The organism is Paenibacillus mangrovi (genome assembly GCF_022898935.1).
Lineage (GTDB): Bacteria > Bacillota > Bacilli > Paenibacillales > Paenibacillaceae > Paenibacillus_AQ > Paenibacillus_AQ mangrovi.
This window is the reverse complement of the sequence record NZ_JALIRP010000008.1, coordinates 57,672-173,014: the sequence shown is the minus strand read 5'-3', so window position 1 is coordinate 173,014 and position 115,343 is coordinate 57,672. Positions and strand designations below refer to the sequence as shown.

General features: G+C 48.6%; 107 protein-coding genes and 1 tRNA gene (2 of these 108 cut by a window edge). 77 read left to right on the top strand and 31 right to left on the bottom strand.

The features are described from left to right. Positions 1-564: the 3' end of a cation:proton antiporter gene (locus tag MUG84_RS19580; RefSeq protein ID WP_244727946.1), read on the top strand. 693 nt of this gene lie to the left of the window's left edge; 564 of the gene's 1,257 nt are visible here — the last part of the coding sequence; its start codon lies off the left edge, out of view; the stop codon is at positions 562-564. Between the two features lie 130 nt (positions 565-694). Here MUG84_RS19580 and MUG84_RS19575 read toward each other — a convergent pair whose 3' ends face one another. After that, entirely contained in the window at positions 695-1,606 is a 912-nt protein-coding gene (locus MUG84_RS19575; RefSeq protein WP_244727944.1) for a LysR family transcriptional regulator, read from the bottom strand. Positions 1,607-1,851: 245 nt separating this feature from the next. Here MUG84_RS19575 and MUG84_RS19570 point away from each other — a divergent pair, with 245 nt between their 5' ends. From MUG84_RS19570 to sdhB, 3 genes are read left to right on the top strand one after another with little or no spacing between them, the layout of a single operon-like run. Continuing rightward, positions 1,852-2,520 (top strand): succinate dehydrogenase cytochrome b558 subunit, encoded by a 669-nt coding sequence (locus MUG84_RS19570; RefSeq protein WP_244727942.1) that lies wholly within the window; start codon positions 1,852-1,854, stop codon positions 2,518-2,520. 15 nt (positions 2,521-2,535) lie between these two features. Further along, positions 2,536-4,281, top strand: coding sequence for a succinate dehydrogenase flavoprotein subunit (sdhA, locus tag MUG84_RS19565; RefSeq protein WP_244727939.1), 1,746 nt, complete (start codon positions 2,536-2,538; stop codon positions 4,279-4,281). A gap of 15 nt (positions 4,282-4,296) precedes the next feature. Continuing rightward, positions 4,297-5,061 carry a succinate dehydrogenase iron-sulfur subunit gene (sdhB, locus tag MUG84_RS19560; RefSeq protein WP_244727937.1) on the top strand — a complete coding sequence of 255 codons (765 nt, stop codon included), beginning with the start codon at positions 4,297-4,299 and terminating at the stop codon, positions 5,059-5,061. A 107-nt stretch (positions 5,062-5,168) separates the two neighbouring features. Here the strand turns inward: sdhB and MUG84_RS19555 are convergent, their stop codons facing one another. Beyond that, a complete protein-coding gene (locus tag MUG84_RS19555; protein WP_244727935.1) occupies positions 5,169-6,548 on the bottom strand; it encodes an aldehyde dehydrogenase in 1,380 nt (459 codons plus the stop codon). 116 nt (positions 6,549-6,664) lie between these two features. Here MUG84_RS19555 and MUG84_RS19550 point away from each other — a divergent pair, with 116 nt between their 5' ends. Genes MUG84_RS19550 through MUG84_RS19540 form a run of 3 tightly spaced genes read left to right on the top strand, consistent with a single transcriptional unit; the run spans position 6,665 to position 9,172 of the window. Next, entirely contained in the window at positions 6,665-7,531 is an 867-nt protein-coding gene (locus MUG84_RS19550; protein ID WP_244727933.1) for a metallophosphoesterase, read from the top strand. Positions 7,532-7,589: 58 nt separating this feature from the next. Next, the gene (locus MUG84_RS19545) at positions 7,590-8,183 is read left to right on the top strand and encodes a GNAT family N-acetyltransferase (RefSeq protein WP_244727931.1); all 594 of its coding nucleotides are present in this window, start codon (positions 7,590-7,592) and stop codon (positions 8,181-8,183) included. A gap of 20 nt (positions 8,184-8,203) precedes the next feature. Next, positions 8,204-9,172, top strand: coding sequence for a DMT family transporter (locus MUG84_RS19540; protein WP_244727929.1), 969 nt, complete (start codon positions 8,204-8,206; stop codon positions 9,170-9,172). A 157-nt stretch (positions 9,173-9,329) separates the two neighbouring features. Here MUG84_RS19540 and MUG84_RS19535 read toward each other — a convergent pair whose 3' ends face one another. Both MUG84_RS19535 and MUG84_RS19530 read right to left on the bottom strand, forming a co-directional pair. Further along, positions 9,330-10,139, bottom strand: a complete 810-nt coding sequence (locus MUG84_RS19535; RefSeq protein WP_244727927.1) for a histidinol-phosphatase — start codon at positions 10,137-10,139, stop codon at positions 9,330-9,332. A 36-nt stretch (positions 10,140-10,175) separates the two neighbouring features. After that, positions 10,176-11,078 (bottom strand): LysR family transcriptional regulator, encoded by a 903-nt coding sequence (locus MUG84_RS19530; protein ID WP_244727925.1) that lies wholly within the window; start codon positions 11,076-11,078, stop codon positions 10,176-10,178. 401 nt (positions 11,079-11,479) lie between these two features. Here MUG84_RS19530 and MUG84_RS19525 point away from each other — a divergent pair, with 401 nt between their 5' ends. From MUG84_RS19525 to MUG84_RS19505, 5 genes are all read left to right on the top strand, one after another. After that, complete coding sequence (locus MUG84_RS19525; protein ID WP_244727923.1) at positions 11,480-11,938, top strand: chemotaxis protein CheX; 459 nt, start codon at positions 11,480-11,482, stop codon at positions 11,936-11,938. A 110-nt stretch (positions 11,939-12,048) separates the two neighbouring features. Then, on the top strand, positions 12,049-12,822 hold the full coding sequence (locus tag MUG84_RS19520) for an SDR family NAD(P)-dependent oxidoreductase (protein ID WP_244727921.1): 774 nt from the start codon (positions 12,049-12,051) through the stop codon (positions 12,820-12,822). Positions 12,823-12,982: 160 nt separating this feature from the next. Beyond that, positions 12,983-14,395 (top strand): DEAD/DEAH box helicase, encoded by a 1,413-nt coding sequence (locus tag MUG84_RS19515; RefSeq protein ID WP_244727918.1) that lies wholly within the window; start codon positions 12,983-12,985, stop codon positions 14,393-14,395. Positions 14,396-14,433: 38 nt separating this feature from the next. After that, entirely contained in the window at positions 14,434-15,180 is a 747-nt protein-coding gene (locus MUG84_RS19510) for an ABC transporter ATP-binding protein (protein WP_244727916.1), read from the top strand. A gap of 2 nt (positions 15,181-15,182) precedes the next feature. Further along, a complete protein-coding gene (locus MUG84_RS19505) occupies positions 15,183-16,403 on the top strand; it encodes an ABC transporter permease (protein WP_244728242.1) in 1,221 nt (406 codons plus the stop codon). Positions 16,404-16,507: 104 nt separating this feature from the next. Here MUG84_RS19505 and MUG84_RS19500 read toward each other — a convergent pair whose 3' ends face one another. The 3 genes from MUG84_RS19500 to MUG84_RS19490 all read right to left on the bottom strand — a co-directional run bounded on the left by MUG84_RS19500 (position 16,508) and on the right by MUG84_RS19490 (position 18,880). Continuing rightward, positions 16,508-16,642 (bottom strand): YjcZ family sporulation protein, encoded by a 135-nt coding sequence (locus tag MUG84_RS19500; protein ID WP_244727914.1) that lies wholly within the window; start codon positions 16,640-16,642, stop codon positions 16,508-16,510. Between the two features lie 127 nt (positions 16,643-16,769). Continuing rightward, positions 16,770-18,071: an aminotransferase class I/II-fold pyridoxal phosphate-dependent enzyme gene (locus MUG84_RS19495; RefSeq protein WP_244727911.1), complete on the bottom strand. Its 1,302-nt coding sequence runs from the start codon at positions 18,069-18,071 to the stop codon at positions 16,770-16,772. Between the two features lie 149 nt (positions 18,072-18,220). Then, complete coding sequence (locus tag MUG84_RS19490; RefSeq protein ID WP_244727909.1) at positions 18,221-18,880, bottom strand: pyridoxamine 5'-phosphate oxidase family protein; 660 nt, start codon at positions 18,878-18,880, stop codon at positions 18,221-18,223. Positions 18,881-19,005: 125 nt separating this feature from the next. Here MUG84_RS19490 and pdxR point away from each other — a divergent pair, with 125 nt between their 5' ends. The 4 genes from pdxR to MUG84_RS19470 all read left to right on the top strand — a co-directional run bounded on the left by pdxR (position 19,006) and on the right by MUG84_RS19470 (position 23,347). Further along, complete coding sequence (gene pdxR / locus MUG84_RS19485) at positions 19,006-20,457, top strand: MocR-like pyridoxine biosynthesis transcription factor PdxR (RefSeq protein WP_244727906.1); 1,452 nt, start codon at positions 19,006-19,008, stop codon at positions 20,455-20,457. Between the two features lie 48 nt (positions 20,458-20,505). After that, positions 20,506-21,291, top strand: a complete 786-nt coding sequence (locus tag MUG84_RS19480; protein WP_244727904.1) for an AraC family transcriptional regulator — start codon at positions 20,506-20,508, stop codon at positions 21,289-21,291. Positions 21,292-21,469: 178 nt separating this feature from the next. After that, positions 21,470-22,480 carry a phosphotransferase enzyme family protein gene (locus MUG84_RS19475; RefSeq protein WP_244727902.1) on the top strand — a complete coding sequence of 337 codons (1,011 nt, stop codon included), beginning with the start codon at positions 21,470-21,472 and terminating at the stop codon, positions 22,478-22,480. Between the two features lie 12 nt (positions 22,481-22,492). Next, positions 22,493-23,347, top strand: a complete 855-nt coding sequence (locus MUG84_RS19470) for an SDR family oxidoreductase (protein ID WP_244727899.1) — start codon at positions 22,493-22,495, stop codon at positions 23,345-23,347. On the opposite strand, the gene asd is transcribed toward MUG84_RS19470, so the two are convergent. From asd to MUG84_RS19450, 4 genes are all read right to left on the bottom strand, one after another. Continuing rightward, the gene (gene asd, locus MUG84_RS19465; protein WP_244727897.1) at positions 23,348-24,154 is read right to left on the bottom strand and encodes an archaetidylserine decarboxylase; all 807 of its coding nucleotides are present in this window, start codon (positions 24,152-24,154) and stop codon (positions 23,348-23,350) included. 221 nt (positions 24,155-24,375) lie between these two features. Beyond that, positions 24,376-24,663, bottom strand: coding sequence for a hypothetical protein (locus MUG84_RS19460; protein WP_244727895.1), 288 nt, complete (start codon positions 24,661-24,663; stop codon positions 24,376-24,378). Between the two features lie 4 nt (positions 24,664-24,667). Further along, a complete protein-coding gene (locus tag MUG84_RS19455; RefSeq protein WP_244727893.1) occupies positions 24,668-24,967 on the bottom strand; it encodes a DUF2089 family protein in 300 nt (99 codons plus the stop codon). 263 nt (positions 24,968-25,230) lie between these two features. Continuing rightward, positions 25,231-26,313 carry a YheC/YheD family endospore coat-associated protein gene (locus MUG84_RS19450; protein ID WP_244727891.1) on the bottom strand — a complete coding sequence of 361 codons (1,083 nt, stop codon included), beginning with the start codon at positions 26,311-26,313 and terminating at the stop codon, positions 25,231-25,233. 317 nt (positions 26,314-26,630) lie between these two features. Between MUG84_RS19450 and MUG84_RS19445 the strand changes: the two genes are divergently transcribed. The 19 genes from MUG84_RS19445 to MUG84_RS19355 all read left to right on the top strand — a co-directional run bounded on the left by MUG84_RS19445 (position 26,631) and on the right by MUG84_RS19355 (position 50,046). Further along, a complete protein-coding gene (locus MUG84_RS19445; RefSeq protein ID WP_244727889.1) occupies positions 26,631-32,144 on the top strand; it encodes a WIAG-tail domain in 5,514 nt (1,837 codons plus the stop codon). Positions 32,145-32,358: 214 nt separating this feature from the next. Next, entirely contained in the window at positions 32,359-33,180 is an 822-nt protein-coding gene (locus tag MUG84_RS19440; RefSeq protein ID WP_244727887.1) for a glycosyltransferase family 2 protein, read from the top strand. 173 nt (positions 33,181-33,353) lie between these two features. Further along, the gene (locus MUG84_RS19435; protein ID WP_244727885.1) at positions 33,354-34,295 is read left to right on the top strand and encodes a glycosyltransferase family 2 protein; all 942 of its coding nucleotides are present in this window, start codon (positions 33,354-33,356) and stop codon (positions 34,293-34,295) included. After that, complete coding sequence (locus tag MUG84_RS19430; RefSeq protein ID WP_244727883.1) at positions 34,292-35,080, top strand: glycosyltransferase family 2 protein; 789 nt, start codon at positions 34,292-34,294, stop codon at positions 35,078-35,080. The genes MUG84_RS19435 and MUG84_RS19430 overlap by 4 nt, the downstream gene beginning before the upstream one ends. Then, the gene (locus MUG84_RS19425; RefSeq protein ID WP_244727880.1) at positions 35,077-35,808 is read left to right on the top strand and encodes a sugar phosphate nucleotidyltransferase; all 732 of its coding nucleotides are present in this window, start codon (positions 35,077-35,079) and stop codon (positions 35,806-35,808) included. Before MUG84_RS19430 ends, MUG84_RS19425 begins: the two co-directional genes overlap by 4 nt. Then, the gene (locus tag MUG84_RS19420; protein WP_244727877.1) at positions 35,805-36,926 is read left to right on the top strand and encodes a GT-D fold domain-containing protein; all 1,122 of its coding nucleotides are present in this window, start codon (positions 35,805-35,807) and stop codon (positions 36,924-36,926) included. The genes MUG84_RS19425 and MUG84_RS19420 overlap by 4 nt, the downstream gene beginning before the upstream one ends. Positions 36,927-36,974: 48 nt before the next feature. After that, a complete protein-coding gene (locus MUG84_RS19415; RefSeq protein WP_244727875.1) occupies positions 36,975-38,357 on the top strand; it encodes a glycosyltransferase family 2 protein in 1,383 nt (460 codons plus the stop codon). A 119-nt stretch (positions 38,358-38,476) separates the two neighbouring features. Further along, complete coding sequence (locus tag MUG84_RS19410; RefSeq protein ID WP_244727873.1) at positions 38,477-38,836, top strand: hypothetical protein; 360 nt, start codon at positions 38,477-38,479, stop codon at positions 38,834-38,836. Between the two features lie 251 nt (positions 38,837-39,087). Next, positions 39,088-40,179: a CgeB family protein gene (locus MUG84_RS19405; protein ID WP_425313239.1), complete on the top strand. Its 1,092-nt coding sequence runs from the start codon at positions 39,088-39,090 to the stop codon at positions 40,177-40,179. 26 nt (positions 40,180-40,205) lie between these two features. Then, on the top strand, positions 40,206-41,345 hold the full coding sequence (locus MUG84_RS19400) for a CgeB family protein (RefSeq protein WP_244727868.1): 1,140 nt from the start codon (positions 40,206-40,208) through the stop codon (positions 41,343-41,345). An 11-nt stretch (positions 41,346-41,356) separates the two neighbouring features. After that, on the top strand, positions 41,357-42,790 hold the full coding sequence (locus tag MUG84_RS19395; protein WP_244727866.1) for a glycosyltransferase family 4 protein: 1,434 nt from the start codon (positions 41,357-41,359) through the stop codon (positions 42,788-42,790). A 9-nt stretch (positions 42,791-42,799) separates the two neighbouring features. Next, positions 42,800-43,891: a non-hydrolyzing UDP-N-acetylglucosamine 2-epimerase gene (wecB, locus tag MUG84_RS19390; protein ID WP_244727864.1), complete on the top strand. Its 1,092-nt coding sequence runs from the start codon at positions 42,800-42,802 to the stop codon at positions 43,889-43,891. Next, positions 43,884-44,867, top strand: coding sequence for a polysaccharide biosynthesis protein (locus MUG84_RS19385; RefSeq protein WP_244727861.1), 984 nt, complete (start codon positions 43,884-43,886; stop codon positions 44,865-44,867). Before wecB ends, MUG84_RS19385 begins: the two co-directional genes overlap by 8 nt. Continuing rightward, positions 44,868-45,716, top strand: a complete 849-nt coding sequence (locus MUG84_RS19380) for a dTDP-4-dehydrorhamnose reductase family protein (RefSeq protein ID WP_244727859.1) — start codon at positions 44,868-44,870, stop codon at positions 45,714-45,716. Then, entirely contained in the window at positions 45,677-46,609 is a 933-nt protein-coding gene (locus MUG84_RS19375) for an NAD-dependent epimerase/dehydratase family protein (RefSeq protein WP_244727857.1), read from the top strand. The genes MUG84_RS19380 and MUG84_RS19375 overlap by 40 nt, the downstream gene beginning before the upstream one ends. Next, positions 46,606-47,325 carry a glycosyltransferase gene (locus tag MUG84_RS19370; protein ID WP_244727855.1) on the top strand — a complete coding sequence of 240 codons (720 nt, stop codon included), beginning with the start codon at positions 46,606-46,608 and terminating at the stop codon, positions 47,323-47,325. Before MUG84_RS19375 ends, MUG84_RS19370 begins: the two co-directional genes overlap by 4 nt. Positions 47,326-47,328: 3 nt before the next feature. Continuing rightward, positions 47,329-48,336: a sugar phosphate nucleotidyltransferase gene (locus MUG84_RS19365; RefSeq protein WP_244727852.1), complete on the top strand. Its 1,008-nt coding sequence runs from the start codon at positions 47,329-47,331 to the stop codon at positions 48,334-48,336. A gap of 47 nt (positions 48,337-48,383) precedes the next feature. Next, entirely contained in the window at positions 48,384-49,040 is a 657-nt protein-coding gene (locus tag MUG84_RS19360; protein WP_244728239.1) for a protein kinase family protein, read from the top strand. 115 nt (positions 49,041-49,155) lie between these two features. Then, on the top strand, positions 49,156-50,046 hold the full coding sequence (locus MUG84_RS19355) for a glycosyltransferase family 2 protein (RefSeq protein WP_244727850.1): 891 nt from the start codon (positions 49,156-49,158) through the stop codon (positions 50,044-50,046). Between the two features lie 50 nt (positions 50,047-50,096). Here the strand turns inward: MUG84_RS19355 and MUG84_RS19350 are convergent, their stop codons facing one another. Next, on the bottom strand, positions 50,097-51,020 hold the full coding sequence (locus MUG84_RS19350; RefSeq protein WP_244727848.1) for an NAD-dependent epimerase/dehydratase family protein: 924 nt from the start codon (positions 51,018-51,020) through the stop codon (positions 50,097-50,099). Positions 51,021-51,203: 183 nt separating this feature from the next. Between MUG84_RS19350 and MUG84_RS19345 the strand changes: the two genes are divergently transcribed. Then, complete coding sequence (locus MUG84_RS19345) at positions 51,204-51,788, top strand: hypothetical protein (RefSeq protein ID WP_244727846.1); 585 nt, start codon at positions 51,204-51,206, stop codon at positions 51,786-51,788. A gap of 110 nt (positions 51,789-51,898) precedes the next feature. Further along, positions 51,899-52,978 (top strand): YhcN/YlaJ family sporulation lipoprotein, encoded by a 1,080-nt coding sequence (locus tag MUG84_RS19340; RefSeq protein ID WP_244727844.1) that lies wholly within the window; start codon positions 51,899-51,901, stop codon positions 52,976-52,978. Positions 52,979-53,105: 127 nt separating this feature from the next. On the opposite strand, the gene nagA is transcribed toward MUG84_RS19340, so the two are convergent. The 7 genes from nagA to MUG84_RS19305 all read right to left on the bottom strand — a co-directional run bounded on the left by nagA (position 53,106) and on the right by MUG84_RS19305 (position 61,092). After that, positions 53,106-54,281 carry an N-acetylglucosamine-6-phosphate deacetylase gene (nagA, locus tag MUG84_RS19335; RefSeq protein WP_244727842.1) on the bottom strand — a complete coding sequence of 392 codons (1,176 nt, stop codon included), beginning with the start codon at positions 54,279-54,281 and terminating at the stop codon, positions 53,106-53,108. Beyond that, positions 54,278-55,006, bottom strand: coding sequence for a glucosamine-6-phosphate deaminase (gene nagB / locus MUG84_RS19330; protein ID WP_244727840.1), 729 nt, complete (start codon positions 55,004-55,006; stop codon positions 54,278-54,280). The genes nagA and nagB overlap by 4 nt, the downstream gene beginning before the upstream one ends. 4 nt (positions 55,007-55,010) lie before the next feature. Further along, the gene (locus tag MUG84_RS19325; RefSeq protein ID WP_244727838.1) at positions 55,011-55,886 is read right to left on the bottom strand and encodes a MurR/RpiR family transcriptional regulator; all 876 of its coding nucleotides are present in this window, start codon (positions 55,884-55,886) and stop codon (positions 55,011-55,013) included. Between the two features lie 272 nt (positions 55,887-56,158). Next, positions 56,159-57,997, bottom strand: a complete 1,839-nt coding sequence (locus MUG84_RS19320) for an FTR1 family iron permease (protein ID WP_244727836.1) — start codon at positions 57,995-57,997, stop codon at positions 56,159-56,161. A 49-nt stretch (positions 57,998-58,046) separates the two neighbouring features. Continuing rightward, the gene (gene efeB / locus MUG84_RS19315) at positions 58,047-59,336 is read right to left on the bottom strand and encodes an iron uptake transporter deferrochelatase/peroxidase subunit (RefSeq protein WP_244727833.1); all 1,290 of its coding nucleotides are present in this window, start codon (positions 59,334-59,336) and stop codon (positions 58,047-58,049) included. A 3-nt stretch (positions 59,337-59,339) separates the two neighbouring features. Further along, a complete protein-coding gene (gene efeO / locus MUG84_RS19310; protein ID WP_244727831.1) occupies positions 59,340-60,203 on the bottom strand; it encodes an iron uptake system protein EfeO in 864 nt (287 codons plus the stop codon). Between the two features lie 202 nt (positions 60,204-60,405). After that, the gene (locus MUG84_RS19305; protein WP_244727829.1) at positions 60,406-61,092 is read right to left on the bottom strand and encodes a substrate-binding domain-containing protein; all 687 of its coding nucleotides are present in this window, start codon (positions 61,090-61,092) and stop codon (positions 60,406-60,408) included. A 26-nt stretch (positions 61,093-61,118) separates the two neighbouring features. Here MUG84_RS19305 and MUG84_RS19300 point away from each other — a divergent pair, with 26 nt between their 5' ends. The 11 genes from MUG84_RS19300 (at position 61,119) to MUG84_RS19250 (ending at position 70,664) form a co-directional block, all read left to right on the top strand. Continuing rightward, on the top strand, positions 61,119-61,928 hold the full coding sequence (locus MUG84_RS19300; RefSeq protein WP_280521411.1) for an extracellular solute-binding protein: 810 nt from the start codon (positions 61,119-61,121) through the stop codon (positions 61,926-61,928). Positions 61,929-61,944: 16 nt separating this feature from the next. Then, a complete protein-coding gene (locus tag MUG84_RS19295; protein WP_244727825.1) occupies positions 61,945-62,880 on the top strand; it encodes a carbohydrate ABC transporter permease in 936 nt (311 codons plus the stop codon). Between the two features lie 18 nt (positions 62,881-62,898). Next, a complete protein-coding gene (locus MUG84_RS19290) occupies positions 62,899-63,723 on the top strand; it encodes a carbohydrate ABC transporter permease (protein ID WP_244727823.1) in 825 nt (274 codons plus the stop codon). Positions 63,724-63,742: 19 nt separating this feature from the next. After that, positions 63,743-65,044: a family 4 glycosyl hydrolase gene (locus tag MUG84_RS19285; RefSeq protein WP_244727821.1), complete on the top strand. Its 1,302-nt coding sequence runs from the start codon at positions 63,743-63,745 to the stop codon at positions 65,042-65,044. A gap of 89 nt (positions 65,045-65,133) precedes the next feature. Beyond that, complete coding sequence (locus MUG84_RS19280; RefSeq protein ID WP_244727819.1) at positions 65,134-66,675, top strand: right-handed parallel beta-helix repeat-containing protein; 1,542 nt, start codon at positions 65,134-65,136, stop codon at positions 66,673-66,675. A gap of 237 nt (positions 66,676-66,912) precedes the next feature. Continuing rightward, entirely contained in the window at positions 66,913-67,137 is a 225-nt protein-coding gene (locus MUG84_RS19275) for a helix-turn-helix domain-containing protein (protein ID WP_036649309.1), read from the top strand. A gap of 453 nt (positions 67,138-67,590) precedes the next feature. After that, the gene (sigY, locus tag MUG84_RS19270; RefSeq protein ID WP_244727817.1) at positions 67,591-68,133 is read left to right on the top strand and encodes an RNA polymerase sigma factor SigY; all 543 of its coding nucleotides are present in this window, start codon (positions 67,591-67,593) and stop codon (positions 68,131-68,133) included. After that, a complete protein-coding gene (locus MUG84_RS19265) occupies positions 68,108-68,524 on the top strand; it encodes a YxlC family protein (RefSeq protein WP_244727815.1) in 417 nt (138 codons plus the stop codon). The genes sigY and MUG84_RS19265 overlap by 26 nt, the downstream gene beginning before the upstream one ends. A 246-nt stretch (positions 68,525-68,770) precedes the next feature. Continuing rightward, a complete protein-coding gene (locus MUG84_RS19260) occupies positions 68,771-68,968 on the top strand; it encodes a PLD nuclease N-terminal domain-containing protein (RefSeq protein WP_244727813.1) in 198 nt (65 codons plus the stop codon). After that, complete coding sequence (locus MUG84_RS19255; RefSeq protein ID WP_244727811.1) at positions 68,965-69,888, top strand: ABC transporter ATP-binding protein; 924 nt, start codon at positions 68,965-68,967, stop codon at positions 69,886-69,888. Before MUG84_RS19260 ends, MUG84_RS19255 begins: the two co-directional genes overlap by 4 nt. Beyond that, positions 69,885-70,664: an ABC transporter permease gene (locus MUG84_RS19250; RefSeq protein WP_244727809.1), complete on the top strand. Its 780-nt coding sequence runs from the start codon at positions 69,885-69,887 to the stop codon at positions 70,662-70,664. Before MUG84_RS19255 ends, MUG84_RS19250 begins: the two co-directional genes overlap by 4 nt. 90 nt (positions 70,665-70,754) lie before the next feature. Here the strand turns inward: MUG84_RS19250 and MUG84_RS19245 are convergent, their stop codons facing one another. Then, the gene (locus tag MUG84_RS19245; RefSeq protein ID WP_244727807.1) at positions 70,755-71,216 is read right to left on the bottom strand and encodes a DinB family protein; all 462 of its coding nucleotides are present in this window, start codon (positions 71,214-71,216) and stop codon (positions 70,755-70,757) included. Positions 71,217-71,344: 128 nt separating this feature from the next. On the opposite strand from MUG84_RS19245, the gene MUG84_RS19240 reads away from it, so the two are divergent. The 4 genes from MUG84_RS19240 (at position 71,345) to MUG84_RS19225 (ending at position 74,058) form a co-directional block, all read left to right on the top strand. Then, positions 71,345-71,716 (top strand): hypothetical protein, encoded by a 372-nt coding sequence (locus MUG84_RS19240; RefSeq protein ID WP_244727805.1) that lies wholly within the window; start codon positions 71,345-71,347, stop codon positions 71,714-71,716. Between the two features lie 73 nt (positions 71,717-71,789). After that, complete coding sequence (gpmA, locus tag MUG84_RS19235) at positions 71,790-72,539, top strand: 2,3-diphosphoglycerate-dependent phosphoglycerate mutase (protein ID WP_244727802.1); 750 nt, start codon at positions 71,790-71,792, stop codon at positions 72,537-72,539. A gap of 115 nt (positions 72,540-72,654) precedes the next feature. After that, entirely contained in the window at positions 72,655-72,999 is a 345-nt protein-coding gene (locus MUG84_RS19230; protein ID WP_244727800.1) for a DUF1904 family protein, read from the top strand. A gap of 129 nt (positions 73,000-73,128) precedes the next feature. Continuing rightward, a complete protein-coding gene (locus MUG84_RS19225) occupies positions 73,129-74,058 on the top strand; it encodes a manganese-dependent inorganic pyrophosphatase (RefSeq protein WP_244727798.1) in 930 nt (309 codons plus the stop codon). 168 nt (positions 74,059-74,226) lie between these two features. Here MUG84_RS19225 and MUG84_RS19220 read toward each other — a convergent pair whose 3' ends face one another. Then, complete coding sequence (locus tag MUG84_RS19220) at positions 74,227-74,421, bottom strand: hypothetical protein (RefSeq protein WP_244727796.1); 195 nt, start codon at positions 74,419-74,421, stop codon at positions 74,227-74,229. A 416-nt stretch (positions 74,422-74,837) separates the two neighbouring features. Here MUG84_RS19220 and MUG84_RS19215 point away from each other — a divergent pair, with 416 nt between their 5' ends. The 3 genes from MUG84_RS19215 (at position 74,838) to MUG84_RS19205 (ending at position 78,586) form a co-directional block, all read left to right on the top strand. Then, positions 74,838-76,904: a GxGYxYP domain-containing protein gene (locus tag MUG84_RS19215; protein ID WP_244727794.1), complete on the top strand. Its 2,067-nt coding sequence runs from the start codon at positions 74,838-74,840 to the stop codon at positions 76,902-76,904. Between the two features lie 162 nt (positions 76,905-77,066). Then, a complete protein-coding gene (locus tag MUG84_RS19210; protein WP_342346132.1) occupies positions 77,067-77,606 on the top strand; it encodes a GNAT family N-acetyltransferase in 540 nt (179 codons plus the stop codon). Then, positions 77,603-78,586: an MBL fold metallo-hydrolase gene (locus tag MUG84_RS19205; RefSeq protein ID WP_244727791.1), complete on the top strand. Its 984-nt coding sequence runs from the start codon at positions 77,603-77,605 to the stop codon at positions 78,584-78,586. Before MUG84_RS19210 ends, MUG84_RS19205 begins: the two co-directional genes overlap by 4 nt. A 107-nt stretch (positions 78,587-78,693) precedes the next feature. Here the strand turns inward: MUG84_RS19205 and MUG84_RS19200 are convergent, their stop codons facing one another. Beyond that, the gene (locus tag MUG84_RS19200) at positions 78,694-79,224 is read right to left on the bottom strand and encodes a phosphatidylglycerophosphatase A family protein (RefSeq protein ID WP_244727789.1); all 531 of its coding nucleotides are present in this window, start codon (positions 79,222-79,224) and stop codon (positions 78,694-78,696) included. 212 nt (positions 79,225-79,436) lie between these two features. Between MUG84_RS19200 and MUG84_RS19195 the strand changes: the two genes are divergently transcribed. The 5 genes from MUG84_RS19195 (at position 79,437) to fucU (ending at position 83,647) form a co-directional block, all read left to right on the top strand. Continuing rightward, the gene (locus MUG84_RS19195) at positions 79,437-80,504 is read left to right on the top strand and encodes a GerMN domain-containing protein (RefSeq protein ID WP_425313238.1); all 1,068 of its coding nucleotides are present in this window, start codon (positions 79,437-79,439) and stop codon (positions 80,502-80,504) included. Positions 80,505-80,633: 129 nt separating this feature from the next. Continuing rightward, positions 80,634-81,392, top strand: a complete 759-nt coding sequence (gene rph / locus MUG84_RS19190) for a ribonuclease PH (RefSeq protein ID WP_244727784.1) — start codon at positions 80,634-80,636, stop codon at positions 81,390-81,392. Positions 81,393-81,394: 2 nt separating this feature from the next. Continuing rightward, on the top strand, positions 81,395-82,027 hold the full coding sequence (locus MUG84_RS19185; protein ID WP_244727781.1) for an XTP/dITP diphosphatase: 633 nt from the start codon (positions 81,395-81,397) through the stop codon (positions 82,025-82,027). 162 nt (positions 82,028-82,189) lie between these two features. Continuing rightward, on the top strand, positions 82,190-83,068 hold the full coding sequence (locus tag MUG84_RS19180) for an endonuclease/exonuclease/phosphatase family protein (protein ID WP_244727779.1): 879 nt from the start codon (positions 82,190-82,192) through the stop codon (positions 83,066-83,068). Positions 83,069-83,221: 153 nt separating this feature from the next. Then, entirely contained in the window at positions 83,222-83,647 is a 426-nt protein-coding gene (gene fucU / locus MUG84_RS19175; RefSeq protein ID WP_244727777.1) for an L-fucose mutarotase, read from the top strand. A 100-nt stretch (positions 83,648-83,747) separates the two neighbouring features. Here the strand turns inward: fucU and asnB are convergent, their stop codons facing one another. After that, positions 83,748-85,592, bottom strand: a complete 1,845-nt coding sequence (gene asnB / locus MUG84_RS19170; protein ID WP_244727775.1) for an asparagine synthase (glutamine-hydrolyzing) — start codon at positions 85,590-85,592, stop codon at positions 83,748-83,750. A 277-nt stretch (positions 85,593-85,869) separates the two neighbouring features. On the opposite strand from asnB, the gene MUG84_RS27370 reads away from it, so the two are divergent. Continuing rightward, entirely contained in the window at positions 85,870-86,001 is a 132-nt protein-coding gene (locus MUG84_RS27370) for a hypothetical protein (protein ID WP_280521410.1), read from the top strand. Positions 86,002-86,114: 113 nt separating this feature from the next. On the opposite strand, the gene MUG84_RS19165 is transcribed toward MUG84_RS27370, so the two are convergent. Further along, positions 86,115-86,408: a magnetosome magnetite crystal formation protein family gene (locus MUG84_RS19165; protein ID WP_244727773.1), complete on the bottom strand. Its 294-nt coding sequence runs from the start codon at positions 86,406-86,408 to the stop codon at positions 86,115-86,117. Between the two features lie 138 nt (positions 86,409-86,546). Between MUG84_RS19165 and MUG84_RS19160 the strand changes: the two genes are divergently transcribed. Further along, positions 86,547-86,620: transfer RNA gene (locus tag MUG84_RS19160), tRNA-Arg, on the top strand. A gap of 653 nt (positions 86,621-87,273) precedes the next feature. Here the strand turns inward: MUG84_RS19160 and MUG84_RS19155 are convergent. Together MUG84_RS19155 and MUG84_RS19150 are read right to left on the bottom strand one after the other, a co-directional pair. Further along, positions 87,274-87,975, bottom strand: a complete 702-nt coding sequence (locus tag MUG84_RS19155) for a L,D-transpeptidase family protein (RefSeq protein ID WP_244727771.1) — start codon at positions 87,973-87,975, stop codon at positions 87,274-87,276. Positions 87,976-88,049: 74 nt separating this feature from the next. After that, complete coding sequence (locus tag MUG84_RS19150; protein ID WP_244727768.1) at positions 88,050-88,961, bottom strand: serine hydrolase domain-containing protein; 912 nt, start codon at positions 88,959-88,961, stop codon at positions 88,050-88,052. 485 nt (positions 88,962-89,446) lie between these two features. Here MUG84_RS19150 and MUG84_RS19145 point away from each other — a divergent pair, with 485 nt between their 5' ends. From MUG84_RS19145 to MUG84_RS19115, 7 genes are all read left to right on the top strand, one after another. Beyond that, the gene (locus tag MUG84_RS19145; protein WP_244727766.1) at positions 89,447-90,205 is read left to right on the top strand and encodes an alpha/beta hydrolase; all 759 of its coding nucleotides are present in this window, start codon (positions 89,447-89,449) and stop codon (positions 90,203-90,205) included. 20 nt (positions 90,206-90,225) lie between these two features. Continuing rightward, on the top strand, positions 90,226-91,185 hold the full coding sequence (locus MUG84_RS19140; protein WP_244727764.1) for an ABC transporter permease: 960 nt from the start codon (positions 90,226-90,228) through the stop codon (positions 91,183-91,185). 16 nt (positions 91,186-91,201) lie between these two features. Further along, on the top strand, positions 91,202-92,104 hold the full coding sequence (locus tag MUG84_RS19135; protein ID WP_244727762.1) for a carbohydrate ABC transporter permease: 903 nt from the start codon (positions 91,202-91,204) through the stop codon (positions 92,102-92,104). A 51-nt stretch (positions 92,105-92,155) separates the two neighbouring features. Then, a complete protein-coding gene (locus tag MUG84_RS19130) occupies positions 92,156-93,754 on the top strand; it encodes a type 2 periplasmic-binding domain-containing protein (protein WP_244727760.1) in 1,599 nt (532 codons plus the stop codon). A 353-nt stretch (positions 93,755-94,107) separates the two neighbouring features. Further along, a complete protein-coding gene (locus tag MUG84_RS19125; protein ID WP_244727758.1) occupies positions 94,108-96,270 on the top strand; it encodes a glycoside hydrolase family 3 N-terminal domain-containing protein in 2,163 nt (720 codons plus the stop codon). A gap of 49 nt (positions 96,271-96,319) precedes the next feature. Beyond that, a complete protein-coding gene (locus MUG84_RS19120) occupies positions 96,320-99,685 on the top strand; it encodes a GH36-type glycosyl hydrolase domain-containing protein (RefSeq protein WP_244727756.1) in 3,366 nt (1,121 codons plus the stop codon). 107 nt (positions 99,686-99,792) lie between these two features. After that, positions 99,793-100,779: a LacI family DNA-binding transcriptional regulator gene (locus MUG84_RS19115; protein ID WP_244727753.1), complete on the top strand. Its 987-nt coding sequence runs from the start codon at positions 99,793-99,795 to the stop codon at positions 100,777-100,779. A gap of 71 nt (positions 100,780-100,850) precedes the next feature. Here MUG84_RS19115 and MUG84_RS19110 read toward each other — a convergent pair whose 3' ends face one another. Then, positions 100,851-101,798 (bottom strand): MraY family glycosyltransferase, encoded by a 948-nt coding sequence (locus tag MUG84_RS19110; RefSeq protein ID WP_244728235.1) that lies wholly within the window; start codon positions 101,796-101,798, stop codon positions 100,851-100,853. Positions 101,799-102,020: 222 nt separating this feature from the next. Here MUG84_RS19110 and MUG84_RS19105 point away from each other — a divergent pair, with 222 nt between their 5' ends. From MUG84_RS19105 to pstA, 4 genes are all read left to right on the top strand, one after another. Continuing rightward, the gene (locus tag MUG84_RS19105) at positions 102,021-103,466 is read left to right on the top strand and encodes an LpqB family beta-propeller domain-containing protein (protein WP_244727751.1); all 1,446 of its coding nucleotides are present in this window, start codon (positions 102,021-102,023) and stop codon (positions 103,464-103,466) included. A 30-nt stretch (positions 103,467-103,496) separates the two neighbouring features. Further along, positions 103,497-104,351 carry a phosphate ABC transporter substrate-binding protein gene (locus MUG84_RS19100; RefSeq protein ID WP_244727749.1) on the top strand — a complete coding sequence of 285 codons (855 nt, stop codon included), beginning with the start codon at positions 103,497-103,499 and terminating at the stop codon, positions 104,349-104,351. A gap of 96 nt (positions 104,352-104,447) precedes the next feature. Then, positions 104,448-105,398, top strand: coding sequence for a phosphate ABC transporter permease subunit PstC (gene pstC / locus MUG84_RS19095; RefSeq protein WP_425313237.1), 951 nt, complete (start codon positions 104,448-104,450; stop codon positions 105,396-105,398). Continuing rightward, on the top strand, positions 105,398-106,276 hold the full coding sequence (gene pstA, locus MUG84_RS19090) for a phosphate ABC transporter permease PstA (protein WP_425313244.1): 879 nt from the start codon (positions 105,398-105,400) through the stop codon (positions 106,274-106,276). Before pstC ends, pstA begins: the two co-directional genes overlap by 1 nt. A 72-nt stretch (positions 106,277-106,348) precedes the next feature. Here the strand turns inward: pstA and MUG84_RS19085 are convergent, their stop codons facing one another. The 3 genes from MUG84_RS19085 to MUG84_RS19075 all read right to left on the bottom strand — a co-directional run bounded on the left by MUG84_RS19085 (position 106,349) and on the right by MUG84_RS19075 (position 109,611). Then, positions 106,349-107,182, bottom strand: a complete 834-nt coding sequence (locus MUG84_RS19085; RefSeq protein WP_244727745.1) for a carbohydrate ABC transporter permease — start codon at positions 107,180-107,182, stop codon at positions 106,349-106,351. Positions 107,183-107,200: 18 nt separating this feature from the next. Then, positions 107,201-108,148 (bottom strand): carbohydrate ABC transporter permease, encoded by a 948-nt coding sequence (locus MUG84_RS19080; protein WP_244727743.1) that lies wholly within the window; start codon positions 108,146-108,148, stop codon positions 107,201-107,203. Positions 108,149-108,348: 200 nt separating this feature from the next. Further along, entirely contained in the window at positions 108,349-109,611 is a 1,263-nt protein-coding gene (locus tag MUG84_RS19075; RefSeq protein ID WP_244727741.1) for an ABC transporter substrate-binding protein, read from the bottom strand. Positions 109,612-110,046: 435 nt separating this feature from the next. Here MUG84_RS19075 and MUG84_RS19070 point away from each other — a divergent pair, with 435 nt between their 5' ends. Further along, positions 110,047-111,255, top strand: coding sequence for an ROK family transcriptional regulator (locus MUG84_RS19070; RefSeq protein WP_244728230.1), 1,209 nt, complete (start codon positions 110,047-110,049; stop codon positions 111,253-111,255). 121 nt (positions 111,256-111,376) lie between these two features. After that, complete coding sequence (locus tag MUG84_RS19065; RefSeq protein ID WP_244727739.1) at positions 111,377-112,066, top strand: phosphatase PAP2 family protein; 690 nt, start codon at positions 111,377-111,379, stop codon at positions 112,064-112,066. Positions 112,067-112,154: 88 nt separating this feature from the next. On the opposite strand, the gene MUG84_RS19060 is transcribed toward MUG84_RS19065, so the two are convergent. Next, the gene (locus MUG84_RS19060; RefSeq protein WP_244727736.1) at positions 112,155-112,943 is read right to left on the bottom strand and encodes a class I SAM-dependent methyltransferase; all 789 of its coding nucleotides are present in this window, start codon (positions 112,941-112,943) and stop codon (positions 112,155-112,157) included. A 285-nt stretch (positions 112,944-113,228) separates the two neighbouring features. On the opposite strand from MUG84_RS19060, the gene MUG84_RS19055 reads away from it, so the two are divergent. Next, positions 113,229-114,983 (top strand): ABC transporter ATP-binding protein, encoded by a 1,755-nt coding sequence (locus tag MUG84_RS19055; protein WP_244727734.1) that lies wholly within the window; start codon positions 113,229-113,231, stop codon positions 114,981-114,983. Then, positions 114,976-115,343 carry the start of an ABC transporter ATP-binding protein gene (locus MUG84_RS19050; protein ID WP_244727732.1) on the top strand. It continues 1,450 nt past the right edge of the window, so 368 of the gene's 1,818 nt are visible here — the first part of the coding sequence; the start codon lies at positions 114,976-114,978; the stop codon falls past the right edge of the window. The genes MUG84_RS19055 and MUG84_RS19050 overlap by 8 nt, the downstream gene beginning before the upstream one ends.

Below are 115,343 nucleotides of genomic sequence, written 5' to 3'. Positions count from 1 at the left end.
ATGATTGTTGTCGCACTTTCTTCCTATTTAATTGGGGATATGCTTCATGTCAGCGGATTTATGGCTACCTTTGTAGCCGGACTGATCTGGGGGAATGCGGACACGATGGGATTGTCCATGGATGACAAGCTGGAAGAAACGGCGAGTTTTGCGGATAATACCAGCATCATGATGCGGATGCTCATCTTTATTATGCTTGGCAGCCAGGTCGATTTCCATGCCCTTGGCCAATACTTCTGGCCAAGTCTTGGAGTGGTGCTCGTGTTGATGTTTATTGCCCGTCCGCTGACGGTTCTGCTGTGCGCGCTTCCGGACCGCAAAGTGAAGTGGTCTTGGCGCGAACTTCTTTTTATGATGTGGGTACGTGAAACGGGCGTAATTCCAGCAGCTTTGTCCGGCATGATTGCCGGGATGGGCGTGGCGCATGCAAGCACGATATCCGCAATTACCTTTATGGCGATTATGATGACGATTTTGCTTCAGGCGAGCACCACCGCTCTAGTAGCGCGCAAGCTGGGTCTGGAAATTAAGTCTGATTCCTCAACGTCACCTGAGGCTGGATGAACAGCGCGCAAGGTGGCTAAGCCGGATAAGCTTTCACCTTATTAATAAAAAGGAATGGCCCATCGATGTAGAGATATTCTACTCCGAGGGGCCTTTCATTTTTTGGATAACTGCTACGAGCTGGATGTTTCTAAGAGTTATATTTGTTTACATATTGTCCGAAAATAAACTTAGTTTCCTCAATCCACCGTTTGGCTCCAGCACTTAAGCCCCCGTTCTCCGAATAGATCAGCGAGGTGGTGCGCCGGGTTTCTTTTAAGGCCGGGATGTGAATCGTGACGAGTTCATTGTCATCGAGCAGTTGGCTTCGCAAATATGATTTGGGCAGCAAGGCAGCCGCCTTGCATGCCGGTAACAGACGCACGATGGCTTCAAACGAATCCATCTCCATCCGGATATCCGGCACGACACCCGCGCGATGAAAAAGCTCATCGGTAAGTTTACGATACCACGTTCCCGTTGAGAATATGATCATGGGGAGACCGTGAAGCATGTCCATGCCCACTTCCTCCTGCTCAAACAGGGGATGATTTTTGGGAAGGACGAGCTCCAAATGATCGTCAAACAGAGCGGTGCAGTGGAGGCCCGGCTCCTTGATCGATGAGGCCACGATACCGGCATCCAGTTTCTTATCGCGTACGGCCGATACAATTTCATGCGTTTTGCCAGTGATGAGCTTGAGTTCGGCTGTCGGATGCTTTTCCATAAAAGCAGTCACGAGCGGCGGCAGTGTGGTCTGCAGCGTTGTCAGACTGGCTCCAAGCGTCACGGAAATTTGGTCATCCCCTTTATATTTGGCGATCATCTGCAAAAACTTCTGCTTTTGTTGACGTTGTTCAAGAGCGAAGTTATAGGCCGTCTGTCCGAATGCGGTAAGCTCAAGTCTTTTGCCGCGCCGGTTGAACAAGCTGACACCCAGCTCATCCTCGAGCTTGGAGATTTTACGGGAAAGGGCAGGCTGTGACAAATTCAACAGCTTGGAGGCTTTATTCAGGCTAGACTGTTCGACAATCGTAGCGAATACGTCCAAGTCCTCGAACATAAAGTTCACCTTCTCTATCTTGTTATAGATTCTATATAACTTAAATCATTGCAGACTCATCATTAGTCGCTGCTTATGCATCTAAATTATAATGATTAATAATTATATTGCAATTCCATTATAAGAAAAAAAAGAGTAACATGAAAAGTGCCACAAGTTGTTCACACCTAACATGTGAATGACTGTGAAATGTCGAAAAATGAATTTTGAAAACGTTGTATATTGAGAAAGGGGCACGTCAATCTATGAATGGTTATTATTCCAGAAAGCTGCATTCGCTTCTTGGAGTCATTCCGCTCAGCTTGTTTTTTATCGAGCATGTGCTGACGAATTTTGGGGCATTTGAGGGAGGTCCCGATCGCTTTAATGCCGGTGTAAAGCTGTTAAACGATCTTCCGCTTGTCTATTTGCTCGAGTGGGTTTTGATCTATATTCCGCTGATTTACCACGGTATTTTCGGTTTGTATATTGCTTACCAGGCCAAACCGAATAACGGGCATTTCCAGTATTCTCGTAACTGGCGTTACCTGTTCCAGCGGATCACGGGTGTGATTACCTTTGTATTCATCATCTGGCACTTATATGAGACCCGTATACAGGTGGCACTGGGTAATGTAACCCATGAAGAGCTGGGCAGCGTAATGCATAACATCATGGTACAGCCGGGGCTATTCACCTTGTACCTGATCGGTGTCGTATCCGCATCGTTCCACTTCGCCAATGGCCTCTGGTCCTTCCTTGTCAGCTGGGGTATTACGGTGGGACCACGTGCGCAGCGTGTATCTTCTTACATCTGCATGACGCTGTTTGTTGTGATGGCTCTAATGCTCGTGCTGTCCATGGTTGCATTCCGCGGAGCGGAATTCCAGGGAGCATCAGTAATGCTTGATACTGTAAAGTCAGTTCTTAGTTAAGGAGAGTGAGCGTGAATGGCAACAAATAACATCATTATCGTGGGCGGCGGTCTGGCTGGCCTGATGGCTACCATCAAATCAGCAGAAGCCGGCGTCCATGTTCACTTATTTTCTTTGGTCCCTGTAAAAAGATCGCACTCCGTATGTGCACAGGGCGGAATTAACGGAGCCGTTAACACAAAAGGTGAAGGCGACTCCCCTTGGATCCACTTTGACGATACCGTGTACGGCGGCGACTTCCTCGCCAATCAGCCTCCGGTTAAAGCGATGTGCGATGCGGCACCTGGCATCATCCACCTGATGGACCGTATGGGCGTTATGTTCAACCGGACTCCGGAAGGTTTGCTTGATTTCCGCCGCTTCGGTGGTACAAAGCATCACCGTACGGCGTATGCAGGTGCAACCACCGGTCAGCAGCTGCTGTATGCGCTGGATGAGCAGGTTCGTCGTCATGAGGCAGCAGGACTTGTAACGAAACATGAGAATTGGGAATTCTTGTCCGCCGTTATCGATGACGATGGTGTATGCCGCGGCATTTGTGCACAGGATTTGCGTACGATGGAAATCCATACGTTTACTGCCGATGCGGTTATCCTTGCAAGTGGCGGCCCTGGCATCATCTTCGGCAGAACGACCAACTCCGTTATTAACACGGGCACAGCTGCAAGCGCCGTGTATCAGCAGGGTGTTCATTATGCCAACGGCGAATTCATTCAAATTCACCCGACGGCTATTCCAGGGGATGACAAGCTGCGCCTGATGTCCGAATCCGCTCGTGGTGAAGGCGGACGGATCTGGACTTATAAAGACGGCAAGCCTTGGTACTTCCTGGAGGAAAAATATCCGGCTTACGGAAACCTTGTTCCACGGGATATCGCTACCCGCGAGATCTTTGACGTGTGCGTAAACCAAGGGCTCGGCGTTAACGGCGAAAACACGGTTTATCTCGATTTGTCCCATAAAGATCCGAAGGAACTCGACGTTAAGCTTGGCGGCATCATCGAAATCTACGAGAAATTCGTAGGCGATGACCCTCGTAAAATTCCGATGAAAATCTTCCCAGCCGTGCACTATTCCATGGGCGGCATGTGGGTCGATTACAACCAAATGACCAATATTCCAGGCTTGTTCGCTGCCGGCGAATGTGATTATCAATACCATGGCGCGAACCGTCTGGGAGCCAACTCGCTTGTATCTGCCATCTATGGCGGTATGGTAGCCGGTCCTAAAGCGGTTGAATATATCAAAGGACTTAAAAAATCCGCTGCAGACGTATCGTCCACCGTGTTCGACAGATACAAAAAGCAGCAGGATGACAAATACGAAAACATCCTTAAGATGGACGGCAACGAAAACGCCTATGGACTGCATAAAGAGCTGGGCGAAATGATGAACGCCAACATGACGGTTGTCCGTTATAACGATAGATTGGAACAGACCATCGGCAAGATCAAAGACATGAAGCAGCGCTATAAGAACATCAACATCAACGATAAGTCGCGCTGGAACAACCCTGGAGCATCTTTTACACGTCAATTGTGGAACATGCTTGAGCTTGCGGAAGCCATGACGCTTGGAGCACTGCTGCGCAATGAAAGCCGCGGTGCCCATTACAAACCGGAATTCCCGGACCGCAATGATGAAGAGTTCCTGAAAACCACCAAAGCGACTTGGACGCCGGATGGTCCAGAAATCTCTTATGAGCCGGTTGACGTTTCGTTGATCCCTCCACGGATCCGCGACTATTCCAAAGAGAAGTAAGAAGGGGGATTTGACATGGCGGAACAAACTGCTTCAACCAAAACAGTGAAGTTTATTATTACCCGTCAGGACAGCCCGGACTCTGCATCTTATGTTGAGGAATTCGAGCTTCCTTATCGCCCGGGTATGAACGTAATCAGCGCCCTGATGGAAATTCAGCGCAACCCGCTGAACAACAAGGGCGAAAAAGTAGCCCCGGTATGTTGGGAATCAAACTGTCTCGAGGAGGTCTGCGGTGCCTGCTCCATGGTCATCAACGGCAAGCCACGCCAGGCTTGTGCCGCACTGGTTGATAAATTGGAACAGCCGATCCGCGTGCAGCCGATGAGAACATTCCCGGTTGTCCGTGACCTTGTCATCGACCGCAGCCGGATGTTTAATGCACTGAAGCGCGTCAAGGCATGGGTTCCGATCGATGGTACGTACGATCTCGGTCCTGGACCGCGCATGGCGGAGAAAAAACGTCAATGGGCTTATGAGCTGTCCAAGTGCATGACTTGTGGCGTATGTCTCGAAGCTTGCCCGAACGTGAATGAAAAGTCCGATTTTATCGGTCCTGCGGCAATTTCTCAGGTCCGTCTGTTCAATGCTCATCCTACGGGTGAAATGAACTCCGAAGAGCGTCTGGATGCCCTGATGGATGACGGCGGCATTGAGGGCTGCGGCAACTCGCAGAACTGCGTGCGTTCCTGTCCGAAAGGAATTCCGCTGACAACTTCCATTGCGGAGATCAACAAGCAAACCACCAAGCATCTGTTCAAAAAATGGCTTAACGTGTAACGCCAAGCCTGAACATAAATGAGCCTCCGGCAACGCAGTATCAAGCTGCAGAGCGGAGGCTTTTTATTTTCGTAAATTCAAATCTGGTTATGAAGCTGCCGTAACTCCTACGGCTTCAGCAGCTTGCGCAGATATTTCAAGCCGTTTTTGGATGAAGGGTATCGGAATTTGAAATCGAAAAGATTAGTCTGCTTCAGGACGCTTTTGTAATGCGAAAAGGTGTCGAAGCTCCCCTGTCCATGGTATGCGCCCATCCCGCTTTCGCCGACACCGCCAAAAGGCAAGTAAGGCGTAGCAATATGCATAAGGGTATCATTGATGCAGCCGCCACCGTATGGAACGCTTTCGACAACCATTTCCTCGATTTCGGGCTCGCGTGTGAACAAATAGAGCGCAAGCGGCTTCGGACGATCGTTGATCATATCCACGGCGTCCTGAATGCGGTCATATTCGATGATCGGCAGTATAGGTCCGAAGATTTCTTCCTGCATGACTGGCATATCCCACGTGACCTGATCCAGTAGCGTAGGCTCGATGGTCAGGTGATCGGGCGCAGTATGTCCGCCGGAGACAATGCTTCCGTTTTGCAGAAACGAAGTCAGTCTTTGAAAATGCTTTTCGGATACAATCCGCCCATACGATGGATTTACTAACGGGTCCTTGCCGTAAAACTCTTGAATGGCTTCCTTGATGTAGGCAACCAGCTCTTTTTTTACGCTGTGATGCACAAGGAGATAGTCGGGAGCGATGCAGGTTTGCCCGGCATTGGTGAACTTGCCGAAGACGATGCGCTGTGCGGTAAGCTTCAGCGGGGCATCGGAGTGAACGATGCAGGGACTCTTGCCGCCGAGCTCTAAGGTGAGCGGTATAAGCTGTTTGGCGGCTGCCTGCATGACGATTTTACCGACGTTAACGCTGCCTGTGAAAAAGATATAGTCCACCGGCGCGGCCAGCAATGCCTGGCTTACTTCGGGACCGCCTTCTACGACAGCCACGTATTCCGCCTCGAAAATGCCGCCAAGAATCTCCGCGAGCAGCGATGACATGGCGGGGGTGAGCTCCGACGGCTTCATGACCGCAGTGTTGCCTGCGGCCAAAGCGCCGATCAGTGGAGATATTGCCAGCTGGTAAGGATAATTCCAAGGGGCTATAATGAGGGTAGTGCCATAAGGTTCGGGAATAATCCGTCCCTTGCTTCCGAAGTGCGTCAGCGCTGTCTTGACCTTTTTAGGAACCATCCAGCTGCGCAAATGCTTGATCGTAAAGGATAATTCTTCATAGACCATTCCAATTTCCGTAGAATATGCCTCAAATTCGCTTTTATTCAGATCCTTCCGTAAAGCCTCGATGATCTGCTTCTCGTAAGCGACCAGCGCCTCTTTGAGCTTTTTCAGCTGGCGCAGGCGGTATTCATAAGGACGGGTAACGCCGCTTCTGTAGAAATCTTTTTGTTTCTGAATAAGGGCTGCCATGGTATCGTTATACATAGAGCTTCATCCTTTTTTAATCATTCTAAGATAATAGAAAATATTAAGTTCTCAGCAGAGTGCAAGTAATTTCGAACAGTTTTTATAATTTCTATTATACAGGGAGTTTCCGGCAAATGAAAAACAGCCCGAAGTCCGGCAAGATGACGCGAAGGGCGTTTTTGAAGCGCTGCGGAGCGGCCGTTATGGGTGCCGGCATGATTACGGGGGGATATGCCTGGTTGTGGGAACCAAGGCAGCTTGACGTGACTCGTTTAACGCTTCGATGTCCAAGGCTTCCGGCCCTATTTGACGGCCTAGTGATAGCGCAGTTCAGCGATCTGCATCTGGGATTTCATTCACGCGAAAGCGATATTGAACAGTTGGCAAAAGCAATTGAAGGTGAATCCCCCAATATGATTCTGTTCACCGGGGATATCGTAGATTCAGGTACGGATTCCCTGCCGGATTATCTTCCGCTGCTAGCCTCCATGCGCACGGATCTCGGGAAGTTTGCGATTCTCGGTAATCATGATTATCTGGTTCATCCGGATCAGGTCACTGACATGCTGACAACCGCAGGCTTTAGGGTGCTGCGAAATGAGCATACGCTGGTGAAGCGTCAGGGAGAGTCCATAGCTGTCGTCGGTCTGGACGACCAGATTATGGGCTGGCCAGATCCGGAAAGAGGCTTGCATGGGGTTCCTGAGGGCTTATTCACTCTGCTCATGATGCATGAGCCGGATTATGCCGATATTGCAGTGAATTACCCGTTTGATTTGCAGTTCTCTGGACACAGCCATGGAGGGCAGGTGCGGCTTCCTTTTCTGGGAGCGCTGCTTACGCCGCCGGGGTCGAAAAAGTATATTATGGGAGCTTATGCGATCGGTGACCGCCGCATGCCATTGTATGTGAGCCGGGGTATTGGAGAAACCCATTTGCCGATACGATTCCTGTGCAAGCCGGAACTTACTATTTTTACGCTGAGAGCAGGCAGTTCCTAGCTTGTCGCATGGACGATCTGGCCTATCGTGTCTTAGGAAGAGAAGGAGTGGGATGGGGATGTTCACAGAACGATTTCAATTTTCGCCGGTGCTGGCAGGTAAACGTTTAAGACTGGAGCAGATTGAGAAAAAGGATGCCCCCAGCCTTCTGGCCATGCTATCCGACCCAATTGTCATGAAATATGTTACACAGGGGTCCTTCTTCAGCTTCTCCAAGTCGCGCCGCGTTGCGGCTGAGCTGCTGAATACAAGACGTCCGGATTCGATACATTACGGCATCTGGCTGCCGGAAACGGAAGGTCCGATTGGGGTCGTGTCCCTACAAAACATAAGGCAAGAACGCCGTGATGCCATGATCGGTTACATGCTGGACCGCAGCTACTGGCATCAGGGGCTGGCCACCGAGGCTCTGGGCCTCCTGCTGCGTTATGCGTTCAGTGAGCTTCATTTGCAGCGTGTAGAAGGCAGGTGTCATGCCGTGAATTCCGCTTCGGAACGCGTTATGCAAAAAAACGGTATGGTGCTGGAACGCACGTTAAACCAGAAGAGAATGTTTTTCGCAGCACCGCTAGAGATGAAAATATACAGTCTTACAGATCAACAATTTCTGGCCCAAAATAGTGCAGGCGCTGAGAATGATGGTAAGCATTGAAGGGAGATTAGGACAACAAGGTGAAGGCAGAAACATGGTTTAGACATCCGGCAGGCATACTGATCAGTTCCGTAGGAGCTACATTGCTCTGGGGAAGCGCGCTGCCGGTCATTAAGATCAGCTATCAGCATTTTCAAATTGATTCAAAAAACGTATTTGGTGAATGGGTATTTGCAGGCTACCGTTTCGTGCTTGCAGGACTTATTCTGATTATTCTGGCCATGCTGATGGGGCAGACCCGCGGCAGTGGCAGAAAGCCACTTTCGGTGCCGCGTCTTGTCCGGCTAGGATTTGTTCAAACCTTTATGCAGTATCTTGTGCTGTATGCGGGACTTAGCTTCAGTTCAGGGATTGAGAGCTCTATACTGGTCGGCTCCACATCGCTGTTTCAAATTCTGTCGGCAAGGATGATGGACAAGACAGAGGGCCTCAGCCCGGCGAAATGGTTTGGTATGCTGCTTGGATTTCTGGGCATCCTGGTCATGGGCTTCGGCCAGCAGGGGGTTCAGTTCCATTTTGGTCTCGGTTCACTGCTTCTGCTGGCATCGGCAGCATTCGGCGGATTCGGCAACGTGCTTTTCCGCAAAGAAAGCGCGAATGAATCGGTTATTGCCTTGACAGGTAAGCAGATGCTGGTCGGAGGTTTGGGTCTTTTGGTCGTAGGAGCGGTCCGGAGCGGCTTTGCGCCGTTTCACTTTGATGCGAAGGGATGGCTGCTGCTTGCTTATTTATCCGTCCTGTCGGCAGCGGGCTTTGCGTTATGGAATACAGTCATGAAATACAACGCCGTTGGCAAGGTGTCATTATATCTGTTCTTGATTCCTGTATTCGGTGTACTGCTGTCGTCGGTGCTGCTGGATGAAAGGGTATCTGCCTGGATTGTGTTCTCGCTTGTACTTGTGGTGGCCGGTATCGTGATCGTTAATCGTTCTAGCCGTTCTGTTAAGGAGAAGGGACTGGCTCAAAAGGAAGTCCAAAGAAGCTTGTAACGAAAGAGGTAAGTTTTGTAACACAATTGAAATATTGCTGTTATGCGCCTCTAACAGAGACCGGGTACACTTATTACATGACCCCCTTTTTGAAAATATAAATGATGCTTTAGGACCCGCACGTGACGGGTCCATTTTTTTTTGTGTATGAAACGTCCTACAGCGGTACGCCGTGCTTTTGTTTGTTTTTATAATATACCCATTCGGTAAAACCGATTGTCTTCAGCCGCTCAGCGACCTGATTGAACTCATCCGCCACGCGTTCCGGTTTATGCGCATCGGAGCCGAATGTAACGTCTACGCCAAAATGAAATGCCCGCTCGAGAATGGCATCCGACGGATACCATCCGCCGCTCAGCTTTGTTTTCCCTGACGTGTTGATTTCGATCGCGATGCCGTTCTCAGCGATAACCTGAAGCGTTTCATCGAGAATACGTTCAGTCATGATACCAGAGAATGAGGGATAGTTTCCCTTCATGGCGTCGATATGCCCCAGGATTTGAAACATGCCGCTCCGGGCCGAATCCTGAATAAGCCGGTAATAATCCTCTTTCACCTCGATATGCTGCTTCTCGTTCAAGCTCTTCCAGCGGTTTTTGTTGAAAATGCTGACTCCGCCGACGCTGTGTACCGAACCGATGATGTAATCAAAAGGATGTTGCGTTAGAACCTTGCGGTAGGCTTCCACATGATCGGGAAAATAATCGGATTCGATGCCGAGCAGAACGTCGATTTTGCCTTCGTATTCTTTTTTTAGCTCGAGGACTTCCTGAACGTAGCGGACGAGCTCGGACTTGCCCATCGCAATACGCGGAAAGGCTTGATCTTCTTTTTCCCCGAAATAAGGAGTATGGTCAGATATGCCGATTACCTGTAGACCTGCTGCGATGCCGGCTTCAATATAATCACGGATGTTACCGTCCGCGTGTCCGCAGCGGAAATGGTGGGTATGCATATCAAATTTCATAATAAAGTCTCCTTCCCTCAGGTATGGATGTGCATTTTATTCAGAGCTGATGAACTGGTTTTCCGGCATACCTTTGAGGTCGCTCAAAAACTGCTGCATGGCTGAATTGAGGTATTTACCGGATTTGTATATCAAGCCAACCGGATGACTGACTTCAAGTTCCCTTAGCTGAATGATTTTGAGCGTGCCGTGGCGGAGTTCGCTTGCAACCGATTGCTTGGACATAATGGCGGCGCCGAGGTCGATTTCGACCATACGCTTGATTTCTTCGCTGCTGGACAGCTCCATGACAACGTTAGGAGCAACGCCATGCTTCTTGAAAATATCATCCGAAAAGCGTCTTCCGACGGTATCCTGCGATAGCAGAATCAGAGGCATATCCTGCAGCACATCCATGGAAACCGTCGTTTTTTTGGCAAGCGGGTGGCGCGGCGAGACGATAAGCTCGAAAGTATCATAATAAAGCACCGATGTCATTAAATTGGGGTTGCGCTCTATTAAATAACCGATTCCAACATCGATTTGTCCATTTTCCACACTCGTGTAAATTTGTGAAGAAGCCATGGATTGGATCGAGGTTTTAATGAGTGGAAACTGATTCTGAAAATAGGAGAGCACTCTGGGTAAAATTTGAATGGCAATGGAGGTCGTTGTGCCAAGGACGATATGTCCCTGAGGAATATGCTCCAAATCGGACAAACGCTGTTTGAGCTCCTCTACAACGGTTAGAATCCGTTCGGCATGTTCGAGAAACACCTCTCCGCGGTCGGTCAGTGTAACCGGTTGGCTCCTGTCGACCAGAACGGTTTTGAACTCGTCCTCCAGGCTCTTGATTTGGGCGGATACGGCAGGCTGGGTCAAATTAAGCAGTTCCCCGGCTTTGCGGAAACTCATTGTCTTTGAGATAGTAATCAGTGTCTCCAGTTGACTGATGTTCATGCAGTTCCTCCTTAGACCTTGTTTGTTCCCGTGCAACAGAGTTTCGAGCATATATATATCCTTTAATTATATGGGATTCGGAAAGTCACGGCAATGGAAGCTGCGTGCTTTAGTGTGATAAAGAAAATGTGCGAAAATAATTTAAAAATAGATTCTACAAAAAATGTCATGGTATTCAAATTTATAACTAAAGTACCGATATATTTATCAGGTTTTTGTATTCTCGTCTTCCTAAATAGGAAAAAAGAATCGTTTATTAGGGTATTTATGCCCTTTGTTCAAAAACCGATTGTGAATTATTGGTGATTTATTTAAGGCTTTAACGTATAATTGTCTCAAAGAGAAATGGGACTTTTGGAGCGTGTATTGCAAATTTACGGTGTAAGGGGTGATTATTAGCAATGAAAGCGGAGGTTATCAATCCTTTTCTGGAATCCGCACGGCTTGTGATTGAGCAGGTCATCCAGGTATCGCCTTCGACAGGAAGCCTGGGAATCAAGAATGTAGAGTTAATTCAGGACCATATATGGATACAAATCGGAATGACCGGACAATTGAGCGGAAATGTAATATTCGGCATTCATGAGCATGTTGCTTTGCGGATGGTATCCGTCATGATGGGAGGTTATGTGCTTACCGAGATGGACGAGATGGGTCAAAGCGCCATTTCGGAGCTTGGCAACATGATCAGTGGCAACGCAAGCACCATATTGTCCAATCGGGGAGTAAACGTCGACATTACGCCGCCTAAAGTTGTGAAAAGCGAACAGGTCACATCTTTCCTTCCACAAAAGGCGCTCAGTATCCCTCTCTTAATGGATGGTATCGGAGAACTGGATATTCAGGTTATGATTTCATAATAGGAAGCATTTTCTCGAAGTTTTCCTTCCAATATATTAAAATAGGGGTATCGATACGTGCAGCCCAGGTGATGGGAATACTAGCGCGTCCCTTGGGAGGAAATGAAATCATGCTCAAGAATAAAGTGGTTGTTATCACGGGAGCATCAAGCGGAATCGGCCTGCTGACCGCCCAGATGCTTAGCGGCGAGGGAGCGGTTCCGATTCTGGCAGCGCGCTCGCAAGGCAAGCTGGCCGATGCCTCGGGCAGAATAGCCGGCAAACATGAAATCAAAGTGGTGGATGTGACCCAGGATGACCAGGTGAAGCAGATGATGGACGAAGTCATTCAGGCCTACGGCCGGATTGATATCTTGCTGAACAATGCAGGTTACGGAAAGTTCGAGAACGCGGTGGATATGCCCGCAGATGAATTTCAGCGTATGATGGAAGTCAATTATATGGGTACCGTACGCTGCACGAAGGCTGTGCTGCCTCATATGCTTAAACGCCAGAGCGGTCAGATTGTGAATATTGCTTCCATGGCAGGTAAGATTGGTACGGCAAAATCGACGGCCTATACGGCAACCAAGCATGCGGTGCTTGGTTTCAGCAACGCCCTGCGCCAGGAGCTGAGGAAGACGGGAATTACCGTGTCTACCGTTAATCCAGGACCGATCGATACGCCTTTTTTTGATATCGCGGATCCATCGGGCGGTTATGTGAGCAATGTGAAGTGGCTGATGATGAAGCCTGAGCATGTAGCACGCAGAATTGTCCAGCTCATGAAGACAGGCAGGGAAGAGCTGAACCTCCCGTTAAAAGCGGCTGCAGCTATGCGTTTATACCAGCTGTTTCCGCGCCTTTCGGACAAAATTACATACCGGATGATGAATAAAAAATAACAGCCCGGCTCCAGATGAGCCGGTTTTTTGTTGCGCAGAAAGCGGCTGATTCGGTTTTTTTGAATTAATTTTTGGTGCGGCGGCTCTTTTATCATATAATGAATAGTAATGACTTAAAGTGATATTCAAAAAGTACCTCTTATATAAAGGATGGAATAGAATGACAACTTCATTTACAGCGCTAGGCATCGAGCAGTCTCTGGTCGACGGCCTGTCGGAATACGGAATTACGGAGCCAAGCCCCGTACAAGCGGAGGCCATTCCGGCTATTTTGAAAGGAGCGGACGTACTGGCCCGCTCGCAGACAGGAACAGGGAAGACGCTTGCCTATCTGCTGCCTATACTGCAAAGCATAAACGCCGAACTGAATTCGCCGCAAAAGCTGGTGATTGCACCGACGCAGGAGCTGGCGATGCAGATCGTCAGAGAAGGCGAAAAATATGGACAAACGAGAGGCATTCAGGTACTTGGCCTGATCGGTGGGGCTGCCCTCAAACGCCAGGTGGAGAAGCTGAAGCTGCATCCGCAGCTTATCGTGGGAACACCGGGCAGAGTTCGGGAGCTCATCGAGGCCCGCAAGCTGAAAATGCATAACGTGGGTACGATTGTCGTGGACGAAGTGGATCAGGTATTCCAGCTTGGCGGAGCAGGCGACGTAGACCGGATTCTCCGCAGCGCCCTGCGTGATCGGCAGCTGGTCTTCTTGTCGGCGACGGTTAGTCAGGAGACGGCTGCGCTGGTCAAACGGGAAATGCGAGGTCCGGTGGAGATCGGCATCGATCCAGACCAGTCGACAGCGAAGGGGCTGGAGCATTTTTATTTTGCCGGCGACGAGCGGGATAAGATGGAAAACCTGCGCAGAGTGATCCGTCATTATAATCCAAAGAAGACCATAGTTTTCGTCAACCAGACGGAAACGATTGCAGAAGTGCAGTCGAAGCTGAATTACATGGGATTGTCGGCTGATGCTCTGTATGCGGATGCGGATAAGCTTATCAGAAGCCGGGTGCTGAGTGCCTTCCGGAGCGGCAAGTTCAAGGTACTGGTTGCCAGCGACGTTGCGGCCCGCGGCCTGGACATTGAAGGTCTCGAGATGGTTGTGAATTATGATCCCGCACTCGATTCCGAGCATTATGTTCACCGGGCTGGCCGTACTGGACGGATGGGACGGAGCGGCCTCGTCATATCACTGGTGACGAACCGGCAGATTTTTATCATGAACAAGTTTGCGAAGGAGCTCGGCATCTCACTGGAAGAGCGCAGACTGTACGGCGGCAAGGTACTGGAGCCAAAAGCGGCATCCAAGATGCAGGGGCAGCCGGCACGGCGGAAGCCTGAAGGTACAGAGCAGGGTGCCAAGGCATCCGTTTCAGTGGAAGGTGGCTCGACGAAAGGCTCGATAAAGAGCCGTCCAAACAAGGAAGAGAGCCTCAGAACAGCCGGACCGGCTAAGACCAAGAACGAGCCATTCCGCGGAGGCAAGCCGTCGGAACGTCAGAGCCGCAGCGAACGGGAGCGGGAACGGAAGAACAAAGGCGCTCCGAAGTGGCTTAAAGATAAGAAACGTCCTTAAGGGTAAGGGCGAATTACGGATTTCATGGAGGTGAGGCAATGAACGGCAATACGGTGCTGGATATACAGGGTTTAAGCGGGGGTTATAGCTTGAACCGCCCTGTGCTGCACGATATTTCCTTTCAGGTGAATCCCGGCGAAATGGTCGGACTGATTGGCCTGAACGGCGCGGGAAAAAGTACAACCATGAAGCATATTCTCGGTCTGATGAATCCCCAGAAAGGGGAAATCCGGGTACAGGGCAAGAAGAGGGAAGAGGATTCCGAAACCTATCACGGTTCACTTGCTTTTGTTCCGGAATCACCGCTTTTATATGAAGAAATGACCGTTCGGGAGCATTTGGAATTTACCGCAAGAGCTTACAATGTCACGCGCGGAGATTATGAAGAGCGTGCCGACAGGCTGGCGCGGATTTTCCGGATGCAGGACAAGATGGACAGCCTTTCAACGCATTTGTCCAAAGGGATGCGCCAGAAGGTGATGATTATGTGCGCGTTTGTGGCCAGGCCCTCGCTCTATATTATTGACGAGCCATTTCTGGGGCTAGATCCGCTTGGCATTCGCTCCCTGCTGGATTTCATGGTGGAATTGAAGGAAGGCGGTTCTTCCATTTTGCTGAGCTCCCACATCCTGTCCACCATTGAGAATTACTGTGACCGATTTATCGTGCTGCACCAGGGGAAAGTGATTGCCCAGGGAACGCTGCAGGATATCGCCGTACAGGCAGGTACTAATGGGGCTGGACTGGAAGATATGTTCTATACCCTTGTGCAAGGCAGGGATTGATGATGGATCTGACGAAGCTTAGGGCTGAACGCCGCAGCCGGTTTTGGGGAAAAGAAGTGCTGCCATATATCGGCTATGTCATTCAGAGTGGAGTGGCTGTTCTGCTGTTGTTTATGCTCATCGCATTTGCGGCTTGGTACACTTCGCTGGTTCAGCATATTCCCACAGGTCTTCCCATCCGCTGGATCATGCTGATCATATTCGTCCCGCTGACGGTGAATAGCAGCTTCAGAACGTATCTGCAGCCGGCGGACATCGTATTCCTGCTTCCACAGGAATCCAACATGAATCGTTATTTTAACGCAAGCTGGATCAGCGGTGTGGTATATAAGCTGCTGGGGCTTGCTCTCGTATTTTTGATTTCATGGCCGCTTTATGTCCGCAGCGATGAGCATCCCAAAAACTTTTGGCTATTCCTGCTCGTATTGATCGCGCTGAAGCTGCTGGCTAGCTACGGCTGCTGGAAAGAGCTCCGAATGGTATCACGGCGTGCATCAATGGCTTACCGTTTTCTTCGTTACGTCATTCTGGCGCTCTTCTTGGCCGCATGGCTGTGGCAGCCGGCAGGAAGAAGCGTGATCTTTATGGTGCTGCTTGCAGCCACTTACTTCGCGGCTTTGCGCATTCCCGCCAAGCATCTTGTGGCATGGGAAAGATTGATTGCGCAGGAGAAGATACAGAGCGGCCGCGTTCTAATGATTCTGGGTTGGTTCGTCAGCGTATCAGGAAGACAGCAGCGCATTTATTCGAGAAAATGGCTCTCCTGGGCCGGCAACCGTACCCCATGGAAACCGCAAACTGCTTATCGGTATCTTCTGATGAAAAGTTTTGTGCGAAGCGACATACTTGGCATCGTACTGCGGGCAGGCATTCTTGGAGCGCTCCTCGTCTGGTGGAACCGGAGTGGTATGCTTGGCATCGGCATTTATTTGTTCTTTGTTTTCGTGGTAGGCGTGCAGCTGACTTCGCTTCTGCGTTATCACAGCGAATCATTTTGGCTGCATGTATATCCGATCCCGCCCGGAAGCCGCCGCATAAATGCGATCGGACTAGCTTTTCAGATCCAGCTGCTGTTTGCGGTGCTGATGTGGCTTCCGCTGCTGGAAGCGGGTGTAGCCCAACTGGGTTCCGTATTCATGACGCTGGCGGGCGGTGTCATTCTCTGCCTGCTGTTCCGCTACTTTGCGGGGCGGAAGAAAACAATCGATGATGACGACGAGTAGATATGATGCATCGTATACGCATGCATATATAAAAAGCAGAAGACCGGGATGGCCCGGCCTTCTGCTTTTTAGATTTCAACTGATACGCGCTACCTGAGGGTTCATCAAATCCAGAAAGAACGAGTGATGATAACCAGGAGGATGAAGAGAACCAGGATTGCACCAGTGTTAGTGAATAATCCATGATGATGGTGGCAACAACCGTATCCACCGTATGCGCCTCTTACTTCTTCGCTCATTGTTCATTCCCCTTTGCAATGGATTGTTTTTGTTACACCGTATCTTATGTCTAGGGGAAAGACTGTGCTTGGGCAATCACCCGTTCCTTCGAAAAAATCAATGATATATGATTACAGGCATTTCTTACTATTTATTCTTCAGATCCTGAATGCCCTGATACACCAGATCAAAGAGTTCTTCCAAATATTCTTCCTCGATGCAGGAGAAGGCAACGCGAAGATCATGCTCTCCAAGCGCGATTGTTCCGACTCCATATTGATATAGGATATGCGTGCGCAGCTCTTCGGCGGATACATCCTTCAGCTTCAGGCACATGAAATAACCGGAGTTAAAAGGATAATATTCCCACACGTCGTTGTATTTCCCGCTGTCGAGCAGAGCCTTAACCTTGTTGGCACGGCCCTTCATGATCTGGAATTTCTCTTCCTTCTGTGCTAGGAACTCAGGCGATTTAAGCGCTTCGAGCACGAAAGTTTGGGAAGGATGGGCGCCGCTCGAAATGGTAGCGCGGATAATGCCAAGTGTTTTTTGCTCGAGTGCATGCAGCACTTCCTTGCTTTCAGAAGCATAGGTGATGAAGCCGACGCGGAAGCCCCATACGAATTCTTCTTTGGTAGCGCCGTCGACTTTGACAGCGAGCACCCGCGGATGGAGGTCCGCCAGCTTGCCGAACAGGGATTCCTTCAAGGAGTCTTCAAAGAACAGTCCGAAATAGGCGTCATCCGTTACCACAACGACGTTGATGCCGGCTTCCGCAGCTTCTTTGATGGCAGCGACAATCTCATTGCCTTCCGTTAGGCCCGGCGTGTAGCCAGTAGGGTTATTCGGGAAGTTGAGGATGACGATTGCTTTGCCTTTGTCCTTTTGGGCGAGCAGTGCTTCGCGAAGACCCTGGCTGTTAAACGTCATTTCATCAGTGAAAAGCGGGTAGTTTACGATTTCCGCATGACGGCGGATGCCGAAAGTCAGCTCGTAGTTCTCCCAGTTTTTATCGGGGTAAATGACAGCGTCCCCTTCATTGACGAACAGGTCTGCAACCACACTCAGGCCATGTGTCAGCGCGTTGGTGACGATCGGGCTGCTCAGGGATTTTTCGCGCAGGGAAGGGTTCTCCTCTCTCATCTTGGCAAGCCAAGCGGTCCGGAGCTCAGGCTTGCCTGCAGGCGGAGCGTACGGGTACAGATCCTTCGGCTGGAAAGCGGAAAGCTTGCTTTGAATCACGTCTAGATGCATCGGGATGCCGCCTTCAGTTGCAATACCGATTGTGGCATTGTACTTTTTGGCATGTCCGGAGGCTTCTGCAGACTGGCTCAAAATGCCTTCCTTTGGAAAATAGATTTCCTTGCCCAGCGTGGACAGCATGTCATACACATGCGGGTTGCCGGTTTTAACGCCTTCGTTCAGTTGTTCAGCAAGTGGGTTTAACATTTCTTCCATCCTTCCAAGTCGGTTGTAATGTCAGGACTTTTTTGTAAAATCCTCATGTAAGGTTTTCCGTTTTAACTGCCTAACATTATATCACTTGAAGCTGAAACCGTCACGGAAAAGGAGCTTTTTGCCACTGAAAAAAAAGTGGCTCAATCATCGTATTTGGCAGCCTCGGCGTCCTTGTCCGATTTCCTATTTCGGCTGATGGGGATGCTGTTTCGTACATGCTGCGCGGTTTCCGCATCTCTCTTTGCGCCGCGGGCTTCGAGCCCGCACAGGACCTGTTCACGCTTGCCCTCAGTCAGGTTCTGGCCAAATTTGAATTTGGCGCTGATATGGTCCGTTACGATTTTGACCACGGCTACATTGCGGAGCCTCGAGGCGTACACCGGATTAGAAGCATCGACCTTATCATAACCCCCTTCCGGTTGCAGCTTCTTCATAAGAAGGGTAAAGGCAGCAGCTTTCTCCTCCAGATCTTGGACCACTTCGGCACGGCCGCTTGCTGTTACGCTTTTGAAGAAGGAAGTCGCCGGACAGGCGAGGCTTGGATCGGTAAAATAGGATGGGATCACGGCATACTCATCAGCGACGCTGAAGCTGACGTAAGGATAGGCTTTGATATGCTCCATCTTCTCGCCAATCCGGCTGCCGTGGAAATAGAAAATTCCTTTATCATACACATAATTCAAGGGAGTGACACGAGGACGTCCGTCTTCTCCGATGGTACCGAGAAAGCCAAAGCTCATGCCGAATAAAAACTCATGGATTTCCTGTTCTTCGTCAATGCTGAATTCCTTTCTTCTCACTTTAGGTTCCCCCCCACTTCTGTTTATGTGTTGTTGACAGCATAACGGAGACATTGACAAGGAAAAAGATCCAATTTAGATTAAAATTTATAGTCCAATTTATGCAGAGAAAGGGGCAGTAGGACATGGAACTGACGCTCCATATGGAAGCTTATCTCGATAAATACCGCTTCAAGTATTTGGCGATGTATCATGCCTTGAGAGAAGCGATCCAGGACGGGCGTGTTCCTGGGGGCACGAAGCTGCCTTCGACCCGTGAGCTCGCAGAGCAATACGGATTATCCCGGGGAGCGGTGGCTCAGAGCTATGACATGCTGCTGGCGGAAGGTTATGTGCATGCGGAAGCAGGCAGGGGAACCTTTGTCACGCATGCAGGCTATTCGCCTCTGCCAATCGGGCAAATCAAGGATACACCCGTGAAGCTCTCGGACTGGGGCGAGCGGCTGCTCCAGCTGCCGCAGACTTCTGCAGATCCGGTGGAGCGGACGGAAATCAGCTTTATTAATCAGCCGCTAGGCATGGACCGTTTCCCGTATAAGGAGTGGCGGAGCGCTCTGTCCTATGCCGGAGGCCGCAAAGGCACTAGTTTGCAGCAGAAAGCTCCCCCAGAAGGAGATTGGCAGCTGCGCGAGGCGATCGCCTCCCATTTGCGTATTACACGCGGCATTATGGCCAGGCCAGAGCATATCGTTCTGTTTAGCGGCTCGATGCAGGGGATCGTGCTGCTGTTCCAGCTGCTCATGAATGATGGGGAAACGGCTGTGGTGGAGAATCCGGGCTTTCACGGGATCCACAGAGCCATCAAGGCATGTGGGGGGGAAATCATTCCGGCAGCTGTTGACCGTCAAGGAGTCCAGCCGGAGGACTGGGATGCAGGAATTCTCTTCGTAACTCCAAGCCGTCAATATCCGACGGGAGCGGTGCTCAGCCTTGAGCGGCGTCGCCAGCTTCTGGACTGGGCACAGCGGCATAATGCGGTCATTATTGAGGATGATTATGACAGTGAATTCCGATTTGGTGGCAGGCCGATCGAGCCGCTTAAGGCGCTGGATACCGAGGAACGGGTGATCTATATCGGTTCCTTCTCTCAAACCATGTTCACGGGACTCAGGCTGGGTTACGCGGTCCTGCCGGAAGGACTGGTGGCAGCTACCGTGCGGGCCAAATCGCTGTATGATCCGATGTCTCCAGGGGTATTGGAGCAGCGGGCGCTTGCCAGATTTATGGCCAAAGGAGGGTATATGAGGCATTTGCGGCGTTTGACTCGGGTTTACGGGGCAAGGTATCGGCATTTTACGGCCCTGATGAAGGAGATGACTGGTGATCTATTTGAAATGATGCCGGGCGACGCTGGGCTGCATGTCTACGCGGAGTGGCGAAGATCGCCAGGGGAATACGCTGCCTTCTGTGAAGCCGTACATCGGAGGGGGATCAGCTTCCGGGATGCTCGGGTGTACCGGCTGGATGAAGGTCCCCCTGCAGCGTGCTTTGGCTTTGCCCACCTGGAAGAGGATCAAATGATTGAAGGGATCCGCAGAATGGCCGCCGCATGGAGGGATGTGCAAAATTTGTCGTGAAAGAGTATTATAAATGTTGAATTTATAAAAAAAAGGGGGAATGACGACATGCTGCATGCGTCGCCATCTTCTTTTCAAATACTGCCTTCACTTGCGAAGATTGTATGCGAGCCGGGGTGGAAATGGCAAAAGCGCGAGAAGGCGCTAGAAAACTATGATCTATTTTATGTTTGGAGTGGAGAAGGGACGGTCATTCGCAATGAGGAGTCCTTTGAGGTCGGCAAGGGCAGCTGCTTTTTGTTCAGGCCCGGTGACCACACAAGCGCGACCCACAATCCGCAGAAGCCGCTGGTACTTACATACAGCCACTTCAGAATATCCGAACCAGTGAGCGAGGTACCGCTGCCTTACCGTCGTTTGACGGACACTGTTGATTTTGAATACATGCTTGCCAGATACGTCAGGCTGTTTCTTGTTAATACATTTGCTGCTAGGGAAGAAGGCCAGCTGATTCTGAAGCAGCTTATGATTCATTTGCTGCGGCATGATCGCGAACAGCCGGAGGAGAAGAAGGTGAGCAACCAGCTGACCGAGGCTATCAACGAAATTGCGAACTATGTTCAGCAGCATCCCGGCAAGCCTCACCGGGTTGAGGATCTGGCGGCCCGTGCCGGTCTGTCGCCGCGTTATTTTTCCATCAAGTTCAAGGAACTGATCGGAACGCCGGTGCAGTCCTATATTATCCGGGCAAGGATCGAGCGCGCCCAGCACCTGCTGCTGCATGCGGGCATGAACGTGACGGAAGTGGCGGATGCACTAGGGTACCGCGACATCTTTTTCTTCAGCAGGCAGTTTAAGCAGTATACAGGGAAGAAGCCTTCAGAAATCCGCTAAAATTTATAAATACTTTATACAAAGGCAGCACGGGTACAGAAAAGCCGTGTCTGCTTTTTATATTTTTAGATAGTTATATGCGAAAGACGCTATGGCGCAAAATCGATCCTACTTGCACCAAATATGTTATTCTACCATTACAGCCACAATACAGATGTTGAGAAGGAGGCTTTAACGAATGAACGAGGCATTTAACGCAGATACGGAAGACAGCCGAAGACTGCTGCTGGTTCAGGCAGAAGCAGCTTTAATGGCTGCGCTTGAGCACTATGATTTGCATGAAAAGGATCTTTCTTTCCTTCAAGTTTCAGACCACGTGACTTATAAAATTGAAGATGAAGCGGGCAATTCCTATCTGCTACGTATTCATCCGGGATCGGCGCTAGCTAGGGAAATTTCATCGGAAATGGAATGGCTCGATGATTTATCGGGAAGCCATGGACTTACAGTGCCGACAGGAGTCAAAAACCACGAAGGCTCTTATGTGACCGAGGTAGAGACTGACCGGGGACGAAGATGGAAAGTGTCGGTGCTGAGATGGATCGAAGGAGAGCACTGGGAAGGGAATTTCAGCGAGAGCCAGGTCCGGCAAATGGGGATCCTCCTGGCCCAGATTCATCAGGCGGCACGGGCTTTTCAGCCTCCGGCGGATTTTAACAGGCCTACCTGGGCAACTGAGCTGTTCGAACAGGAAGTGGACAGGCTGAGAAAGCATTACCACAGCTTCCTGATAGCGGATGAATTCGGCCTATACGAGCAGGCAGCTAGCAAAGTTACAGCTCATATGTCCGAAATGCGCAGGGATGGGGAATCATTCGGGATGATTCACGCTGATTTCCACAATGGGAATCTGGTATTCAAAGACGGTGAGCCTTATCCTATCGATTTTGGACGCTGTGGTCTCGGTTATTATAAATACGATTTGGCGCAGGCTTTCGTCGGCTTGTATCCAGGGCAGCGGCAAGTCTTTCTAGAGGGCTATGAGAGCCTCCTGCCTCATCCTTCCCATACTGACAACATCCGTGAACTGGAAACCTTTTTTATCAAATCGCTGATTGAAAACCAAAGCTTCCATGCCCCGCATCCATGGGAAGCGGCAGAGCTGCGGGAGAGCAAGCCTTACAGTCTGGCGCTGATCCGTCATTACCTAGACGGGAAGCCTTTTCTATTCAACGCTATTCCTGTGTAAGGAGGGAAGAGGATGAGATCATTGCAGGATGAACCTGTTGCTCTGGTCACCGGCAGCTCCAGCGGATTCGGACTGCTGATATGCATCGAGCTGGCACTTCGGGGTTTCGTCGTGATTGCAGGTATACGGAGAATGGAAACGGCCGGAAAGGTGCTGGAAACAGCGGAGCAGGCAGGCGTACATACCCGAATTCGCACAGTCCAATTGGATGTGACCCAAGACAGCGATGTAAAGCAAGCCGCAGCATACATCAAGGATCAATTCGGTCGTTTGGATGTACTTGTGAACAATGCCGGTACGGCATACGGGGGCTTTATTGAGGAAGTACCTGCCGAGGTATGGCTGGAGCAGATGAATACGAATTTTCACGGGATGGTGCGTATGACGCAGGCTGTGCTCCCCTTGATGCGGGAGCGGCGAAAAGGCCGGATCATCCAGATGAGCAGCATCAGCGGCCGGATCGGGTTCCCGGGCTACGGCCCGTATGCTTCCTCGAAATTCGCCGTGGAAGGCTTTAGTGAATGTCTCGCGCTAGAAACCGAGCCTTTTGGCATTGATGTGGTCATTGTGGAGCCGGGGGCTTATGGAACACCGATTTGGGAAAAGGGATTTACCCAAATGAGCACGACAAGTGGCCTGCCTTATCAGGCGATGCTGGACAAGGTGCTCGCATTCTCGCAAAAAAGCGCACAGCAAGGAGGCGACCCCAGGGAGGTCGCCAGGCTGGTCGCGCATATTGCCTGCTTGAAGCGTCCGGCTTTCCGTTATGCGCTGCCGAGGAGCACACGGCTTACAATCAGAGCCAAGGCAGCGCTGCCGGGGCGTCTATTTCAGAAGATTATGGCTTCCGTACTCGGGCGGTCGTAGTTATCCTTGGGTGCCGGAGAGCGGAGAGTGAAGTGTTCCAAGAAGGTGTCCCATCTTCACCTGATCGCCGGATTTTAAATCAGACCGCGGGGTAAAGGTTCCGTCCTGCATCAGCAGCACAACGGTCGAGCCAAACTCGAAATAAGCCAAATCCTCGCCGTTCTTAAAGCGAGACACGGACTCGTTATTGTAGCGAATGCTGCTCACGTTCATAGCACCGACCTTCACGACAGCCACTTCGCCGTATTCGCCGGCGATATAAGTAATCAGCCGCTCATTGCGGCATAACACCGATTTCATCTGGGTCATCCCGAATTCATTCACCGGATAGGCTCGTCCTTTAATATGCTCGCTTTCCGTACGAACTCCTGTAATCGGGGAATGGATGCGGTGGTAATCTGTCGGACTCAGATATAACACGAAGAAATATCCGTGCTTGTACAGCTCCAAATGGGGGGAGAAGTTCAGCAGCTCCGCCACGGAGTAGTCCTGTCCCTTAACGTTCAGGATCGTCCCCGTGTTGATGTCACCCATCGCTGTAATTTTGGCGTCAACCGGGCTTGTCAGCACGTTTGGGCCTTCCTCGACAGGGCGCATGCCCGGCTTAAGCCGGCGTGAGAAAAACTCGTTCAGCGTCCGGTATTCATGCAGTTCTTTCTCCGCTTCATGGGCGGGGATTTGGTAGTTTTTTATGAAAACAGGGATAATTCCCCGGCTGAGCCTGCTGTGCGAGAAGCGTCCCATCATTGAAGAAAGCCACTTTCTCGAGGAGAGCTCTGTCATGAGTCTCAGAATTTTTTTTGCCATGCTTAATCTCCCTTCGGATGGTGCTATGATGATCTATATGCTTAACGTTCTTAGCCGTCTGTTAGTTGCAGAAAATCATGCGGTCCTTAATCGAATTTTGACAAATGCTGTTTTTGAAACACTCTGAAATATATTGACATAGAATACCGTTTTAAGCAATAACGATAGGTAAGTGACAAGACTGCCGAATATTTTTTAGCCCAACGGACAAGAAGCTGTTGTTAGCGAATATCCAGGGCATTCATTTTATCAAGTTCTTTTTGCTGTCTCTTCCGGTAAGCCGTTCTTCCCTCAACCCATATGATGAGATGGATCAGCAAGTACATGGCATATGGAGCTATATTTTTGTATGTAACAGATAAGTCGAAATTCATAAATACAACGATGGAACTAATCAATACAACGACGGGGATAATTCCTCCCCAACCCCATGAACTCCTGCTTGATGCATATCTCCCTAAAATCAATAATCCGATTAGAACGATCCACAAGATTATTTTGATCCACATGATGCTATTCCCCCTGCTTTTCTTTTTTATAATATTCAATGATTTGTTTGGCTGTATCCAAGTCGATTTTGGAGTCGACAGCCAGTTTGCTGATAAACATCGTAAACGGTTCATTCTCTTGTTGATCGCCAATCATAATTTTTTGGATTAATTTATCGAGCCGCAACCGAACCGTTGGATAGGATACATTGTAGATTTTGGCGATTTCTTTGAGAGAACCCGAATGCAGGATGAAATTTTTAATAAAAGCTAGATCCTCATTTTCCAGTGACAATACCCATTGTGGAATCTTATCCTTTTCCATTTTACTACCTCCTCATGATGTGACTTTAATAATATTTATTATAATTTCAATAAAATTAAAGTCAATACTAAAACAAATATAATTATTGTTCAAGATTATAGAAATTATAAATTCTATAATCGCAAGAAAAACTTCCGCTAAACGCGGTCTGTCTTCTTTGAAAGTACGTCGATAGACGTTTTTCTTATAAAAGTGGGATAATGAAATAAAAAAACCGTCCAGACAAGAATCGTTGGACGGTCCTTTGATGTACAAACTCAGAGTCAGAGATTGAATAAATAACGGGCGTAAGCCATAGGCTGGCGGTAACTTTCCTTCCATAGCTCTTGCAGGCCGGCTTTGTAGAAGCCATAACGCTGGTCGCGTCCGTTGCATTCGATAAAATAAGGCTTCGCTGCTGTTGAAAGACCGATATCCAGACCGAAATCAGCCGCATTGGGAAGATGCTGTTCGAGCATTTCGACTATACGTAGGGCCAGCTTAGATACGTCGGCTATGATCGAATCGGCGGACAGATGTGGAAGGCTTTCGCTCAGGACGGTTTCGACAGACATTGCTCTGCCTCCCTGAGCGACATTCGAAACGAAGGTGCGCGGGGAAGCTGCCTTGGCGTACATGCCCGTAATGCTCCAGCTTCCATTGATTCCCCGTTGAACGGAAACGCGCAGATCATAGGGACGGTCTCTGTGCTCCGCCAAGTGAATTCGCTCTTGGACGAGATAGGGAACCACGGCTAGGCGTTTTCGAAGAACGGCAGGGAGCGTATTTTGTCGTAGGGCGACCGTCTTCCAGCCATAGGACCTCCCGCTCGGCGAATAGGTAAGCTTCCAGCCGGAATCGGAATGATGCATCCGCAGTATGCCGCGACCGATGCTTCCGGCGCAGGGCTTGATAATAATATCATCGAAATGCCTCATCATTTCTTCAATGGAAGCGGGTGTGGCTTTTTTGGTTTCCGGCAGATGGAGTAAAAGCAGTGGATCCTTTTGGAGCAGCTGGTGAATTTCATCTTTTCCGTAACGGTTGAAGCCGTTGAATATAACGTAACCCCGACTTAGAAGAGACTCCACTTTATGTTGCGAACCTGCATCCAGATAGATGGCACGATTATGAATGACATGCGGCAGGGGGATGCGGGCAAGACTGTAAATACCGTTCCTGAGCACATAGGCTGTGCATTGTCCACTGTTCATATCGATGTCCTGAAGCCGAATGTAACATGGAATCAGACCGTAAATGCGGGCGGCTTCCTCGTAATTAGCAAGGGATTCCTGGCCGGTTCTTCCATATGGTATTCCCCGGTGCATGGCCGCATTCAGCAGAATTCCAACATAAGAATACCACACATTGCACCCCTCCTTGCCTGGCTGATCGCCGTCACTCAAGCGCCGCACCGCGCGGGGAACTTAGCAGATGGCTCACATTTGGTTATATAGTCTATGCGGCCGGGTCTGAACAAGTATGGGACGTTGTCCATCCGATTGGAGCCTATTTTTGAACTCGGGCAGGCAGGACGTTTGCGGGCAGCACAGTCATTTCAATAGAAGCATACAGCAGCGCGGGTGGCATGAAATGATGCAAAAACTGGCTCTTCAGTGACAATGGCCTACTCTGACGCATATGATGCCTTAGGACGATAGGGTCAGGAAGGGAGCGAAAGTGTTTGAAAAAGAAGGTTAAGAAACGGCCCGAAAAGGAAAAGGCTGTTAAACGTCTTTATTTTGTGGATGACCCCAATTTGCATGAGCTCGAGATGATTCATAAGCCAACACCAGATAAGTCAACACCAGATAAGTCAACACCAGATAAGTCAACATCAGCTAAGTCAAACCAGAATACGAATCTTCAGATTCGCTCAACTGCCACGGAGATCATATCGGAAGGAGAAATCTCTCAAACTGAAGCAGTGGTTGGGAATGATTATGAAGAGGGGAATGAAGACACCGCTGATGCCATAACTGAAGAAGCCGTCGAGGATTATCGTCTGCCGCTGCAGGTGATAGAGGAAAAGCTCGGGGAAAAAAAGCTGCCGGAAACGACACGGCCCTTTATTTATACTCAAGATTTGAGTGACGGTGCTGTGGTTACATCTAAAATAGCCCCACGCGCTGTGGATTCTTCCAGACTGAAGCCTGGTGCAGTCGATAGCGAAGCCATTGCCGACTATGCCGTTTCTCATATCCATTTGCAAAACGGCGCCGTTACGGCCTCTAAAATTGCCCCGTATTCGATTACGGAGGAGCATTTGGTTGATAACGCAATCAGTGGGAACAAGCTAAGGGATTACTCGATTAGCGGAGAAAAAATTCGTGAAGGCAGCATTTCATCCGCCAAACTTCAAGACCAGGCCATTTCATCGGATAAATTTGCAAATGGTTCTATCCGCTCGCGGCATCTTGCTGAACTTATTATTTCGACCGAGTTAATACAAGAAGAGGCTGTCACCAAGGAGAAAATTGCAGGTTCGAGCGTACAGACACATCATCTGGTGAACGAAGCGGTTGACACCTCTAAGCTGGCGGACGGTGCAGTGACTGCTTCGAAAATTCGTGACGGTGAAATTACCGGAGAGAAGATCAGAGAGCACTCCATTGATGGAAAGCATCTGCGCAGTCAATCCCTAACGGGAGATTTGTTTGAAAATAAGACCATAGGAAGTGAGCAAATCGCAGAGGGAAGCATTGGTTCTCTCCAACTCGAACATGATTCTGTGAGTGGCAGTCACATTCGGCAGGGAGCCATAACTTCAGATAAAATTGCGCCTTTAGCAGTTACAGGGATGCATTTTGCGGAAGGGTCCATCCTGGGGAGAAATATTGGTGCAGGCGAAATCACCGCAATCCACATCGCCGATTTCAGCATCAGTTCTGTCAAACTGGAGGAACAGTCAATCGGTACAGCTCACATTGTGGAGCAGACCGTAACTTCATCCAAAATTGCGGACCAGAGTATTCTTCCAAGCAAAATTGCCAATGAAGCAGTTCAAACGAGGCATCTCGCTCAGGGCTCGGTGCAGGCGGGACAAATCGCACCGGAATCGGTGGCGGGAGAGCATATCCGGTATGGGACAATTCATGGAAATCACCTGACAGAGAACAGTGTAGGGTCCAGGCATTTGCAACAGTCTTCCATTTTGGGCAAACATCTAGCCCCGCGTGCCTTGGAGGAAAAACATATTGCAGGAGGAGCCGTTGGATCCGGCCAGTTGCAGTCTGCCTCTGTTACAGCAGAGAAGCTGGCCAAAAACAGTGTTACAGGTGAAAAGCTGGCGTTGCGATCTGTCGGAGGCGACATTCTCGCCGTGGATGGCATTGGGGGCGAACATATCCGGTCAGATGCTATCGAAAGCCAGCATTTGGCGAATCATAGCGTAGAGTCGGAAGCTATAGTGGATGATGCGGTCTCATCCCGTCATATCCGAAATGGAGCCATTTCGGCTGAACATCTGCAGCGGGGAATTATCAGTACTGAAATTCTCGGCAAGGACTCGGTTACCTCCGAACAGCTTGCTGCAGGAAGTATTCTTTCCAAACATTTGAACGCATCTATTGTATCGTCGACCCATCTGGCCAATCATGCTGTGACCTCAGTAAAGCTGTCACCCGAGTGCGTTGCTACGGACAAAATCCAGGATCTGGCCGTTACAGTCAGCAAACTGGCGGATGGCAGCGTCTCGTCATCCAAAATCGCTAGAGGGGCTATAGGCAAAGAGCATGTCGCCGAAGGAGCTGTGCATCCCCTTGCCATTGAAAATGGAGCGGTCAAATACCAGCATCTGGCTGCAGCATCGGTGGGAACGGAGCAGCTTCAGCCTGAAAGCATTGAGGGACGCCATTTGACAGAAAGCTCTGTATCTGGTAGGGCGATTCAGGATGGAGCCGTAACACGCAATAAGCTTGCTTTCGAGTCGGTTGGTCCCCATCAGCTGACATCGGAGGCGGTGGCGGCTTATCATCTGCAAGCAGGCGCCGTACAGGAGCGGCATTTGGCGAATGATGCTGTAAACATAAGGCATCTGGCGACAGAGTCCGTGGGCAGCAGCCAACTTCAGGCGGGAAGCGTTACGGAGGAGCATTTAGCCTATGGCGCCGTATCGGCTGAAGCTTTGCAGGAAGAAGCCGTGACAGAGGATAAGATTGCACCGGGTTCGATAGGAAATGTTCACATCAAGCCTGATGGCATTGGAGGCGAACATATCCGGTCAGGTGCTGTCAGCAGCCGGCATTTGGCGAAGCAGAGCATAGAGTCGGAAGCTATAATGGATGATGCGGTCTCGTCCCGTCATATCCGAAATGGAGCCATTTCGGCTGAACATTTGCAGCGGGGAATTATTGGCACTGAAATCCTCGGCAATGACTCGGTTACTTCCGATCAACTTGCTGCAGGAAGTATTCAATCCAAGCATTTGAACGCGGCTATTATATCGCCGGCCCATCTGGCCAATCATGCAGTAACCTCAGTAAAGCTGTCACCCGAGTGCGTAGCTACGGATAAAATTCAGGATCTGGCCATTACTGTCAGCAAACTGGCGGAAGGCAGTGTCTCATCATCTAAAATCGCCACGGGGGCCGTAGGAAAAGAGCATATCGCCGAAGGGGCTGTACATCCCCTTGCCATTGAAAATGGAGGCGTCAGATTCCAACATTTGGCGTCAGAGTCCGTAGGAGCAGAGCAGCTTCGCCCAGAAAGCATTGTGGAGCGCCATTTGACAGAAGGCTCCGTATCAGGAGGAGCGATTCAGGATGGAGCCGTAACACGCAATAAGCTTGCTTTCGAGTCGGTTGGTCCCCATCAGCTGACATCGGAGGCGGTGGCGGCTTATCATCTGCAAGCAGGCGCTGTACAGGAGCGACATTTGGCGAACGAAGCTGTAAACATGCGGCATTTGGCAGCAGAGTCCGTAGGCAGCAGCCAACTTCAGGCGGGAAGCGTTACAGAGCAGCATTTGGCCTATGGCGCCGTATCGACTGAAGCTTTGCAGGAAGAAGCTGTGACAGCGGATAAGATTGCACCAAGCTCGATTGGAAATGTTCACTTCCAGCCGGAATCTGTAGGATCATCTCAATTGCAAGATAAGTCCGTACAAAAATGGCATATCGCTTCTGAAGCGATAGACTATATGCATCTGGCAGCTGAATCGGTCGGGGAAGAACATCTCCAGCCTGGCATCATTGGAGAGAAGCATTTGGCCAGTGGAGCGGTGACTACGGAAGCAATTAAGGAAGCTTCGATCACAGCGCTTCACATGGCTGCCGAGTCGGTTGGTTCCGAGCAGCTGGCATCGGAGGCGGTAGCGGCTTATCATCTGCAAGCAGGCGCCATACAGGAGCGGCATTTGGCGAATGAAGCTGTAAGCATGAGACATCTGGCAGCAGAATCTGTAGGCAGCAGCCAACTTCGGGCGGGAAGCGTTACTGAGCAGCATTTGGTAAGTGGCGCCATATCGACTGAAGCTTTGCAGGGAGAAGCCGTGACAGCGGAAAAGATTGCACCGGGCTCGATAGGAAATGTTCACTTCCAGCCACAATCTGTAGGATCATCTCAATTGCAAGATAAGTCCGTACAAAAATGGCATATCGCTTCTGAAGCGATAGACTATATGCATCTGGCAGCTGAATCGGTCGGGGAAGAACATCTCCAGCCCGGCATCATTGGAGAGAAGCATTTGGCCAGTGGAGCGGTGACTACGGAAGCAATTAAGGAAGCTTCGATCACAGCGCTTCACATGGCTGCCGAGTCGGTTGGTTCCGAGCAGCTAGCATCCGAGGCGGTGGCGGCTTATCATCTGCAAGCAGGCGCCGTACAGGAGCAGCATTTGGCGAATGATGCTGTAAACATGAGGCATTTGGCAGCAGAGTCCGTAGGCAGCAGCCAACTTCAGGCAGGAAGCGTTACTGAGCAGCATTTGGTAAGTGGCGCCGTATCGGCTGAAGCTTTGCAGGGAGAAGCCGTGACAGCGGAAAAGATTGCACCGGGCTCGATTAGAAATGTCCACTTCCATCCGGATTCTGTAGGATCATCTCAATTGCAAGAGAAGTCCGTACAAAAACGTCATATCGCTTCTGGAACGATAGATTATATGCATCTGGCAGCTGAATCGGTCGGAGAAGAACATCTCCAGACCGGCATCATTGGAGAGAAGCATTTGGCCAGTGGAGCAGTGACTACGGAAGCAATTAGGGAAGCTTCGATCACAGCGCTTCATATGGCTGCCGAGTCGGTTGGAAGCGTCAATATTCAGCAGGATTCGGTGCGGTCCATTCATCTTCATGAAAAAAGCATACAGCAGAGGCATGTCGCCCCTGACGCCATCGTGCAACGCCATCTGGCTGCAGAATCGGTGGGAGTGGAGCAGCTTCAGCCTGGAAGCATTGAGGAACGCCACTTGACAGAAGGCTCCGTATCTGGAGGAGCGATTCAGGATGGAGCCGTAACGCGTGATAAGCTCGCTTTCGAGTCGGTTGGTTCCGAGCAGCTGACATCGGAGGCGGTGGCAGCTTATCATCTGCAAGCAGGCGCCGTACAGGAGCAGCATTTGGCAGATGATGCTGTAAGTATGAGGCATCTGGCGGCAGAGTCTGTAGGCAGCAGCCAACTTCAGGCGGGAAGCGTTATAGAGCAGCACTTGGCTGATGGCGCCGTATCAACCGAAGCTTTGCAGGAAGGAGCCGTAAGCAGTCGTCATCTTCAGGATCAATCTATCCAAGGACGGCATTTATCCCATCAATCGGTTTCAGCAGCCCATCTAGCCTTCGCCCCCGTCCAAAGTGCTTCCCATGAGCCGAGTATTCAGCAGTTCGGTGTCGCCTCTTTCCAAATCGGGGAAGGACAACATCAGGTTGAAGTACCAATCTCGCTACAGCAGCCATACCCAGGAAATCATTATGTGATCGTCGCGATGAGCAATCATCCGGATTTCTATGCTTACATGAAATCACAGCAGGAGGATACGGCGTTTATCGAAGTGGTGCGCCGCCAAGGTGAAGCTGAGACTTTTGGTTTACTTTCCTGGATTGCTGTTGGTTCAGTATTAGAGGCTGTTGATGGTTCGGAATTGGAAACTGCTGATGGTTCGGAATTGGAAACTGCTGTTGGTTCGGTATTGGAGACTGCTGATGGTTCGGAATTGGAGACCGAAGAAGTGTCGGAGGACCACCCGTTTACAGACCAACTGTAAGTTCGGGCTCAAGGTATTTCGAAACAACTACTTTTTAATCGCAAAAGGCATTATTAAAAGGCGCAGGATCTTTCCTGCGTCTTTACCTTTTCCTACAGATGATCTTCCGGATATGCTCCGGATTAGTACAAACGCCGCTTCCATTGCGATAACGGACACATACGATACACAAGGCAGCATCAGCCGTATCGAACAGGGGGGGGAGTATGCCTGCATGCACAAGCCATCCGGACGAAAGCGTAAATCACTTAGGAGACGAAAACGGAACCGCACGATAAGCTTTTGGGGACGCAGAAGCTGTGAGCACCCTGTCGTATCGGTCATTATTCCTGCGATGAATGAACAGAAGACAATTAGAGATGTCATCCGGGAAGCCTGGCAGGTTCATGAATCCACTGAAGTAATCGTTGTGGCCAATGGCTGTAACGACCGCACAGCAGAAATCGCACTAGCGATGGGAGCCCAAGTGCTGCAGTTTGACCAGCCGCTAGGACATGATGTGGGCAGAACCATTGGTGCTAAAGCATCCAAAGGTGAGGTACTGCTTTTTGTTGATGCGGATATGAGGATTAAATCACATTATCTGCGGCCCTTCGTAAACGCGGTATTGAAGGGTACAGATGTTGCACTGAACAGTTATCGTGGGCCGGTTCAACGCCGCCAGGTCCATCCCGTCATATTAGCCAAGCATACACTGAATACAATGCTAAAACGCTCAGATTTGCTGGGTGCCTCGTTGACAGCTGTCCCTCATGCCATGAGCCGACGTGCCGCTGACATCATTGGAATAAGCAACCTCTCCATTCCACCGCTTGCGCAGGCCATAGCGATCCATTCGAACCTTATAGTTTCCGCCGTTCATCATGTCCCCGTGGGCAGGCTGAACCGGAGAAGGGGCAAATCAAGCGGGCAGGATCTTTTACAGCAGGTGGTCATTGATGATCATTTACAGGCATTGAATTGGTACTTATCCCATACAGACCCAAGAGGTGGTCACAATGATCTCGGGCGGAAAAGAGAATGGGCAGGAAGGTGAGACAATTGAGCGGCAGAAAAGGCAGATCGGGACGTTTGGGCAGCCGGAGGAGTATAAGCAGAGTGAGGAGAAGGCCTCATTTGAAATTAAAACCGCGTTCTTCTGTCGCCCCAATCAGGAATAAGGATCAGCGGGTCAGGCGCGCGTTCATGGCTGGATGGAGGGCCGGAAGCATGGAACGGGAAGAAGCGGCAGATCCGGAATTATTCTTTTATAAATCACATCTTCAGCAATCTTTTGTGAAGTGGATGAACACCAATATAAGTGCAAGGCCGAAGTATGCCCTATTAAAACGGTTATCGGAGACGTACGTTCAGGGGTACTCCAAAAGAGGAGGCAGCAAGAAACGGGGAGTGCCGCTACTGCTGAATGGCAGCGCTGCTGCCGTGGTTTGTGCAAGCAGTGAAGAAGACAGTCTTCACGAGATGTTGAGTGAACTGGAGAGGCTGCCTCTGCAGGAGATCATTGTCGTATTAAACGGCTGCAAGGACAACAGCTATAAGATCACGCGCAGTCATCCGTTAGTTACAGTGATTTATTATCCAAAGCTCCTAGGCCATGATGTAGGAAGAAGCATCGGGGCCAGGCTGACCAGAGCAGATGCGGTTTTATTCTGTGATGGGGATATGGTGATTTCAGCGGAACATCTGGCTCCTTTCCTGTACGCCGTGGATGGCGGATGTGATGCTGCACTTAATGATCTGAATGGATTTCTTCCATCGTTTAAACATCAGGATGAGGTGACGCACTTCAAGAGCTTTTTAAATATGGTTCTGGGACGAAGTGACTTGGGAGCCAACTCTCTGACAGCTGTCCCACATGCCCTTTCCGGGCGTTTGATTCGGGAAATGGATGCTCAGCATCTTATCGTACCGCCAAAAGCGCAGGCTCTGGCCGTTCTTAAAGGTTACAGGGTAAAGGCCGTATATGCGGTCAACGTCTTCTCAGAAAACAGGAAACGTGAAGCAAATACAGGTAAGGGGAATGCGGTCGCGGATATGATTATCGGCGATCATGCGGAGGCACTTGAGGAAATAATGGGGCGGCGGGGAATATCAGGTTTCAAGGGCAGCTTATCCCGCAAGGATGTCGCGATGCGGAGGAATGCCATATGAGGCTGCAACCGGGACTGACCAGCATCATTATACCAACCAGCAATGGACTGGACTTGTTAACTTCATGCGTTGAATCTATCCGAAAATATACTGATGTTCCTTACGAAATCATCGTCGTAGATAACGCTTCAACAGATGGAACGGATGCATATTGCATAAGCGAGGACATTGTATTTATTTCTCTGCCGGTGAATGAGGGTTTTCCTAAAGCATGCAATTTAGGGATGAAAATGGCGAGAGGCGACTATCTTCTGCTGCTTAACAATGATGTGACGGTGACACGTAATTGGCTGTCGAATTTACTCTCTGCCCTGAACAGCAGGACAGATATTGGGATGGTCGGGCCGGTGACCAATGCGGCAAGCGGGTTGCAAAAGGTGGAGCTTTCATTCGAGGACTTGACTGATTTTCAGCGGATCGCCGCTGAAAATAACCGTTCGGACACTAGGCGCTGGGTTGAAGTGAAGCGGATTATTGGCATGTGCTTGCTGCTTAAAAGAGAGGTTCTGCATAGGGTTGGCTTTCTGGACGAAGCTTTTTCACCGGGCCATTATGAGGATGACGATTTGTGCCACAGGGCCTGTATTTCGGGTTACACTCTCCTGATCTGCAAGGATGTACTGGTACATCATAGGGGGAGCGCCAGCTTTAAGCGGTCAAATCCGGAAAAGCTGCAGGCATTGATTGATAGAAATTTTCGGTTGTTCATGGATAAATGGAATTTTGATCCCCGTAAATATATTGAAGAGCGTAACAGCAAACCCAAAGGAGGAGAAGTGCAGTGAAAGGCGTCGTTTTGGCAGGCGGGACAGGAACAAGATTGTATCCGCTGACCCGGCTGATTAACAAGCATTTGCTTCCTGTGGGGAAGTATCCCATGATTGTCTATGGCATCGACAGACTGCGGCAGGCGGGGATTACCGATATTTTAATCATCATGGGTAAGCAGTCTGCTGGCTTATATACGGACTTTTTAGGAAGCGGCAAGGAATTCAGTGTCAATCTGACATACCGAATTCAGGAAGCAGCGGGTGGCATTGCGGAGGCACTGGGGCTTGCCCGGGGGTTTGTGAACCAAGGCGAGCGTTTCATTGTGCTGCTCGGTGACAATTTGTTCATGGATGATTTGACTCCATTCGTAAAAAGCTATGAGCGCCAGCCGGAGGGGACGGCTAGGGTACTCCTGAAGCAGGTTAAGGATCCCAAACGCTACGGAGTGCCTGTATTCGATAAAAACCATTTCGAGCTGATCCTCGAAATTGAGGAAAAGCCTGTAAATCCCAAGTCCTCCTATTGTGTTACGGGAATTTATATGTACGATACGGCTGTGTTCGATATCATCTCACAGCTCAGTCCTTCGGAACGTGGGGAGCTTGAAATAACGGATGTCAACAACGTATACGCAGCACAGGGTAAACTGGAATATGATATTCTCCATAAATGGTGGAGTGATGCAGGGACCTTCGAATCACTTCAGGAAGCTGGCCGGCGTATGAAGGGGATGATCCCATGAGACGGCCGCTCTCTAATGCAGCCTTCATTCCACTGCGGAAGCAGGCTGCTGCTGTAAAAAATGTAAGAAAGCCAAAAGCTGCCCGTGCACATTCGTCTACTAAACGTTGGCGGACGAAGCATAAAACAAGGAAACGCAGGACGGACAGAAAAAGGTACACTGCCAGAAGCCGCAGGTCTAAGGCGGCACTCAGGATTCCCGGTAAACGGAAACGGATTCCAGGTAAATCCAAGCTTTGGCAGGAGGACTTCCCTCAGACACTGCCTGCGTCCGTAGAGCCCACTGCAACCTATGCGGAAGGATATGATATGGGTTACAGGACAGGGAGCGCTGTAGGAACGGAAGAAGAACTAGGCTCTTTGCTTCCGCCTTATACGGTTCTGCCTGAAGTGTCTGCAAGAGAGATCATGGAGAACGGTCTACAGAGTTATCTGTCTCGTCTGAAGCCGCTTCTGCGGCCGGAAGAAGTCTACCATCATCTTGATCAGTCTATCTTAAGGAAAGAGCCGCTTTCGGTAGTACGGCTGGGGGACGGGGAGCTTCTTGCATTAGCACATGATACGGTGCTCTCTCTTGACCATGTCAAAGCGGCGGGGCAATTCCTTCCGCATGCAGGCATGAAGCTGCCAGATTACATTGCCCGAGACCAACTAGCAGAAGCGGTACGGAAGGCGGATATTATCGGAATTCCCACATCGCGTCTTCCTACCTACCAGGGACTGCTGTTCCCGGTACTGCGATATTACGGCATCGATTACGGCCCACTTGTATTTACCACGTCTACAATCAATTACGCTCTGCTCGAGCATGGCCTGCTTCAGCCGTTACTTCGTGGCAAACGAGTGCTGTTGATCGGCAATGTGGTAGGACAAATGGCGGGGATGCTTTCATCATCTTCAGTACATGTCGTAGGGGTCATAACCCCTGTGAACGGATTTGCGGATATTCCTCGTGTTCTATCGGAAGCGTCAATGTACTTGTTTGATATTGCGCTAGTTGCTAGCGGCATACCTGCGGTTGTCATCTGCCAGAAAATAGCTGAGGAACTTGGCAAAACAGCACTTGATTTCGGTCATTTGGCGGATAAGCTTATTTCGGGAGAAATGTCATACAACTAAGGGGCGCTCCGTTTTATAGATCTAGCCTATAATTAAGAAGGTGTCTATATGAGGAGATCATTTACACGGAAACTCATGAAGCCAGGCAGTTCAAGCAAAGGGAAAAGCAACTTGCCGGATAAGGGGAGCCGTTTCAGACTGGGCTATGAACAGGGATATGAGCAGGGCATTGCTAAGGGAAAAGAGTCTTTTGGACAGCCCTTTCACGGCACGAGCATCGTTATTCCAAGCTACAATCAGGTGGAGTATTTGGCCCGCTGCATTGAAAGCATAATGACACATACTGCCGAACCTTATGAAATTATTGTCGTGAATAATGCCTCGACAGATGAAACCGATGCCTATTTGGAAAAAAGATCATTGCAGATCCGTTCAAAACGGCTTGATACCAACCATGGATTTTCCGGTGGAGTCAATCAGGGCATCATGATGGCTAAAGGTGATACGATTGTCATCCTGAACAACGATGTGCTCGTGACTCCAGGCTGGCTAACCCATATGCTGCGCTGTCTGCAGAGTGATTCCATGATTGGTGCTGTTGGACCAGTAACCAATTATATCAGTGGTGACCAGCAGATTGCCGTTCCGTATAAGACCGTGGATCAGATGTGGGAATACGCGGCTACCCACTTCAAACCGGATGAGACCAAGTGGCGGCAGACCGATCGGCTTGTTGGATTTTGCATTCTGTTTCGGAGGGAGCTATTAGAGCGGGTCGGTTATTTTGACGAAGGCTTCCGAGTCGGGAATTACGAGGATGATGACTGGATGATCCGAATCCGGCTCAGTGGCTTAAAGCTTTTGATCGCTGGAGATTCTTTCATTCATCACTTTGGGAGCGTCAGCATGAAGAATCTCGGACAGAAGCAATTTAACGCTGTTCACAGACATAATGAGCTGTATTTCCGAGAGAAATGGGGAAATCCCCATGTATGGGTAGAGAAAGTACGTCGCAACGATTCCTTATTCCAAAACACGGTAAGCTCTATTTCTGCCGGATCGCCCGCTGATTTTTTTCCTTCCCATGTGTTGATCCGGGATCAGGGAGGACAGCATTATTTTCTCTGCGATGGCGCCAAATCCCCTTGCGCGGCTCTTGAAGACGAAACGGGAATACGGCCAGTGGTTTTGTCTAGAATGGATATCCGCAGCATCCCGACAACCGAAGCTTCCATGAGTGAAGCGGCGCTGCTGTCGGAGCTAAAACCACCAAGTGGCGAGCTTGCAGACGGGCAGCTCGTCAGCTGCGGTGACGGAACCGTGTATCAATGGATTAAAGGCTCAGTCCGACCGATTGTTTCTGAATTTGCACTGAAACGATGGAATCTGAAAGAAAGAAGCCTTGTCATGCTGCCGCCGGAGAAGCTGGAGAACTTGCCCCATGGTCTGCCTATCATCGCCCCTCCAATACTGAAAAATCCTGTATTGTAATAAATTTACCGATCAAAGATGTTATGCGTAACTGAATGTGGGCGCTCCGCATAAGATATAGCAGGCAGAAGCGCCCGACTGCCGCATACATGATGACCGAAGTACAGGAGGAATAACGGATGAAGTCCAAGAAACGTGTTCCCAGATCCGCGAAATCCAGCATCCGAAGACGTAAGCTTCTTATTGCCCGTAGGACTCGATTGCTCAGAATGAAAAAGCTGCGTTTATATAAAGGAAAGCAGCGTCAACTAGTAAAACGCGGAAAGAGACGGCATCAACGGCTCGGTGTCATTCGCAGGAAGCGAAAGCGCAGATTGGTTAAACCGGTGCTTCCGGTTCCAGCGGCGCAGGCCGCATTGCCTCATGCGCCAGACGTTGCATATAATGAAGGGTATGATGAAGCATATAATGAAGGGTTTAATGCGGGGTTCGCAAAAGGTTATGAGGATGGACATCAGCTAGCTTATCAATCCAAATGAGAATGTTGCAAAAAAGGATACAAATATGCTTCGCTCTGAACAGTCAAGCCTTCACTCCATGGGAAACCAAAGGAGATGAGGGCTTTTTTGGTGTGAAGATCGTGATATACGCCAATTTCCGTTCAGAAAGGCTGTTGTCTATGATGCAAATGTCTCTTCCGCATATATTTATGATTATAGGAATGATGAGTTTTCAGTGGAGCTGAAGCGAGTTCGAGCATCACCAGGAAAATGAATTTGCTTTTTAAATTATGATAAGCAAGGTGAAAGCAGTGGGAGTAATTGCAGAAAATAACCGGGGTTACCGCCATGGTTACGGGGATGGCTACAGACTTGGCATTTGTCAGGCCGTGGAAAACCGTGTGCCTTTACCTCAGCCTGATAAGCGGGATATGAAAATATTGTATGTTCCCCAGGGATTTCATGCGATTGATCAGGGAGTAATAGCGGCACTTCGCAGTCTGATCAGGGAATGTATCGTTGGGGAAGCTCCGAATATGCTGCAACTTGCGGCAACGGAACGGCCTGATCTGGTTCTCGTGATGAACGGGCTGCATGTATTCCCTGAAAACCATCTGGAGGATATTGCGAAGGTCCGTGGGATGGGTATTCAAACAGCAGTGTGGTTTGTTGATGATCCGTATTTTACGGAGGATACTGCCCTTATGTGTACAAAATATGATATTGTTTTTACCCATGAATTAGGGTGTATTCCCTTTTACCAGGGACTTGGCGCTTCGAAGGTGCATTATCTTCCTCTGGCCGTGAATACCGCGATGTTCAAGTCGCAGCGTCCGGAGCCCAGGCATAAGTATGATATTTGCTTTATCGGTAATGCTTTTTGGAACAGGGTGTCTATATTTGATGAAATGGCCCCGTTTCTAGAGGACAAGAAGGTTCTTATTGCCGGAGGATTTTGGGAAAGACTCACCCAGTTTTCAAAGCTGGAACGCTCGCTGCATATAGGTTTTATCGCTCCTGAGGAAACCGTCAACTACTACAACGGATCAAAAATAGTCATTAATATCCACCGTCCGGATGAGTATGGGCAGGACAATCGAAACAGCTATCAGATCAGGGCAAAATCCATCAACCCCCGTACCTATGAAATCAGTGCATGCGGAACTTTTCAAATTACAGACGTGCGCGAGGATATCAACTCGCATTACAGACCGGGATATGACATTGAAACCTTTGGTTCCGTCAGGGAACTACAGGACAAAATCAGCTATTACCTTCAGCATGAGGATGAGCGACTGGCGATGGCATGGCACGGGCTGTGGACGACACGGATGGAGCATTCCTTTATTTCTAGAATGAGGCGGCTGTTGGAGCTTGTTTAAAAAACTGGAAAAGGAGCGGCTTACCCATGTCAATCATAAAGCACAGGAGAAGAGTAATTCGGTATAAACGAGCAAATCCCGCCGAAAAAGCAAGGTTACGCGGCCGTGAAGCAGGATATCGTGGAGGATATGACGAGGGATATTTAAAAGGGCGTGCCGATTATGTGATCGGTCGTCATTCCACCTCATTTCCTTTCCGCAACATCCATGTACTATATGTCTCATCGGGAAAGGGATATCCGTATTCCCCGATCGATGAAGCAATCCAAATGACACTTCGCGGCATGGTCGCTGAGCTGACCGTTATTGACCCAGGACAGTCGGTAAGCGAGATGGCCTTCCAAATCGAGCCGGATTTGGTCCTGGCTCTGGACGGTATGTACGTGAATAATGATCAGCTCGATACCATTCGTAAGCAAGGAATTCAAACCGCCGTTTGGCTGACGGATGATCCGTATTATACGGATATAACCACAGAAAATGTGAAGCATTACGACTATGTGTTTACATTGGAATCCAACTGCATCCCATACTATCACCAGCTTGGTTGCCTAAAGGTGCATCATTTACCTTTTGCCGCATTCTCCGAGCACTATAGACCGTCAAAAACACCTTCTGCCAAGCGGAGGGAAGTAAGCTTCATCGGATCGGCGTACTGGAACCGGATCGAGTATCTGAGCCCGATCATGGATCAACTCATGCAGTACAAAACCGTCATCAACGGAATCTGGTGGGATCGTCTGCCGAGCTATTCCTCATATCAGCACAGTATTGAGCTTAATAAGTGGATGAGTCCACATGAAACAGCCGAAGCCTATAATGCTTCAAAAATAGTGATTAATCTCCATCGTTCCCATGAGGATGATTCAATCAACAACAATATGGTAAAAATACCGGCTGCATCCCCTAATCCCCGTACCTTCGAAATTTCCGCCTGTGCAACTCTCCAGCTTAGTGATTATCGTAGTGATCTTCCTAAATTCTATACTCCAGAAACAGAAATTGAAACGTATAGTTCTCCGAAAGAGCTTCTCGACAAGATCGAATACTATCTGACTCATGAAGAAGAACGTAGGGAAATTGCCTTGAATGCCTTCGACCGGACCATGAGGGACCATACCTACGGAAACCGTCTGAATCAAATGCTGTCTATTATATTCCCTTGAGGTCCATGCTTATGACAACCTATAAGCCCAAACTTATGCTTTTCTCCCATGTCAGCAATACGGACAGCATTACGGGGGCAGAAAAACTTCTGCTGTTTTTCTGTCTGCAAATAGCCCCATATTTCAACTGTATTCTGATCGCCCCGCAGGAAGGAAAACTGACAGCCTATGCAAGAAAACAAGGTATCCTGGTACGGATTCAACCTTATCCTCTGATCCACCGTCTGTATTTTCCCGGAGAGCGGCTGGAACAAGAGGTGGAGGAGCTCCGTAACCATCCGTACTATCCCTCCGTAGTTCGATGCATAAAAGAGACGGCGCCGGACATCGTTCTGACCAATACCCTCGTGAACGTTTTGCCGGCTATAGCCGCGAAATCGTTAGGCATCCCCGTTTTATGGAAAATTAACGAAATCATGCAAGAGAATGTGCATAGAGCGGCAGCGATCGCTATCGTGGAGAAATACAGTGATTGTCTGATCGCGATTTCCGAGACAGCGGCTCGTGTATTTCGGGGCAACGTTTCACGGCCGATCATTCTGCTGCCCCCGTCATCCGATGATAAGCTGCTTCGTCCCTCCCGATCTCATACCCGCACTAAATACCGTAACATTCTTCACATCAACAATTCCCAGCTTTGCGTCGGTTATATCTCTTCTTTTATCCATCCTCCAAAAGGACTGCTCGAATTTATCCGCATGGCCTTGACTTTATCTGAATCCAATACCGACTGCCAGTTTGTCGTTATCGGGAAGCCGGCAGATCAGATGTATTATGAACGCTGCATCGCAGAAGTGAACGCTTCAAACCATGGTACCCGTTTTCGATTCATTCCTTTTGTAGAATCGGTTCATTTGGCATACAGTGCAATGGATATCCTCATTGTACCAAGCATGGTGCAGGAAGGCTTCGGCATGACGGCACTCGAGGGAATGCTTTGCGGCAAACCGGTTGTAGCCTTTGACGCCGGCGGTCTTGGAGAACTAATGAGAAATACGGGGAACGGGCACTTCATTGTACCGACGGGCGACTATACTGCGCTTGCAGCCAAGGTAGCTGAGCTGCTGAATGACCCCTTACACATGCAAAATATCGGGAACAGGAACGCGGCTGCGGCAAGAGCCCAATATGGTTTGAATGTCTACCGTCAGAAAGTTCAGGCATTTGTCCATGAGCTGCAGCAAGGTTGTCCCGATTGGATGAGCGGAAGCATATCCCGGAGCGTTAAAGCATATCGGGACTCGCGTAAGAAACGAAGAAAAAGAAGTACAAAGGGTCGCATAGGCCCCATGGGGCGCAAGGGCTGCAAGGGCCGTATGGGCCGTATGAGCCGTATGAGCCGAAGGAAGGCGGCTGCAATTGCCGTCAGGCGCTACCATAGAAAGCGGAGGACAAGAGCTGGCAGGCGGATGAAACGCCGCATCAAATTATTAAGACGGAGGTAGGAGAGAGCTATGAAAATCATGACGATTTTAGGCACAAGGCCCGAAATTATTCGCCTCAGCCTCATCCTCCCTAAACTAGATCGGTATGCAGAGCGGCATGTGCTGGTGCATACCGGGCAGAATTTTGAAGAAAGGTTGAGCGGAATATTTTTCAGGCAGATGGGTTTGCGCTCACCGGATTACATTTTGCAGAATGCAGCTGCTTCACTGGGAAAACAGCTCTCATCCATGTTCTCACAAATAGAGGTTATTTTAGAGAAAGAGAAGCCAGATAAAATACTGCTGCTTGGTGACACCAACAGTGCACTATGCGCTGTTCTCGCGGAACGTCTCGGGTATCCTGTAGTTCATATGGAAGCAGGAAACCGCTGTTTTGATCTGAATGTACCCGAGGAAAAAAACAGAAGAGTCATTGATGCAGTGTCATCCATTAATATGCCATATACGGAACAGAGCAAGAAGCATCTGCTTGCTGAAGGCTTTCCTAGTTCCCGCATCGTGCTGACTGGCAATCCGATTTATGAGGTGATGAAGAACTATGAGAAATCCATTGCAGAGAGCGATATTTTGAACAGCCTCTCCTTGAAGCCGAAGGAGTATTTTCTGGTCACGGCCCACCGCTCGGAGAATGTGGATCAACCGGAGTGTTTGTACCAGATCATGAAGGGGTTAAACCTTATTGCCTCGGAATACGGACTCCGGATCATTTGCAGCATTCATCCGCGTACAGCCTCACGTATAGTAGGCCTCAAGTTTTTAAATATGCATCCGCTTGTAGAGTTCCATGAGCCGTTCGGATTTTTCGATTTTGTGAAGCTGGAACGCTTCGCATGCTGCGCATTAACAGACAGCGGAACGGTCCAGGAAGAATGCTGCATCATGCAGGTCCCTACAGTAACGATGCGGCACACGACAGAGCGTCCGGAAACCGTGGACTGCGGCAGCAATATTGTGACTGGCCTGGATGCCAAGGCGATATACCGCGCGGCTGATCTAATGATCCGTTTGAACCGGGGCTGGGTATGTCCTGAAGGGTACTTAACGGAGAATGTTTCGGATAAAGTCGTCCAATTATTGCTTGGAGGTGAAATACATGTTTGAAAAAAAACGTATTTTGGTCACCGGAGGTACCGGTTCCTGGGGGTATGAACTGGTCTCCCAGCTTCTGGAGCAAAAACCGGATGAAGTGATCGTATACTCGCGTAATGAATCTTCACAGGTGACCATGAGACGGGTGTTCGATGACAGTCGTCTAAGCTTCCGAATCGGCGATATTCGTGACAAGGAATCGTTGACCGCTGCTTTCAGGGGCATTGACTATGTGTTTCATCTTGCAGCATTGAAGCATGTACCCGTCTGTGAGGAACAGCCCGATGAAGCGTTGAAAACGAATGTTATTGGCACCAAAAATGTCATTCAGGCTTCGATCGAAAATAGGGTCAAAAAAGTATTCTATATATCGACAGATAAAGCAGCGAACCCTTCAAATTTTTACGGCATGACGAAGGCCATTGGTGAAAAGCTCATCGTCAATGCCAATCTGCTGAGCAGCGATACGAAATTTGTGACTGTCCGTGGGGGTAATGTGCTAGGTACGAACGGAAGTGTTGTGCATGTATTCAATGATCAGATTCGGAATAAAGGACAGATATTCATCACGCATATGGAAATGACGCGCTTTTTCATGACGCTGCGCGATGCGATCAAGATGCTGTTCAATGCCGCTCAGGAAAGTGTGGGCGGAGAAATATTCGTCCTGAAGATGCCTTCTTGCCGGATTATTGATCTGGCGGAGGTATTAATTGAAGCTTCCGGCAAGGACAACGTCAGCATCGTGGAGTCTGGAATACGCCCTGGTGAGAAGATCCATGAAATTCTGATGAGCGACTTTGAAAGTCAGAATACGATTGAGTTTGATGAGGATTGTCTAGTTATTCTGCCGACACTCTATATGCCAGAACTCAGAGAGCATTATTATCACTGCAGACCCGTCTTGTTCAGCAGCTTCAGCTCGAACCATCATCTGATGAACAAAGAAGAGATCCGTGACATTCTGAGATATGGGGGATTCCTGTAAATGAAGCTGCTTATTATGGGAGCCGGCGGAATGGCTGGCCATATGCTGGTAAATTACTTTTTGCAGCAGGGCAAGCATCAGATATTCTATACGACCCGGGACCCCCGCAATACCGGGGGATATGTGCTTGATGCTGCCGATTTTTGCGCTGCTGAGAAGATCGTAGACACGGTAAAGCCCGATGTCATAATCAATGCCATCGGCGTGCTGAATCATTTCGCCGAGCAGGATCAGATCAACGCCTATATCATCAATGGCATTCTTCCTCACAGGCTGTATCTTATCGCTGAAAGAATCGGTGCACGTCTAATTCACATCAGTACAGATTGTGTGTTCGAAGGCACACGGGGCGGATATCATGAGGGCGATAAGCCGGATGGAACAAGCGTCTATGCATTGACCAAAGCTTTGGGAGAAGTTCGTGCACAGGGACATCTAACAATACGCACCTCGATTATCGGACCGGAAATTCGCATGCAGGGGATTGGACTTATGCACTGGTTCATGCGTCAGCACGGAATCGTGAAGGGATACCGAAATGTACTTTGGAACGGGGTCACCACATTAGAGCTGGCTAAAGTGATCGACGCTGTGATTTCATCCCCTATATCGGGTTTGGTTCACCTTGCTCATCAGCAGCCGATCAGCAAGTATGATCTGCTGCTGTTGTTTCAGGAAATATGGAATCAGCGTTATGTGACTGTTGTGCCTAGCGATATGCCAATTCTGAATAGAACGCTCGTATCCACTCGCAGCGACTGGTGTCATGATGTCCCTCATTATCGTGACATGTTGAAGGAGATGGAGCAATGGATGCGGGAGAACTCCTCTGCAAGCGAGTCATCCTAATTACAGGAGCAATGGGCTTTACCGGTAATCATGCCTGCCGATATTTTGCTGAACAGGGCATGCAGGTAGCTGCTGTAGTCAGGCAGATCAAGAAATCACAGCAATTGGATGGAGTAAGGTATTATTCATGTGACTTGCTTGACAAGTATCGTCTTGAACAATTAATTCGTGACATTGCACCTGACTACGTTCTTCATCTCGGAGGGAAAAATTCTGTTCCTGAATCCTGGGATGACCCACTGCTTTATATTGAATCCAATATGCTTCCTATTTTGTACCTATTAAACGCTCTTCGATCCCGTCCATCCTGCCGGGTGCTCGTTGCGGGATCGAGGATGGGGTTCAAATTGACAGAACCTTATCGTCCTACTCATCCATATGGGCTAAGCAAGAGTCTGCAAAAAGCAGCAGTTCTTTCCTGGAGAGAGTTGTTCGGCCAGTCAGTGATGCTAGCCGAACCTTCTAATCTGATCGGCCCCGGTCCATCTACCGGTTTTTGTTCGCTTCTTGGATGTCGTATCGTGCAGTGGGAACGGGGAGAGTCAACGGAACATTTTCATGTATCTTCTGGTGAGATACACCGTGATTTCTTGGATGTCCGCGATGCGGTCAAAGCCTACAGGATTCTCTTGAGCCGTGGACAGTCGGGCACTGTTTATGCCATTGGTTCAGGCAAGGAGCGCACCTTGAGAGAAGTGGTGGAAACGTTCAGGAACATGACCAATAGAGACCTCCCCATCATGTGGGGAAAGGAACAAGCCCCTGAATCACCTGCGCCCCCGCTTTCATTCCTTGAAATAAGGAGGCTCGGTTGGAAAGCAACCATCCCTTTTGAGAGATCGATTTCCGATGTGATGCAATATTGTAGAGCGATGAAGGGAGATCCAATATGAAACCGTTGGTTACAGTCGTTATTCCCTTTTATAATGATCCCTACGTGGATCAGGCGATTCAGAGTGTTTTGGACCAGTCATATGCGCCGCTTGAAATCATTGTCGTGGATGACGGTTCATCTCAATACACGGAGCGGTTGATCCCCTATTATCCATATATTCATTACTTGGGAACGTCCAACGGTGGTACAGCCAGTGCCCTTAACCATGGGATTAAGCATGCTTCCGGTAAGTATGTCGCTTGGCTAAGCTCAGATGATCTATTTTACCCCGATAAAATCGAGCGTCAGGTGCAATTCATGGTGCAGAAGAACGCTTTGATTTCTTATACGAATTTTAATTACATTGACGATCAAAACCGTATAACCCAGCATCATGCAAGCTTAGTATTTGCACATTTACTGGAATTTTATTACTGCTTCTTCCGAGGTAACCCCGTTAACGGCTGTACTGTGATGATGAGAAGAGATTTATTCAATCGTATTGGAATGTTTAATACATCCCTTCCTTACACACATGATTTGGACTTCTGGTACCGGGTGATTCTGTCGGGCATTCCCTTTCCATATCTGGATGAATCTCTGGTGGGATACCGCTGGCATAATGCAATGGGTACGGTTAAACATCGAACAGCCATCGATAAGGAATTTGTCCAGACTCAAGCGCGTATGCGCGATTCATTAACCCGATTGATTTTGAATATGGGAGGACACTAAAGTATGAAAGGAATTATTCTCTGTGCTGGACAAGGTACGCGGCTTCGGCCGTATACCCATTCAATTCCCAAAACGTTGATCCCAGTTCTCAATAAACCCATCCTTCTTAGATGCATTGAATCGCTTCTGGAAAGCGGTATTACGGATATAGGCGTCGTTATTAGACCTGATCAGAAAATCATTGTCGATTATATAGAAAGTATCCAAGATACTGTGAAAGTAACGGTATTATACCAAATGGAGGCCCGCGGCATCGCTCATGCTCTTCTTTCGGCGAAGAAATTTCTTGGCGAGGATTCCTTCATCGTACTTCTTGGCGATAATCTTTTTACGATCCGAATTGATAAGCTGCAGCAGATTTTTGCAGCAAATGATGGAGCTGTACTACTTACTCCTGTTAGTAACCCTCAAGACTTTGGCATTGCCGAGGTGTCCAATCAGCATATCGTTAAATTAGAGGAAAAACCTGCTCATCCTAAAAGCAATCTTGCAGTTATCGGCATGTATGCATTCAACAATAAAATTTTTGACGCCATCGAGCAGATCACTCCATCGAGGAGAGGGGAGTATGAAATTACGGATGCCATTCAGCAGATGATTTCGAATGGATGTAGAATCGCCAGCAGAGTAACCAAGCTACCTTTTTATGATATCGGCACACCTGACCGATGGCTGGATGCCAATAAATCCTTGTTATCCAGGCAGGCCAATCAAATTGGTTCAAATAATATATTTGAAAATTGTACTTTAAAAGGATCAGTAGTGATTGGAGATGGATGCACTTTTAAAAATGTGTCCATTGGCCCCAACGTTACGATTGGCAATAACTGTACAATACACAATGGTACATTAAGTGACAGTATCAGTTTAGACAACACGTATTTAAATTTTTCAGGACTCCATGTGAAGAGCAGTATCTTTGGCAGAAATACTCGCTTTATAGCCAGTTCCTCAAATACAGTTAGTACTTTGTTGGGTGATGAGTCCATTGTTCATTTTCATAGTTCCTGATAGGTAATTATGCTAACTGAAAGGCTGGGTGTTAGCCGGTGACAGCGATGTGGAAACAATATACTGTGGATATGGATTTTATTGGGAAAGGATCATACGGTAAAGTCTATAAGGCATACGATCCCAAAGGAAATAAGCTCGCTATAAAGCAAATATCAGATATCAAAGTTGCCAAGCGCGAGGCAAAGATTATGAAAAAATATAAAAAGTATAAGTTCTTGATCCGATATTATGATTTTTTTATCATCGACGACATGGCCTACCTAGTTACTGAATTTGCGGATGGAAAGGTCATCGGAGATAACTTTCACAATAGTTACATTAAGCCGGTCGATGAGAAGAAGAGCGTAGAAATCGCAATTAACATCCTTAAGGGCGCTAAGCGTCTGCATAAAGTAGGGTACATTCATAATGATATTAAGCCTAAGAATGTGATGATTAAGAATTTTTCGCCAAAAACCGTAAAAATTATTGATTTTAATATTGCAAAGAAAATCGTAGGCATCGAAACGATGCATAAAGAACTTCAAGATGTGTGCCGTATGTGCGCTTTTCTCATTCATGGGAACTTGCCTAATATCAGTCAGGCGGAATTTAATAATAAGAAATTAAAATCAGTATTATTGAATCCTTTTGAGGAGAGCAAAAATAACAGGTACAAATCGGCTGACGAACTTATTCATGAATTAAAACAGTTTTGCTGAAATTTTTATAATAATTTGCTTATATCCCTGTTATGTGCCCGGGCTTATGTGTGCTGATGTTCATATGCTAAAAGAAAAACAAAGTGGTGGAAATATTATCTTGGGAGAGAGTTATATGCCTAAAGTAACCGTTTTAATGCCCGTGTACAACACTGTAAAGTATATTGAGGATGCAGTAGAAAGCATATTGGGACAAACGTACAAAGATTTTGAGTTTCTTATCATTGATGACTGTTCAAATGACGGCACTCAGGAGTATCTCGAAGAATTGAAGGATCCGCGGATTAAACTAATTAGGCACTCTCGTAACAAAGGTCTTGTATATTCACTGAATGAGGGGGTAGAACTAGCAAAAGGGAAGTATATTGCCAGAATGGACAGTGACGATATCAGCTCTCCCCATCGTTTAAAGAAGCAACTTGAATATTTGGAGAAACATCCAGACGTAGGTGTTCTTGGCACATATATGACTTTGTTTCACAATGGCCAGAAAATACCTAAACCAAAGACTCATGATGAAATTTGCTGTTGGCAACTTTTTTACTGCTGCATGGGACATCCAACCGTAGTTATGCGCAGTGACATTTTGAAGAATAATAAAATCTTGTATGATCCAAAATACTTGCATGCAGAGGATTATGAAATCTGGAATCGATTGGGAATGATCACGAAAATTGAAAACTTGCCTAAATACCTGTATTCCTACAGAATCCACGACAGTCAAGTATCGACAAGTCAACGGCGGATTCAAGATCAAACCGCAGACAAAGTTCGAATCGCTCAGCTGAATAGAATGGGAATTACCCCTACGCCTGAAGAATATAAAATCCACATGAAATTCCAGAGTTATAATATTAAGGTTCATGACTACGAGGATTATTCGAAAGCGCTTGCGTGGGCCAACAAACTGCTGGAACATAATGAGCGTTGCAGAATTTATCATCAAGAGACGCTGAATCGCATATTGTCGATCTGCTTTACCCGTTCCGAAAACAATGGAAGATAAATATAAAAAAAGTTCCCTTTTCCGTATTGGTCAAGGGAATTTTTGTGATTTTAAAGTGAATCAGCTTGATTTTTCTTATAAGTATGTTTTATTCCCTGTTCGATCGTAAATTGAGGCTGCCACTGAAGATGGAGAGCAGCATTTTTGTTTGAGAGTGAGCTGTGCCGGATTTCCCCTTCTTTTGCAGGGCCGCTTCTCGTTCTTATATTTTGCGGATGACATGTTCGAAGGAGCTCAATCAGACGATTAACCGTTGTTTTGTTCCCTGTACTAATATTCAGTGTACTTAAATTTCCTCTTTCTATAGCGGCAATATTAGCTTGAACGACATCTTCTACATAAATAAAATCCCGTGATTGTTCTCCATCTCCATTAATCGTTAGCGGCTGCGCCTCCATAAGCTGTTTAATAAAAATAGCAACGACTCCTCCCTCAGTGTCTGCTGTTTGCCCGGGACCGTATACATTGCCAAAGCGAAGAATGGTATAAGGGAGTCCAGTAAACCCCTCGTATAAACGGATATACTGCTCAGCGACCAACTTGGAAAGACCATAAAAAGAAATTGGATCGGCAGGATCTTCCTCAGTTATGAGTTCCTTCTGCAGATTACCGTATACACCTGAAGTGGATGCGAAAATGATTTTACGGACAGATGCTTTCCGGCAAGCATCCAATATATTAAGGGTTCCCCGGATATTTATTTCCATATCGAGGATCGGATTACGTATGGACCGTTGAACGTTCGCCTGTGCCGCAAGATGAAACACGATGTCCGGCTTAATGGAACAGATCATGCTGTTAGCTTCGGGACTACAAATATCCAGAATATGCAGTACAGCATCGGGGGGCACGCGGTTAGCGTTACCGGTGGATAGATTATCGATTACATGAACTTCTCTATTCTGCGCAATTAATTGTTGAACCAAATGAGAGCCAATAAAACCCGCGCCTCCAGTTACGACCACCGTTGTCATTCCTTTACCTCCCTCAGTATAATTCATGATCTATCGTATGTAACGGGCGTTTTACTGGCATTAGGCATCCCCCTAATTTTAGGGCTTTTGAAGACATTACAGGAGGAAGGTAACTAGTCTACTTAATATGGGTAAAATGCTTGTATAGGAGTTTGATCAAAAGAATGGAGATGGAGAATGAGTATGAGTATGAGTATGAGTATGGTGAAAAAAAGGATGTTCTCCACCATTATCGTAATAGGCATGATTTTGACCGCCTTGGCATTTGCCGACCCGAATCAATCCAAAGCTCTGGAGCAGAAAGCATTCACAGGGCCAGGCGATATAGAGAAACAGCGAAAGGAGGAAACAGCCGTTTGGGGAAACAGGGAAGTCACGTCAATCGAGTGGGAGGGAAAGAGAACTTCATGGATTCTTAAAAGCTCTGATGAAGATGTGCTGGATAGAAACCAATGGACCTTAAATGGGGCTGCGGTTTCCGCAGAAGATGTGAAAGGAATCATATCTCAGATGAACAATTTGATAAGCGATGCTTCAGGCTCTTCCCGAAAAGCTTCTTCATTAAAAGCCGAAGTCATCGAATCTACGGTTACTCTGATATGTGGTCCAGATCAAAAAGATAAAATATACCAGATTGCCATCGAATCCCCCTCTCCTGAAACGCTCTGGATTATTCCGGCAGGGGAGTCCAAAATATATCCGGTGCCTTTAGAGGAAGTGCAGGAGCTGGAAAGGGATATCGACCAGATCAAGGAATCAACGGATTAGTCCGAAGTGATGTATAGATATGGATGATGCCAAATCCTTTCAGCATAGCACTCTGATCGCACGGTCATCCTAACTGATGTACGATATCACACATAACGGAGGATGAACTCATGATGCGATCCAAAGCGATAACTCTTTCCGTATCCGCAGCACTTCTTGCAAGCATGGCAACCGGATGTGGCACGCCTGCCAATACCAATGTCTCAACGAAAAATGTCAACACTAAGGGATACGGAACGACTGGGCAAATTAACGTTAACTCCCTGAATGGCAAAGTATCGACTTACAATACGGACGGTACAAAACAAAACGTAAACAATCTGACTTCAGCGCAACACCTGGCGGATAAGGTAGCTGCCTTGAAGGAAGTACGTACAGCCAATGTACTTCGCAGCGGTAATAACGCTTATGTGGCTGTAACATTAGAAAGTCCAACCACAGGGCAAACGGGAACCAAGGGCACAGGTACTACAGGGACAACAAGTACTACAAGCACTACAGGTAATTACGGTATCACCAGTACCAACAAAAACTACCGCACCAGCAGCTTTGGAACAACAAACAACAGCAGCTTTAACAATTACAGCACAAGCACAACACCTACGAGCAAGAATAACCCAGCCTTGTATGGAACGATGGGAACCGGCAGCTATGGTGTTATGCGCGGTGTAACTGGAACTGGCACTACTGGTACTCCTACTACTCCCAGCACATACACTGGCATGAGTACAAGCAATGTCAACCACATGCATGGTTATACAACGAGTTCTGGTGAACCCATTACCAAAAGCAACGGTTATAATGCGACAACACCGGGAACAGCGGGTACGAATGAAACTCTGTCCCAGCATAACGCCCAGTATAATGTGAGTGCAGACATTAAGAACAAAATCAGCGATGTCATCAAAAAAGCAGATCCAAGCGTTACCAATGTTTATGTATCCGCTAATCCTGATGTTGTCCAACATGTCAACAATTATGTAGCCGAAGTGAAAAAAGGCAATCCGGTCGGCGGTGCGGTGAATGAACTTTCGAGCATGTTTAATCGCATGGTGCCAGCGCCTGCCGGCACAACCACAAACACCTACACTCCTAGCACTTATAATACAAATAATCGCGTTACCCCAATGGGTACTACTCCAACAGCACCGATTGGTAAGACACCTGCACCTAAACATCCGATGCAATAATACAAAAGCAGCTTAGCGCTTCACACGCGGCGCGGCTGCTTTTTATTTATCTATCTTGGTACATAATAAAAATAGCCCTCTGGCGATCCAGAGAGCTTTATCGTTATGTTTAGTGAATGATGATGATTTAATATACCTGTCGTCCACGTACCCATACGCCCTGAATGTTCAGGCTGTCGTCCAGCATCAGAACATCGGCTTGCTTGCCGGCTTCGAGTGTTCCTGTCCGGTCTTCAATGCGAAGGCGTTTGGCTGGATTGTAGCTGGCAACGCGAGAGGCATGCTCTACGGTCAAACCAATGGTTTCAACCAGGTAACGGAAACCTTTAATCATGGTCAGCGTGCTGCCGGCCAGACTGTGTGATTCACCTTTCAGCATCGCAATGCCGTCTTTGACTTGCACCGGCAGATCGCCAATGGTATAGTCGCCGTCAGGCATGCCGGCTGCAGACATCGCGTCCGTGATCAGGATCAGATTATCATTTGTTTTCACCTTGGCAAGAATAGAAATGCATGCTGGATGCACGTGAATACCATCAGCGATAATTTCGGCATGAATTCGGTCGTCGCTGAGAACAGCACCGGCTGTACCCGGTTTGCGGTGGTGAATCGGCGTCATAGCATTAAACGTATGAACACCTTGACGGAGACCGGCTTCAACGGCAGCTTCCACTTCTTCATAGGTTGCATCTGTATGGCCAAGGGCCGCATTGATGCCGTGCGCGCTCATCCAGGCGATTGTCTTCAGTGCGCCTTCACGTTCCGGGGCCAGTGTAACCTGTTTGATTAGACCCGGATACTGGGATTCCCAAGCTTCCAGCCATTCCACGTTCGGATTGACGATATGCTCCGGATTTTGGGCTCCTGGCCATTTTGGACTGATAAAAGGACCTTCCATATGCACGCCTTCAATAATGGTATAAGGCATGTCTTGCTGTCTATACTCATGGACTTCCTGCAGCACCTTATCGATGGATGCTTTGGGTGCAGTCATCGTCGTGGCCAGCATGGCCGTCGTTCCCTGGGAACAATGGAAGGAGGTGATTTTATCAAGCTCCTCCTTGCCGGAATACATGAAATCTTCGCCATTGCCTCCATGAACATGTATGTCGATGAAGCCTGGCACGATGTAACCGTCCGTTTTCTTGCTGTTTACAGTCCATGCCTGAGAATGTTCCGGTAAATGTTGAACCTCTCCCGCATAGACTATGCCGCCGTTTTGTATAGCAACGACGCCTTCCTCAATTACACTGCCCGGAACAACGACCTTTCCGTATAGCAGTTGACCTGAAGCTTCACTCATGATAATAACCTCCCTGCTCCTTGATCTAATAATACTACAACGTTAGGGTGACATTGCAATAGAGATGCCGGGCATTGGGACGTGATCGGTCCTTTCAAAGCCCGTTTAACGATTTCGGCCTTGTCTTCACCGCGCACCAGCAATAGGATTTGTCTTGCTTTCAAGATGCTTCCTACACCCATCGTAACCGCTTGCGTAGGAACGTCGTCAAGCGAAGGGAAGAAGCGAGCATTCGCCGTACGTGTTTTTTCCTGAAGCCCAACAACATGCGTTCCGCCAACCAGGCTTTCATCCGGTTCGTTGAAGCCGATGTGTCCGTTGTGTCCCAGTCCAAGAATCTGCAGATCCACCGGACCGTTTGCCTCCAGCATAGCGTCATACTTTCTACATTCGGCTTCAAGATCGGCGGCATTGCCGTTAGGCACATGCGTATTTTCCATTTTAATATCAATATGGTTAAAGAGCTTATCGTTCATAAAGTAGCGATAGCTCTCCGGATGACCTTCTGGCAGACCCACATATTCATCCAGATTATAGCTGGATGCTTTGGCGAAGCTGACAAGCCCCTGCTGGTTCATTTCAATCAGGCGCTTGTAGATGCCGATAGGCGAGCTGCCTGTGGCAAGGCCGAGAACCGACCTCGGTTTAGTGTGAAGCAGACTCACAATGAGGCTCGCTCCGGTAGAGACAAAATCGGCCTCCTGCTTGAATGTGTAGATGTTCATACGATTAGTGACCTCCTCTTGGTTTTCGGTAGTTCCGGACATTCTGATAGGATTGCTCCAGCTTAGGAACATACTGTCCGAACTGCTCGCTGCTCATTCCCATGAAAAGAATATCAATAATATGAAGCTGGGCGATCCGTGAAGCCATGTCCCCTCTGCGCATGCCTTCTTCGAGCGAAGATACGAACAGGGGAATATCGGCCATAGATGCCAGCGTGTTGCTGCCGTAAGAAGTGAGGGTGATCGTCGCCGCACCGCTGTCTTTGGCGCAGGCCAGAGCGTTGATCGTTTCCTCGGTTTCCCCGGAATAGGAAATCGCGACGGCCACATCACGATCCGTCAAGGTCGAAGCTGAAGTGATCTGCATATGCGGATCCGCGAAGGCGGTGCAGTTTTTACCAATCCGGATCAGCTTCTGGTAGAAATCGAGCGCGACAATAGAAGAGGTTGCCACGCCGTATAAATCGATACGCTGCGCCTTGCACAGCAAGGTAATGGCTTCTGACAAACGGTTCATGTCCAGCAGTGAAGTGGTGTCATGAATGGAGGTAAGATGATTGGCTTCCGTGGCCTCCACGATTTTGGATAGCGGATTGTTGGCGACGATGTCTTGATAGGAAGAAGTCTGGCTTCGTTCCTGCATTTCCGTATGGGCAATTTCAGCGGACAGCTTGACCTTCAAATCCGGATACCCTTTTAAATGGAAGACCTTGCAAAAGCGGGTGACCGTGGCAGGACTGGTTCCGCAGTGCTCGGCCAGCTCCTTGATTCCCATATGCACCACTTCCGCCGGGGAAGAGAGAATGAAATCGGCAATCCGACGTTCCTGCTGGGACAGTTTTTCCTTTTCCTGTGCCAGGGCATACAAGATAGGTGCCACGAAAGGACCTCCTTACTCGGTGTAAGATGTGAAAATTATTTTAGTAATTCTTTCTGATAACAAGAAAATTATTTTTATGACTAACCTCATCATAGGACAAAAGTCGCTTGGTGACAAGGGGTATTCCGGAATTATTTAAACCGATCATTCCCCAGGAAATGACAAAGCCCGCGTTCACCGGAACACGGGCTTTTTATAAAAACTATATCTAAACGCGGTCTGTCTTCTGTGAAAGTACGTCGATAGACGTTGATAACAGGCTGTACAGCCGCCTAAGCACTCACGTCTGACTTACCCGACTTTCCAATCTCCTGCCGCAAGACTTGCCAGATGATATAGGCCAGAATAATCATTTGCGGTACGAAAGTCTCCCAAGTCGGATACATGCCGAGCCACGAAATGGAAGGCAGGGAAGACTGGGTGTGGGCTGATAAATAACCGCCAACCTGAAGCGAGTGGATGCTGTCTCCAAGGAAACGGAAGACCATGTAGTAGATCAGCAGCGTAGCTCCCAGGAAAAAGGCACGAAGCGGAAGCCGAGCGCTAAGCACGATAATGGCATAACCCAGGATCACCAGGATCGCAAGTGCGATCACTGCACCAAGAATCAATTGAACTAGCGGGATAGAAGGAGCCATACCGATATAAAAGATGGTTGTCTCAGCACCTTCCCGCAGGATGGCCAGCAGGGCCACGGAGAAAAGGGACCATAGGCTGCCTTTGGCCAGCGCATTGCTGACTTGCTGCCCGACATACTGGTTCCAGGCTTTCGTGTTCGATTTGTTATGCAGCCACTGCCCGACAGTAATCATCATAACCACAGCCACCAGACCCGTAATGCCTTCGATCATCTCACGGGCGCTGCCTGAGGCTGCCTTGGATATCGTGTAGGTTAATACGACAGCCAGCAGCAGCGAAAGGACAAAACCGGTGCCTACACCTGACCAAATGTATTTTCGGCCTTGCGTGTTGCCACTGCGTTTTAGATAAGACAGCAGTGCCGAAATGATCAAGATGGCCTCGAGACCTTCACGAAGAATTACGAGTGCGGCATCCCATGCTGTATAGCTGTGACCGCCGGCAATCGGCGTCAAGGAATTCTGCATTTCTTCGATCAGAGCCAGCGCTTCCTTGTTGCGTGGAGGCGTGGAGAGAAGATAACCGGATACTTCGGACATCTGGTTCTCCACTTTGGTATACAGAGCGGGAGAAGAGACGCGGACCTCGCCTTCGACGGCAGGCCATGCCGCGATAAACTGGTTCATACTGTCCGCGGCTTGATCGCTTTGTCCGCTCTCCGTTTGCTGACGTGCGGTTTCGAGAATACCCAAAAGGTCAGATAAACTGTAGCTGCTGCTGTCAGCTTCCGCGGATTGCTGGACTTTTCCATTCTGATAATCCGTCAGAATTGTAAGGAGCTTATTCATTTCCTGCGAAGCTTGTTCCTCACGGACTGGGTCAGCCTGCAGGGCAATGCGAACGCGGCTGATTTGAGTTTCCAGCTGTCCGTAGACGGCAAAATTGTCACTGCGGATGGGCGTCTCGCTTTTCGGCCAGGCGTTCACGATTTTCTGAAAGCTGGATTTGGCCTTGGCCCAATCCTTACTTTCAATAGCGGCCAAACTTTCGTTGGCAAAAGGAATGAGCTTGCTTGCGGCTTCCTGTCCGCTGATCGCCCCAGCTCCGCTGCCATTCTGCTCTGCAATAGCGTCCACATAAGCGTTAACCGCCTTCGCGAGTGTAGAAAGAGATTCCTTGGCTCCGGCATCTTCAGCTTTCAGCTTGGTTTCGGCATCCGCTAGGGCGGCGTCGACCTTCGCTTCAGCATCCGCTGTATTCTTTCCGCCTGTTTGCTTAACGGTAAGCCACAGATCTTTAAACTGCTGCAGGTCGCCGGCAGCTTCCTTCCACTGCTGCTGTCCGGCTTCTACAAGCGCGCTTCCCACAGCGGGCAGGAGGTGATTAACCGGTGAATCGGAGGCTGTTTCGGCAGATGCTGGTGATATAGACAGTTGGAAAACAACCAATATTGCAAGAAGCAGAAGGGCCAATGCGCCAGGTCTTTTCCTGCCGGATTTATGGAATGATGTGAAATGAGTACTTGGCAGCATAAGCTGTAATCTCCTTTAAATGCGAATTAATGAGGTTAAATCGGAGGAATTAAAACAAGGTATCTCCGATGTACCCGCCTTTGGAAGCCCCCGGGAAGCAGGCAAATACTGCGCTGCCGACGTGCAAAATATATTCATTTAAGCGGTCGCTTTTCGCCAGCTTCTGCTGCATGGGAACGAATTGCTTAAACAAGTCGCGTTGGTAGCTAATAAACAGGAGGCCGGCATCGAGCTGGCCGGTCTTGAGATCGATGCCTCCGGAATAGGAATATGAACGGCGAAGTATCTGGATGGATCCGTCGCCTCGGGCCAAGGCTACATGGGAATCGGCTGGAATATGCGGATTCCCTTTCTCATCCTTTGCGCTAAGATCCACGGGATCAAACTCATTTTTGGCACCGAGCGGAGCACCGCTGGCACGGTAGCGGCCGAAGGTATTTTCCTGGTCCTTCAGGCTGGACCGGTCCCAAACCTCAATGCGCATACGGATGCGGCGGACCGCCATATAGCTTCCGCCGCTCATCCAGGCAGCACCGTCGTTTCCCCGCGCCCACACGACCTTGTTCATGTCCTGAGCGCTGTTCACATCGGGATTGACAGTTCCATCCTTGAAGCCAAGCAGATTGCGCGGAGTGCTTCCCGTAGGGTCTGCCTGCGTCGAACGCTGGAAGCCTTCCTGCACCCAGCGCAGAACGGCCTTACCGCGCGCGATCCGGGCCAGGTTGCGGACAGCGTGGAAAGCTACCTGCATGTCGTCCGCGCATACCTGAACGCCGATGTCACCGCCGCACCACTGCGGCTCCAGCTGCTCGCCGTTAAAGGACGGCAGATCCTTAAAAGCAGGAGGACGTTTGGATGCAAGGCCAAAACGATCGTCGAACAGGGATGGGCCGGCGCCAAAGGTAATGGTAAGCCTGGAAGGAGTCAGGCCAACCGATTCACCGGTGTCGACAGGAGGCAGATTATGGTTGCTGCTTTCCTCGCCGACCTGCTTGCCTTCCGCCATCGCCGCCGCAGCTGCCGTCCAGCTCTGGAACAGCTTCTGCAACGAATTGCTGCCGCTTGCGGTTACGTCAAAAGCCGCAAAGCAAATGAAATTTTGCGCCGGGGTAATGATACCCGCCTGATGCTGCCCGTAAAAGGGCACCTGATCTTCCGATGCTGACGGAACCTTGGCAGCTTCGGTTTTTCGGTGGCTCTCAGCTGCGAACATACCGCCTACGGCACTACCTCCGAGAAGTAAGCCAAGACCTCCGGTACCTGCAAGACGAAGGACGTCACGGCGGGTCATCGGTTTTTTCAATATGGAATCGTTAGAATTTTGATTATGTTCTGACATGTCTTACACTCCTAGAATCTTGCCCATGTTGGACAGGGGCTCGGCTAGAGCATCGAGATTTTGGCTGAGTTTGCGGACCTCGTCATCTTTCAGCTCGGTGTAATCCACGTAGCCATCTCCTTTTTTGTAAGTATCAAGTTCTTTTTGCAGTATGTCGAAGCGTTCGCCAATTTCTTTTTCCAGATCGGCATCCTTTTTAGCTAGCTCAGGCTTCAGGATTTCGAAAATCTTATATGCGCCTTCCACATTCGCGGCAAAGTCATACAGATCCGTATGGGAATACAGCTCTTCCTCGCCGGTGACCTTGGAGGAGGATACTTCGTTTAGGAGCTCAACCGCTCCAGTAACCATCAGGCTGGCGTCAATATCGATTGTTTCGATTTTGGCCCGGAGAAGCTGAGCGTCTTTCAACAGCTGATCTGCGTAACCTTCTTGCCCGGCTGTCGTGTTATCCTCCCAGAGTGCTTTTTCAATGCGGTGGAAGCCGCGCCAGTCTGCTGCGTCAACGTCATTCACCCGCGCATCGATATTCGGGTCCAAATCCCCAAGTGCCTCAGCAACCGGCTCAATCCGTTCGTAGTAAGAACGAGCTGGAGCGTACAGCTTTTTCGCTTCCTCCAGCTTTCCGGATTTAACGGCATTCGTGAATTTTTCCGTTTCCTTCACGAACAGATCACACTGCTCGACAGCAAAGGTACGATACTGCTCAACGGCTACGGTAAAATCAGCTGGAGGCGTGGTGCTCGTTTCCGTTGTAGTAGGTGCTGCAGGCGTCTGGCCAGCTTCGGCGTTTTCCTTTTGCCCGCATCCGCTGAAAAGCAGGGAAGCGACCAATACACTTGTGGGTAGAATGACTTTATATTTCAAGAAAAGCAGCTCCTTTTTATATGTATAATATGTATTTCAGTGTTTTATTGATAATGATTATCAATATCATGATTTCAATCATAATTTAGTTGCTTGGTGACTGTCAATCCTTATTTTCTACGAGGAAAGAATAAAGCCTCTCTTTCGGGCTGCAAAGGAATGATTCCTTTCAGCATCCGATAGAGAGGCTTCTTATTGTCAATTATATTTTCCGATTACTGGATTGCCTGAAAATAGGCTGAAATGGCAGCAAGATCTTAATGGGCAGCGGATAAGGGGAATGAATACTCTGCAGAATCGTTCTTGCAGCAACCATGCCAATCTCAAAAGTTGGGACATGAATCGTCGAAAGCGGAGGAACGGTATATCGGGACGGTTCATTGTCATCAAAACCTATAATGGCGAAATCCTGCGGCAACTGGTAGCCTTTCTCCGAAATGGCGCGCATGGCCGCCATCGCCATAATATCACTAGCGGCAAAAACGGCTGTCGGAAGTTGGTCGCAATGCGTGTCAAGGTACTTTAACATGAGGTGATAGGCATGATCCGGTTCCCATTCGGCATTCAGGACAAGATGCGGATGGACCGTCAGCCCGGCCTGCTCCAGCGCCAGCTTGTAGCCACGGAATCTTTTCTCCCGCTCAAATTCACCGGATAAGCCGGTTCCTCCAATAAACATAATGACGCGGTGCCCCTGATCAATCAGATGCTGGACAGCTGCGCGGCCAGCTTCGACGCGGTCATATGAAATCGTCGGGATGCCAGGGTCGGACACGTCAATGCCGACGATGTGTTTAACGTGTTTTTTGATTAAACTGTAAAGTTTTTTCTCAATGCCTTCAATAATAATCAGACCATCGGTCTGATGCTTATTCGTAATTTGTTGCAAAACTTCGGGCCTATTCACACCCGCAAATGCTAAAGGATCACGGCATTGATAGTCCTCCTTCCACCTGGGATGAGCTTGTGGCGGATGCGAAGAAACTGACGGTGCGTAGCGATCATGGCATCAAGATCAAAGGCTTTGACTTCGTATCCGGCGACAACATCACCTTTACGTTCCTGTCCTTGATTTTGCAGCAGAACGGCAAATATTGGGGAGAGAACGACCACGTTAATTTTCAGACACCTGAAGCCAAGAAGGCTATGACTGCCTTGACCTCCCTCATTACCGACGATAAAGTAGCAGACCTCACGACGTTCGGCGGCGAACTAGATACTTCCGATTACTTCTTCCAAGGCAACTCGGCGATGACCTATCGTGGTCCCTGGACCATAGCCGCAGGGCTGAATACATACAAGGTCAAAGACTTTGAGTATGTGCCCGTACCTTCCTTTACAACGAATCCGCCTTCCTTTGCAGCCGAGTCAGGCTGGGGTCTCGTAGCCGCAGAGAAGAGCAAACAGCAGAAAGCAGCCGTCGATTTTATCACATACATCTCCTCCAATGAAAATCTACTCGCATGGAACGTAAGCACATTCACTGTTCCAGCTAAAAAGCCAGTGGCTGAAAATCCGGAATTCCTCAAAGCGAACCCTTATATGAAAACCTCACTTGATATTTTGCAGCTGGGACAATGGATCGGCCCGATTGCCGACCGAGATTTCTTCTTCAAAACGATTAATGATCACTTCCAATTGATGGCCTGCGGGCAGGAAACGGTCGAAGCGGGACTTCAAAATATAGAAAAGACTATCAACGAAAGTCAGGATCAACATAAATGATCGGAGTTGTATGAGCATGAATCATGGCACTGCAACGGGCAGAAATAAAGGAATTCAGCCAGGGATCGAACAAATGGGCCGCAAGGGCGGAAAGAGATTTATTTACCTGTCGTTAGCACCCATTCTGCTGTTGTTTGGCGTATTTGCCTTTTTTCCCATCGGATGGAGTCTCGGGTTATCGGTATTTAAATACAATCCGCTTAGTGCAAGCGCTCTCTTTGTCGGAGCTGACAACTATATCCGCATGCTGGGCGATTCGGTGTTTGTGAAGTCGCTTTGGGTAACGTTTAAATTTGTGGTTATTGCCGTTGTGGTTAACATGATCATCACGCTGATGATCGCTGTGGCGATCCAGCGGATCAGAACGGGCTGGCTGCGGAGTTTGATGCGCACCGTATTTTTTCTGCCGACGATCGCTCCGCTTGCAGGAACAGCCATTGTATGGAGCACAATGTTCAATTTCAATCACGGGCTGTTTAATATCCTTCTCGCCAAGCTGCACATGGCTCCCATACAGTGGTTAAGCGATCCTCATTATGCACTGCATTCGGTCATTATGATGACGCTGTGGGCGGATATCGGGTACAATATCGTCCTCTTTATTGCGGGTCTGGATTCGATCCCGGATATGTATTATGAGGCTGCCATTCTGGATGGGGCAAACCTCTGGAATTTATTCAGGAATATTACGCTACCGCTGCTTCGAAGATCGATGCTGTTTATTTCCGTCACCACGGTCATCTCCTATTTCCAAGCCTTCGCCCAGTTCCAGATCATGACCAAGGGAGAACCGTTTAATGAAACAAGGGTGCTGGCTTTACACATTTACGAACAGGCCTTTTCAAACTCCAACATGGGGTATGCATCGGCCATGGCTACCGTGTTTCTGATGATCATTTTATTGGTTACCTTACTGCAGCTCAAATGGGGGCGTACGGAGTGGGAATATTGACGAGGGAGCTTTGCGCATATGCACCGCAGAAATAAATGGCTGGATGGTTTGATTATGATCGTGTTGATCTTGGCCGCTTGTGTGATGCTGCTGCCTTATGTATGGATGGTTTTGTCTTCGCTTAAAAGCAATATGGAAATCGTATCCGGTTCGCATACATTTTTACCGCGTAAGGCTAGTTTCGAGGGCTACCGTACCGTGCTGGTAGATGCGCCGTTTGTGAGATGGCTGATGAACAGTGCCGTGACATCCGTTGTGATTACAGCAGCGACCCTTTTTACAAGCGCCCTTGCCGGTTATATTTTTGCCAAACATCAATTTAAAGGACAGAAGCTGCTGTTCATTCTTATTCTCGCGACGATGATGATTCCGTTTCAGGTGATTATGATTCCGACCTACCTGGTTACGGCGAAATTAGGTTTGGTGAACCATTTGATGGCTATTATTTTGCCGAATCTGGTGAGCTCTTACGGCGTTTTTCTAGCCAAGCAATTTATTGAAGATATCCCGCAGGATCTGCTAGATGCAGCAAGAATGGATGGCGCCAGTGAGCTTAGGCTGATGGTTCGGATTATCGCGCCGTTGATTCTGCCTATGCTGTCTGCCCTCGGCATTTTTACCTTTATGAATTCCTGGAACAATTATTTATGGCCGCTCATTATTTTGAATGACGAGAGTAAAATGACCGTTCCGTTGGCTCTGGTTTATTTTAACGGGACGCATATGGTCAATTATAACGTCGTGATGTCGGCTGCTGTACTGATTACGCTTCCGGTTATTGTCGTGTTTCTGATTTTCCAAAAACAATTTATCAAAGGCCTGACGATGACAGGCATGAAGTAAATAGAAGGGGAGAAGACCGATGACAAAAATTTCGATTATCGGCGCCGGCAGCGCTTTTACACAGGAGATTACCACAGATATTATGCTGATTGAAGGGGTTGAGGGCGGCACGATTGCGCTGGTGGATATTGACCCGGAACGATTGGAGATTGCCCGTAAGCTGGTCGAACAAATTATAGAACTCTCAGGAAAGAAGTGGGACGTGATCGCATCCCAAGGCCGCAGAGAAGTGATCGGGGGTTCACAGTTCGTTATTAATCAAATTGAAGTGGGTGGACTGCAAACCGTCCGATATGAGTATGAAATTCCTTTGAAATACGGTGTGAATCAATGTATAGGCGATACCCTTGGTCCAGGAGGGCTTTTTAAAACGCTGCGCACGCTTCCTTCCTGGATGGAAATCATTCGGGATATTGAGGATCTCTGTCCGGATACGATCATCCTTAATTACACGAATCCGATGTCGGCGGTTACACTTCTGACCTCTAGATTCACGGAAATTCCGGTCGTCGGCTTATGCCACTCCATACAGAACACGTCTAAGCGATTAGCCAAATTTGCGGGGGTCCCTTATTCGGAGATGAAGTGGAGGGCTGCGGGGATTAACCATATGTCCTGGTTTGTAGAGCTGAGTCATGCCGGCAAGGATCTATACCCTGTACTTATGGAGAAAATGAAGGATCCCGAAGTACTGAAGAAAGACCCCGTCAGGTTTGATGCCATGAAATATCTGGGGGCCTTCGTTTCGGAATCCAGCGGTCATTTCTCGGAATACATCCCTTACTACCGTAAACGCCAATCGCTGATCGATCAGCACTGCAGTTCAGGTTATAACGGAGCAACAGGTTATTATGCGGACAATTGGCCGATTTGGCGCAGGGAAAACGATGAGAGGATCATTCAGCAGCTCGAAGGAACGCTTCCGCTTGAACTGAAGCCAAGCAATGAGTATGCGGCCATTATCATCGAAGCGATGTTGAAGAATGAACCAAAGGTGATCTACGGGAATGTGCCGAATGATGGCCTGATCCACAATCTATCGGCAGGTGGCATCGTAGAATTCGCCTGCATGGTCGACCGAAGTGGCATCAATCCATGCCGATTCGGCAGTCTGCCTGAACATCTGGCCGCTCTATGCCGTTCCAATATGGCCTTTTTTGATCTGGCTGTGGGTGCGGTGCTCGCAAGTGACAAAGAAATGGCCCGGCATGCGCTGATGGTTGATCCGCTGTCCGCTGCCGTATGCTCACTCGCCGAAATCGGCGATATGTTCGAAGAACTGTACGAAGCGGAGCGGGATTTCATCCCGGTTCTGCGGTAAGGAAAGAAAGGATCTGTCTGACTGGTTTTAGGCTGCGGACTTACTGAAGTCCGGCTTAAAATATATAAATCCGGGGAGGCTGATAATTCATGAGATTCGGTAAAACACTGATGGTGGGAGCAAGCATTGCTTTATTGGGATTTTCGATCGGAAGCTTTAAAGCGCCTGTGGCTGCGGCTGCCGGTACCGAGTATTATGTGGCGGCAAACGGGAGCGATTCGAATGCCGGCACAGTCAGCGCACCATGGAAAACTTTGCAGCATGCAGCAGATACCGCAGGTCCGGGGAGTACAGTTTACGTCCGCGGCGGAGTATATAACGAAAAACTCAAGATCACAAAATCAGGTTCTGCCGATCAAGGGCCGATCACCTTCACCAGCTATGATTCGGAGCAGGCCGTCATCGATGGAACAGGGCTTTCCGTGAGCGGTACCGAAGGCATGATCGACATCGCCGATGCCAATTATATTACCATTCAAGGGTTTGAAATCCGCAACTATACCACGACCATAAGCAATGTTATGCCTGTCGGGATTTATGTTCACGGCGCCGGAGGCTTCATATCGCTGTCGAGCAACAAAATCCATGATATTAAAAACACGTCAACCCCTACGGGAAGCAATCTTCTCGGACGGGATGCCCACGGCATTGCCGTGTATGGAACTAAAGCGCCGGAGTCCATCCATGACGTTACGATTGAAGGCAATGAGCTCTATAATTTGGTGCTGGGTTCCAGTGAATCCCTCGTGTTAAACGGCAATGTTGATACCTTTTCCGTGACGGGCAACAAGATCCATGATAATGACAACATCGGCATCGACATGATCGGGTTCGAGGGCAAATCTCCAAATGCGGCCTATGATCAGGCACGAAACGGATTCGTGAGTGGCAACGAGGTGTACAATATTACTTCCAATTACAATCCTTCCTACGGAAAAAAGCTTCCGAACAACAGCAATGGGGCAGACGGTATTTATGTCGATGGGGGTAAAGACAGCATCATCGAGCGGAACTACAGCTACAATAATGACATCGGGATCGAAATCGTCTCCGAGCATGCCGGGAAAGCCACGAGCAACATTACGATTCGCAGTAATCTGATCTATAATAACCGCTTAACGGGGATTGCCATGGGAGGTTATGACACAAAGCGCGGTTCAACGGTGAACTGCCGTATCATCAACAACACGTTGTACAAAAATGACACCTTGGGTGACGGCAACGGACAGCTGTACGTTCAATACGACACCCAAAACAATATTATTGAAAATAATATTTTCGTAGCCAGTTCCGCGAATGTGCTGATCTATAACGGATATACGAAAAATTCAGGGAACGTGGTCGACTATAACTTGTATTTTGCTCCAGGCGGAAGCTCTAAGGCTACTTGGACCTGGAAGAATAACCTGTATACAGGTTTTGCTGCATACAGAAATGGAACAGGTAATGATGCTCATTCCCTGTTCGCGGATCCTTTGTTCCTGAACGCTTCCTCCAATGATTTCCACCTGCAATCAGCCTCGCCAGCCGTTGATTCGGGACTAATGGATACGAACATCATTGGAACTCTGGATATCGAAGGAAAAGCTCGGGTTCTGGGAGCTGGCGTAAACATGGGCGCCTACGAATAAACAGCTATGATGGCTGAACCATAACTAATATGCACCCCTTAAAATAATCGGGACCTTCCGGGGAATCCGATGTAACTTAAGGGGTGCATTTTTATTCATGCGATGCCTGCCCATCAAGGCGCAAGCCTATTTTTCACCTGTAACGACACCATTAATCGGGACCTTACATAATATGAGTTGACTGTATCCCTTTACCTTGTTATACCATACAAACCCGAGCAAGGAGGGGTGACACCATTGAAGGGAAACGATCATAAAAGCAAATTTTTATTGACTCACCGTGAACGTGAAGTGTTCGAGCTGCTTGTTCAGGATAAAACGACCCGCGATATTGCCGGACAGTTGTTTATCAGTGAGAAGACGGTGCGGAACCATATCTCCAACGTCATGCAGAAACTCAATGTCAAAGGCCGTTCTCAGGCCGTCGTCGAGCTGATCAAGCTCGGGGAATTAAAGATTTGATCGATGCCTTCAAAAGCGCCCTTGGCCTTCTGTACTATGTCTTCTTTATTTATAAGGAGGGCATGGAGAGAAGGTTCTTTGCTTTAAGGAAAAATGAGAGTGATAAGTGATCTCATCTAGTTACAAATAAAACAAGCGGCTGCCGGATCATAAGGTAGTCGCTTGTTTTATTGTTAGGTCAGCTCTCTTCTTAGGTAAACATATTTCTCGTGAAATAGTTACCGTTTAAAAATAAAAGAGTGCCGCCCGATGCTCGGTAAAACCGGGTCTGCTAATATGTATTCTGAATCATGTACAGGTTGGAATGAGCCTCCTGAATTATTTTTTTTATTATCCGGTGAACGAATCATAGAACCTAAACGTATTATGGGTGATTTCACAGGTCGCGTACGGGCCTAAAGCAAACATCTTTGTCTTAAAAAGTAAGCTTTGAAAGGAGCCGGTGGTCAGCAGATGGACGAACAAGAGCAAATTAAACGCGCCCAGCGCGGGGATGAACGGGCGATGGCGCAGCTGCTGCAATCCCACTACTCCTTTTTAATGAAATATCTTATCAAAATGACGATGAATCCACTGCTGGCGGAGGATGTTGCGCAGGAGACCATGCTCAGGTGCATCGAGAAAATCCATCTGTATAACGGAAAATCCAAATTTTCTTCTTGGCTGATCACTCTGGCGACACGGATATATATCGACCAGATGCGTCGCAGTCGGGTGGAGAAGCACTGGAAAGACCAAGCGCAGGCTCTCCGCCAGACGCAGTGGCAGCTCAGGCACGAGGAGGAAGCATGGACCGATGCGTTACAAGCGCTGTCTCTGCTGAATTATGAGTGGCGGCTTCCGATTCTGCTCAAGCATTATTACGGGTATACCTATGATGAAATTGCCGAAATGATGGATATCCCGCCGGGTACGGTGAAATCCAGAATATATCACGGATTGCAGCAATTAAGAAAGGAGCTGGCGACAGATGAAAAGAAACAGACAAGAGCATGAGAGCATGGAGCCGCAGAAACCGGACTTGAAGTCTCCACAGGTACTGAACATGGACGAACACGGGTCTCCGGAGGATGAGGCGCTGATCGCCCAGCTGCTGCACGGGTTCGACCAGATGGAACGGACGATCCGGCATCCGGAACCGCCGGCACTGCATGAGTTGGAGCAGCTTGTAGCTGTGCAGCGGCGGAAGCTGCGTAAACGTGCTCTTCTAGAGTGGATTTTGTTCCTTCTCACTGCGCTTGTGGTGATTGGAGGTAACATGCTTCTGGCGTTCAGCAGCATCGCCGTGTTTGCTACCATTCAGGCGCTTGTGTTTGTCGTCATCATTGCCTCTGCTGCACGTTTCTTCTACAAATCCCGGAAGAAGGTGAAGTCGGGTCGTGCATAGTTACCATTCTGATTCGCTACCGCTATGGGGCATTGTTCTAGTGGTATGCATTTTGCTAGCACAAAGCTCATGGCTGTTTACGAATGCTCGCCGCCATACGAAATATTACTGGTTTTGGGGAGTCATCGGCTTGATTCAATGCCCCAGTCCGCTTATTGCGTACTGGTTCATTCATATTTACTGGCCGCGTAGAAAAGAGCGGCAAAAACATAAATCTCAATAATTAGCGCGAAGGGGGAATAACGCGTGAATACCGATATTCCATGGGATTTGATTGCACCACTGATTGTCATTTGGCTGATTCTGGCTGTGGTGGGCCTCATTTCTTTATCTAGAACCGAATCAACAAGGGGCCCTAAGTGGTTATGGGTAGTTATTATTGTGTGTGGGAATATTTTGGGCTCTGTCCTTTATTTTGTCGTTGGAAGGAAGGATGTTTCATGACACAGCCGCTGCTTCAGGTTAAAGGATTAACCAAGCGCTTTAAGGACCGTACGGTTGTTCGGGATGTGGCCTTCTCGATTGCCGAGGGAAGCTGCGCTGCTCTTCTAGGCCCCAACGGGGCGGGGAAAACGACAACGATCAGCATGCTCGCGGGTCTGCTCCAGCCAACCTCGGGTTCCATCCAATTGCTGGACCAAAGTAAACCAGTGACCGACCGCAGGATGTTTATCGGATATTTGCCGCAGATGCCGGTGTTCTATCCATGGATGACAGGTAGAGAGTTTCTGCGCTATGCAGCCGAGCTTGCCGGATTGGCAGGCCGCGATGCTGTGCTCAAAACAGACGAATGGCTGGAGAACGTGGGACTGCAACATGCAGCATCAAGAAGAATCGGGGGATACTCGGGTGGCATGAAGCAGAGGCTCGGTCTGGCACAGGCTTTGATTCACCGTCCCAAGCTGCTCATATTGGATGAGCCGGTCTCCGCGCTGGATCCTGCCGGACGCAAGGATGTACTGAATCTGCTACAGCGGATCCGGCTCGAAACGACAGTTCTATTCTCGACGCATGTCCTTCACGATGCCGAAGAAATTTGTGACGAAATTCTCATGATCCGAGAGGGAGAAATCGCGCTGCAAGGGAAGCTGGACCAGATCCGAAGAGAGTACAGCGAACCCGTTATCCGGATCGAAGTTGGAGGAGACCCGGTATCTCTGAAATGGATGGCCTCGATCAGTAGCAAAGCTTTTGTCCGTCAAGCTGAGATCACCGGAAACCGGGCCAGGCTGACAGTAACTGATGTGGAGAAAGCTTCGTTCGAGCTGATGGCTGATGCGGTTTCGCATCAGGTCGCCTTCCGTAAATTCGAATCGGGACAAAGCACACTTGAGGATTTGTTCCTAAAGGTGGTGCAGGCATGAAGCAGTTCGGATTGTTTTTCCGGAAAGAAATGCTGGAAATGGGACGCAGCTATAGATGGCTGTGGGTGCCGTTGGTCTTTTTGATGTTGGGGGTCATGCAGCCGATAGTAACCCGCTTTATGCCTGAAATCCTGAAGGCGGCAGGCAATATGCCCAAAGGCATGACGATCATGATGGAGATGCCGTCAGGAGCGGAGGTTCTCGCCCAAACGCTCGGTCAATATAACGCGATAGGCATCCTCATTCTGGTGCTCTCCTTGATGACGATGATTTCGGGTGAACGCCAAAGCGGCGTCTCGCAGATGATTTTTTCCAAGCCCGTCTCGTTCGTGTCATATGCCGCTGCCAAATGGATGAGCATGATTTCCCTGATCACCGCGTCCTTCGGACTCGGATATGCCGGAGCCTGGTATTATACCGTGCAAATGATCGGACCGGTCGACACAGCTGCGGCGGTAAAAGCGGCGCTGTTTTATCTGCTGTGGATGTGGTTTGCCGGATCGCTTACTCTTCTATTCAGCTCACTTATGAACCCTGCGGCTGGGATTGCTTTTGTCAGCCTGGGCGCGGCCCTGCTATTGTCCTTAGCATACGGCATGCTTCCGCGGTATATGGCCTGGAGTCCTGGGGCGCTTCCGCAAATATCGGCAAAGGTCCTTCTGCAAGGAAGCGGAGGCACAGGTACCATGGGCGCCCTCTTGATCACGATCCTCTTCATGATTATCTTTTTCGTAGGGGCGGTTTACATGACCCAACGCAAAAGAGCCCGATTTTGACAAAAATGATTTGTCTCTATATAACAACATATGTAATAATATGGATATTAAAATACCCTGACTTCTTTCAAGCCAGGGTTTCTTTGCTTTCTAGACGAGTACCTTGATCATGGCGTTGATTATGCCAGAATGGGAGCTTTCGTGGCTGATGTTCATCACCAGAATTTCGCCTACCGTTTCCGCTTTGGCAAAGTTTTCTTTTACCGTCAGAGGCTCCTGAAGCTTGCCGCCAAAAGTATCTTCTATCAGCTTGCACTGCCGGGTCAGTTCTTCAATCAACGTGTCCCAAGCCGGAGCTTCCTCCGTCCAGTCCGCAGGTTTGGTGCTGGGACCGAAGAATGCTTTATAGTGATCCGGAATGACGGATTCTTTGCCTGCAAACTGAAACACAATGTGATTCGTTACCGTCAGCAAATGCCCGAGCTGCCAGTGGATGCTGTTGTTGAAGCCCTCAGGCACAACATTGCGTATTTCCTCGGGAAGCGTTTGGACCTTTTGGATGATGCCATTGCGACTCCGCAGCATGAGTCCGAATAAATAAGAGTCTCTCATGAATGATTTTATCCTCCTTACGATATGTAATATCCCTTCAATTTTATAGTAGGGTGGCGGTAGAAGCAATGTACATATACATCACGTCAAGTCACATTGTATTCTAAACCGAAAGGAAAGATGTTAACTTGGAAAACAAGAATAGTGCACTCATTCTTGGCTTAAGCGCACTGATGCTGTTTGTCGCCGTTTATCTCGTGTTTATGGTGAAACCACAGACGGAGACCGCAACGGCAACCCACATTATAGGAGGGAGTTTGGATATTTACCCCAAGGATATGAATAACACCAGCTTCCCTAAAGAACTGAATGTCAAATCCAACGCATTGAATGAGCAGATTGTGCCCCTTGGCGACAACCGCTTTGCCGTCATCGACGGCAACACGGAATCCGATACGCATGGTACGATCTTGATCTACGAATATGATGCACAGTCCGGCAAGCTGAAATTTCTGACTTCAGATAATTATGTCATGCGCATGAATCAAAGAACGGAATAAGGGTTAATAAATAGAATAGACACACCATACAATGTCCAAATCGCGAGAGGCAGAAGTGAGGAGGTATCATCATATGTTCAAAGTCGTTCTGGTGAGACATGGGGAAAGCATTTGGAATCAGGAAAACCGCTTTACGGGCTGGACGGATGTCGATCTAACGGAAAAAGGTGTCCATGAAGCGATCAAAGCCGGAGAACTGCTCAAAAAGGTACCTTACGAGATCGATATTGCGTATACGTCTGTCCTGAAAAGGGCGATCAAGACGCTGAATTACATACTCGACGTCAATGATTCTTTATGGATTCCGATCCATAAAAACTGGAAGCTGAACGAGCGCCATTACGGCGCACTTCAGGGACTGAATAAGCAGGAAACGGCCGACAAATACGGGGCTGAGCAGGTAAAGCTGTGGCGCAGAAGCTTCGACGTGCCGCCGCTGCAAATTACCGCCGAAGATGATCGTTATCCCCTTAAGGATAAGCGCTACGGTCATTTGACCGAACAGGAAATCCCACTAGGGGAAAGCCTCAAGGATACCATCGCTAGAGTCGTTCCATACTGGGAGGCAGAAATTGTGCCCCAGATCAAGGCAGGTAAAAAGGTGCTGGTCGTGGCGCATGGGAACAGTCTCCGGGCGCTGATGAAGGTGCTTGAGGATATCAGCGCCGAGGATATCGTCGACTTGAATATTCCGACCGCAGTGCCGATTCTATACGAGCTGGATGATAACCTGAAGCCGCTGAACCGCCATTTTCTCGGCGAACAGGATCATGTTCAGGAAAGAATCGAAACAGTCGCTAACCCGTCTACAATTATGGAATAGCCAAGCTGCATGGAGGGGTCCTTCGTAACGTGAGGTGACTCCTCCGGTGTTTTTGTGGTAGGGTATATAATACCAGTACACATGAACACGAACCTCCAGAAAGAAGGGAAAAGCTTTGCCTTTTGTCAGATTTACGGGATTTGATAAAAACGTGGTGGAGTCTGTCGCACCCGCGATCGTTGAAGATATGGCAGCCATCGCTAACATTCCGCAGGAAATCGTAAAAATTGAGCTTTTACATGTGGAAAAAATCACAAACAGCCCGCAGTCGGTCGAAATTTTCATGTTTCCAAGGGAGCAGGAGAAGCATGACGCCATCGCCAAAATGATAGACGGACACCTGAGAAATCTGGGATTTACACGCACTCATATCTTTTATGTTCTGCTTCAGCCTTCACTTTACTACAAAGAGGGATTGCCCCTGAACGAGATCCCTAGAAAAACAGTTCATGAAGCCTGATTTGGCATCTATAAATAAAACTCTGTAAAGGAATTGGAATATTGCCTGATTATCGCTATAATCGAATGTAGACCAAGACATTTCTGGAATGTCTATACTTTATAAATGGATAAGGAGCAATGAAAACTCATGGCTAAAACTTTGATTTTCGGACATAAAAACCCGGATACGGACACAATCACATCTGCTATTGTATACTCCTATTTGAAAAACCAGCTCGGATTCGATACGGAAGCCGTTCGTCTGGGCAATGTCAACGGAGAAACTCAATTTGCTCTCGATACTTTTAAGGTTGAAGCTCCACGCCACGTGGAGAAAGTGGCAGGCGAAGTTTCCGAGGTTATTCTCGTAGACCACAACGAACGCCAGCAAAGCGCAGACGACATTGATCAAGTACGCGTAACGGAGGTTATCGACCATCACCGAATCGCGAATTTCGAGACAAGCCATCCTTTGTACTACCGCGCTGAGCCTGTAGGCTGCACGGCTACGATCCTGAACAAGCTGTTCAAGGAAAAAAATGTAGCTACTCCGAAGGAAATTGCTGGCCTGATGGTATCAGCGATTGTTTCGGATACGCTTCTACTGAAATCCCCAACCTGTACAGAGGAAGACGTGGCTGCTGCGCGTGAACTGGCTGAGATCGCCGGCGTAAACCTGGAAACATACGGTCTTGAAATGCTGAAAGCCGGAGCGGACATGAGCAGCAAAACGATCGCTGAGCTCATCTCTCTGGATGCCAAGGAATTCCAAATGGGCACTCACAAGGTTGAAATTGCCCAAGTGAACGTCGTCGATACCAATGATGTGCTGAACCGTCAAGCAGAGCTAGAAGACGCCCTGAACAACATCATCAGCCAAAAAGGTTTGGATCTGTTCGTGTTCGTTGTAACCGACATCCTGAACAACGATTCCGTAGCCTTGGCTTTGGGCAAGAAAGCTTCTGCAGTTGAAACCGCGTATAATGTGAAGCTGCAAAACAATACGGCGGTGCTGAAAGGCGTTGTATCCCGCAAATCGCAAATCGTGCCGATTCTGACCGAGACTTTAAGCAAATAATAAACATGCCACCAATACAAAAAACAGGTGTTGGACTCCGCAAAAGGGTCTAACGCCTGTTTTGTTTTTTAAAGGCATAGGCATTATCCAAAAGTGAAAAACCTGTTCATGACTGAACAGGTTGGGTTTGTATAAGTGTGTAGTTCTGGGAGAAGGGATTGGAGACCATTATTGCTCGGGATCTTCGTCTTCCTCTGAATCTTCTTCCTCATCTTCCTCCGAATCTTCTTCTTCTTCATCGGATTCGAATTCAGCTTCAGCTTCTTCGTCTTCTTCCTCGTCTTCGCTTTCTTCAATGTCGTCGATTTGAGATTCCTGTACCTCTTCGTCGGACAGCAGCAGTTCGTTTTCGAAATTTTCCATGTTTAATCCCTCCATTTTATACACCTATTCATAAGTGCAATTTCACTATATCACTTGTATATGAAAACGTTTGTCATTTTATGAGTGCGCTGTCACTTTATTTTCTTTGATATTTCGGCAAAAAACGGGTGGTCTGGAGGAGATGTCGACTTGACGTTTCTGGGGCAGACCTGAACTCATGATTTCATGCACCACCTTTGAACTAATGGCTGTCTCCCCAGCACTATTTTTCTAAGAAGTTTTGTCGAATGTCTTTAAATAACATATTACATATATTAAATATATATAATAAAGCGATAATGGAGGTGATTTCGACTATAAGTCAATTTTACAATTTAACGGCTGATTACAGACAGAAGTATGTTTTTTCTTTAATATGCCTTACCAAATCAAGATAAAGTTGAGGTGTGTTGTTCATGATTCGGAAATTCACTACGGTCTGTCTTACTCTGGTCTGCCTGTTGTCCATGTCTTTGGGAGCATCTGCGGAGCCGGCAGCCAGTTCGTCTTCCTCTTCTAGTAACATTAGCTGGCCTGAATCGCAAGCGCTCCCATCGTTCGCAAAAGCTAAAAAGCTGGATGTGGCAGATATCTATGACGAACCCGGAGATATCAAAATATTAATGGCCACGCTGCAGGGAATTGTGAATCGTAAAGAGCCGCGGATCTACCTCCTTGAAAGTCAGGAGGAGGGGAAGCAGACGTGGTTGAAAGATCTGAATGTCCCGTATACGATTCATGATTCCTCCTGGGAGATTGTATCCAAGTTCAAAAATGAGGTGAAGGGCATCATTGTCTATGACCCCAAAGTACCTGATAGCATTAACGTCGCAACGACGCTCGCCGGTTTAAAAAACGCTGTAGTTGCGAGTCCTGAGCTCAGCTCCAAACTGACTGCTTCTCCGTATAATTTGAAAGTGCTGGATGATCTTCAGGGGGAATTTAAGGACCGGATAGATGCTTACAACTGGCAGTACGACAATCTTTGGAAGCAGACGACGCACCGGATGTTAATTGGACTTAGCCCGGATACATCAATAAAACTGCCTCCTGGTCTTCCGGAATCCTTTAAGGTGATCGCAGAGGAAACGACCCAAGAGCGTGACGGGAAGAACCGGAAAACCTACGATTTGGACTTATCCCCGTTTTTGGGCAACGAAGCGGTATATCTCCGTTTTGGAGATGCGTTCCCACAGGACGGATGGGGGGCTGCGGTACATGAGGTCACCATTAAGGCAGATGATCAGGTGATTGCGCACTTCATACCTGGGACGGAGGATGAAAAGCCGTTTTTATATGATGCTCAAAACTCGCAGTTGTCCAGCGGCAACGGAGGACACCGGTTTGCGGATAACGGACGATACTTTGTATATAAATTTAAAGTACCGCAAGAAACGAAGAATTTGACGGCATCCGTAGATATGTGGAATCAGTATAAAGTGTATGCAGGGAATGAAGAGCCGCCTTCTTCGGAACAGAAGGAGCCTTATGGCTATCTCCGTGACTACGCGGTAGCGAACAAGGCCATGGTCTTCTGGCTGGATTCCAATGTGCCGGAGCAAAAAGCACTGTTCGAAAAGATCATGTCCGACGTTAAGCCCGGAACACCATACCTGGGCTGGTTCAGCAACGATACCGATGGCGAATTCAGCGGGGTTGAAATTACTTCGAACCATAGCGTATATGTGCTTGCTGCAGACTGGTTCAGCAACATGACCGTATTTTCCGGCAAAAATGCCCAACCATATCCTACGGCTCAGAAGCCACAGGCACCAAAACTAGAGAATAAAATCTATGTAACCTATACATTCAGTGAAGGGGATAATTTGCAATATAACCAGCATCGCATGCGAAATCTTTGGGACGATCCAAACCGAGGAAAGGTGCCGATCAACTGGACGTCCAGCCCGGTGCTCTATGACGCGGCTCCGGCCATGCTTGAGTATTACAAGAGTACGGCAACTCCAAATGATCAGTTGATTGCGGGTCCGTCGGGAGCGGGTTATTTCTACCCGAATGCTTGGCCTGAAGAGACGCTGCCGGCCTTTTTGGATCAATCTTATTCGTACATGAAGAAGACCGGAATGACGGTTCCATATGTACTTAACCGGGTTGCAAACCAGAACGTTCCTCTTAGCAATGCAGTAGCAAAAGCCTATAAGGAAAATCTCCATTCGGATGGATTGTTCCTAAGCTGGGAGGACCATTATAGCGTGGATATTGTGAAAGGCAATCTGCCTGTATCTACCATTCAGGGCGTCGGCAGTGTTCAGGATGCTCAAAAGATTTTGGTGGATGCGAAAGCAAAATGGGATGGCAAATCACCATTGTTCGTATCCTTGGGACTGCTTGCATGGAGTATGACACCTACAGATGTGGTGACAATTTCTGACTCCCTCGGACCGGAATATCAGCAGGTATTGGCAGATCAATACTTCTCGTTAATCAGAGAGACCAATAAGCTGTCTTCTAATCCTAGGTAAAACATTTGTTAAAACGGTCTTCGCGAATCAAGCGTAGACCGTTTTTGCTGTAGAAGGAGTTACATCCTATTTTGTTGGTATCAACCGCAGATTCAAAGCTTGGCAAGATCATACGAATGCTTTAATCTGAATAAAGACGAACCGAAAGACCAGGAGGGGATCATGATGATCATGCAAACGGAAAGACTTATGATCCGTGAGTATCAGCAGGATGACTTTGCGAGTGTGCACCGTTACGCTTCGAATCCGAGTGTCACGAAGTATACGTTGTGGGGGCCTAACACGCCCGAGGAAACTAAAGAACACATTGATTCCATGCTCGCAATGCAGCAGCAGGAGCCAAGAGTGGGCTATGAATTTGCCGTTACCCTGAAAGCGAGCGGCGAGATGATCGGGGGCGTCGGCCTGCATGTCAGCGGTGCTAACGGAGAAATCGGCTACTGCTTTCACCCGGATTACTGGGGGCGGGGATATGCATATGAAAGTGCATGCGCCATGCTGGAACTAGGCTTTGGTCGGCTGGATTTGCACCGGATTTACGCAACCTGCCGTCCGGAAAATACGGCCTCGGAGCGTGTAATGCAGAAGCTCGGCATGCAGAAGGAAGGGCATTTGCGGGAACATCTCATCTCCAACATAGGCGGGTTCGTGGATTCATACCTTTATTCCATTTTGGTTCAGGAAAGAGGGTTCATGAAGTGAACATGCCAGAAATAACAGATCATCAAAACGGAATCATTCAAGTAAAAATATCGATGTCTTTTCCGCTCCGCTGGGTGAACAGTTACGTACTGCAGGGACCGGAAGGGTTAACCATCATAGATCCGGGACCTCATACGCCGGAAAATGAAGAAGAGTGGAAGCGGGCGTTTGCAGAACTAGGCAGGGCCATTAGCGAAGTGGAAAATATTGTGCTGACGCATCATCATCCGGACCATCTAGGCTGCTCAGGCTGGATTCAGCAGCAGTCCGGCTGCAAAGTATGGATATCGGAGCGGGCCTTTCAGGAAACAGAGCTGATGTGGGGGCCGAAGTCCACGATGAATGCGGATTTGCCGGAACTATTCCGAAGCCAGGGGATGCCGAAGGAATGGACAAGTCAGCTCGAAGTACATATGAACAGCTTTGTATCGCAGATTACACCACGTCCGGAAGTAGCCTTTATTCCAGAAGGGAAGCTGTTCTCCATGGGCGGACGCGAATGGCTGCCTGTTGAAACGGCGGGACATGCACCGGGACATTTGTCCTTTTACCATGAAGAGAGCGGCGAGATTCTATGCGGGGATGCCGTACTGCCGCAGATTTCTCCGAATGTGAGTCTGATGCCGGGCAGTGACCCGGAGCCGCTGCAATCCTTTTTGCAGGGGCTGCTGAAGCTGAAGAATTTGAAGGTCAGCACAGCCTACCCCGGGCACCGGAATCCTTTTCAGCATTTCGAAGAACGGCTGGAGGCGCTGCTGCTGCATCATGAGGAGCGTCTTGCGAAGATCGAGCAGTTGCTCGCTTCTGCACCAGCCACCGGATTTGAGCTCTGTGCATTTCTTTTCAGCAGCAAGCTCGGAATTCACCAAATGCGATTTGCGATGTGCGAGACGCTTGCGCATACACGGGAGCTGGAGCGAAGAGAACGAATTACCGTATTTTGCAATGAAGACGGCATCATATGCTACAAGATGAAATAAATCGGCATTCGAGCTTATGACACTAAAAAAAGGACCGCTCTTATCGTTATAGAGCCGTCCTTATTTGGCATATTCATTCATCCTCTGGGATCATAACCTTATTAAATCTACTGCTCACGCTCGGCCTGCTTATGGTGTGCGATCCGGCTGCTTGCCGCTGCAGCTATGGCCCCTACGATGTCATCCAGGAAAGTATGGGTTTCGCCGGTGCTTTTATCGTTCAGGTGTTCCAGGATACCTGGCTTCAGCTTATCCACGTATCCGTAGTTGGTAAAACCAATGCTGCCATACACATTGACGATGGAAAAGGCCAGGATTTCATCCACGCCGTACAAGCCTTCATCATTCACCAGCATTTCCTGTAAAGGTGAAATTAGCTTGCCTTCCTCGGCGAGCACATCCAGCTGAATGCCAGTTAACACTGCGTTTTGCACCTCACGTTTACCAAGCACCTTTTCCACGTTGTGCAAGCATTCTTCCATCGTCAGATTCGGGTAATAATTCTTCTGAAGGAACATGACGAGCTTGGCGATTTCCTCCAGCTTTACGCCTCTTTTATGCAGCAATTCACGGGTTGCGCTGGCAACCTTTTGACTGTCCAGAGTATAAGGAATCTTTTCCTGCTTCGGATCACTCATCGTATCCCCCCGTTATCGTTGTGGTAGGAAGATTGTACGTTCCCCCATACCATGCCGTTTGTCCAGTTTTACCCAAAACCTCGCGTACTATACTTGGATTTATGAATAATCTTTCTCACGTTTTTTTGTGGGACCGGCTGTTATTTTTTGAAGAGAGGGCTCGTATACATGGTAGTACAATCTGTACAAAATGATTAGGAGGAACCATGCATATGAAAAACATCAATAAAATTCGCGGCATTTCCGCTGCCGGATTGCTGGCTGTTCCTGTATTGCTGTCCGGCTGCAGCTTGTTCGGATCGCAATCTTCCATGGATATTGATAAGCCGCCGGCAGAGATTGAACAGCAAATGCTGAACATGACGGAAGGCCCGGTCTCAACGAATAAGGGAGAACAAACCGGACCGAAGACAACCGTATATCTGATGAATGAAAAAGGGTTGCTCGCACCTATATCTCTCGGGATTCCCGAAGCGAAGGATGAAGGCAACATGAAGCAGGCGCTTCAGGCGATGGTGGAGGGCGGAGCCTATGCCAAATATGTGCCAAAAGGATTTTCGGGCGTGCTGCCCAAAGGAACCGTCATTAACAGTGTAACGATGAATAAGGAGCAAAAGGTGGCGGTCGTTGACTTCAACAGTGCATTTAACAAATATAACGCGCCGGACGAGCGCAAAATATTGGAAGCTGTCACCTGGACCTTAACCGGATTCTCCGGTGTACAGAAGGTGCAGCTTTCCGTTGACGGTCAGATGCTAACCGAAATGCCGCTTAAGGATACGCCGCTGAATCAGCCGCTCAGCCGCAGCTTTGGCATCAACCTGGAAAAAGGGGATGGCGCGAGCATAATGAACTCAACACCGGTAACCGTATATTTCGCAACACTTTCTTCGGATGGAGTGTACTCGTATTATGTTCCGGTGACGCGATTGGTGCAGCCTGGACAAGATAAACTGACTGCAGCGCTGCACGAGCTTATCCAGGGTCCGCAGCAGAATGACGGTCTCGAGCAGGTGATGACAGACGGCACCTCGGTTCAATCGGTAAAAACCGCCAAAGACGGTACGGTTACGGTTGCGCTGAAGGACGATATGTTTGAAAAGGATGAGCAAATACCGAATGAGCTGCTTCAATCCGTCGTGTTGACCATATCTGAAAATACCAGCAACGCGAAGGTCAAAATTGACATGAATGGCTCTCAGAAGGTGATCGGATTTGACAATCAGGATTACAGCAAGCCGGTATCAAGACCTGACTACATCAACGAAATTCCGTTGTAAGATGTCTTCCAAGGGTGCTTTTGTGCCGACAGTTTGTTAAAATAAAATTTGCTAACATATAGAAATGGATGAGGGGCATCCTTGATCCAATCTATATCACAGGACGCGTAAATGTAGGAGGCAGAAAAGATGAGATCTAATGGACGCAGCAGTAATCAGCTCAGGCCGATGAAAATGACAGTAAATGTGAACAAGTATGCGGAGGGCTCCGTGCTCATAGAAATGGGAGATACCAAGGTGCTTTGCACGGCAACGGTGGATGAGAAGGTTCCCCCATTCTTGAAGGGGCAAGGAAAAGGCTGGGTGACGGCGGAATATTCCATGCTGCCGCGGGCGACGCAATCCCGCAATCAACGGGAAAGCGCGCGCGGTAAGCTCAGCGGCCGGACGATGGAAATTCAGCGGCTTATCGGTAGAGCGCTGCGCTCCGTAGTTGATCTTCGTGCACTCGGCGAGCGTACGATTACGCTCGATTGCGATGTGCTTCAAGCGGATGGGGGAACGCGTACAACCTCGATTACCGGTTCCTTTGTTGCGCTTGCAATCGCTGTAAGTAAAATTGCGCAGCATCACAAGCTGCCGGTATTTCCAATCACGGACTACCTGGCTTCGGTCAGCGTAGGCGTCGTGAACGGAGAGCCGATGCTTGATCTAAACTATGAGGAAGATTCGAGTGCGAAGGTGGATATGAACCTCGTCATGACTGGCGGCGGAACCTTCGTTGAGCTGCAGGGAACCGGAGAAGAGAGTCCGTTTACCCGCGAGGAGCTGAATCAGCTGCTGGAGCTTGGCGAGAAGGGAATATTGCAGCTGATCGAGAAGCAGAAGGAAATGCTTGGACCGATTGCTCTAATGATTGGCTCCGGCAAGCCAGGAAGAGAGGTTTAAGCATGATTCTGGACAGCGAACTGATCATTGTGGCAACCCGGAATCCGGGAAAAGTGAAGGAATTCGAGCATGCCTTTGCACAGCTTGGGAAACAAGTAAAAAGCATGTTCGATTATCCAGAAATTCCGGAGGTCGTGGAAGATGGCGCAACCTTCGCGGAGAATGCGCTGAAGAAGGCCAAATCGGTCGGGGATGCCCTTGGTCTGCCGGTTTTGGCGGATGATTCGGGCCTTTGCGTGGATGAGCTGGATGGCCGTCCCGGCGTATACTCGGCCCGTTTTGCCGGCGAACATGCTTCGGATCAGGAGAACAACGAGAAGCTGCTACGTTTGCTCGAAGACAAGAAGATGGGGGAGGATACAGAGCAGCCCCTGCTCAGTACCGCCCGCTTCGTCTGCACGCTGGTGCTGTATAATCCAGCCACCGGTGTCCATATGGAATCCAGTGGCTCGGTGGACGGATGGATTACGGTCGAGCCGGCAGGCAGCTGCGGCTTTGGATATGATCCTCTCTTTTATTTGCCGGATTACGAGAAGACGATGGCTGAGATTTCCATGGAGGAGAAGCAGGCTATCAGCCATCGGGGAGCAGCGCTGCGGAGCCTGATCAGCATGCTGAAGCAGCCAGAGGTTTAAGCATTCTATATGATTTCAAAACCACAGTTATTCGGTGTTCCGGATTACTGTGGTTTTTTTGATTGATCCGCTTTTTTCGGAAATCCTCTTCGTATTCTCCTGATTTTTGGTATGATGGGTCTTAATAGAGTTCAATTATATGTCCAGAATGGAGTGAGCGAAATGTCAGTAGAGAAGCGGAATATAGAGCTTGAGCTGCGCTGCATGTCCTATAACATCAAAAATGCCTATGATATGGAAGGCGAAAATGGCTGGCTCAGCCGCAAGGAGCTGGTGGCGGGCGTCATTCGCTTTCACCGACCGGATCTGGTCGGCTTGCAGGAAGTGCTGTATAACCAGCTTGAGGATCTGCAGCAGCTGCTGCCGGAATACGGCTGGATCGGTGTGGGCAGGGAAGATGGAAAGCGAGACGGGGAGTTCTCCTGCATATTTTACCGCAAAAAAAGGCTGAGACCGCTGCGACAGAATACTTTCTGGCTGTCGGAGCAGCCGGAAGAACCGGGATCGCTTGGCTGGGATGCCGCTTGCCGGCGTGTGGTGACATGGGCAGAGTTTGAGGATACATACTCGGGACAAACCTTCCTGCATTTCAATACACATTTCGATCATGTGGGGCAAGTGGCGGTGGAACAAAGCGCCCATCTGATCCTGAAGCGGATCGGTGACCTGGCTGCAGGCATTCCGGCCGTGCTTACAGGCGATTTCAACGTGACTTCGGATTCCGTATCATACCGGGTGCTTACTCAAAAGAATGAGTCGGGCTCTGCCCTACTGCGGGATGCAGGCATGGTGGCGGACTATAACCACTTCGGGCCGGCATTTACGTTCCAGGACTTTGATTCTAGAGAGGTGGCGGCACGGATGTTTCCGGACTTGCTTGCGCCGCAGGATAAGCATGGGATCGAGTTTGAAAGCCCGATCGACTTTATTTTCGTGACCGACCAGGTTCATGTTCTAAGTTACGGTTCCATCGTGGATCATTATCTGGGTAAGATGCCTTCGGATCATTTTCCGGTAGTAGCGGATCTTCGCATTTCATAGAATCATATAGTCCGTATGTTTTTCTGGCCTTACAGCCGGAAGGATGTACGGATTTTGTATTCTATGAGTATTTTGCAGGCTGAGAAGGATTGCTTCGAATTTATGTCGTAATAAGTAGAGGATACCATCAAGATGCTTAAAGGAGGTTTCAAGATGCTGAAAGGTATTTCCCCTTTGCTATCACCAGAACTGCTGAAGATCCTGTGCGAAATGGGGCATGGGGATGAAATCGTGTTTGGAGATGCCAATTTCCCGGCCGTTTCGATGGCGCAAAGATTGGTCCGTGCCGATGGCCACGGGATTCCTGAGCTGCTGGAGGCTGTGCTTGAGCTGTTTCCGCTGAACCGCTATGTAACCCACCCGGTGATGCTGATGCAGGTGGTGCCTGGAGATCCGGTAGAGACGCCGGTGTGGGATGTATACCGCAGTTTGGTGGATAAGGCGGAAGCAGGCATTGAGTTTGCAGAAATTGAGCGCTTCGAATTCTATGAGCGTGCGAAAAAAGCTTACGCAGTAATTGCGACAGGAGAGAAGGCCTTGTACGGAAATTTGATTTTGTCCAAAGGTGTGATCGGGTAAGGAATAGAAGGTAGAAGGTACCTTTTCATCTTAGAAATCGCATTATAGAAATAGGCAGAGCCCATTCTGGAAGGAATGGGCTTTTTCGTGCTGCAGTTGATTATCTAATGGCAACATTGTACGTTTTTAGCCAGTTATTGACCTGAGACAGATACGCAAACAGCTGCGGTCCCGACATCAGCTGGCCAAACCAGGGCAGATTGGAGGAAGCTTCAGGCGAAGCGGCGATCTCGCGGATTTTTTTCTGATTGATAAGGGGAAGGATCGGCGAAGAGGAATCGTCGAGAATATCGATCATTTGCTTTTTCACCGCTGCTAGGAAGTCCGGATTATGCGTTTTGGGATATGGGCTTTTCTTACGGTACAGCACATCCTCCGGTAGAACGCCCTCCAGCGCCTTGCGCAGAATGCCTTTTTCCCGGCCACCGGTCATTTTCATCTCCCATGGGATATTCCATACATACTGCACCAGGCGGTGGTCACAATAAGGAACACGGACTTCAAGACCGACTCCCATGCTCATCCGGTCCTTTCGGTCCAGCAGGGTGGGCATGAAGCGGGTAATATTCAGATAGGACATAACGCGCATTTGGGCCTGCTTGCCGTCCTCTCCGCGAAGTTTCGGCACTTCCCTCACGGCTTCTGTGTAGCGGTCACCTAGATAGTCAAGCGGCCGCGTCCATTCCCGGATTTCGGGAGACAGAAGGCTCGCGCGCATTTCGGAGGCAACAGCCCATGGGAAGGCATTAGAGTTCAGCATTTCTTCCCGGTGAAACCATGGATAACCGCCGAATATTTCATCCGCCGCCTCACCGGATACGGCAACGGTGGCGCCTTTCTTGATCTCCCGGCAAAATAGGTACAGGGAGCCGTCGACATCGGCCATCCCGGGTAAATCCCGCGTCAGAGTAGAGTTATTCAGCGACTCGATCAGCTCGGGTGTATCAAACTCGATAAAGTGATGTTTCGTTCCCAGCTCCTCGACCATCCGCTTGATCCAAGGTGCATCGGCTCCAGGCTGAAAGCTGTGGGATTTGAAGTGCTTGTCGTTACCGACGTAATCGACGGAATAGGTATCCATTTGTCCCTGTCCGGTCCGGTTGTAATACTGAACGGCCAGCGCCGTTAAGGCGCTTGAGTCCAGGCCGCCTGATAGCAGGGTGCAGACCGGAACGTCAGAAACAAGTTGACGCTCCAGGGTATCCTGCAGCAGCTCTCTCAGCTGGGCAGCCGTTGCTTCCGTGTCGTCTCCATGCTGATGGCTGTCCAGCTTCCAGTAGACATAAGGCTTCAGGCCGCTGCGACTGAAAATCATGGCATGCCCGGCACGCAGCTCTTTTATATCCCGATATACTCCTTGACCTGGTGTTCGCGCAGGTCCGATCATGAAAACTTCGGCCAATCCTTCCGCGCCTACGACCGGCTCGACCTTGGGATGCTGAAGCAGTGCTTTAGGTTCGGAGCCGAAGATCAATGTTCTTCCGATGTAGCTGTAAAAGAAGGGCTTCACTCCCAGCCGGTCGCGTGCTATAAATACCTGTTCATGCACGCTATCCCAGATGGCAAATGCAAAAATGCCGTTAAACTTATCGACACAAGCAGGCCCCCATTCGATATAGGAGATCAAAAGAACTTCCGTATCGCAATTAGTCCGGAAGTGATGTCCTCTTTTCAGCAGCTCGCGTTTCAGTTCTGCCGCATTATACAATTCCCCGTTATATACTATGGTGTATAAATCCTCATCATCGTATACAAGCATGGGCTGCGCCCCGTTTTCCGGATCGATGACGCTCAGCCTCCGATGACCGAAAGCGCAGGGACCTGAAATCCATGTTCCATATGCATCCGGTCCCCTTGGGGTTAAGGTCTCCGTCATTTTTACGAGAGTTTGCGAATGCTGTGTCAAATCGCCGCTCCACTGAACAAAACCGGTTATTCCGCACATGACGGCTCATCCTTTCCTTGTCGATTGTCCACCCGCTATCATTCCTTTTCAGGACTTAGCCAAAATTTCATTTGTCAAAGTGATACAGTTATATGCCGAAGATAGGCAGATGATGTCTGTCCTAAAATGAAGTCTGCAGGGGAGAACTTGTCATAAGAAGAGGGATACTGTCATCGGAGCATATTTTTCTCCGCAAAGGCTGTATGCTTAGCCAATAATTATGGCTCATAACGGTCCTCCACGCTTCCCATACTATAGGACAGGGGGGTGAGCGAAAGTGGCGAACACGTACAAAAAGACGAAAGGCAACAAGTATGCCCACCAGACTGAATTTGCTGAAGAAGTCCTGAGCAAAAACGAGAGAAATTTAGCTGTTCCTCAAAGCCCGCGACGTTTTGGCAATAAGTAGCCCCTGAAGTGAAAACCTCCGATAGACCGGAGGTTTTCACTATGTATACGTTTTCAGCAGATTTGAACGACTTCTCTATGTTACATATAATGGAAGGGATTTGTTTTTGGGACTTAAGCATACTGAAGCAGAACCTTAATTCCTTTGACGATATTGTAGATAACAGTCCCTAAATAAATGATGGCGAACAACATAATATAACCGAAAACTGAGCTTGTTTGATTGGCTTTAAACGATAATATAATCAGCGGAACTGCTGCGATAAGGGGCAAGATATGAGATATCAGCGCATATTTCGAATGCATTTCAACATAGTGATCTCTGGAAACAATCCAGACAATGATCGGTAATATAATCGGCGCGAAAAAGATGCTGAAATAGGATGATGCTGGTAGGAAATGGCGCATGGCACAAGCTCCTTATATCGATATATGGTGTTATCATATTACCCTTTACAAAATTCGATGATTCATTTTATAAATTCCCCTTTAAATTTTCAGAAAGATGAGTTATAATAATAAACGCATCGTTTTTATACATATTAAGTCCCAGTAGCTCAGCTGGATAGAGCAACGGCCTTCTAAGCCGTCGGTCGGGGGTTCGAATCCCTCCTGGGACGTACAAAAAGCCACTCTTCGGAGTGGCTTTTTTCATGTGATGGAGGGATGAGAACCCATTAGGGTTCGTCGAAGCATGAGCATCGATAGCATCGGCATCGCAGTCAGCCCGTAGGGCTGTATCCCTCCTGGGACGTACAGAAAGCCACTCTTCGGAGTGGCTTTTACATGCGATGGAGGGAAGAGAACCCCATATCCCTTGAGGTATATTTCTCCATATGCTAAGATAACAATAAATAAGGAGCAGCCGGCCAGCTGCCCCTCGTACAAACATCTTGAGTGGGATTCCCCTCCGAGATCATGTAAATGATACGTGAAGTAACCCACTTAGGCGCGAACCTTAGGAGTGGGTTACTTTCGTTTATCGATGTAAGTCAGCAAAGCCAACAGGAATAACCCGAAGGTAAGAACTTCACCGAACGAAATGTTCATCGCACCACCCCCTTTCGGGAGGGTGCGCCCACTCAAGGTGTGTATGTACATTCCATATTATACCATGAACCTCTTAGATAAGGAGTCTTTTTTCGATTTTAGAATTATGTATGCCATTAGGGGCGTCGGATAATAAGCAATCGCATCGCAGTCCGGCCGTAGGGCTATATCCCTCCTGGGACGTACAAAAAGCCACTCTTCGGAGTGGCTTTTGCATGCTGTTTCATTCTACTAACCCTAACGTTTCGTAGACCTCTTCGGAAACAACTCCATCTTGCTGCAATTGATGGTCCCGTTGAAATTTTTTCAGGGCAAGGGTGGTAGCAGATCCAAATTTGCCGTCGGTTGTACCGGGGAAATATCCTGCACTCTTCAACCGGGATTGAATGAGCTGTACATCTGCTCCAACATCACCTTCGGCGAGCCGTCTCGGATGATGATTCGTATCCCCTAAAATATGACCGTAGATCGTTACTTTTGTCCCAAGAGGAATCATCTCGTATAATTCCAGGACATCCATGTTAAACATACGTATGCAGCCATGGCTCTGATGCTGACCGATAGAATAGGGTCTGTTCGTTCCGTGTATGCCATAATTGCCCCAAGACACGTTCAATCCGAGCCATCTTGGTCCAAAGGAAGGTCCCCAATTTTTCCCCTTGTACGTGATGATGTATTCTCCCACAGGAGTTGGCGTAGATGGGTTGCCGACCGCGACGCGGTAGGTTTTTATTTTCTTCCCTTGTTTCCACACAATCAGTTTGTGTTCAGCCGGAAAAACATCAATAGAGTAAACCGATTCATAGGTAACGATGGGGAGTGATGGATCGGCATGGACAGGAACGGTAAGTCCGGCGAAAAATATGACTAGGATCGAAATGGTAACGCTTTTTAAGAAACAATGGAATATTTGGCTCGTCATCATATTCAACCTTATTTTGGATATCAAAAATAAATGGTTCAGTTATTATATCCTAAAGGAATTTGAATATTCGGTTTTTACAGCAACGGTAAAATCTCCTCCCACACCGCATCCAGTATTCCCTGCATGTCATCTTCCTCACTATTAATGGCGATGACCGCATTCTTGCCTGGAATGACGATGCAGAACTGCCCATGTGCACCATCGGCGCGATAGGCATCATGTCTGCACATCCAGAACTGGCAGCCGTAGCCTTGACTCCAATCGGGACCACCCTGATTATCGATCTGCTTACGGGTCACAAAATCGATCCATTCCACAGGCACCAGCTGCTTGCCGTTCCACTCTCCCTTTTGCAAGAGAAGCTGGCCAAATCGGCTCAGTTCTTCATTGCTGATGGAGAGCCCCGCACATCCAAGGGTTACGCCGAGAGGTGAAGTCTCCCAACTTACGTCATGAATGCCGAGCGGTTTGAACAGTCGTGGAGTCAGGTAATCCTTCACCGTCTGGCCGACGGCAGCCTGCACCAATGCCGAGATGACAAACGTATCGCCGCTGCTGTAGGTAAAAGTCTCACCTGGAGCTCTGTCTAAAGACAGAGACATGTAATATTTTACCCAGTCCTTCTCTTGTAAAGAGGCTCTTTCATCAGCCCATAACGGAGGTGAGTCATGTCCGGAGGACATGCGGAGTAGGTCGTAAAGCGTTAGTTCTCCTGGACGGAAGGAGGGATCGTCTCCCGGATTCTCTTGTGCATATTGCGGAAAAAAGTCTTTAAGCTTGGTTTTCAAAGACAGCTTGCCTTCGGCGATGGCGAGTCCTACCGCCATGCACGTAAAGGATTTGCTGACCGAATGCTGCAGCCGGCGTTCATCGATAGTCAGATCCCACTGTGCGGCACAATTTCCATCCTGCAGAACCCGTGCGGAGAGAACGTTTAACTGCTGCTGGGTAACACGATTTACAAAGCCGTTTAATGATATGGACATAGAAATTGCCTTCTTTCTAACGAATAGAAACGTTTCCATTATATTCTTTTAACTAAAATCTATTATAATTCAATTTGGTTGTCAATTCGACAATCGAAATCACCCTAAAATAACTTTCATGTCATAAAAAGGTAGAAATTTAGCCGAAACGTGAACAATCGCATCACTATAGTTAGTATTTTCAAAATGGCAGTTGACATGACTTATCATGAAGACTTATGATGTTATCGAAACGATTCGAATGAATCGCTTACAAACAGCCAACGAGTACAATGAGTGTTATTTCAATTCATAGAGTTCATAGGCTGTGAGGCTATACAGTAAGGGAGACGTGGCGGAATTCAAGCGAAAAGTTCTCTTTTTTTGCAATGAAAAGAAACGTTTCGCTTCAAGCTATGTATTCAATGCCATGTCGGGATGGTATTTCCATACCATTCGAGAGTCTGGAGCTGGCCGGAAATTGGATCGGATGAAAGGGGTTACATATGGCGCATATAACGATAGACACAGGATCGCCTACTTTACGAATGACAACCAGTATCCATGTGATCTCCCCAGTTGATACCGGCGTACCGACAAGCAGCACGCTTTATCTACTGCATGGTGCGGGTGATAATGCAAGCACTTGGCACCGTTTGACGACCGTTGAACTCTATGCGGCAAAGTACAGCTGCACGGTCATCATGCCGGAAGTGAATCGAAGCTATTACACGGACATGGTATACGGCCTCGATTATTTTTATTACGTGACACAGGAGCTTCCTGAAATTTGCGGTCGCCTGCTGAGGTTAAACAACGATCCGAAGTCAACGTTTGTTGCAGGATTGTCCATGGGAGGATATGGCGCTTTGAAAGCCGCGCTTACTTATCCGAACCGTTATGCCAAAGCCGTGTCGCTCTCCGGAGTTACCGATATCCAGCAGCGTCTGAGGGATCCGAACATGGAGCCAGGTATGGCTAAGGAGATGCAGGCGGTATTCGGTACGGAGCTTAACGTCAAACCGGATCAGGATTTGTATGCGCTTGCCGCAAAACGAATCGAAGAGGGCGGTCAACTGCCACCGGTGCTGTCCTGCTGTGGAACCGAGGATCCGTTTATCAAGATGAACCGCGAATTTGCGAATTACATGCGGGCAACGCCGTTTGGCTTCAATTATGTGGAAGGGCCGGGGACGCACGACTGGTTTTTCTGGGAGAAGCATTTGAAGACGGCCTTTGACTTCCTGTTTAACGAAAAGAACTAAGTAGAGTGAGGCGATGCAAATTGAAACCCGCAGCCTTAGGGCCTGACAAAAAATTGAGTGGACGTTTGGGAACCGGAGCCTGGTACAAGGAAATCTGGAAGCACCGGATGACCTACACACTGCTGATACCCGGTCTGATCTGGTTGATCCTGTTCGCTTACCTGCCGATGGGCGGCTTGTCGCTCGCGTTTAAGGATTACAAGGCAAGCGAGGGGATTTTGGGTAGTCCATGGGTCGGATTTGAAAATTTCAAATACGTATTCCGTGATCCGAATTTCATAGATGCCGTATGGAGAACGCTGTACATCAACATCATTAAACTCGTCATCATGTTTCCGGTCCCGATTCTTTTGGCCTTGGCGCTGAACGAGCTTCGGATGCGGAAGACGAAAAAGTGGTTCCAAACCATATTTACGTTTCCACAGTTTTTGTCCTGGATCATCGTGTCCGGGATCGTTATCAACGTTCTTTCCTATGATGGACTGGTCAACAGCGCATTGCAGCTTTTGGGTCTCCCGACCATTAATTTCTTAGGCTCTGAAGAAATGTTCCTGCCGATGCTGATCATAACGGATATCTGGAAGTCAGCGGGATGGGGTGCGATCATCTTTTTGGCTGCAATTTCGGGGATCGATCAGGACCAGTATGAGTCGTCACAGATCGATGGCGCCTCGCGCATGCAGCAAATTTTCAAAATTACGCTCCCGAACATTCTTCCTACCGTTTCCGTCATGTTTATTCTTAACGTGGGCGGCATAATGTCAGCTGGTTTTGACCAGATCTTTAACTTGGCGAACGCGGCGACGCAGAATGTGTCTCAGGTGCTGGACGTGTACATCTACCGGGTTACGTTCCAGTCTTCGACGGACTTCTCGTTCTCGACAGCAGTGAGCTTGTTCCGTTCGCTAGTGAATATGTTCCTGCTGCTCGGTGCTAACAAAGTGGCTAAATTGATGGGCGGAGACGGTTTGTTCCGTTAGGAAAGGAGTGCAACAGATGAGTGCCAAAGCTGTAAAAAAGCATAAATACCGGATCGGGAAAATGACTTTCCTGGATTACGTCCTGCTGGTCGTGCTGTCGATCTTAGCATTAATGATTATCATTCCATTTTTGAACGTCATTGCGATTTCACTCTCTTCGCAAAAGGATTATGCGGATAACCCAATGATGCTGTTCCCGAAAAACCCGACACTGGATGCGTACAAAGCGCTGTTCCAGGACGGACGAATACTTACGGGATTCTGGAACACGTTTAAGATTCTTATTGTCGGACTGCCGCTCAGCTTGTTCCTGACAAGCACGATGGCATATGCTCTCAGCCGCAATAAATTCCCGGGTAAGAAGTTCTTCTTTTTCCTGGTTCTGTTCACCATGATATTTAACGGCGGTATTGTACCGCTTTACCTGGTTATGAAGGCACTGCATTTAACGGGGACCTTATGGTCTGTCGTACTGGTAGGCAGCTTCAGTGCTTTCAATATGATTCTGATGATGAACTACTTCCAGGGTCTGCCGGAATCTCTGATGGAATCCGCAAGGCTCGACGGGGCAGGGGAATGGAAAATTCTCTTATCCATCGTTCTTCCGCTGTCAGCGCCGATTATGGCTACGATCACACTGTTCTATGGGGTTGCGTTCTGGAACGGTTGGTATGATGCCATGATATTCCTCCGGAAAGCGGATATGCTGCCGCTGCAAAACGTCCTCCGGACGATCATTGTCGAATCAACAACGAATGTTTCCAACGCAGCAAGTGTCGACGCGCTGAATAAATCCGGTTTCTCGACGGGAATGAAAATGGCTTCGGTCTTCGTTTCGATGGTGCCGATCATGTGCTTCTTCCCGCTGCTGCAAAAGCACTTCGCAAAAGGGGTATTAACAGGGGCTATCAAGACCTGATTAATGCATAGATTTTTTGTCAAAAAATCTGATCAACTTGGGGGAGTAAACATGAGAATGAAGAAAGCTTTCAAACCTCTTATGGCGATCGCCATGTCAGCGGTCATGCTGACGGCGACTGCATGTTCCAGTGAAACAGCATCAACGGGCGGCAACGAGAAAGATGAGAACGGAAAGTATAAGGACAAGCTCACCATTTCCGTTGCCCAAACTACGGAGGTGAAGGATGGCGTACTGGACAATGAGTTCCATAAGTACTGGATGGACAAATTCAATATCGAGTGGGACTACAACTATATTCAGTGGGATTCCTGGGCAGAGAAGCTTCGTCTGTGGATCAACTCCGGTGACCTTCCTGACGTTGCGAGCTGGAACTATGTGCATGGCGATTTCATGAACTACGTAGACCAAGGACTTCTTTATAAATTCCCGGATGACTGGAAAGAACGCTGGCCGAACGTAGCCGCGGCTTACAAGGAGACAGGCCTCGGTGACAAGCTGGAAGAGCTGACCGGCGGTACGTACATCTTGCCAAAACCCGTTTATTACGAAAATAAACCTGCAGATCCGCTCGTGAACCAAATCGGCGTCATCGCAATGCGCAAAGACTGGGCGGAAGCGGTTGGATTTGAGCTGAAGGATGCATACACAACAAGCGAAATCATGAAATATGCTGAGCTGGTTAAAGAAAAAGACCCTGGCAAGCTCGGTTCGAAACTCATTCCGATCTCTTATAACGCTGATGACGCTCTTACCAATATCATCATGGCTAACAGCGAGCATTCCCGCGTGGAATCCGCATACTACAAAGGTGAAGACGGCAAGTTCCACTGGGGTCCTGCAGATCCTGAGACCCTTACAGGTCTGAAGTTGATGCAAAAAGCTTACAAAGAAGGCCTCTTGGACCCTGAATTCTATACTTGGAAAAACAATGAAGGCAGCAACAACTTCAAAGTGAAAGGTGTAGCTGCAGTCACAAGTCTTGGTGGTCTGGCATCGTACAGACAAGATATGGATAAAGCCATGAAGACAAACCTGGGCGTGAACAGTGACGAACTCGTTCATACAGCGATCGTTCTCGGTGACGACGGTAAATACCGCAACCTGGAGCAGCCTAACTTCTGGTCCTCGCTCATATTCTCGCCGGATATCAGCAAAGAGAAATTCGAGCGCATCATGGATCTCATCGATTACTCGACAAGCAAAGAAGGACAATTGCTACTGAATATGGGCTTTGAAGGAAAAGACTGGAAGTATGGCGAAAACAATGAGCTTGTAAGCCTGCTGCCTGAAGGAACATCTCTGGAAGACAAATATCCAGCCCGTTTCGAAGGACTTTATGTCCTCGGTGATGACTTTAGTATGATCAACCCTGCGATCAAGAAAGATTACCGTGAGACTGCGGTGAAACATTTCCAGAACAAAGCGAAACTGGGAACAGAAGGCGGCAAGCTGGCAACTTATGATTGGGATGTGCAACTGTACGATTCCAAACCGAAGAGCCAGGCAACTTTCGAATACCAGAACGAATATGCCAACCTGATTCTGCAAAGCGGTGATTTGGAAACGAACTGGAAGAAGTGGGTACAAAGCAAGCAATCCCTCGTTCAACCGGTTCTGGACGAATTGAACAGCAAATTTGCCAATTAAGGATACCGCTTTAAAGGATAAAGACTGAGGCTTTGCCGCAATCCGAGTCTATGAACCCGGTGTGCAGGAACGTGGATGCCACCGGGTTCTTCTCTTCTATAGAAGGATTCTTCTAAATGAGGAATTTGCACAAACGATGAAAGGCAGAAGTCCTTCGTCCTCGTCCATTTTGAAGTGGATGATGAATGTTTGTACAAGCTCCTGAGAAAGGAGAAAGAATCGAAGAGAACGTCAAACGATGTCTCTTGATTCGAGTAAGCAAGAGTTTTTCGGCATAAGAGCCGCATAACATCATACGCATAGCATCATAAATGAAGAAACCAGTTCAATTATAGGTAGTGGAGGGGAACTGTATGGATAATCAGCAATTACAAGGCCTTGTAGAACAGATGACATTAGAAGAGAAAATTGCCCAATTGCTGCAGCTTACCGCCCATTTTCATGAAGGTACCGACAATAAAGGTCAAGTGACGGGCCCGATGGAAGAAATGGGAATTACCGAAGGGGTGGTAACCGCGAGCGGTTCCATACTTGGTCTGTCGGGAGCGCAGGCTGTTATAGATGTACAACAAGCATATCTTAGTAAAAGCCGTCTCGGCATTCCGCTCTTGTTCATGGCGGATGTCATTCACGGATTCAAAACCATTTTCCCGATTCCGCTTGCAATCGGCTGCTCCTGGGATATGGAGCTGGCTGAGAAAAGTGCAGAAATCGCCGCCAAAGAATCTGCCGTATCTGGTATTCATGTCACCTTTGCGCCGATGGTGGATTTGGTGCGTGATCCACGCTGGGGCAGAGTCATGGAAACTACAGGTGAAGACCCTTATTTGAACAGCTTGTTTGCAAGAGCCTTCGTCCGCGGCTACCAAGGAGACAATTTGAAGGAAAATCCCGATCGTCTGGCCGCCTGCGTGAAACATTTTGCAGCTTATGGCGCACCGGAAGGAGGACGTGATTACAATACGGTGAACATGTCCGAACGGAATTTGCGTGAACAATATCTGCCAGCCTACAAAGCAGCACTCGATGAAGGCTGTGAAATGGTTATGACATCGTTTAATACGGTAGACGGTATTCCGGCTACAGGCAATGAGAAGCTTACGCGCGGAATTCTGCGCGACGAGTGGGGCTTTGACGGTGTAGTGATCTCAGACTGGGCTTCGATCCGGGAGATGATCGCGCACGGCGCGGCCGAAGATGATTGCGAGGCTGCTTACCGGGCGATTCGAGCGGGTGTGGACATTGAGATGATGACGCCATGCTATGTCAATCAACTGCCTAAGCTGATTGAAAGCGGCCGGGTAGATGAAGCACTGATCGATGAAGCGGTTCTGCGCATTTTGCGCCTTAAGGATAAACTCGGACTCTTCGAAAATCCGCTGCGTGCAGCTGATCCGGAAAGAGAACGTGAGGTTGTTTTCTGCGAAGAGCATCGAAACGTTTCTCATGAGCTGGCATCGAAGTCCAGTGTACTCCTAAAAAATAACGGCATTCTCCCGCTTGGGCCGGACGCCAATGTCGCTCTGATCGGACCGTTTGCACAAAGCAATGATATCCTGGGCTGGTGGTCCTGCGTTGGAGCCAAGGAAGATGCAGTTCAGCTGGGAACATCGCTGCAGGAGCGCTTGTCCGGCGGGAAGCTTGCTATTTCCGAAGGCTGCGGAATCGATAGCATTTCGCAGGAGCAGATCCATGCGGCGCTCGAAACCGCACGCAGCGCTGATGTGATTGTGCTGGCTCTCGGTGAGGAATCGGCGATGAGCGGTGAAGGTGGCTCACGCACGAACATCCGTCTTCCGGAAGCGCAGCTTGAGCTGGTGAAACAGCTGAAGACGCTTGGCAAGCCGCTGGCTGCCGTGATCTTCAACGGCCGTCCACTGGATCTCCATGGCATCTTCGAAGAGGCGGACGCTGTGCTCGAAGCATGGTTCCCGGGCAGCGAAGGCGGAGCGGCAATCGCCGATATTCTGGTAGGACGCGTCAATCCGTCCGCACGGCTCACGATGTCCTTCCCGCAATCGGTAGGCCAGGTTCCGGTTTACTATAACCATTACAATACGGGCCGTCCGATGAATCCTCAGAAGACAGAGGAGCGCTACGTATCGAAATATATTGACAGTCCAAACGATCCGCTGCTTCCTTTTGGCTTCGGACTTTCATATACGACTTTTGAGTACAGCGATTTGACGATTTCGGGGCATGAAATGAAGGCGGAAGAGCAGCTGACCGTACAAGTTAAAGTTACGAACACGGGCAGCAGGGAAGGTGTGGAGACCGTGCAGCTGTACATCCGCGACGTTGCAGGTGAGGTCGTTCGTCCGATGCGCGAGCTTAAGGGCTTTGAGAAGCTGTTGCTTGCGCCGGGGGAAACCGGAACGGCCACGTTTACCATAACGGAAGAACTGCTCCGTTACCACCATTCTGATCTCAGCTTCACGAGCGATCCAGGAACATTCCAGGTGTTTGTCGGATCTAACAGCCGCGACACGCTCGAGCAGTCCTTTAAATTGGTCTGACTTTATATAAATGAACTTAAGTGTTAAAAGGATAGGAGGAATAAACAACATGACAGCCACAATTACGAATTCAAAGATAAACATTCAATCGGATCATCTCAACTTTACCTTTTGGGAGAGCGGAGATTTATACCAGGCCGTAAGCGGCCGCACCATGATTAACCAACTGATGACAAGCCCTCTGGAAGGGTCCTTAAATAACTTATATTTGCGTATTCATCATGAATCCGGCATTTCCTTTTATCCGCTTCTCGGCGTTCATTCCCAAAGCACGGTTAGCGCAAGCAGCAGCCGCATCGTATGGGAAGGAAGCGCTGAGAATGTAGAGTACCGCGTGACCTTTGCTTTATCCTCACAGGGCGTGTGGTTCTGGGACGTAGTAACTCGCGGCGAAGGCGTGACTGTTGATATCATTTATGGTCAGGACATCGGCGATGCAGATATCGGGGCCGTACGCAGCAATGAAGCCTATCTGTCACAGTATATCGATCATTCCGCATTTCAGGACGCAGATTACGGATATGTTGTCTGTTCACGACAGAATCAGCCGCAGGGCGGAGGATTCCCATATATTCAGCAGGGCTCTCTGACTCGTGCGGTCGGTTATTCGACCGATGGCTTCCAATTTTTCGGACTGTCTTATAAAGAGACTAACGTTCCATCCTGCCTAAGCCAGGCCAAGCTCGCGAATGAAATCTACCAATACGAATTTGCCTATACGGCGCTTCAGTCAGAGCTCGTCTCGCTGAGTGGGGAGGCACGCTTTGTATTTTATGGCCTCTTCAAAGCAGACCATGCGGCTGCGGTAACTGAACTGGAGTTCAAGGATGAGGTTCAGCAAGCCTGGGAGGCTTATCTGGCCGAAGATCATAATAACGTTCAGGTTCTTCAGAAGCTTCCTCAGGTCAGCCTCAAAGCAGCGATCGGCGAGCCGCTCCATACTCTGTCTATGACAGAATCGGAAGTGAACGAACGTTTCCCTGCTGAAAAGAGACATCAGGAAGAACGTGAAAATGAACAGCTTTTGGCTTTCTTTACGGATTCCTATGAGCATATCGTATTAAAGGAAAAGGAAATGCTGGTCGAGCGTCCGCATGGGCATATTCTGATGAGCGGAAATAATGTGCAACTCGGAGCCAAGGTGGTTACGACTACTTCATATATGTACGGTATTTTTAACTCACATCTGGTGGTAGGCAACACGAACTTCAACAAAATGACGAGTAATTCACGCAATGCGCTCAACATACCGAAGACAGCCGGACAGCGTATTTATGTGGAAGTGGATGGACAGTACCGGCTGCTTACCATGCCGTCTATGTTCGAAATCGGCTTTAACTACGTGCGTTGGTATTATAAAACCGCAAATGATATGCTGATTATTACGAACTTTACGACAGTAGATACACCGGAAGTCCGTTTGAATGTACGTTCCGAAAGCGGCAAAGCTTACCGCTTCCTGGTAACCAATCAGGTTACGATGGATGTGAATGAATACGAGACTCCGGTCCGCATGTCGAATGACAACGGCGTTCTTACTTTTTACGGCGGTCAGGATGCTATTCGCAAGGAAGCCTATCCGAATCTGCAGTACCGCATGTGGGTAGATGGTGCAGGGGTTGAAATCGGTGATGAAACCGTGCTTGCCGAAGGAGTTCAGGCAGGCTGTGCATCTCTGGTGACGATGCAGATCTCTTCTTCTCCGGAATGGACTCTTACAGCTCAAGGGCTGCTTGATGGAGAGGAACTTCCGGTATCGAGCAAGAATATAGAAGAAGAGATTGCAAAATATCATGATTTCTATCAAGAGGTTATGAACGGATTCCGTCTTACCAGCGCCGCTGGGGTTGAAGAAGGGGATTTCTTCAAAGTCAATGCGCTGGCCTGGTGGTATACACATAATATGCTTGTCCATTATTCGGTACCGCACGGCCTTGAGCAGTATGGCGGAGCGGCTTGGGGAACGCGGGATGTTTGCCAGGGGCCTACCGAGTACTTCATGGCAACGCAAAAATTTGAGCAGGTTCGCGACATAATGCTGACGGTATACAGCCATCAGTATGAAGACGACGGAAACTGGCCGCAGTGGTTCATGTTCGACCGTTACGCGCCTGTCCAGCAGGAAGAGAGCCACGGCGATATTATCGTTTGGCCTCTGAAAGTACTTAGCGACTATTTGACGGCTACTCAAGATTACAGTATTTTGAAGGAAAAGGTTTCCTATACCTCAAAAGGCAGCTTCCGATTTACGGAACAGCAATATACAGTTCTGGAGCATGTGAATAAGGAAATCGGCTATATTCGCAGTCATTTCTTGCATGACACCTACTTGTCCTCTTATGGGGACGGGGATTGGGATGATACGCTCCAGCCTGCGAACGCGCAGCTGAAGAAGTATATGGTCAGCAGCTGGACGGTTGCATTGACGTATCAGACTCTGACGCAGCTGTCTGCCGCACTGCAAACGGAAGAGCCGGCTCTTGCGGCAGAGCTGCAGGAGATGGCCTCCGGTATTAAGCGAGACTACAACCGCTACATGCTGCAGACGGATGTGATTCCTGGATTCCTCTACATGGAGGATCCGGCTTCGGCCAAGCTGATGCTGCATCCGGCGGATACCGAAACGGGTATTCAATATCGTCTGCTGCCGATGACACGCAGTATGATTGCGGAACTGATCGATCCGGAACGTGCAAAATCGCATTATGATTTGATCAAGGAGAAGCTGTTCTTCCCTGATGGCGTGCGGCTGATGAACCGTCCTGCCCAATATGCTGGCGGCGTCAGCAACCATTTCAAACGGGCTGAGCAGGCTTCGAACTTCGGACGTGAGGTTGGACTTCAATATGTTCACGCCCACATCCGTTATATTGAAGCAATGGCGAAGCTGGGGCATGGGGATGACGTATGGGACGGGCTGAACGTGATCAATCCGGTCGGTATCCGTGATGTGGTTCCGAATGCGGAGATCCGTCAGAGTAATTCATATTTCAGCAGCTCAGACGGAAAATTTAATACACGTTATGACGCGCAAACAAATTTTGATGAGCTTCGCAGCGGCAAGGTTGCGGTGAAGGGCGGCTGGAGAATTTATTCCAGCGGTCCGGGGATCTACATGAATCAGCTGATTTCCAATGCGCTCGGTATTCGTCAGGATCAAGGTGGCCTTGTGGTTGACCCGGTGCTTCCTCCATCGCTGGATGGTATGCATTTCGATTTCCAATATGACGGAATTAACGTAACCTTTGTCTATCACATCACTGGAGCTTCCGTCAGCCGTATCGTTTTGAACGGAAGATCATTGGCTGTAGAAAGAATGTCTAATCCTTACCGTGAGGGCGGATTACGTATTTCTAAGGAAGCCTTTGAAGAGGCTATGAGTAGCGATACGAATGTAATTGACATTTTTATGTAAATTTTTAGGCGATCTTTAGGGATCGCCATTTTCCATAGGCATATAGAAATGAAATGATGCAAGCAAATATAGAATGGGGTTTAACATATAGTAAGGAGCGAGGACAATTGGTAAGTATTAAGGATATCGCTAAAAAAGCCGGGGTTTCGATTTCGACGGTATCTTATGCTCTCAACGGCAGCAGCAAAGTGACAGACGAGACAAGCGCCAAAATTCTGGCAATCGCCAATGAGCTGAACTATGTCCCCAATGCAGCCGCGAGAACTTTAAAAAAGAGAGAATCCAAAATTTTAGGCGTCTTCCTGACGGATTTCAAAGGCGATGTGTATGGGGAACTGCTGGATGGGATGAAAGAGGTTTGCAACTCCCAAGGCTATGACCTGATCGTATGCAGCGGCAAACAGTCTCACCGGATGCTCCCAGAGCGTATGATTGATGGAGCTGTTATTCTGGATCATACCTTTTCAAGTGAAGAGCTGCTTAAATATGCGGAACGCAATCATAAAATCGTCGTACTTGACCGGGAGCTGGAGCATCCGAACATCAATCAAGTACTGCTGGATAACAAAGCTGGTGCAACCTTGGCTACGGAGTTTTTGGTCGAACAAGGCCATAAGAAAATCTATGTCGTGGCTGGACCGGAAGACTCCTATGACTCCATTCAACGGATGAAAGCCGTAAAGATGGTGGCCGACCGGGCTGAGGAAGTGGAATGGATCGAAATCCAGGGCGATTTCAAAAAAAGCGGCGGTGAGAAGGCTGCCGAGCAGATCATGCAGGAATATGCGGAGCCAGTTGCGGTATTCTGCCTGAATGATGAGATGGCGATCGGTCTTTGCAACCGTATTGCTGACACGGATTTTAAGATCGGTGAGCAGATTCACCTTATTGGATTCGATAATATTGAGCTTACCCGTTATATGCAGCCGCGGCTGGCTACAATTGATTATTCCAAGCGCAAATGGGGGGCTCTCGCATCCGAGCAGCTGATTAAAATTCTGTCCGGCGAAAAGGTGGAGCATGAGCGCATTTATGTTACCCTGGTCAAGGGCGAATCCGTCGGAAAAGGAAGTAAACAGAGCATATCACGTTAAACTAAATAATATAGAAAAGCTCCACAGCCTTTTATAAGCCTGTGGAGCTTTTCTTTTTGTATAACAAACAATTAGCTTAACAGCATCAATATGATGGACGAAAGGGACAGGCACGCACTGATCAGATAGATGAAGAGCACAGCCTGCTTAGGACTAAGTCCCCAGGACAGCAAGCGGTAATGAATCTGGCTGCGGTCCGCTTTGTATACTGGCTGTCCATTCAAATAACGTTTGATTACAACATAGATATTGTCGAAGATTGGTACGCCAAGCGCCAGCACCGGAACCAGGATCGAGATTACCGTTACCTGCTTGAACGCGCCGTCCAGTGCGATGATGCCAAGCATAAAGCCGATGAACGTTGCGCCTGCGTCACCCATATAAATTTTGGCCGGCGGCTTGTTGTACTTCAGATAACCAAGTGCAACGCCAACCAGAATGATCGCCATGATGGCCGATTGGGATTGGCCTTTGGCTATCGCCACAACAAACAGGGTCAATCCCGAGATAGCGGCTATGCCTCCGGACAGGCCATCAAGTCCATCCATAAAATTAATAACCGTTGTAACGCCAAAGATCCAAAGAATAGTCAAAATGAACTGGAGCCACTCCGGAAACACGACCATATGCCCGGTGAATGGAATGGTCACGCCAACAAAGGAAATACCGGAGAAATACACGATTACCGCTGCAGTTACCTGTACTACGGTTTTCGGAAGGGCTGAAAAATCCTTGCCCCGGGTTTTGTACCAGTCATCCACCATGCCGATCGCCAAAATCAGGAGCGAGCCGGCAATCACGCCAGCCATTTCACGGTCCCAATCACGGGTCAGGATCAGGTACGGAATCATGAAGCCGAGGAAAATGGCGATGCTCGCCAAATGGGGAACTGGCTCCTTATGAATTTTGCGGCTGGTTGGTCTGTCAACAAAATCGACCCGGATCGCCAGCTTCCGCAGAGGCGGAATCAGCGTGAGCACGATAACGAGCGATAAAATAAATCCGATTACATACACGATTTTTTGGCCTCCAAACTTCTGTTAACAATTGTGAAATACAACAACTTCCATAATCAGGCATTTTTCTTGGATAAGCTCTATTTCTAACTAGGATAATACCTATTTTTACAAAAGACAACGGTAAATATTTAATATTTCCATAACATTCCAAATGAACAATTTTTACAATTGTATACGAAAATAGACCTATATCCATTAAGCGATAAGAAAAGGGTGAGCCATTTGAAAAACAATAAAATGTTCCAAATTCTTGCGGCAGCTGCACTTGTAACAACAGCTCTGTCTGCAGGAACAGCCGAAGCAGCAACAGTAGCACCAAAAGCACCTACTAAAAGTCCTGCAGCAAAAACCGTACCAGCTAAATTTGCCGTTTCTACCGCACAGATTTTGGTGAACGGGCAAAACACTTCGGTTCAAATGCTTCAAACAGGAAATGTAAAATTGATTGCTCTCGGCGATCTGGCAAAAGCCTATGGCGCGGCCGTGACCACTTCCAAAGGAGTCATTACGATCAACACTGGCAAAAATGGACACAGCCTTCAGCTTCAAACAGGTTCCAAAACATTCAAGCTTGACGGAGAGGCACACTCTTTTACAACAGCTCCGATCATGCAAGATAACCGTGCATATGTTGAGCTGAAGCCGGTTGTAGCAGCACTCGGCGGTGAAGTATTGTCTGCCGGACAAACTATGCAAGTCCTGACGACCGAAAGAATTTCGGGAAGCTTTGCTTCCGTATCTTTTGACGCTAATGGCCAAGTCATTGCCGTTAAGGATGATGCGGATCCGGCTCAATTGTACCGCTTGAATACCGATTACAGCTCACACTTATTATCTTCAGATAACAACGTGTCGAATATGACAATTTCTCCGAGCGGAGACATGGCTGCATATACGGATGAAAATGGACAGCTTTACTTGCTGAGCCTGACTGGTGGACAGCCGTATAAGCTTGGTGCGGATACTTCCGTTAAAACAGATCTGGCTTGGACGGCAGACGGTACAAAAATCTATTTCTTGCAAGGCGACAAACAGGAAAAAATCTCATACATATCTGTGGATACCGGCAAAATCACCGAGGTTTTGGCCGACAAGGTTGAAAATAAATCCGAGGTGTATGTCTCGGCCGATCAAAAGAAAATCGTATATATCGTGAACACTACCGGTGTAGCGCAAAACGATAAAGACAGTACAGAGGATTCACTCAAGATTGATTACTCTGGTGCCGGTGAGCAAATCTATTCACTGGATCTTACCGTGAAGGATGCGAAGCCTGTAGCCCTGACAACCACAAGCGATAACAAACTGAACCCGGCTTTCCTGATGAGCGGCAGTGTTGTTTATCTGAGTGCCGATTCCGAAAATATCAATGCTAAAAACGTCATTAAGGCCATTTCCCCAGATGGTAAAGTCCAGGATCTGATTGGGGATGTGGACGTTACCTTGAGTGCGGCAAACCCGAACGGAAATGTGGTTGCAGCCGGTGAAGCCGCCGACGGAAGCACTAAGGTCTATAGCATCGTGGCAGGCGTGAAAACCGAGCTTTACAGCACGAAATCCGATATTACTGACCTGGCCATTTCGGCAGACGGCACTCGTGTGGCGGTCGTTGTAGACGGTAAAGTGATCGTCATTCAAAACGGAAAAGCAAGTGAACTTACCAAATAATTTGTTCCAAATCGAGAGGAGATTATTCACATGAAAATATTTAAAAAAGTATCCCTGCTGGCTGCTGCTTCCCTGGTAGCTGTAACTACTCTTGTAGGTTCCGCATCGGCAGCATCCAGTCTTTCCGGAAAAATTACAATCAACGGTTCCACGGCGCTGCTTCCCCTGACACTTCAGGCTGCTAAGGAATTCCAAAAGATGAACCCTAAAGTTAAAATTGCAGCTTCCGGCAAAGGCTCCGTAACCGGTCCACAGGCCGTGAAAAAAGGCATCGCCGACATCGGTGCATGCGACTGGGATGCAAGCATGGATGTTCCTGGCTTTAAAGCATTTGACGGACAGGTGGCAAACAAGGTTGCAGTCATTCCTTTTGCAACGGTTACCAATAAAAATGTCAAGGTTAACAACCTGACAACTGAACAGTTGAAAGGCATTTATTCCGGCAAAATAACCAACTGGAAAGAAGTTGGCGGCGACAATGCAGACATCGTGGTTATCACCCGTGCATTCGGCTCCGGTACACGCGTTAACTACCAGGCAAAAGCGCTTGGTGGAGGCGATATCGTGAAAAAGGACAAAAACTACAAGGAAGTTGGCTCCAGCGGCGACATGAAAACGGCTGTAGCGACGACTCCAAATTCAATCGGTTATATCGATCTGGTATACGTGAACAGTGATGTAAAAGCCCTCAGTTACAACGGTGTGGCTCCGACAACCGAGAACGTAATCAACGGTACTTATAAAATTTGGGCATACGGCTACTACATGACAAAAGGACAGCCTACAGGTGCAACAAAAGCCTTCATCGATTATGTACAAAGTTCAAAGTTCCAACAAGGCTCCCTGAAAAAGCTGAAATTTATTCCGATCTCTGTAATGCACTAATGACATGAGCAGTGACCTGCTCTAAGCTTTGAAGATGTAATCTACGGCCAGCCCTGAACGGATAAGGGGCTGGCTGCTTTATAGGAGGAAACGAGAGTGAGCACGTCCACACAGCAATATGTGCCCGAAGATTCTGTTTTACCCATGAAGCCGCCTAAAGAACGGTTCAGTCGATATGTGCGTGCCCGGATGGCAAACCGGCTGATTAAGTATTATTTTTTGTTCAGTATTTTGGCCCTCTGTTTTGTCCTCGGGCTGGTCATCTTTTTTATTGGCAAAACAGCGATGCTGACCTTCGCCCATATCTCCTTTGCTGACTTTTTCCTTTCCTTTAACTGGACGCCGGAGGAGGATCATTATGGAGCGGCGGGGATTATCATCAATACGCTATCCCTTACAGCCTTAACATTGGTTATGGCGGTGCCGGTAGCCGTAGGTCTGGCCGTGCTGATCGCCGAGATTGCTCCGAAATGGATTAAGAACATGATGCGTCCAGTCCTGGATCTTCTGGTCGGCATCCCGTCCATCGTCTATGGATATCTCGGCCTGACCGTATTGATTCCTTTCCTGCGCAGACTGAGCGGAGAGAATTTGGGTGACGGGTTGCTGGCAGCCGCTTTGGTGCTGGCGCTGATGGTGCTGCCGACCATTTGCCGAATCAGTGACGAAGCGATCTCCATGGTGCCGAAAAAATACCGTGAAGCGGCATATGCGCTGGGTTCGACACGCCTTCAGGTGATGATGAGAGTCGTTATTCCGGCGGCGGGCAGAGGGATTATTACAGCCATTATTATGGGTATGACCCGGGCGATTGGTGAAACGATGGCGGTCGTCATGGTCATCGGGAATACGGCACAGTTGGCAACGACGCTGTTCACTCCGGCCTCCGTGCTGACGAGTAATATCGTCATGCAAATATCCAACGTGGAATTTGATTCGACGTGGAACTATGCACTTCATATGATGGCTTTTCTGCTGCTTGTCATTTCTTTTATACTCATTCTGTTTATCCGCTATCTCGGCCGGAAGGGAAGTGACAAGGCATGATGGAAACAACGCGCAGCCGCAAAATGCAAAGATCGCTTGTCTATAACAAGCTGGCAACGGGTACTTTTTATGGACTGGGGGCGCTGGTGCTGCTCCTGATTCTCTGGCTTCTGTTCACGATTCTCAGCAAAGGTCTTCCCGGCCTGACGCTGGACTTCTTATTGAAGCTTCCGGAAGATATGGACGCAGGCGGCGGGATTGGCCCGGTTCTTTTCAACTCCTTCTATATTCTGTTCCTGTCACTGGTGATTTCGATTCCGATCGGTGTGGGTGCGGGAATTTATATGGCCGAATATGCACCAGAAAACAAATTGACCGAAGTGCTGCGCATTTGCGTGGAAAGCCTCTCTTCCGTACCGTCCATTGTGTTCGGGATGCTGGGTCTCGCCATCTTTGCGGAATATTTTCAAATTGGTTTGACGATTCTGGGCGGCGCGGTCAGCTTGGCCTTCCTGAACCTGCCGATGCTGGCACGGGTGACGGAGGAAGCAGTGCGTGCCGTACCTAATGATGTGAAAAATGCTTCATACGCGCTCGGCATGACCAAATTCCAATGCATTCGCACGGTTGTGCTGCCGATGGCACTGCAGGGCATTATCACGGGCATCTGCCTTGTGGCTGGCCGCGCATTTGGCGAATCGGCCGTCATTTTGCTGACTGCGGGACTCAGCACCTCGGGCGAGATGTGGGACTTCAATTTGTTTTCGCCGGGCGAAACGCTAGCCGTCCATCTCTGGTATGTACAGTCGGAGGCCATCGTTGAGGACGCTGCTCAGATCGCCGACAGATCGGCGGCCGTTCTGGTTATCATCGTTCTTCTTATGAATTTGCTGTTCCGGATTCCGCTGTGGTTCAATAACCGCAAGTTGAAGAAGTAGTCTCTAGAAAGAAAAATCAAAAAGAACCTTCTTACCCTTAAGGTAGGAAGGTTTTTTTGTTCTGTGATGAAGTTAACCTTTGATCCCGTTCATGGCAATCCCTTCAATAAAGTAGCGCTGTAGGAAGATGAACAAGATAATGATCGGCAGCGTGGCCATAACAGCCCCGGCCATAAGCAGAGGATAATCTGTCGAATGCTGGCCCTGGAAGGTGGAAATGCCAATAGAGAGCACACGCATATCCTCAGAGCTGGTCATGATCAGCGGCCACAGCAGCTCGTTCCAGGAGGCCAGGATGGTGAAGATCGCTAGAGATACGAGAGCCGATTTGGACAGTGGCAGATAGATATTCCAGTAGATACGGAAGTAGCTACAGCCGTCAATTTTGGCCGCCTCCTCTAAATCTTTGGGCAGGGTCATGAAAAATTGGCGCAGCAGGAAGGTGCCGAAGGCACTGAAAATGCCAGGAATGATCAGCACATAAAACGTGTCCAGCCAATTCAACTCGCGCATAATGACGAAACTCGGGATCATAACCACCTGGGAAGGAACCATAAGCACGGCCAGCATCGCCAGAAAGATGAGGTTTTTACCCGGAAACTTCAGAGAGGCAAAAGAGTAGGCTGCGAGTGAGCAGAGCAGCAGCTGTCCGACTGTTCTTCCAATCGTAACGATAATTGTATTTACATAATAACGTCCGAAATCAATGGTGCTTAGCACCTTAGAGTAATTTTCGAAATGCCACTCAGCTGGGAACAGGGTGGGAGGCACCTTCATGGAATCGGCGAACGACTTAAAGGATGTGGACAGCATCCATAGAAACGGCATGATCATGAGCACAGCCCCTGCGATCAACAGAACATGGACGACGATCCGGCGGGATCTGTAAGACGTAGAGCTTGTCATCGATGTGTCCCTCCTTCGTTATTGGTAATGAACCCAACGCTTCTGGAAATACATCTGAAACGCCGTGATCAGGAGTATGATGATGAACAGGATAAAGGCCTCGGCTGATGCATAGCCCATGTTGAAATATTTAAAGCCATCCTCCCAGATGCTGTATACCACCGTCCGGGTTGAATCAAGCAGCGAGGTCTGCTGGCCCATCATGATAAAGACTAAGTCAAATACCTGGAAGGAATTGATGAACGACATCACCAGGACGAAAAACAGGCTGGGTGTAAGGAGAGGGAGTGTAATCCGGAAGAAACGGTACAGCGTCCCGGCTCCATCTAGTGAGGCCGCTTCATAGTAACTCGTTGAAATGCCCTGAAGACCAGAGAGCAGGATGACGGCATTGTATCCGATACTGGTCCATACGCTGACGATTACGATCGAGAACAGGGCGAACTTTTCATCGAACAGCCAATTCGGCTGCGGAAGATGCAGACTGCCAAGCACAAAGTTGATCAGACCGAATTCCGAGTTGTACAGCCATTTCCAGACCATGCCGACGGCAATGGGCATTGTGATGACGGGAATGAAATAAAGAGTGCGGTAAACAATCATGCCCTTGATTTTCTGATTGAGCAGAACGGCGAGAATGACGGCAAAGGCAATGGAGAGCGGCACGGTGGCTACGGTATATAGCAGCGTGTTCAGCAGGGAGCGGGTGAACTTCTCGTCTGCCGCAAGCTGTGCAAAATTATCAAGTCCGTTAAACACAGGCGTAGACATGCCGTCCCAGGTCGTAAAGGATAGAAACAATGATGCGGCGGAGGGAGCCATATAAAATACGGCAAGTCCCAGCACCACTGGCAAAATGAATAGGTAACCCCAAGCTGCCTCGCGAATCGCTAGCTTTGAGGTTTTATTTTTTTTCTGTGCTGGCAGATTGGACTGATGCTTCGCTGAAGCCGCTGAGAGATTCATGGGCAGCACCTTCCTTTCATTTCTGATCGGTTAGCCCTCTGCAAGGGGCTAACCGTTTTCTTAAGATTATAGAATTTATATGTTTTCAGCGAAGCTGAACAATTCTATAATCGCAAGAAAAACTTCTGCTAAAAGCGGTCTGTCTTCTGTGTGAGTACGTCGATAGACGTTTTTCTTAAGGACAAAGTTTAATGAGAAGACTAGTTTTTACCTTCTGTAGCGAGGATCTTATTCATCTTATCCGCTATCGTTTTTAGCGCTTCCTCGAACGGTTTTTTACCCAGGAAGGCATCCTGAATCTCCTTGGATTCGACATCCTGCCATTCAGCTGTTTTCTCGGATACCGGATAAGGCACGGCGAATTTCAGACTGTCTACAAAAACTTGAAGATTCAAGGAAGGAATGGATTTCAGCCAGCCTTCCTCCGTACCTTTGTAGGCCGGAATGCTGAAGCCGGAGTCTGCAAGCAGCTGCTCGCCTTCTTTGCCAGAGAGGACTTGAATCAAGTCCCAGGCTTCCTTCTCATGCTTGGTTTTGCCGTTCATAGCCCAGCTGAGGCCATGGACGATCGTCGCCTGTTTTTTGCCGGCTGGCAGAGGGGCAACGCCCAGCTTGTCGCCAAGTAGTTTATAAAGCTCGGGGGCACTGACGGAGATGGCGGGGAACATGGCTATTTTTCCGGAGCCAAATAGCTGCAGCGGCTTGGTTTCCATCTGCTGCTGAGCACTTGGAGACAACCCCTTGTCCATTAGACCTTGCTCCCACTTAAATGCAGACAAGACTTCTGGTGAATCAAAACCGGAGGATTTTTTGTCGTCCGAAATGATATAACCGCCAGCCTGATGAATCAGATCATAATAGCCGGACTGGCTGTCAACTAACGCTGCATATCCGTATACGCCACTCTTCTTGTCCGTGAGCTTAGCCGCATTTTCTTCAATGGTGTTCCAGGTCCAGGTGTTATCCGGATAGGGGATGCCGGCTTTGTCGAATAATTCCTTGTTATAGTAAAGGCCTACAGCGTCGAGGAAGTACGGGAGGCCATAGAGATGGTCCTTGTAAGAGTAGAGGTTAACAAGCGCGTCCGTGTAAACGGAGGTATCGAGCTTGCTTTGGTCAATAAGGGGCTGCAGATCTTTGATCCAGCCGTTGGAGGCATAAGCGTAGAAGTTCGGTCCGTTCATCCAAAACACATCAGGACCGCTGTTGCCGGCGAGGCTTGTTTTGAGCTTCGTCCAGTAGTCCCCCCATGGCGTATAAGTCACCTTTACTTCAACATCCGGATGGCTCTTGTTATAGAGCTGAATGGTTTTAGTAAGGGTGTCTTTGACATTTTCATCCCATAAGGCGACGTTAAGGACTGTCTTGCCACCGGAGTCCCCGGAAGAAGATCCGCCGCAGCCGGCTAAAACCGTAGTAAACAGGAACAGAATCGTTATGAGTACAGAACATCTTTTTCTCATCGACATTTCCTCCTAAATTTGTGTTAAATATGGATTTATTCTTCAATAAACGCTGCCCGTTATGTAAAAAAACCTCCTTTCACGCATCAATTAGTCATAGTTACTCCAACAATCGAAAAAAGTAAATCGAATGATAGAATTACCCACTGAATAGCATTTCAGGAAAACTATGACATCTGTTGCGTAAAATTATAGCTTTGCTGTATATTTTTTTCAAGTAAGCGATTACAAAAAATAGTAAAAATGTTTTATTCGAAATTTTATTCGCTTATGACAGCGTGGGAAAAAGGATGCTAATAAGCCATACATATTTTTTTCATTGGAATAAGTACTGGAAGAAGTAAATAAGACGAACTATATTTTATAGAATTAATGAAATAGGATGGAATATAATGATCGGAACTTGAAGAAGAAAGGGGAACATTGTTGAAAAAGATGAGGAAAGGCGACTTGAAGCTGGTTCAAGAGCTGAACCGTTCAATAATACTGAACAAAATCCGGAGTCACGGCCCAATCTCGAGGATCAGCATTGCTAAAGAATGTAGGGTCAGTCCTTCAACCGTGGCTTCTGCTGTTCAGGAATTGATCAAGGAAGGATATGTATCCGAACTTGGAGCAGGCAAATCCAGTGGCGGGAGAAAGCCGATTTTGCTGAAGTTTGCACCCGATAATCATTATATTATCGTGATAGCGATCACGAACAGTTCAATCGAGCTTGCGGAACTGAATTTGGAGGCCCGGATCAGACGAAAGCACCTTAAACCGGTAAAGGGCCAAAAGGGCGTAGAGATCATTCGGCTGATGACGGAAGAGCTGGATTTGTTTATGCAGGATAGTGCGGGGCGTGAACAGTGTATCGGCATCGCCGTTACAGTCCCAGGTGTGGTTAATGTGGAAAAAGGCATCGTCTATTACAACTCGAAGCTTCGCCTGGAAAATGTTCCATTAAAGGAAATGATCGAGCAGCGATATGGACTGCCTACATGGATCGAAAACGACGCCAATGCCGTTGTGCTTGCGGAGCGAAGGTTCGGAAGCTGCGGAGAATATCCGGATTTGATCTATATTGTCGTGGGGGATGGTGTGGGTGCCGGGATTCTTGTCAATGACAGCGTTTTGCGCGGAAACAGCGGAGGAGCAGGTGAATTCGGTCATACGAGCGTAAGCCGGAGCGGGATCCGGTGTGAATGCGGAAATGTGGGATGCCTGGAAAATGTCATTAGCTGGACAGCTGTGTATTCGAGAATCGTGGCAAGCATCACATCAGGAAGACCAACGGTGCTGAATGAGCTCTGCAAGGGTAACTTTTCGGAAATTCGGCCGTCTTTATATAAAGAAGCTATTCGTCTTGGCGACGCATTGTCGAATGATATTAATGAAGAGATTGCTGAACATTTAAGTGCAGGTATGATCAATTTGGTCAATCTGTTTAATCCGGGAGCGATTATTCTGGATGGCAGCCTCGCTTATGATAATCCGAAATTGCTGGAGCAGATCCGGGAACGTGTGCAAAAACATGGAATGCGGATATTGAAAGATGGGATCCGAATTACCCAATCCTCGCTAGGGCCGGACAGAAACCTGATCGGCGGGGCTGCGGTTATACTTCGTCAAATATTCCGGTTTTCCTTAGCAGAGAACTGAGTCCTTCACTAAATATCTACATATATTGAGTTGAATGATGGTGGATCACAGAGTACAATGATAATTTAACAAGGTTTTGCGGGCAATGCCAGGGTGCGTTGTCCCAAACGAGATTTGTTGAATGCAGAAAGGTACTGATAAGATGACATATTTAAAAGACAGGATTCCCCAAAAGCTGCTGCACTGGGCTCCTCTACTGCTTATGCTTGTTTTTCCCGTTCTTGGAGCTCTATATCACTTTGTAAACCATCCGACGGATAAAGTGTATTCGCTTCTTACTCCGCTGGATCAGGCGATACCGTTTATTAAATATTTCGCTGTTCCTTATGGTATATGGATTTTCTATATTTACGTCTGTATAGTCTACTTTTTTTTACGCGACCGGCCATCCTATTACCGCTCTTTGCTGATGTATACGGTATGTGCGCTTACCTGCTACGGCATCTATTTGGTGTTCCAGACGACCGTACCGCGGCCAGAAGTGATTGGAAACGATCCGTTTGCGCGGCTGACGCGCTATATTTACAACCGTGATGAGCCGTTTAACTGCTTTCCGAGCATTCACTGTTTCTCCAGCTATATGGTCATGCGGATGATTTGGAAGAGTCCAGCCCGCAACCGTTTGAATGTGACATTGATCAGCGGAATGTCCATTTTGATCATCGCTTCGACCCTTTTCATGAAACAGCATGTCATTATGGATGTGATTGGAGCCGTTGCGCTTGTGGAAATCTACAACTTATTGTTTTTCATGCTGCCTGCTCTATATCGGAGCAAAATGTCGTCGAAACAAAGTGAGTTCCAGGCCTGATATATTTAATATTGTTACTCGTCCTTAACATAATAACCGTGATTTGTAGAGAAGGCTGCTCCGAAGGGAGCAGTCTTCTTTTTCAAGATTATAGAAGTGTTTTAGAGTCAGCAGGCTTTTCGGCAACGACCCTCAGACGCTTATAATCTGCATAGATAGCCCCGTCACGCCATAAGGCTTCCCGAACCTTAGCACCGATCTTCAAGCAGGCTTCGCGAGTCACTTCAGGCCCAAGTCCCTGGAAAAAATCATCCCCAAATTGAGCCAGCCAGCTGAGCATGCCATCCTCGCCGTCTTGAAGTCTGGTGGGGCGATCAAAATAATAGCTCAGGCGAACGATAAATCCCTGTTTCTCCAGAAGCGTGCAGTATTCGCCCGGACTTGGAAAATACCATGGATTTCTCGCGGCAGCGTCAATGCCATATTTAGCGGTTAAGACATCCGTGATCGCATGAACGATGGTACTTACATTATTGGCCCCGCCGAATTCTGCGACAAAACGCCCGCCGGGCTTTAGCGCATTCCATACACTTTTCGCGACACCTTCGGCATCCCTCATCCAGTGGAGAGCTGCGTTGGAAAATACGGCGTCCAAATGGGGCAGGAGATTGAAATGTTGTGCATCGCCGATACAGAATTGGATGTCAGGATATTTTTCTTTGGCCCGGCCGATCATTTCTGCAGATGCATCCAGTCCGATCACCTGAGCCCCGGAACGTGAAATCTCATAGGTCAGGTCACCGGTACCGCAGCCTAGATCGAGAATGATTTCATCTTTCGACGGGTTTAACAGAGACAATAAATCCTTTCCGAATTCGGACACGAATCCGAGCTTCTGATCATATGAAAATGGCTGCCATTGATTTTTGGAATCCATATGAGGCACCTCCTTGTTAGCATTATTGTTGCATACATCGGCTTATAAGTTAAATATATTAATGTTATAAAGTATATAGGCCTTAACTATAAGCATGGTGCAAGAATAAGCTGCTTTTTCGTTTGAATAATAGATGGATAAACTTTTTTTTACATAAAAAAATCTAATAATATCAACGTTTTGCTGCTCATAACAACCAGATGTCATGCCGCGGATTATTTTTATATATGTTATATTTTGGATAATGAACCGTTAAGGAAATTTGAAGCATCTGCATAGGGAGGGATGAAACCGTTGAAAAATTTTGAACTTCTCACCAGCTATTTGAAGCAAAACAAACTGCTCTACCTCATGGCCGTTATTCTTATCATTTTGTCTAACGTAGACCAGTCTTTACTGCCACAGATGCTGGGAGAGGTAACGGACGGACTTAAGGAAGGCTCACTGGGACGGGAAGGCATCATTCAGTACAGCCTCATTCTGCTGGCGATTGCGGTTTCTTACGGCATCATGTTCGGGCTTGGCCAATTTACGATCATGAGGCTTGGGCGGCGTTTTGAGTTCATTACCCGCGGCCGTATTTTCGCTCAATTCTCCAGACTCAGCGAGGACTTCTTTTCCAAGCAGGGTACAGGCAAGCTGCTCAGTTACGTCATGAATGATGTAACTTCGGTGCGCGAGGCTATAGCTTTTGGTGTTGCGCAAACGACGAATGCGGTGTTTATGCTCATCTCCTGTGTGACGATGATGCTGATTACCGGTATTCCTGTAACACTGATCCTAGTCAGCGTATGTCCGCTAGTTCTGATCCCGTTTCTGGTCATTTATTTCGGGCCGCGGATCCGTACAAGATCCATGCATGTCCAGGAAAGCCTGGCGACCATGACAGAATCGGCTGACGAGCAAATTGGCGGAATTCGCGTGACGAAGACATTTGCGATGGAGGAAACCGCACAGCAAAGATTCGACAGCACGGTGGATGGGGTACGGGAAGCACAGCTTCGGCTGGTGCGGATGTCTTCGCTTTTTCAGGCCATATTGCCTTTTCTCGGCGCCTTATCGCTTGTCGTTTCGCTTCTTGTTGGCAGTTACATGACCATTCAGCATCATCTGTCGCTGGGAAGCTTCGTGGCATTGACCTTTTATCTGAGGATGCTGACAGGACCTCTACAGCAAATCGGCAACGTCATCAATATGATGCAGCGTTCGGGTGCCTCGCTGGAGCGTGTGAACCGCCTCCTGGCCGAGGTGCCAAGCGTTAGGGATCATGATGCGACCATCGAATTGAACTCTATTGGTGATATCGAAATCAATCATCTGCATTTCGCTTATCCAGGTGCTTCGGAAAAGGCGCTGGAGGATATCAGCTTTACCATCCGCAAGGGAAAGACGGTCGGCTTGGTTGGCCGCACGGGCAGCGGCAAATCCACTCTGGCGAAGCTGCTTCTTCGGGTTTATGAACCTCCAGCCGGCAGCATACGCGTTAGCGGGGAGGATATTACGGAAGTTTCGCTTGAGACGCTGCGCAGGAAGATCGGATATGTGCCGCAGGATGGATTTTTGTTCAGCACTGACATTGCCGACAATATTGCGTTTAGCGACCGGTCCGCGAATATACAGCAGATCCGCAGCGCAGCCGATCAGGCTTTACTGCTGGACAGCGTGAATACATTCAAGGAAGGCTTCCAAACGAAGCTGGGTGAGCGCGGTCTAACGCTCTCAGGCGGTCAAAGGCAGCGCGCCAGCCTGGCGAGAGGCCTGATGAAAAGACCGGAGCTGCTTATTCTCGATGACAGCATGAGCGCGGTGGATACCCTGACGGAATCAGGGATTTTAAGCAATCTTGTCAAAGAACGCCAAGGCAAAACCACCCTGATTATTGCTCACCGGATCAGCAGCGTGCAGCATGCAAGCGAAATCATCGTTCTGGATGAAGGACGCATTATACAGCGCGGCAGTCACGAGCAGCTGATGGCCCGTAGAGACGGCTTATATGCTTCCTTGTACCGGATTCAACAGGAGGGACTGCAGCATGCCTAATTCTTCAGCTGCCGCGCTGGCGGGAAACAAATCATCCGGCGAAATCAAAGGAAAGTCTTTTGAAGCGTTCAAAAATATATTTAAGTACGCCGCACCGCATAAACTCACGTTCGTAGGTGTTTTTGTCTGCGCGCTGCTTGGCATTTCGGCGGATCTGCTTCAGCCGTATCTGGTCAAAATCATCATTGACGACCATCTGGCCCAAGGAAAAGCGGAGTTCGGGTTCATCGCGTTGATGGCGGGGATCTATCTAGGAATTACCTTTATCAGCTTTTTGTTCACCTATCTGCAAAATAACCTGCTTCAGTTCGCGGGGCAGGGGATTGTGGCGAAAATCCGCAAGGACTTGTTCCACCATAT

What these genes read in the sequence shown, in the direction of transcription:
- MUG84_RS19510 (WP_244727916.1), top strand. Translation starts at nt 14,434, where the DNA reads ATGAACGGCAATACGGTGCTGGATATACAGGGTTTAAGCGGGGGTTAT.
- pdxR (WP_244727906.1), top strand. Translation starts at nt 19,006, where the DNA reads ATGGAACTGACGCTCCATATGGAAGCTTATCTCGATAAATACCGCTTC.
- MUG84_RS19495 (WP_244727911.1), bottom strand. Translation starts at nt 18,071, where the DNA reads ATGTTAAACCCACTTGCTGAACAACTGAACGAAGGCGTTAAAACCGGC.
- MUG84_RS19280 (WP_244727819.1), top strand. Translation starts at nt 65,134, where the DNA reads ATGAGATTCGGTAAAACACTGATGGTGGGAGCAAGCATTGCTTTATTG.
- MUG84_RS19070 (WP_244728230.1), top strand. Translation starts at nt 110,047, where the DNA reads ATGAGGAAAGGCGACTTGAAGCTGGTTCAAGAGCTGAACCGTTCAATA.
- MUG84_RS19360 (WP_244728239.1), top strand. Translation starts at nt 48,384, where the DNA reads ATGTGGAAACAATATACTGTGGATATGGATTTTATTGGGAAAGGATCA.
- MUG84_RS19365 (WP_244727852.1), top strand. Translation starts at nt 47,329, where the DNA reads ATGAAAGGAATTATTCTCTGTGCTGGACAAGGTACGCGGCTTCGGCCG.
- asnB (WP_244727775.1), bottom strand. Translation starts at nt 85,592, where the DNA reads ATGTGCGGAATAACCGGTTTTGTTCAGTGGAGCGGCGATTTGACACAG.
- MUG84_RS19250 (WP_244727809.1), top strand. Translation starts at nt 69,885, where the DNA reads ATGAAGCAGTTCGGATTGTTTTTCCGGAAAGAAATGCTGGAAATGGGA.
- MUG84_RS19055 (WP_244727734.1), top strand. Translation starts at nt 113,229, where the DNA reads ATGAAACCGTTGAAAAATTTTGAACTTCTCACCAGCTATTTGAAGCAA.
- MUG84_RS19370 (WP_244727855.1), top strand. Translation starts at nt 46,606, where the DNA reads ATGAAACCGTTGGTTACAGTCGTTATTCCCTTTTATAATGATCCCTAC.
- MUG84_RS19470 (WP_244727899.1), top strand. Translation starts at nt 22,493, where the DNA reads ATGAGATCATTGCAGGATGAACCTGTTGCTCTGGTCACCGGCAGCTCC.
- pstA (WP_425313244.1), top strand. Translation starts at nt 105,398, where the DNA reads ATGGAAACAACGCGCAGCCGCAAAATGCAAAGATCGCTTGTCTATAAC.
- MUG84_RS19545 (WP_244727931.1), top strand. Translation starts at nt 7,590, where the DNA reads ATGTTCACAGAACGATTTCAATTTTCGCCGGTGCTGGCAGGTAAACGT.
- MUG84_RS19290 (WP_244727823.1), top strand. Translation starts at nt 62,899, where the DNA reads ATGCACCGCAGAAATAAATGGCTGGATGGTTTGATTATGATCGTGTTG.
- MUG84_RS19135 (WP_244727762.1), top strand. Translation starts at nt 91,202, where the DNA reads ATGAGTGCCAAAGCTGTAAAAAAGCATAAATACCGGATCGGGAAAATG.
- wecB (WP_244727864.1), top strand. Translation starts at nt 42,800, where the DNA reads ATGAAAATCATGACGATTTTAGGCACAAGGCCCGAAATTATTCGCCTC.
- MUG84_RS19455 (WP_244727893.1), bottom strand. Translation starts at nt 24,967, where the DNA reads ATGGAAAAGGATAAGATTCCACAATGGGTATTGTCACTGGAAAATGAG.
- MUG84_RS19180 (WP_244727779.1), top strand. Translation starts at nt 82,190, where the DNA reads ATGTCAGTAGAGAAGCGGAATATAGAGCTTGAGCTGCGCTGCATGTCC.
- sdhA (WP_244727939.1), top strand. Translation starts at nt 2,536, where the DNA reads ATGGCAACAAATAACATCATTATCGTGGGCGGCGGTCTGGCTGGCCTG.
- fucU (WP_244727777.1), top strand. Translation starts at nt 83,222, where the DNA reads ATGCTGAAAGGTATTTCCCCTTTGCTATCACCAGAACTGCTGAAGATC.
- nagB (WP_244727840.1), bottom strand. Translation starts at nt 55,006, where the DNA reads ATGAACATCTACACATTCAAGCAGGAGGCCGATTTTGTCTCTACCGGA.
- MUG84_RS19200 (WP_244727789.1), bottom strand. Translation starts at nt 79,224, where the DNA reads ATGAGTGATCCGAAGCAGGAAAAGATTCCTTATACTCTGGACAGTCAA.
- asd (WP_244727897.1), bottom strand. Translation starts at nt 24,154, where the DNA reads ATGGCAAAAAAAATTCTGAGACTCATGACAGAGCTCTCCTCGAGAAAG.
- nagA (WP_244727842.1), bottom strand. Translation starts at nt 54,281, where the DNA reads ATGAGTGAAGCTTCAGGTCAACTGCTATACGGAAAGGTCGTTGTTCCG.
- MUG84_RS19075 (WP_244727741.1), bottom strand. Translation starts at nt 109,611, where the DNA reads ATGAGAAAAAGATGTTCTGTACTCATAACGATTCTGTTCCTGTTTACT.
- MUG84_RS19430 (WP_244727883.1), top strand. Translation starts at nt 34,292, where the DNA reads ATGAGGCTGCAACCGGGACTGACCAGCATCATTATACCAACCAGCAAT.
- MUG84_RS19355 (WP_244727850.1), top strand. Translation starts at nt 49,156, where the DNA reads ATGCCTAAAGTAACCGTTTTAATGCCCGTGTACAACACTGTAAAGTAT.
- MUG84_RS19350 (WP_244727848.1), bottom strand. Translation starts at nt 51,020, where the DNA reads ATGACAACGGTGGTCGTAACTGGAGGCGCGGGTTTTATTGGCTCTCAT.
- MUG84_RS19395 (WP_244727866.1), top strand. Translation starts at nt 41,357, where the DNA reads ATGACAACCTATAAGCCCAAACTTATGCTTTTCTCCCATGTCAGCAAT.
- MUG84_RS19525 (WP_244727923.1), top strand. Translation starts at nt 11,480, where the DNA reads ATGAAAGCGGAGGTTATCAATCCTTTTCTGGAATCCGCACGGCTTGTG.
- MUG84_RS19150 (WP_244727768.1), bottom strand. Translation starts at nt 88,961, where the DNA reads ATGTCCATATCATTAAACGGCTTTGTAAATCGTGTTACCCAGCAGCAG.
- MUG84_RS19435 (WP_244727885.1), top strand. Translation starts at nt 33,354, where the DNA reads ATGGAACGGGAAGAAGCGGCAGATCCGGAATTATTCTTTTATAAATCA.
- MUG84_RS19475 (WP_244727902.1), top strand. Translation starts at nt 21,470, where the DNA reads ATGAACGAGGCATTTAACGCAGATACGGAAGACAGCCGAAGACTGCTG.
- MUG84_RS19165 (WP_244727773.1), bottom strand. Translation starts at nt 86,408, where the DNA reads ATGCGCCATTTCCTACCAGCATCATCCTATTTCAGCATCTTTTTCGCG.
- MUG84_RS19300 (WP_280521411.1), top strand. Translation starts at nt 61,119, where the DNA reads ATGCTAAAGGATCACGGCATTGATAGTCCTCCTTCCACCTGGGATGAG.
- sdhB (WP_244727937.1), top strand. Translation starts at nt 4,297, where the DNA reads ATGGCGGAACAAACTGCTTCAACCAAAACAGTGAAGTTTATTATTACC.
- MUG84_RS19210 (WP_342346132.1), top strand. Translation starts at nt 77,067, where the DNA reads ATGATGATCATGCAAACGGAAAGACTTATGATCCGTGAGTATCAGCAG.
- MUG84_RS19225 (WP_244727798.1), top strand. Translation starts at nt 73,129, where the DNA reads ATGGCTAAAACTTTGATTTTCGGACATAAAAACCCGGATACGGACACA.
- MUG84_RS19380 (WP_244727859.1), top strand. Translation starts at nt 44,868, where the DNA reads ATGAAGCTGCTTATTATGGGAGCCGGCGGAATGGCTGGCCATATGCTG.
- MUG84_RS19215 (WP_244727794.1), top strand. Translation starts at nt 74,838, where the DNA reads ATGATTCGGAAATTCACTACGGTCTGTCTTACTCTGGTCTGCCTGTTG.
- MUG84_RS19320 (WP_244727836.1), bottom strand. Translation starts at nt 57,997, where the DNA reads ATGCTGCCAAGTACTCATTTCACATCATTCCATAAATCCGGCAGGAAA.
- gpmA (WP_244727802.1), top strand. Translation starts at nt 71,790, where the DNA reads ATGTTCAAAGTCGTTCTGGTGAGACATGGGGAAAGCATTTGGAATCAG.
- MUG84_RS19120 (WP_244727756.1), top strand. Translation starts at nt 96,320, where the DNA reads ATGACAGCCACAATTACGAATTCAAAGATAAACATTCAATCGGATCAT.
- MUG84_RS19575 (WP_244727944.1), bottom strand. Translation starts at nt 1,606, where the DNA reads ATGTTCGAGGACTTGGACGTATTCGCTACGATTGTCGAACAGTCTAGC.
- MUG84_RS19385 (WP_244727861.1), top strand. Translation starts at nt 43,884, where the DNA reads ATGTTTGAAAAAAAACGTATTTTGGTCACCGGAGGTACCGGTTCCTGG.
- MUG84_RS19400 (WP_244727868.1), top strand. Translation starts at nt 40,206, where the DNA reads ATGTCAATCATAAAGCACAGGAGAAGAGTAATTCGGTATAAACGAGCA.
- MUG84_RS19530 (WP_244727925.1), bottom strand. Translation starts at nt 11,078, where the DNA reads ATGAACATCAGTCAACTGGAGACACTGATTACTATCTCAAAGACAATG.
- MUG84_RS19550 (WP_244727933.1), top strand. Translation starts at nt 6,665, where the DNA reads ATGAAAAACAGCCCGAAGTCCGGCAAGATGACGCGAAGGGCGTTTTTG.
- MUG84_RS19415 (WP_244727875.1), top strand. Translation starts at nt 36,975, where the DNA reads ATGAGGAGATCATTTACACGGAAACTCATGAAGCCAGGCAGTTCAAGC.
- MUG84_RS19145 (WP_244727766.1), top strand. Translation starts at nt 89,447, where the DNA reads ATGGCGCATATAACGATAGACACAGGATCGCCTACTTTACGAATGACA.
- MUG84_RS19185 (WP_244727781.1), top strand. Translation starts at nt 81,395, where the DNA reads ATGATTCTGGACAGCGAACTGATCATTGTGGCAACCCGGAATCCGGGA.
- MUG84_RS19500 (WP_244727914.1), bottom strand. Translation starts at nt 16,642, where the DNA reads ATGAGCGAAGAAGTAAGAGGCGCATACGGTGGATACGGTTGTTGCCAC.
- efeB (WP_244727833.1), bottom strand. Translation starts at nt 59,336, where the DNA reads ATGTCAGAACATAATCAAAATTCTAACGATTCCATATTGAAAAAACCG.
- MUG84_RS19505 (WP_244728242.1), top strand. Translation starts at nt 15,183, where the DNA reads ATGGATCTGACGAAGCTTAGGGCTGAACGCCGCAGCCGGTTTTGGGGA.
- MUG84_RS19220 (WP_244727796.1), bottom strand. Translation starts at nt 74,421, where the DNA reads ATGGAAAATTTCGAAAACGAACTGCTGCTGTCCGACGAAGAGGTACAG.
- MUG84_RS19460 (WP_244727895.1), bottom strand. Translation starts at nt 24,663, where the DNA reads ATGTGGATCAAAATAATCTTGTGGATCGTTCTAATCGGATTATTGATT.
- MUG84_RS19125 (WP_244727758.1), top strand. Translation starts at nt 94,108, where the DNA reads ATGGATAATCAGCAATTACAAGGCCTTGTAGAACAGATGACATTAGAA.
- MUG84_RS19060 (WP_244727736.1), bottom strand. Translation starts at nt 112,943, where the DNA reads ATGGATTCCAAAAATCAATGGCAGCCATTTTCATATGATCAGAAGCTC.
- MUG84_RS19195 (WP_425313238.1), top strand. Translation starts at nt 79,437, where the DNA reads ATGAAAAACATCAATAAAATTCGCGGCATTTCCGCTGCCGGATTGCTG.
- MUG84_RS19520 (WP_244727921.1), top strand. Translation starts at nt 12,049, where the DNA reads ATGCTCAAGAATAAAGTGGTTGTTATCACGGGAGCATCAAGCGGAATC.
- MUG84_RS19345 (WP_244727846.1), top strand. Translation starts at nt 51,204, where the DNA reads ATGAGTATGAGTATGAGTATGGTGAAAAAAAGGATGTTCTCCACCATT.
- MUG84_RS19515 (WP_244727918.1), top strand. Translation starts at nt 12,983, where the DNA reads ATGACAACTTCATTTACAGCGCTAGGCATCGAGCAGTCTCTGGTCGAC.
- MUG84_RS19100 (WP_244727749.1), top strand. Translation starts at nt 103,497, where the DNA reads ATGAAAATATTTAAAAAAGTATCCCTGCTGGCTGCTGCTTCCCTGGTA.
- rph (WP_244727784.1), top strand. Translation starts at nt 80,634, where the DNA reads ATGAGATCTAATGGACGCAGCAGTAATCAGCTCAGGCCGATGAAAATG.
- MUG84_RS19255 (WP_244727811.1), top strand. Translation starts at nt 68,965, where the DNA reads ATGACACAGCCGCTGCTTCAGGTTAAAGGATTAACCAAGCGCTTTAAG.
- sigY (WP_244727817.1), top strand. Translation starts at nt 67,591, where the DNA reads ATGGACGAACAAGAGCAAATTAAACGCGCCCAGCGCGGGGATGAACGG.
- MUG84_RS19295 (WP_244727825.1), top strand. Translation starts at nt 61,945, where the DNA reads ATGAATCATGGCACTGCAACGGGCAGAAATAAAGGAATTCAGCCAGGG.
- MUG84_RS19410 (WP_244727873.1), top strand. Translation starts at nt 38,477, where the DNA reads ATGAAGTCCAAGAAACGTGTTCCCAGATCCGCGAAATCCAGCATCCGA.
- MUG84_RS19440 (WP_244727887.1), top strand. Translation starts at nt 32,359, where the DNA reads ATGCACAAGCCATCCGGACGAAAGCGTAAATCACTTAGGAGACGAAAA.
- MUG84_RS19285 (WP_244727821.1), top strand. Translation starts at nt 63,743, where the DNA reads ATGACAAAAATTTCGATTATCGGCGCCGGCAGCGCTTTTACACAGGAG.
- MUG84_RS19405 (WP_425313239.1), top strand. Translation starts at nt 39,088, where the DNA reads ATGATAAGCAAGGTGAAAGCAGTGGGAGTAATTGCAGAAAATAACCGG.
- MUG84_RS19245 (WP_244727807.1), bottom strand. Translation starts at nt 71,216, where the DNA reads ATGAGAGACTCTTATTTATTCGGACTCATGCTGCGGAGTCGCAATGGC.
- MUG84_RS19375 (WP_244727857.1), top strand. Translation starts at nt 45,677, where the DNA reads ATGGATGCGGGAGAACTCCTCTGCAAGCGAGTCATCCTAATTACAGGA.
- MUG84_RS19085 (WP_244727745.1), bottom strand. Translation starts at nt 107,182, where the DNA reads ATGACAAGCTCTACGTCTTACAGATCCCGCCGGATCGTCGTCCATGTT.
- MUG84_RS19155 (WP_244727771.1), bottom strand. Translation starts at nt 87,975, where the DNA reads ATGATGACGAGCCAAATATTCCATTGTTTCTTAAAAAGCGTTACCATT.
- MUG84_RS19555 (WP_244727935.1), bottom strand. Translation starts at nt 6,548, where the DNA reads ATGTATAACGATACCATGGCAGCCCTTATTCAGAAACAAAAAGATTTC.
- MUG84_RS19080 (WP_244727743.1), bottom strand. Translation starts at nt 108,148, where the DNA reads ATGAATCTCTCAGCGGCTTCAGCGAAGCATCAGTCCAATCTGCCAGCA.
- MUG84_RS19570 (WP_244727942.1), top strand. Translation starts at nt 1,852, where the DNA reads ATGAATGGTTATTATTCCAGAAAGCTGCATTCGCTTCTTGGAGTCATT.
- MUG84_RS19480 (WP_244727904.1), top strand. Translation starts at nt 20,506, where the DNA reads ATGCTGCATGCGTCGCCATCTTCTTTTCAAATACTGCCTTCACTTGCG.
- MUG84_RS19130 (WP_244727760.1), top strand. Translation starts at nt 92,156, where the DNA reads ATGAGAATGAAGAAAGCTTTCAAACCTCTTATGGCGATCGCCATGTCA.
- MUG84_RS19340 (WP_244727844.1), top strand. Translation starts at nt 51,899, where the DNA reads ATGATGCGATCCAAAGCGATAACTCTTTCCGTATCCGCAGCACTTCTT.
- MUG84_RS19265 (WP_244727815.1), top strand. Translation starts at nt 68,108, where the DNA reads ATGAAAAGAAACAGACAAGAGCATGAGAGCATGGAGCCGCAGAAACCG.
- MUG84_RS19420 (WP_244727877.1), top strand. Translation starts at nt 35,805, where the DNA reads ATGAGACGGCCGCTCTCTAATGCAGCCTTCATTCCACTGCGGAAGCAG.
- MUG84_RS19065 (WP_244727739.1), top strand. Translation starts at nt 111,377, where the DNA reads ATGCAGAAAGGTACTGATAAGATGACATATTTAAAAGACAGGATTCCC.
- MUG84_RS19535 (WP_244727927.1), bottom strand. Translation starts at nt 10,139, where the DNA reads ATGAAATTTGATATGCATACCCACCATTTCCGCTGCGGACACGCGGAC.